This window comes from Stenotrophomonas sp. 1L-E-5-B-C3 (genome assembly GCF_057292075.1).
Map to the genome: position 1 here is coordinate 53,756 of NZ_JBXAWS010000013.1, position 95,177 is coordinate 148,932.

At 64.4% G+C, this 95,177-nt stretch carries 95 protein-coding genes and 3 pseudogenes (1 of these 98 cut by a window edge); 55 read left to right on the plus strand and 43 right to left on the minus strand.

The genetic code is table 11. The features are described from left to right. Positions 1-537, plus strand: the 3' portion of a protein-coding gene (bioD, locus tag AC0Z6F_RS15990; RefSeq protein ID WP_012509947.1) for a dethiobiotin synthase. It extends 156 nt beyond the left edge of the window; 537 of the gene's 693 nt are visible here — the last part of the coding sequence; the start codon falls outside the window, past its left edge; it ends in the stop codon at positions 535-537. A gap of 76 nt (positions 538-613) precedes the next feature. On the opposite strand, the gene AC0Z6F_RS15995 is transcribed toward bioD, so the two are convergent. From AC0Z6F_RS15995 to msrB, 4 genes and pseudogenes are all read right to left on the minus strand, one after another. Next, positions 614-2,056 carry an aminotransferase-like domain-containing protein gene (locus AC0Z6F_RS15995; protein WP_012509948.1) on the minus strand — a complete coding sequence of 481 codons (1,443 nt, stop codon included), beginning with the start codon at positions 2,054-2,056 and terminating at the stop codon, positions 614-616. Positions 2,057-2,194: 138 nt separating this feature from the next. After that, positions 2,195-2,896: pseudogene (gene msrA / locus AC0Z6F_RS16000) on the minus strand (peptide-methionine (S)-S-oxide reductase MsrA); the annotation flags it as partial. A 14-nt stretch (positions 2,897-2,910) separates the two neighbouring features. Continuing rightward, positions 2,911-4,680, minus strand: coding sequence for a cytochrome c biogenesis protein DipZ (locus AC0Z6F_RS16005; protein WP_448122524.1), 1,770 nt, complete (start codon positions 4,678-4,680; stop codon positions 2,911-2,913). 2 nt (positions 4,681-4,682) lie between these two features. After that, the gene (msrB, locus tag AC0Z6F_RS16010) at positions 4,683-5,255 is read right to left on the minus strand and encodes a peptide-methionine (R)-S-oxide reductase MsrB (protein WP_004140930.1); all 573 of its coding nucleotides are present in this window, start codon (positions 5,253-5,255) and stop codon (positions 4,683-4,685) included. A 144-nt stretch (positions 5,256-5,399) separates the two neighbouring features. Here msrB and AC0Z6F_RS16015 point away from each other — a divergent pair, with 144 nt between their 5' ends. Together AC0Z6F_RS16015 and AC0Z6F_RS16020 are read left to right on the plus strand one after the other, a co-directional pair. Further along, positions 5,400-6,119 (plus strand): response regulator transcription factor, encoded by a 720-nt coding sequence (locus AC0Z6F_RS16015; RefSeq protein ID WP_012509950.1) that lies wholly within the window; start codon positions 5,400-5,402, stop codon positions 6,117-6,119. Continuing rightward, a complete protein-coding gene (locus AC0Z6F_RS16020) occupies positions 6,116-7,585 on the plus strand; it encodes a sensor histidine kinase (protein ID WP_049461658.1) in 1,470 nt (489 codons plus the stop codon). Before AC0Z6F_RS16015 ends, AC0Z6F_RS16020 begins: the two co-directional genes overlap by 4 nt. Here AC0Z6F_RS16020 and AC0Z6F_RS16025 read toward each other — a convergent pair. Continuing rightward, positions 7,582-8,928, minus strand: coding sequence for an ATP-binding protein (locus AC0Z6F_RS16025; RefSeq protein ID WP_485617728.1), 1,347 nt, complete (start codon positions 8,926-8,928; stop codon positions 7,582-7,584). The two genes, AC0Z6F_RS16020 and AC0Z6F_RS16025, sit on opposite strands and share 4 nt — an antisense overlap. Beyond that, positions 8,925-9,614 carry a winged helix-turn-helix domain-containing protein gene (locus AC0Z6F_RS16030; protein ID WP_004141029.1) on the minus strand — a complete coding sequence of 230 codons (690 nt, stop codon included), beginning with the start codon at positions 9,612-9,614 and terminating at the stop codon, positions 8,925-8,927. Before AC0Z6F_RS16030 ends, AC0Z6F_RS16025 begins: the two co-directional genes overlap by 4 nt. A gap of 349 nt (positions 9,615-9,963) precedes the next feature. On the opposite strand from AC0Z6F_RS16030, the gene asnB reads away from it, so the two are divergent. Beyond that, a complete protein-coding gene (gene asnB / locus AC0Z6F_RS16035; RefSeq protein WP_065724751.1) occupies positions 9,964-11,865 on the plus strand; it encodes an asparagine synthase (glutamine-hydrolyzing) in 1,902 nt (633 codons plus the stop codon). Between the two features lie 447 nt (positions 11,866-12,312). Here asnB and AC0Z6F_RS16040 read toward each other — a convergent pair whose 3' ends face one another. Both AC0Z6F_RS16040 and queD read right to left on the minus strand, forming a co-directional pair. Beyond that, positions 12,313-12,660: a phasin family protein gene (locus AC0Z6F_RS16040; protein ID WP_100467765.1), complete on the minus strand. Its 348-nt coding sequence runs from the start codon at positions 12,658-12,660 to the stop codon at positions 12,313-12,315. 116 nt (positions 12,661-12,776) lie between these two features. Then, the gene (gene queD / locus AC0Z6F_RS16045) at positions 12,777-13,139 is read right to left on the minus strand and encodes a 6-carboxytetrahydropterin synthase QueD (protein WP_004141227.1); all 363 of its coding nucleotides are present in this window, start codon (positions 13,137-13,139) and stop codon (positions 12,777-12,779) included. Positions 13,140-13,330: 191 nt separating this feature from the next. On the opposite strand from queD, the gene AC0Z6F_RS16050 reads away from it, so the two are divergent. Together AC0Z6F_RS16050 and AC0Z6F_RS16055 are read left to right on the plus strand one after the other, a co-directional pair. Further along, positions 13,331-15,970 (plus strand): TonB-dependent receptor plug domain-containing protein, encoded by a 2,640-nt coding sequence (locus tag AC0Z6F_RS16050; RefSeq protein ID WP_448122525.1) that lies wholly within the window; start codon positions 13,331-13,333, stop codon positions 15,968-15,970. 74 nt (positions 15,971-16,044) lie between these two features. Beyond that, positions 16,045-18,636 (plus strand): M14 family zinc carboxypeptidase, encoded by a 2,592-nt coding sequence (locus tag AC0Z6F_RS16055; protein ID WP_448122526.1) that lies wholly within the window; start codon positions 16,045-16,047, stop codon positions 18,634-18,636. A gap of 175 nt (positions 18,637-18,811) precedes the next feature. On the opposite strand, the pseudogene AC0Z6F_RS16060 reads toward AC0Z6F_RS16055, so the two are convergent. Then, positions 18,812-19,725: pseudogene (locus AC0Z6F_RS16060) on the minus strand (IS110-like element ISStma8 family transposase). Positions 19,726-20,417: 692 nt separating this feature from the next. Continuing rightward, positions 20,418-21,833, minus strand: coding sequence for a DEAD/DEAH box helicase (locus AC0Z6F_RS16065; RefSeq protein ID WP_448122527.1), 1,416 nt, complete (start codon positions 21,831-21,833; stop codon positions 20,418-20,420). A 655-nt stretch (positions 21,834-22,488) separates the two neighbouring features. Between AC0Z6F_RS16065 and AC0Z6F_RS16070 the strand changes: the two genes are divergently transcribed. Then, the gene (locus AC0Z6F_RS16070; RefSeq protein ID WP_448122528.1) at positions 22,489-23,478 is read left to right on the plus strand and encodes a fumarylacetoacetate hydrolase family protein; all 990 of its coding nucleotides are present in this window, start codon (positions 22,489-22,491) and stop codon (positions 23,476-23,478) included. A gap of 14 nt (positions 23,479-23,492) precedes the next feature. Then, positions 23,493-24,161, plus strand: a complete 669-nt coding sequence (maiA, locus tag AC0Z6F_RS16075) for a maleylacetoacetate isomerase (RefSeq protein WP_100433992.1) — start codon at positions 23,493-23,495, stop codon at positions 24,159-24,161. A 77-nt stretch (positions 24,162-24,238) separates the two neighbouring features. On the opposite strand, the gene AC0Z6F_RS16080 is transcribed toward maiA, so the two are convergent. After that, a complete protein-coding gene (locus tag AC0Z6F_RS16080) occupies positions 24,239-25,366 on the minus strand; it encodes a PilT/PilU family type 4a pilus ATPase (RefSeq protein ID WP_012509960.1) in 1,128 nt (375 codons plus the stop codon). 121 nt (positions 25,367-25,487) lie between these two features. Between AC0Z6F_RS16080 and AC0Z6F_RS16085 the strand changes: the two genes are divergently transcribed. From AC0Z6F_RS16085 to AC0Z6F_RS16135, 11 genes are all read left to right on the plus strand, one after another. Continuing rightward, complete coding sequence (locus AC0Z6F_RS16085; RefSeq protein WP_136638631.1) at positions 25,488-25,853, plus strand: DUF4398 domain-containing protein; 366 nt, start codon at positions 25,488-25,490, stop codon at positions 25,851-25,853. Continuing rightward, positions 25,850-26,734: an OmpA family protein gene (locus AC0Z6F_RS16090; RefSeq protein WP_448122529.1), complete on the plus strand. Its 885-nt coding sequence runs from the start codon at positions 25,850-25,852 to the stop codon at positions 26,732-26,734. Before AC0Z6F_RS16085 ends, AC0Z6F_RS16090 begins: the two co-directional genes overlap by 4 nt. Positions 26,735-27,058: 324 nt before the next feature. Next, the gene (locus AC0Z6F_RS16095) at positions 27,059-27,295 is read left to right on the plus strand and encodes an HP1242/YdcH family protein (protein ID WP_012509964.1); all 237 of its coding nucleotides are present in this window, start codon (positions 27,059-27,061) and stop codon (positions 27,293-27,295) included. 366 nt (positions 27,296-27,661) lie between these two features. Then, complete coding sequence (locus AC0Z6F_RS16100) at positions 27,662-29,032, plus strand: pyridoxal-phosphate dependent enzyme (protein WP_485617722.1); 1,371 nt, start codon at positions 27,662-27,664, stop codon at positions 29,030-29,032. Positions 29,033-29,155: 123 nt separating this feature from the next. Beyond that, positions 29,156-30,328 carry a cystathionine gamma-synthase gene (locus tag AC0Z6F_RS16105; RefSeq protein WP_485617720.1) on the plus strand — a complete coding sequence of 391 codons (1,173 nt, stop codon included), beginning with the start codon at positions 29,156-29,158 and terminating at the stop codon, positions 30,326-30,328. Then, positions 30,325-31,185: an ABC transporter permease gene (locus tag AC0Z6F_RS16110; RefSeq protein ID WP_012509967.1), complete on the plus strand. Its 861-nt coding sequence runs from the start codon at positions 30,325-30,327 to the stop codon at positions 31,183-31,185. The genes AC0Z6F_RS16105 and AC0Z6F_RS16110 overlap by 4 nt, the downstream gene beginning before the upstream one ends. A 4-nt stretch (positions 31,186-31,189) precedes the next feature. Beyond that, a complete protein-coding gene (locus tag AC0Z6F_RS16115) occupies positions 31,190-31,915 on the plus strand; it encodes an ABC transporter ATP-binding protein (protein ID WP_012509968.1) in 726 nt (241 codons plus the stop codon). After that, positions 31,916-34,156, plus strand: coding sequence for a class I SAM-dependent methyltransferase (locus AC0Z6F_RS16120; RefSeq protein WP_448122531.1), 2,241 nt, complete (start codon positions 31,916-31,918; stop codon positions 34,154-34,156). A gap of 2 nt (positions 34,157-34,158) precedes the next feature. Then, positions 34,159-36,330: a glycosyltransferase gene (locus AC0Z6F_RS16125; RefSeq protein ID WP_448122532.1), complete on the plus strand. Its 2,172-nt coding sequence runs from the start codon at positions 34,159-34,161 to the stop codon at positions 36,328-36,330. Positions 36,331-36,349: 19 nt separating this feature from the next. Beyond that, positions 36,350-38,374 (plus strand): glycosyltransferase family 2 protein, encoded by a 2,025-nt coding sequence (locus AC0Z6F_RS16130; RefSeq protein ID WP_485619105.1) that lies wholly within the window; start codon positions 36,350-36,352, stop codon positions 38,372-38,374. A 104-nt stretch (positions 38,375-38,478) separates the two neighbouring features. After that, positions 38,479-39,432, plus strand: a complete 954-nt coding sequence (locus AC0Z6F_RS16135) for a glycosyltransferase (protein ID WP_448122534.1) — start codon at positions 38,479-38,481, stop codon at positions 39,430-39,432. Here the strand turns inward: AC0Z6F_RS16135 and AC0Z6F_RS16140 are convergent. Next, positions 39,396-41,570: a hypothetical protein gene (locus tag AC0Z6F_RS16140; protein WP_448122535.1), complete on the minus strand. Its 2,175-nt coding sequence runs from the start codon at positions 41,568-41,570 to the stop codon at positions 39,396-39,398. The genes AC0Z6F_RS16135 and AC0Z6F_RS16140 overlap by 37 nt on opposite strands. A 54-nt stretch (positions 41,571-41,624) precedes the next feature. Further along, entirely contained in the window at positions 41,625-42,644 is a 1,020-nt protein-coding gene (gene galE, locus AC0Z6F_RS16145; RefSeq protein WP_448122536.1) for a UDP-glucose 4-epimerase GalE, read from the minus strand. 291 nt (positions 42,645-42,935) lie between these two features. Between galE and AC0Z6F_RS16150 the strand changes: the two genes are divergently transcribed. Beyond that, positions 42,936-43,517, plus strand: a complete 582-nt coding sequence (locus tag AC0Z6F_RS16150) for a hypothetical protein (protein WP_448122537.1) — start codon at positions 42,936-42,938, stop codon at positions 43,515-43,517. Then, a complete protein-coding gene (locus tag AC0Z6F_RS16155; protein ID WP_448122538.1) occupies positions 43,504-44,772 on the plus strand; it encodes a hypothetical protein in 1,269 nt (422 codons plus the stop codon). Before AC0Z6F_RS16150 ends, AC0Z6F_RS16155 begins: the two co-directional genes overlap by 14 nt. A gap of 270 nt (positions 44,773-45,042) precedes the next feature. Here the strand turns inward: AC0Z6F_RS16155 and AC0Z6F_RS16160 are convergent. From AC0Z6F_RS16160 to AC0Z6F_RS16295, 28 genes and pseudogenes are all read right to left on the minus strand, one after another. Continuing rightward, a pseudogene (locus AC0Z6F_RS16160) lies at positions 45,043-46,456 on the minus strand (DDE-type integrase/transposase/recombinase). Between the two features lie 255 nt (positions 46,457-46,711). Further along, the gene (locus AC0Z6F_RS16165; RefSeq protein ID WP_448122539.1) at positions 46,712-47,122 is read right to left on the minus strand and encodes a GtrA family protein; all 411 of its coding nucleotides are present in this window, start codon (positions 47,120-47,122) and stop codon (positions 46,712-46,714) included. Beyond that, complete coding sequence (locus AC0Z6F_RS16170) at positions 47,119-47,850, minus strand: SDR family oxidoreductase (protein ID WP_448122540.1); 732 nt, start codon at positions 47,848-47,850, stop codon at positions 47,119-47,121. Before AC0Z6F_RS16170 ends, AC0Z6F_RS16165 begins: the two co-directional genes overlap by 4 nt. 2 nt (positions 47,851-47,852) lie before the next feature. Continuing rightward, a complete protein-coding gene (locus tag AC0Z6F_RS16175) occupies positions 47,853-49,166 on the minus strand; it encodes an FAD-binding oxidoreductase (protein WP_485617713.1) in 1,314 nt (437 codons plus the stop codon). After that, complete coding sequence (locus tag AC0Z6F_RS16180; protein ID WP_485617712.1) at positions 49,163-50,506, minus strand: UbiA family prenyltransferase; 1,344 nt, start codon at positions 50,504-50,506, stop codon at positions 49,163-49,165. Before AC0Z6F_RS16180 ends, AC0Z6F_RS16175 begins: the two co-directional genes overlap by 4 nt. Before the next feature lie 109 nt (positions 50,507-50,615). Beyond that, positions 50,616-50,939 carry a phage protein Gp27 family protein gene (locus tag AC0Z6F_RS16185; protein WP_485617711.1) on the minus strand — a complete coding sequence of 108 codons (324 nt, stop codon included), beginning with the start codon at positions 50,937-50,939 and terminating at the stop codon, positions 50,616-50,618. Between the two features lie 39 nt (positions 50,940-50,978). Continuing rightward, positions 50,979-51,329, minus strand: coding sequence for a Mor transcription activator family protein (locus AC0Z6F_RS16190; protein WP_049440566.1), 351 nt, complete (start codon positions 51,327-51,329; stop codon positions 50,979-50,981). A 5-nt stretch (positions 51,330-51,334) separates the two neighbouring features. After that, positions 51,335-51,799 carry a regulatory protein GemA gene (locus AC0Z6F_RS16195; RefSeq protein ID WP_049403076.1) on the minus strand — a complete coding sequence of 155 codons (465 nt, stop codon included), beginning with the start codon at positions 51,797-51,799 and terminating at the stop codon, positions 51,335-51,337. Further along, positions 51,796-52,272, minus strand: coding sequence for a hypothetical protein (locus AC0Z6F_RS16200; protein WP_485617708.1), 477 nt, complete (start codon positions 52,270-52,272; stop codon positions 51,796-51,798). The genes AC0Z6F_RS16195 and AC0Z6F_RS16200 overlap by 4 nt, the downstream gene beginning before the upstream one ends. Beyond that, the gene (locus tag AC0Z6F_RS16205; protein WP_049403075.1) at positions 52,265-52,633 is read right to left on the minus strand and encodes a DUF2528 family protein; all 369 of its coding nucleotides are present in this window, start codon (positions 52,631-52,633) and stop codon (positions 52,265-52,267) included. The genes AC0Z6F_RS16200 and AC0Z6F_RS16205 overlap by 8 nt, the downstream gene beginning before the upstream one ends. Positions 52,634-52,641: 8 nt before the next feature. After that, positions 52,642-53,547, minus strand: coding sequence for a recombination-associated protein RdgC (locus AC0Z6F_RS16210; protein ID WP_049440562.1), 906 nt, complete (start codon positions 53,545-53,547; stop codon positions 52,642-52,644). Next, positions 53,534-53,851: a hypothetical protein gene (locus AC0Z6F_RS16215; protein WP_065428103.1), complete on the minus strand. Its 318-nt coding sequence runs from the start codon at positions 53,849-53,851 to the stop codon at positions 53,534-53,536. The genes AC0Z6F_RS16210 and AC0Z6F_RS16215 overlap by 14 nt, the downstream gene beginning before the upstream one ends. Continuing rightward, a complete protein-coding gene (locus AC0Z6F_RS16220) occupies positions 53,848-54,366 on the minus strand; it encodes a hypothetical protein (RefSeq protein ID WP_049440560.1) in 519 nt (172 codons plus the stop codon). The genes AC0Z6F_RS16215 and AC0Z6F_RS16220 overlap by 4 nt, the downstream gene beginning before the upstream one ends. Before the next feature lies 1 nt (position 54,367). Then, positions 54,368-54,979: a DUF3164 family protein gene (locus tag AC0Z6F_RS16225; protein WP_049403072.1), complete on the minus strand. Its 612-nt coding sequence runs from the start codon at positions 54,977-54,979 to the stop codon at positions 54,368-54,370. Further along, positions 54,976-55,233, minus strand: a complete 258-nt coding sequence (locus AC0Z6F_RS16230) for a hypothetical protein (RefSeq protein WP_126929422.1) — start codon at positions 55,231-55,233, stop codon at positions 54,976-54,978. Before AC0Z6F_RS16230 ends, AC0Z6F_RS16225 begins: the two co-directional genes overlap by 4 nt. Next, positions 55,230-55,709 (minus strand): hypothetical protein, encoded by a 480-nt coding sequence (locus tag AC0Z6F_RS16235; protein ID WP_485617705.1) that lies wholly within the window; start codon positions 55,707-55,709, stop codon positions 55,230-55,232. Before AC0Z6F_RS16235 ends, AC0Z6F_RS16230 begins: the two co-directional genes overlap by 4 nt. Then, entirely contained in the window at positions 55,706-55,933 is a 228-nt protein-coding gene (locus AC0Z6F_RS16240; RefSeq protein WP_049397735.1) for a hypothetical protein, read from the minus strand. Before AC0Z6F_RS16240 ends, AC0Z6F_RS16235 begins: the two co-directional genes overlap by 4 nt. After that, positions 55,926-56,201 (minus strand): hypothetical protein, encoded by a 276-nt coding sequence (locus AC0Z6F_RS16245; RefSeq protein ID WP_164171611.1) that lies wholly within the window; start codon positions 56,199-56,201, stop codon positions 55,926-55,928. The genes AC0Z6F_RS16240 and AC0Z6F_RS16245 overlap by 8 nt, the downstream gene beginning before the upstream one ends. Beyond that, a complete protein-coding gene (locus tag AC0Z6F_RS16250) occupies positions 56,191-56,532 on the minus strand; it encodes a hypothetical protein (protein WP_485619583.1) in 342 nt (113 codons plus the stop codon). Before AC0Z6F_RS16250 ends, AC0Z6F_RS16245 begins: the two co-directional genes overlap by 11 nt. A gap of 49 nt (positions 56,533-56,581) precedes the next feature. Beyond that, positions 56,582-56,890, minus strand: a complete 309-nt coding sequence (locus AC0Z6F_RS16255) for a hypothetical protein (RefSeq protein ID WP_485617701.1) — start codon at positions 56,888-56,890, stop codon at positions 56,582-56,584. Then, entirely contained in the window at positions 56,890-57,129 is a 240-nt protein-coding gene (locus tag AC0Z6F_RS16260; RefSeq protein WP_100470009.1) for a hypothetical protein, read from the minus strand. The genes AC0Z6F_RS16255 and AC0Z6F_RS16260 overlap by 1 nt, the downstream gene beginning before the upstream one ends. After that, positions 57,122-57,319: a hypothetical protein gene (locus AC0Z6F_RS16265; protein ID WP_164171610.1), complete on the minus strand. Its 198-nt coding sequence runs from the start codon at positions 57,317-57,319 to the stop codon at positions 57,122-57,124. The genes AC0Z6F_RS16260 and AC0Z6F_RS16265 overlap by 8 nt, the downstream gene beginning before the upstream one ends. Before the next feature lie 40 nt (positions 57,320-57,359). Continuing rightward, entirely contained in the window at positions 57,360-58,535 is a 1,176-nt protein-coding gene (locus AC0Z6F_RS16270) for an ExeA family protein (protein ID WP_485617699.1), read from the minus strand. Then, the gene (locus AC0Z6F_RS16275) at positions 58,532-60,346 is read right to left on the minus strand and encodes a DDE-type integrase/transposase/recombinase (protein WP_049440548.1); all 1,815 of its coding nucleotides are present in this window, start codon (positions 60,344-60,346) and stop codon (positions 58,532-58,534) included. The genes AC0Z6F_RS16270 and AC0Z6F_RS16275 overlap by 4 nt, the downstream gene beginning before the upstream one ends. 1 nt (position 60,347) lies before the next feature. After that, positions 60,348-61,295: a hypothetical protein gene (locus AC0Z6F_RS16280; RefSeq protein ID WP_485617697.1), complete on the minus strand. Its 948-nt coding sequence runs from the start codon at positions 61,293-61,295 to the stop codon at positions 60,348-60,350. Continuing rightward, complete coding sequence (locus tag AC0Z6F_RS16285; protein ID WP_485617695.1) at positions 61,295-61,588, minus strand: helix-turn-helix domain-containing protein; 294 nt, start codon at positions 61,586-61,588, stop codon at positions 61,295-61,297. The genes AC0Z6F_RS16280 and AC0Z6F_RS16285 overlap by 1 nt, the downstream gene beginning before the upstream one ends. Further along, positions 61,585-61,818: a hypothetical protein gene (locus AC0Z6F_RS16290; RefSeq protein WP_485617693.1), complete on the minus strand. Its 234-nt coding sequence runs from the start codon at positions 61,816-61,818 to the stop codon at positions 61,585-61,587. Before AC0Z6F_RS16290 ends, AC0Z6F_RS16285 begins: the two co-directional genes overlap by 4 nt. Then, positions 61,815-61,994 (minus strand): hypothetical protein, encoded by a 180-nt coding sequence (locus tag AC0Z6F_RS16295; RefSeq protein WP_152906961.1) that lies wholly within the window; start codon positions 61,992-61,994, stop codon positions 61,815-61,817. Before AC0Z6F_RS16295 ends, AC0Z6F_RS16290 begins: the two co-directional genes overlap by 4 nt. 105 nt (positions 61,995-62,099) lie before the next feature. Here AC0Z6F_RS16295 and AC0Z6F_RS16300 point away from each other — a divergent pair, with 105 nt between their 5' ends. The 30 genes from AC0Z6F_RS16300 (at position 62,100) to AC0Z6F_RS16445 (ending at position 89,005) form a co-directional block, all read left to right on the plus strand. Further along, positions 62,100-62,489 (plus strand): helix-turn-helix domain-containing protein, encoded by a 390-nt coding sequence (locus tag AC0Z6F_RS16300; RefSeq protein ID WP_053092055.1) that lies wholly within the window; start codon positions 62,100-62,102, stop codon positions 62,487-62,489. A gap of 10 nt (positions 62,490-62,499) precedes the next feature. Further along, positions 62,500-62,871: a hypothetical protein gene (locus AC0Z6F_RS16305; protein WP_152906960.1), complete on the plus strand. Its 372-nt coding sequence runs from the start codon at positions 62,500-62,502 to the stop codon at positions 62,869-62,871. Positions 62,872-63,170: 299 nt separating this feature from the next. Beyond that, on the plus strand, positions 63,171-63,629 hold the full coding sequence (locus AC0Z6F_RS16310; RefSeq protein ID WP_414577585.1) for a lysozyme: 459 nt from the start codon (positions 63,171-63,173) through the stop codon (positions 63,627-63,629). Next, positions 63,629-64,135 carry a lysis system spanin subunit gene (locus tag AC0Z6F_RS16315; protein WP_049440600.1) on the plus strand — a complete coding sequence of 169 codons (507 nt, stop codon included), beginning with the start codon at positions 63,629-63,631 and terminating at the stop codon, positions 64,133-64,135. The genes AC0Z6F_RS16310 and AC0Z6F_RS16315 overlap by 1 nt, the downstream gene beginning before the upstream one ends. Beyond that, a complete protein-coding gene (locus AC0Z6F_RS16320; protein ID WP_049397725.1) occupies positions 64,132-64,449 on the plus strand; it encodes a hypothetical protein in 318 nt (105 codons plus the stop codon). Before AC0Z6F_RS16315 ends, AC0Z6F_RS16320 begins: the two co-directional genes overlap by 4 nt. Next, entirely contained in the window at positions 64,446-64,769 is a 324-nt protein-coding gene (locus AC0Z6F_RS16325; protein ID WP_024957611.1) for a hypothetical protein, read from the plus strand. The genes AC0Z6F_RS16320 and AC0Z6F_RS16325 overlap by 4 nt, the downstream gene beginning before the upstream one ends. Positions 64,770-64,773: 4 nt before the next feature. Next, complete coding sequence (locus AC0Z6F_RS16330; protein ID WP_065428102.1) at positions 64,774-65,331, plus strand: DUF3486 family protein; 558 nt, start codon at positions 64,774-64,776, stop codon at positions 65,329-65,331. Next, positions 65,332-67,068, plus strand: coding sequence for a phage protein (locus tag AC0Z6F_RS16335; protein ID WP_049440535.1), 1,737 nt, complete (start codon positions 65,332-65,334; stop codon positions 67,066-67,068). After that, on the plus strand, positions 67,065-68,591 hold the full coding sequence (locus AC0Z6F_RS16340; RefSeq protein WP_049440533.1) for a DUF935 domain-containing protein: 1,527 nt from the start codon (positions 67,065-67,067) through the stop codon (positions 68,589-68,591). The genes AC0Z6F_RS16335 and AC0Z6F_RS16340 overlap by 4 nt, the downstream gene beginning before the upstream one ends. Positions 68,592-68,594: 3 nt before the next feature. Then, complete coding sequence (locus AC0Z6F_RS16345; protein WP_049440531.1) at positions 68,595-69,872, plus strand: phage head morphogenesis protein; 1,278 nt, start codon at positions 68,595-68,597, stop codon at positions 69,870-69,872. Next, positions 69,872-70,441 (plus strand): phage virion morphogenesis protein, encoded by a 570-nt coding sequence (locus AC0Z6F_RS16350; protein ID WP_485617686.1) that lies wholly within the window; start codon positions 69,872-69,874, stop codon positions 70,439-70,441. The genes AC0Z6F_RS16345 and AC0Z6F_RS16350 overlap by 1 nt, the downstream gene beginning before the upstream one ends. A 216-nt stretch (positions 70,442-70,657) precedes the next feature. After that, entirely contained in the window at positions 70,658-71,863 is a 1,206-nt protein-coding gene (locus tag AC0Z6F_RS16355; RefSeq protein ID WP_485617684.1) for a hypothetical protein, read from the plus strand. 22 nt (positions 71,864-71,885) lie between these two features. Continuing rightward, the gene (locus AC0Z6F_RS16360) at positions 71,886-72,227 is read left to right on the plus strand and encodes a capsid cement protein (RefSeq protein WP_024957618.1); all 342 of its coding nucleotides are present in this window, start codon (positions 71,886-71,888) and stop codon (positions 72,225-72,227) included. A 25-nt stretch (positions 72,228-72,252) separates the two neighbouring features. Then, the gene (locus tag AC0Z6F_RS16365) at positions 72,253-73,197 is read left to right on the plus strand and encodes a major capsid protein (protein ID WP_485617681.1); all 945 of its coding nucleotides are present in this window, start codon (positions 72,253-72,255) and stop codon (positions 73,195-73,197) included. 161 nt (positions 73,198-73,358) lie between these two features. Further along, positions 73,359-73,850 (plus strand): hypothetical protein, encoded by a 492-nt coding sequence (locus tag AC0Z6F_RS16370; RefSeq protein WP_485617679.1) that lies wholly within the window; start codon positions 73,359-73,361, stop codon positions 73,848-73,850. 9 nt (positions 73,851-73,859) lie between these two features. Next, entirely contained in the window at positions 73,860-74,393 is a 534-nt protein-coding gene (locus AC0Z6F_RS16375; protein ID WP_485617677.1) for a gp436 family protein, read from the plus strand. After that, positions 74,390-74,866, plus strand: coding sequence for a phage tail terminator protein (locus tag AC0Z6F_RS16380; protein WP_485617676.1), 477 nt, complete (start codon positions 74,390-74,392; stop codon positions 74,864-74,866). The genes AC0Z6F_RS16375 and AC0Z6F_RS16380 overlap by 4 nt, the downstream gene beginning before the upstream one ends. After that, positions 74,863-75,084, plus strand: coding sequence for a hypothetical protein (locus AC0Z6F_RS16385; protein WP_485617674.1), 222 nt, complete (start codon positions 74,863-74,865; stop codon positions 75,082-75,084). The genes AC0Z6F_RS16380 and AC0Z6F_RS16385 overlap by 4 nt, the downstream gene beginning before the upstream one ends. Before the next feature lie 3 nt (positions 75,085-75,087). Then, on the plus strand, positions 75,088-75,843 hold the full coding sequence (locus tag AC0Z6F_RS16390; protein WP_485617672.1) for a phage tail tube protein: 756 nt from the start codon (positions 75,088-75,090) through the stop codon (positions 75,841-75,843). Next, on the plus strand, positions 75,843-76,352 hold the full coding sequence (locus AC0Z6F_RS16395) for a DUF6631 family protein (protein WP_485617670.1): 510 nt from the start codon (positions 75,843-75,845) through the stop codon (positions 76,350-76,352). Before AC0Z6F_RS16390 ends, AC0Z6F_RS16395 begins: the two co-directional genes overlap by 1 nt. A 184-nt stretch (positions 76,353-76,536) precedes the next feature. Then, positions 76,537-80,001: a phage tail length tape measure family protein gene (locus AC0Z6F_RS16400; RefSeq protein WP_485617668.1), complete on the plus strand. Its 3,465-nt coding sequence runs from the start codon at positions 76,537-76,539 to the stop codon at positions 79,999-80,001. A gap of 2 nt (positions 80,002-80,003) precedes the next feature. Beyond that, positions 80,004-80,978, plus strand: coding sequence for a hypothetical protein (locus AC0Z6F_RS16405; protein ID WP_485617666.1), 975 nt, complete (start codon positions 80,004-80,006; stop codon positions 80,976-80,978). Between the two features lie 3 nt (positions 80,979-80,981). Further along, a complete protein-coding gene (locus AC0Z6F_RS16410; protein ID WP_485617664.1) occupies positions 80,982-81,965 on the plus strand; it encodes a hypothetical protein in 984 nt (327 codons plus the stop codon). A 122-nt stretch (positions 81,966-82,087) separates the two neighbouring features. After that, positions 82,088-83,665 carry a hypothetical protein gene (locus AC0Z6F_RS16415; RefSeq protein ID WP_485617662.1) on the plus strand — a complete coding sequence of 526 codons (1,578 nt, stop codon included), beginning with the start codon at positions 82,088-82,090 and terminating at the stop codon, positions 83,663-83,665. After that, complete coding sequence (locus AC0Z6F_RS16420) at positions 83,662-84,444, plus strand: phage BR0599 family protein (RefSeq protein WP_485617660.1); 783 nt, start codon at positions 83,662-83,664, stop codon at positions 84,442-84,444. Before AC0Z6F_RS16415 ends, AC0Z6F_RS16420 begins: the two co-directional genes overlap by 4 nt. Positions 84,445-84,455: 11 nt before the next feature. Next, on the plus strand, positions 84,456-84,686 hold the full coding sequence (locus tag AC0Z6F_RS16425) for a hypothetical protein (RefSeq protein WP_040006695.1): 231 nt from the start codon (positions 84,456-84,458) through the stop codon (positions 84,684-84,686). Further along, complete coding sequence (locus tag AC0Z6F_RS16430; protein WP_485617658.1) at positions 84,686-84,913, plus strand: hypothetical protein; 228 nt, start codon at positions 84,686-84,688, stop codon at positions 84,911-84,913. The genes AC0Z6F_RS16425 and AC0Z6F_RS16430 overlap by 1 nt, the downstream gene beginning before the upstream one ends. Continuing rightward, positions 84,906-87,164, plus strand: coding sequence for a hypothetical protein (locus AC0Z6F_RS16435; protein WP_485617656.1), 2,259 nt, complete (start codon positions 84,906-84,908; stop codon positions 87,162-87,164). The genes AC0Z6F_RS16430 and AC0Z6F_RS16435 overlap by 8 nt, the downstream gene beginning before the upstream one ends. Before the next feature lie 5 nt (positions 87,165-87,169). Further along, positions 87,170-88,081, plus strand: a complete 912-nt coding sequence (locus AC0Z6F_RS16440) for a hypothetical protein (RefSeq protein WP_485617654.1) — start codon at positions 87,170-87,172, stop codon at positions 88,079-88,081. 162 nt (positions 88,082-88,243) lie between these two features. Further along, positions 88,244-89,005: a DNA adenine methylase gene (locus AC0Z6F_RS16445; RefSeq protein WP_485617652.1), complete on the plus strand. Its 762-nt coding sequence runs from the start codon at positions 88,244-88,246 to the stop codon at positions 89,003-89,005. Between the two features lie 590 nt (positions 89,006-89,595). On the opposite strand, the gene AC0Z6F_RS16450 is transcribed toward AC0Z6F_RS16445, so the two are convergent. Together AC0Z6F_RS16450 and AC0Z6F_RS16455 are read right to left on the minus strand one after the other, a co-directional pair. Then, on the minus strand, positions 89,596-90,534 hold the full coding sequence (locus AC0Z6F_RS16450) for an electron transfer flavoprotein subunit alpha/FixB family protein (RefSeq protein WP_448122542.1): 939 nt from the start codon (positions 90,532-90,534) through the stop codon (positions 89,596-89,598). Next, positions 90,534-91,280, minus strand: coding sequence for an electron transfer flavoprotein subunit beta/FixA family protein (locus AC0Z6F_RS16455; RefSeq protein ID WP_012509979.1), 747 nt, complete (start codon positions 91,278-91,280; stop codon positions 90,534-90,536). Before AC0Z6F_RS16455 ends, AC0Z6F_RS16450 begins: the two co-directional genes overlap by 1 nt. Before the next feature lie 285 nt (positions 91,281-91,565). On the opposite strand from AC0Z6F_RS16455, the gene rfbB reads away from it, so the two are divergent. The 4 genes from rfbB to rfbD are packed head-to-tail and all read left to right on the plus strand — an operon-like array spanning position 91,566 to position 95,012. Continuing rightward, on the plus strand, positions 91,566-92,621 hold the full coding sequence (gene rfbB / locus AC0Z6F_RS16460) for a dTDP-glucose 4,6-dehydratase (RefSeq protein ID WP_448122543.1): 1,056 nt from the start codon (positions 91,566-91,568) through the stop codon (positions 92,619-92,621). Positions 92,622-92,635: 14 nt separating this feature from the next. Beyond that, positions 92,636-93,523 carry a glucose-1-phosphate thymidylyltransferase RfbA gene (rfbA, locus tag AC0Z6F_RS16465; RefSeq protein WP_485617649.1) on the plus strand — a complete coding sequence of 296 codons (888 nt, stop codon included), beginning with the start codon at positions 92,636-92,638 and terminating at the stop codon, positions 93,521-93,523. Then, positions 93,520-94,077 (plus strand): dTDP-4-dehydrorhamnose 3,5-epimerase, encoded by a 558-nt coding sequence (gene rfbC / locus AC0Z6F_RS16470; RefSeq protein ID WP_012509982.1) that lies wholly within the window; start codon positions 93,520-93,522, stop codon positions 94,075-94,077. Before rfbA ends, rfbC begins: the two co-directional genes overlap by 4 nt. After that, positions 94,074-95,012, plus strand: coding sequence for a dTDP-4-dehydrorhamnose reductase (rfbD, locus tag AC0Z6F_RS16475; protein WP_012509983.1), 939 nt, complete (start codon positions 94,074-94,076; stop codon positions 95,010-95,012). The genes rfbC and rfbD overlap by 4 nt, the downstream gene beginning before the upstream one ends. Positions 95,013-95,177: the final 165 nt, after the last annotated feature.

Genomic DNA, 95,177 nt, shown 5'->3' on the forward strand with positions numbered 1-95,177 from the left:
CTGGGACAGGGCCTGCGCAACGAGGACGCGCTGGCGCTGCAGGCGGCCAGCTGGCCGGTGCCGGACTATGCCGACCTGAACCCGTATGCGCTGCGGCAGCCGCTGGCGCCGGAGCTGGCTGCTGCCGAGGACGGCGTGCAGGTGGAGCTGGCGCCGATCGTGGCTGCATTCGAGCGCCTGCGCGCGCAGGCAGACATCGTGGTGGTGGAGGGCGTTGGCGGTTGGCTGGCGCCGGTCTCGGCCACGCTGGACCAGCTCGATCTGGTGCGTGCGTTGCATCTACCGGTAGTGCTTGTGGTCGGCATGCGGCTGGGCTGCGTCAACCACGCACGGCTGACTGCGCAGTCGCTGCAGGCCAGCGGCGTGGAGTGCCTGGGCTGGATCGGCAATCACATCGACCCGGCGATGCAGCGCCAGGAAGAGAACATCGCGACGTTGCAGCAGCGGCTGTCGATGCCGTGCTGGGGGCGGTTGCCGCATCTGCCGGGTGCGAATGGTGAGGCGCTGAGTGCCAATCTGCACGCGGACCTGCGGTAGCGCCGGGCCATGCCCGGCGAGCGCGCAGCGCGGCGACCAGAAAGTCCACCGGGCATGGCCCGGCGCTACCGATCAATCAGCGCGATGCCAGCTCCTTCGCGATCGCACCGAGCCGCTCCACCGCGCCGATGAAGCGCGCATCCAGCGTCTGGCAGCACGACAGCCGCAGGCAGTGACGGTAGCGCGCGCCACGCGAATACACCTGGCCGGGCATGAACACGATGTCCTCTACCAGCGCACGTTCGAACAGTTCGCGGGTATCCACCCCCGGCAGTTCCAGCCACAGCAGGAAGCCACCCTGTGGCTCGGTGGCACGGGTGCCGGCCGGAAAGTGTTCGGCCACCAGCTGGCGCAGGCGACCGACCTGTTCGCGGTACAAGCGGCGCATGCGATGCAGATGATGCTCGTAGCTGCCTGCTTCCAGATAGGCCGCCACCGCATCGCCCAGCAGCTGCGGTTCGCCACCGGTGGACTGGAACTTGAGCAGCGCGATGCGCTCGGCGAAGCGCCCCCCGTCCAGCCAACCAATGCGATAGTCCGGCGCCAGCGTCTTGGAGAAACCACCGACCACCATCACCCAGCCATCGCGATCGAAGGCCTTCAGCAGTGGTGCCGGCGGCTCGCAGAACTGCAGTTCTGCGTACACCGCATCTTCGATCAGCGGCAGCTGGCGCGCGTTGACCAGTTCGGCCAGGCGTTGTTTGGCGGGTGTCGGCATGGTGCAGCCGAGCGGGTTGTGCACGGTCGGCATCACCACCAGCGCGGCCAGCGACGTGTGCTCCAGCATCGCTTCCAGTGCATCGACATCCAGGCCGTGCTGCGGGTGGGTGGGCAGCTCGATGGCCTGCAGGCCGAGGTTGGCCAGCAACGGGTACAGGTTGAAGTAGGACGGCGCCTCGATGCCTACCGCGTCGCCGGGCTGGGTTACTGCACGCAAGGCCAGCTGCAGGGCTTCCATCGCGCCGTGGGTCAGCAGCAGCCGCTCGCTGTGGGTGTGCAGGCCCATACGTGGACCGCGCCGCACGATCTGCGCCAGCAGTCGCGGCGAGCCGTTCGGGCGCGCGTAGGTTTCCACTGTCTGCTGGCCGTGGCGCAGTACCTGTGCGGTATGCCGGGCCAGCTGCGCACCGGGATAGAACTGGCGTCCGCGCGGTCCCGCGAAAGCCAGATCGATCACACCGGCGCGGCGTTGTGCCTCCAGCACGCGGGCCATCAGCACCTGCTGCAGCGGCGCGGTCGGCGCTGATGGGGTATCACGCAGCGAACGCTGCGGCACCGACAGTCGCGGCGCAACTTCGAAGCCGGCCTTCGGCCGCGGAATCACCAGGCCGGCATCTTCCAGCTGGCGATAGGCGGCGATCACCGTGTTCAGGCTGAGCCGGCGCTGCGACGCCATCTGCCGCAGCGAGGGCAGGCGGCTGCCGACCGGGAGACGTCCGCCGTGGATGGCTTCGGCCAGTTCATCGGACAGCCGTTGGTAGCGGGGTGGGATCATCGCGCTCTGGTCATCTGTATCCATCGAACTTCCCGCCATCTGGTTCTGTACCCATGATGATGGCGAGCCTAGCATGTCGTTGTCGGACGGGCCTGATCGGGGCGTGGCCGATACTTCCCAAGCGCACGGCTGGATGGCCGTGCGTCTTTTTTTGTGTGTAGGTAGCGCCGGGAACTGCTTGCCCAGCGCGGCCAGCTTCGGTGCGTCGTAGTAGCGGATGTAGGCCGCCTGCGGGTAGTTGGTCATGTAGTTCTGGTGGTAGCTCTCGGCCGGGTAGAAACGTTGGCCGCTGCCGAGCTGGGTGACGATCGGCGCGCGGTAGCTGCCGGCCTGGCCGAGCTGCGCGATGTAGGCGCGGCTGGCCGCCTGCTGGCGGGCGTCATCAGAGAAGATCGCCGATCGATACTGGCTGCCCTGGTCCGGTCCCTGCCGATTGAGTTGGGTCGGGTCGTGCACCACCGAGAAGAACACCTGCATCAGCTGCCCGTAGCTGACCTGGCGCGGGTCGTAGTCGATCTTCACCGCCTCGGCATGACCGGTCTGGCCGCTGCTGACCCGCTCATAGCGTGCATTGGCAGCGCTGCCGCCGATGTAGCCGGACACCGCATTGCTCACGCCTTTGACGTGCTGGAACACGCCCTGCACGCCCCAGAAGCAACCGCCGGCGAACACCACGCTGGCATGGGTGGCGTCATCGCGGAACGCGGCGTCGCCGCTGGGCGCCGGTAGTGCCTTGGCCTGCGCGCTGGCTTCCAGCGGTGCCGCGACTGCGCCGTGGTCGACCAGCAGCACGCCAGCGATCAATGCAGTAGCCACCAGGCCGGCGACACCGGCGGCGATACCTTGTTCAAAAGAGAGTTTCATCGTGTGCTCCCGTTTCAACCGAAGGTGAAGGCGTAGGCCTGCACGCCCGTGTCGAGGAATTCGATCTCGAAGCGATGCGGGCCGACCGTGCCACGCTGACGTACCAGCTGGTACAAGCGGTGTTCATTGACCACGCCGCTGCCATCGGCACCGACATCGCTGCCGGCATCGGCAGCGGTCAGCGGCTTGCCGTCCAGCCAGACGCGGAACCGTACCGGCGTGCCGTCCTGGCTCGGTGCCAGCACCAGGTGCAGGTCCCGCGCGTGGAACTGGAAGGCGATGCGGCCACCGGCCTGCTGCAGCTGTGCGGCTTCGTCGGTGACGGTCCAGCGTCCGGACAGGCCCCACTGGTTCAGTGCCAGGGTGGTTGGCAGCGTGTAGTCGAACGGGCTATCGCTGCGTTGGCCGCCGGGTGAGGCGAACTGCTCGGCACGCGCGTGGCCCAGATAGGTCTCCGGCGAGCGCAGGTTGCTCATGTCGGCCTGCACGGCCACACCCTTCAGGTCGGCGGCGGCGGGGTCGGCCGGTGGTGGCAGATTCGTCTGCCCGGCCTCGGCCAGCAGGCGACGGATCATCTGTTCCGAGCGCGCATAGTTGCCCTCGCCGAACTGGTGGCCGCGGATGTTGCCCTGTGCGTCGACGAAGTACTGCGCCGGCCAGTAGCGGTTGTTGAACGCGCGCCAGATCGTGTACTGGTTGTCGAGCGCCACCGGGTACTCGACCTTCAGCTGCTGCGCCGCCTTCATCACGTTGCTCGGGTTGCGTTCGAAGGCGAACTCCGGCGTGTGCACGCCGATCACCACCAGCCCATGGTCACGGTAGCGACGCTCCCATTCGTGCACGAACGGCATCGCGCGCAGGCAGTTGATGCAGGAATAGGTCCAGAAATCGACCAGCACCACCTTGCCGCGCAGCTGCTGTGCACTCAGCGGCGGGCTGTTGAGCCAGCCGGTGGCGCCATCCAGCGCGGGCAGGGTGCCTTCCACCGGCAGCGGAGCATCGGCACCTGCATTGGCGCCGGCCATCATCATCATCGGCGGTGCCGCCGGCTGCGCGCCGGGTACTGCGTCCAGCAGGCTTTGCTCGATACGCGCGGTGCTGACCGTTGAAAGACGGGTCAGCAGGCCAGTGTCCCAGCCCAGGCCGATCGCCCCCACGGCCAGCAGTGCGGCTACGCCCAGCACCTTGCGCAGTACGTCACCCAGGCCGAGCCGCGCCTGCAGCGCACGGAACACGCGGCCGCCGACCCACACCGCCAGCGCCAGCGCGGTGATCGCACCCATTGCATAGGCAAGCAGCAGGCCGCTGGTACCGACGCTGGCGCCATGCAGGGCAGCACCGGTCAGCACCAGGCCGAGGATTGGACCGGCGCACGGCGCCCACAGCAGGCCGGTGGCGACGCCGATCAGCAGCGAGGTCCACGCGCCGCCACGTCCTGCGGCGTCCGCGGCATCGGCGCGTGCGCTCAAGCGTGCACCCACACGCTGGAACGGCGCCAGCAGATGGTCGGCCAGCCGTGGCCACAACAGGGCGACCGCGAACAGCGCCATCAGCAGCAGGGCAATCCAGCGCCCGACCTGGTTGGCCTGCGCCACCCATTGGCTGCCTACGGCGGCCAGGCTGGCGACCACGGTGAAGGTGAGCGCCATGCCCAGCAGCAACGGCAGCGTGCTGCGCAGGAATGGACGGTCGGCACGCGCGAACACGAACGGCAGCACCGGCAGGATGCAGGGGCTGAGCAGGGTCAGCGCGCCCCCGAGGTAGGCAAGCAGCAACAGCAGCATCGTCAGGCTCCGGAAGCAGGGGAAGAACCGACCGGCACCCGCCAGCCGTCGGCAGTGCCAGCAGGGGCACCGGGAACGAACACCATCGCAGCACCGTTCATGCAGTAGCGCAGCCCGGTTGGACGCGGGCCGTCGTTGAACACATGGCCGAGATGGCCGCCGCAGCGGCGGCAGTGCACCTCCACCCGCAGCATCCCGAATGTGACGTCGCGGTCTTCGCCGATGGCGTTGTGCAGCGGTGCCCAGAAGCTGGGCCAGCCGGTACCGCTCTCGAACTTGGTGGAGGAGGAGAACAGCGGCAGCGCACAGCCGGCGCAGGCGAAAGTGCCCTGCCGATGTTCCTTGTTGAGCGGGCTGCTGTACGGGCGCTCGGTGGCCTGCTGGCGCAGCACCGCATACTGCGCCGGGGTCAGCTGCTGGCGCCACTGCGCATCGCTGCGCATGACCTCGAATTGTCGCGACGGACGCGCTTCGGCGGCGGCCGGGGCGGCGCGGCTGCAGGCCCCCAGGCCGAGCAGGCCGGCGGCGGTGGCAACACCGCCCAGGCCCAGCAGATGGCGGCGGGAGAGGGACATGGCGGACTCCGGGAAGGGGCGACGGGGCCATGCTGCGCCCGCCCGGGTCAACGAATCCTCACGCAGGATTCAATTTTTCGTGAGGTATCGGCGGCCGTCCCGCGTCACAATGCAGCCAGCCTCCCCACTGGCCCCGAGCTGCCGATGTCGACCAAACGCGTGCTGATCGTCGAAGACGATGCCCACATCGCTGACCTGCTGCGCATGCACCTGGGCGATGAAGGCTATGACGTGGCCCACGCCGCCAGCGGTGACGGTGGCCTGCGCCTGCTGGAACAGGACGGCCCATGGGATGCGCTGGTGCTGGACGTGATGCTGCCCGGTGTCGACGGCCTGCAGGTGTGCCAGCGCGCACGCGCGATGGCGCGCTACGTGCCGATCATCATCATCAGCGCGCGCGGCAGCGAAACGCAGCGCATTGTCGGCCTGGAGCTGGGCGCGGACGACTACCTGGCAAAACCCTTCTCGATGCCGGAACTGGTGGCACGGGTGCGCGCCCTGCTGCGCCGGGCCGAGGCGATGGCACAGAGCGCACGCATCGATGCCGGCGCGATCGAGCTGGGCGGGCTGCAGCTGGATCCGGTCGCGCGCACCGCTTCGGTGGATGGCAATGCGCTGGAACTGACCCCGCGCGAGTTCGACCTGCTGCTGTTCTTCGCCCGCCACCCGGACCAGGTGTTCGCACGCATGGAACTGCTCAACCAGGTCTGGGGTTACCAGCACGATGGTTACGAGCATACGGTCAATACCCACATCAACCGCCTGCGCAGCAAGATCGAGCCGGACCCGGCAAACCCGCGGCGGCTGCTGACGGTGTGGGGCCGCGGCTACAAGCTGGTCGACCCGGCCGGGGCGGCGGCATGATCAAGCCCAATCTGTGGCAGAAGCTGGCGGCGGTGATCGCCGCGCTGATGCTGATGTGCTGCATGGCGCTGCTGGCACTGCAGATGCGCGCCAACACCCGCCATGAGCAGGAAGTGGTGCAGCGGCTGTCGCTGGGCCTGGCCGAACACATCGCCCAACGCAGCGAACTGATGGACACCAGCGGCATGCGCGATGCTGCGGTGCGTGCGCTGTTCGGCCAGCTGATGGCGGTCAATCCCAGCGTCGAGGTCTACCTGCTGGACGACCAGGGCCGCATTCTCGGCCACGACGCGCCCAGCGGTCATCTGGTGCGCAACAAGGTGGACGTGGCACCGCTACGCCGCCTGCTGTCGGGTGCGCCACTGCCGATCCTCGGCGATGACCCGCGCAGCGCCGATGGCCGCAAGGTGTTCAGTGCCGCACCGTTGATCGTGCAGGGGCGCCAGGCCGGTTACGTGTACGTGGTGCTGGTCGGTGAACACCGGCAGATGCTGGCCGACGACCTGGCGGCGGGCAGCCAGTGGAACACCACATGGTGGTCGGTGATGCTGGTCGGAAGCCTCGGCCTGCTGGCCGGGCTGGTGGCGTTCTACTGGGTGACCCGTCCGCTGCGGCGGCTGACCCGGCGCATCCAGGCCTTCGATATCGATGCGCCGACACCGTTGCCGCCGCCCGAACCGCTGCGCCCGGGCGAGCGCGACGAGCTGGTGATCCTTGAACACGCGCACGCGCAGATGGCGCAGCGGCTGGGTGAGCAATGGCAGCAGCTGCGCCAGCAGGACCTGCAGCGGCGCGAACTGGTTGCCAACATTTCGCACGACCTGCGTACGCCGTTGTCGTCGCTGCATGGCTATCTGGAAACGCTGGCGCTGAAGGACGCCACCCTGTCACCGGACGAGCGCCGCCGCTACCTCGGTATCGCGCTGGCACAGAGCGCCAAGGTTGGCCGGCTGGCGCGCGCGCTGTTCGAGCTGGCGCGGCTGGAGCACGGCGAAGTGCGTCTGGAGTGGGAAGTGTTCGCGCTGCCGGAACTGCTGCAGGACGTACTGCAGAAGTTCGAGCTGGCCGCGCAGGCGCGCAACCAGCGCCTGCACGCCGAGTTCCCGCCGGGCCTGCCGCTGGTACGTGCCGACCTGGGCCTGGTCGAGCGGGTGCTGACCAACCTGCTCGACAATGCATTGCGGCACGCGCCGGAAGGTGGGCGGATCGAAGTGTGCCTGCGTGCGACCGCGGACAGCATCGAGGTGAGCGTGGCCGATGATGGTCCCGGCGTGGCAGCGGCGCTGCGCGCACAGTTGTTCCAGGCGCCGGCCGCACTGGGCGCACGGCGTGGCGAGAACGGTGGCCTCGGCCTGTTGATCGTGCAGCGTATCGTGCAGCTGCATGGCCGCCGCATCGAACTGCGCGACAGTGAGCGTGGCGCGCTGTTCGTGTTTGCCTTGCCGCGCGCGGAGCCGGCGGCCTAGCAGGCCGCCTCGCTCTCCACGGCACCGCCGCTTTCCAGCGGCAGGTGCAGGCGGATGCAGGCACCGCCCAGCTCTGAATCGGTTACCTCGACGTGGCCGCCATGCTTGTCGGCCACCACCTGCACCAGTGCCAGGCCGAGACCGAAACCGGGGCTGCCCGGGTCCAGCCGCACATAGGGTTGCAGCACCTGGCCGCGCAGTTCGGGCGCGATGCCGGGGCCGTCGTCCTCCACCTGCAGGCACAGCCAGCCATCGTTGACCGTGTTGGCGATGCGGATCTGCCGCCGCGCATAGCGCAAGGCATTGCCGAGCAGATTGCGCAGCGCCAGTTCCAGCATATGCCGGTTGACGTTGACCAGGCCGGTGGGCGACAGCACCTGCTGCACTGGCATCGGCAGCGGTGCGAACTGGGCCACAACGCCGCGCACCAGCGCGGCCAGCTGCAGGCGCTGGCGGGTCAGCTGATGGCAACGGCCCAGCGCGGCGTACTCGACGCCGGCATCGGTGAGGTGCTGCAGGCGATCGACGTCGGTACGCAGGCCACCCAGCGCATCGCGCTGGATCTCGTCGAGTGCGGTGTCCTCCAGGTCGGCCAGGCCGAAGCGCATCCGCGCCAACGGCGTGCGCACTTCATGCGCGACCGCCTGTGCCAGCACGCGCTGGCTCTCCAGCAGTTGCTGCAGCTGCTCTGCCATGTGGTTGAAGGCATTGGCCAACGGCCGCACCAGCGCGGTGCCGGCACGCGGCGCGCGCGTATCCAGCTGGCCGTCGCGCATCTGCCGCGCCGCCTGTGCCAGCTGCGACACATCGCGCCACAGGCGGTAGACCATTACATACATCGGCAGCGCCACGGCCACCATCAGGATCAGCAGCAGGATCGCCACGCCGGACACTTCGCTGTCCTGCCAGCCTTCCTCAGGCAACGCCTCATCCAGTGGCCCCAGCATCACGGCATAGCCGCTGTCGCCGATCCGCTGCAGGCTGCGCATGTGTTCCAGGTCGATCTGCACTCGGCCGTTGTTGAACGGCGGTCGCTGGCTGGCCGACAGCGCCTTCTCTGCCTCGGCCAGCGGCACCATCCGCAGGGCATAGGCGAAGTCGGCGTCGAGCCCTCGTGCCAGCGCCGGCCACTGGTCGCGTGGTGTTTCCGCGAAGCGTTGCTGCAGCAGCGCATGGGTGCCACGCATCTCGGCCAGCAGGCTGGCTTCGGTGCGGTCTTCCAGCAGCGCATCCCAGGCCCACAGGCCCAGCACGATCAGCAGCAGGTGGGCGACCAGGAAGCCGATGCCATAGCGCAGGAAGTGGAAGGCGTGGCCGCGCATCGCTGAGGGCGTACGCTTCATCCCCATGCCGAGCGGCTGAACAGGTAGCCGCGGCCGCGGACGGTCTTGATCCGTTCCGGCTGTTCCGGGTTGTCGCCCAGCTTGCGGCGCAGGCGCGAAATGCGTGCATCGATCGAGCGGTCGAGGCCATCAAACGCGATCCCGCGCAGGCCGCGCAGCAGCGCATCGCGGTCGAGGATCTGCCCGGCGTTGCTGGCCAGCAGGAACAGCAGGTCGAACTCGGCGGTGGTCAGCTCCAGCAGGCTGCCCTGCAGGTGCACGTTACGGGTGGACGGGTCGATGTTCAGCTCGCCGAAGCGCAGGCTGCCGTCACGCGGCTCGACCCGGCGGTGGCGGCGCAGATGGGCACGCAGGCGCGCCAGCAGCACCCGGGGCTCGATCGGTTTGCCGATGTAGTCGTCGGCGCCCAGTTCCAGTCCCAGCACCTGGTCGATGTTGTCGGTACGCGCGGTCAGCACGCAGATGATGCCGTCATAGTGGGGTCTGATCTGCCGACACACTTCGAAACCATCCTGGTCGGGCAGGCCGACATCCAGCAGGACCAGGGCGGGCTTTTCGGCCAGGATCCGGGCCACCGCGCGTTCGCCACTGCGCTCGTGGGCGACCTGGTAGCCATGCCGCTGCAGATAGTCGCTGACCATCGTACCGAGGCGGGCATCGTCTTCGACCAGTACGATATCCAGCATTTTCAAGGCCTCCGTGGGGCGTACGTACCGCCACGGCACGAGCGCGGCGATGCTATCCCAGCCATTGGGCCGCCCGGGTCCTGGGGGCGGGCGCCATTCAGCCGGGGTTGCTGGCGCGCGGGCCGGGTCTCAGTCCCGGCAACAACTTGGCGTCCAGCATAGCTTGTTGCCGTTACAAAACGTTACCTTCGTGATACGTCCGGTGACCATCGCTGACAGCAAAGCGACTGACGCGGGGCAGGGGGCGGGCCGAGCATGGAGTCTCCTCCGTTCCGCGTGCCGTCCTCATGTCGCCCGCTGCCTTCTCCCTGCCGAACCTGTCCCACCGCCGCCATTGCCGGGGTATCCGATGAGCGGCGTGGTTGGCGCCTGGCTGCCGCCGGCCGAGGACGAGCACCTGCTGCAGCAGCTGGCGCCGATGCTGCGCGCCCTGCAGCAACGTGGCCGTGGCCGCATCGGTTACTGGACCGACGCCGAGGCCGGCCTGGCGCTGGGTCACTGCCGGGCGCCGACCGACACTCCGCTGCAGCCACTGAGCTCGGACTGTGGCCGTTACGTGCTGTGCCTGGACGGTCGCCTGTACAACCGGGCTGACCTGCAGTCGCAGCTGCGCGATCTGCCGCGCAGCTGCAGCGATGCACGGCTGCTGCTGCAGGCGATTGTCGAGTGGGGCGTGGAGCGGACGCTGTCGCGTATCGAGGGCGCGTTCGGTTTCAGTGTCTGGGACCGGGAGTCGCGCGCGCTGTGGCTGGCACGTGACCCGGTAGGCGAGCGGCCGCTGTACTACGGTTGGTACCAGGGCCAGTTCCTGTTCGCCTCCGAACTGAAGGCGCTGCAGGCGTTCGCCGGCTTTGCGCCGAGCATCGACCAGGATGCGCTGAGCCTGCTGCTGCGCCACGACTATGTCCCGGCGCCGCACACCATCTACCGCGGCATCCACAAGCTGGTGGCCGGCGCGATGCTGCGCATCGACCTCAACGACCATGCCGCCGGGGGCTCGAGCCAGGCTGCGCAGGGCGGGTCGCGCTACTGGTGCGCGCGCGAGGCGATGCACAGCGCGCTGCAGGAACCGCTGCAGCCGGCGCCGAGCCTGGAACAGGCCACCGACCAGCTGGAAGCGGTGTTGCAGAAGGCCATCGCCGCTCGCATGCACTCGCCGCTGGCCTGCGGCGCGTTCCTGTCCGGCGGCACCGACTCGTCGCTGGTGACCGCGATGATGCAGGCCCAATCGACCCTGCCGATCGAGGCATGGACGGTGGGCTTCGACGATCCGGGCCACGATGAGAGCGACTGGGCCACGCAGGTCGCACGCCACCTGGGCGTGCAGCATCACCTGCACCGCATGGACGCGCGCCAGGGCCTGGACCTGCTGCAGCGCCTGCCGCAGGTCTGGTGCGAACCGTTCGCCGACGCCTCGCAGTTGCCGACCCTGTTGGCCAGCGAACTTCTGGGTGCACGCAAGCCGGTGGCGCTGACCGGTGATGGTGGCGATGAGCTGTTCTTCGGCCATCCCAGCTATGGCCGCGCACTGCGTAACGCACGCCTGTGTGGTGGCCTGCCGGACTGGGTACGCGACCTGGCACGGCGCAGCGGCAACCGCATGAACGTCGAACGTGGGCGCCTTGGTGGCTGGCGCGCGCTGGTAGCCGAGGTCGCCGCCAACGACGTGGAAGGCCATTACCTGCAGCGCGTGACCCGCTGGCGGCAGCCGGCACAGGTGGTGCTGGGCGCGCGCGAACCAATGACGATCTTCCAGCAGCAGGACACCGCGCTGCCGGCCGAAGCGCGCATCCAGCTGCTGGATTTCCGCATGGACTTGGCCGAGGGCATCCTCGCCAAGGTCGACCGTGCCGGCATGGCGGCCGGCGTGGAAACCCGCGCGCCGCTGCTGGACATGGAGGTGGTGCGCCTGGCCTGGCGCCTGCCGCAGCATTTGAAATACCACGACGGTGAGCACAAGCGGATCCTCAAGCACCTGCTGGCACGCTACCTGCCGGAACCGCTGGTGTACCGCCCCAAGCGCGGCTTCGGTCCGCCGATGGCGCGTTGGTTGGCGGGCCCGCTGCGCGACTGGGCCGAGGCACTGCTGGACCCGCAGCTGCTGCGCAACCAGGGATGCTTCGATGCAGTACGCGTGCGCGGCATCTGGGAGGCGTTCCTGCGCGGTGAGCGCAAGTGGCACACGCACCTGTGGAACGTGTTGATGTTCCAGGCGTGGCACCAGCACTGGCACGGTGGTCGAGGGCGCTGAGCCGTTTCTGCATTGCGTGCAGCGGATTGAATCAGCGTGGCGCGGGGCGGATGCCCTTGCGTACGAATGTCCTCCGGCGCCGGCCGTTGGCCGTCACCTCCCCCTTTACTTCGTACGCAAGGGCATCCGCCCCGCGTTCGGAGTTCGTCGGCACCTCGTTGAAAGGCACCACGAGCGCTGCGCTTTACCTGCCGTAAGCCGAGCCTCGTCGGGGTGGGCAGGGGTCTGGGCAAAGTAAAGGAGGAGGTGACGGCCAACGGCCGGCGCCGGGGGACATTTGCCCAGGCCCCTGCCCACCTCGGCGGGGCCCATCAGCTCGCAGGGAATCCAGACGAGGAAGCGCTCTTCAATCCAGACGCCAGGCAAAAAAAGACCCGGCAGAGGGAGGGATCTGCCGGGTCCGGATTGCGTGGGGGGAGGGACCCACGCAATGAGCGTTGCGTCGCGTCAGTGGTTGCTCGCGTCCGCCGTTGATTGGTTGTAGCCCTGCACCAGTTCGGACCAGGCCTTGCTGGCCTGCAGGCCGAGACCGACCACGTCCTGCTGGGCCTGGCCCAGCCGTTGCAGGTTGTCCTGCCACAGCTGTGCGCCCTTGTTGAGCGTCCCGGCCGCATCTTCGCCGCGGGCCAGTTCACCCAGCCAGCCGCCGGTCGCGGTCAGGTTGCGCTCCATCACCTTCAGTTGCACGCCGAACATGCTTTCCGCGTTCTCCAACGCCAACCGGTTCGCGCGCGTTGCCGCGGCGGCGAGCTGGCGGGTGGCATCACTGAAGCGATCGCTGAAGGCGGCGGCCATGGGGCATCAGGAAGTGACTTGATGCATTGCAGCATACGCTCTTGATGCGGCAATGCAACAAAAACAGCAAAGACGCCATGGGCGCCTTTGAAAAACCATTCAGATCAACGGGTTGATCAGATGGCCGGGCCGCGATAGCGACAGCCGGAGGTGCAGGTTTCGTGCACGGTGATCTCGCTCAATGCAGGCAGGCTGGGCTTGAGCTCGTTCCAGATCCACACCGCCAGGTTCTCGCTGGTCGGGTTCTCCAGGCCGGGGATGTCATTGAGGTAGTGATGGTCCAGGCGGTCGTAGATCGGCTGGAAGGCCGCCTTCACGTCGCCGAAATCCATGATCCAGCCGGTCTGCGCGCCGGGCTCGCCCTCGACCTTCAGTTCCACCCGGAAGGAGTGGCCGTGCAGGCGCGCGCACTTGTGCCCCGGCGGCACGTTGGGGAGGCGGTGCGCCGCCTCGAGCATGAAGACTTTGAAGATTTCCATGGCGCGATTGTACGCCGCCGGCGGGCAGCGATCCTGAGCGGATGTTGGGCTTTGGTGAAGAAATTCTTTCCATCCGGATGAAGAGATGATAATTTCTCTTATATCCGTATGAAGAGATGTTATTGGCCGGACCCCGGCCACGCATGGATTACTGCGGAACTTCGTCGCCCTTACACCTCCCCCACATCGTCATGCCCAAGCACACCCTGCTCGTGGCGGCCCTGGCCGTCGCTCTGGCCGCGCCTTTGTCCGCCGCCGCCGAAACCTCCGCCGACGCCAGTGGCGAAGCCAGCACCCTGGCTGCCGTCCGCGTTACCGGTTCCAACATCAAACGTGCCGATACCGAGGCCTCAAACCCGGTGCAGGTGATTGGTCGCCAACAGCTGGAACAGACCGGCAAGGCCACCGTGGCCGACGTGCTGCGTTCGATCTCGGCCAACACCGGCAACGCCAGCAACGAAACCACCAACAACGGCTGGGCCTCCGGCTCGGCCGGCATCGGCCTGCGCGGCCTGTCGCAGAAGAACACGCTGGTGCTGCTCAACGGCCGCCGCCTGGCCAACTATGGCTTCCCTGCCGGTGGCCTGTCCGACACCTTCGTCGATCTCAACGCATTGCCGCTGGTCGCGGTCGAGCGCATCGAAGTACTCAAGGACGGCGCCTCGGCCGTGTACGGCTCCGATGCGGTGGCCGGCGTGGTCAACATCATCACCCGGCAGAACTTCGAAGGCGCCGAGATCGGCGGCAGCTTCGGCGGCGCCGACCAGGGCGGCCTGCACGAGCAGAACCTGAAGTTCGTCGGCGGCCTCGGTGATCTCGACACCGATGGTTACAACATCCTCTTCAGCCTGCAGGGGTACAACCGCGAGCGCCTGGACCAGGACGAACGCAACCTGACCAAGAGCGGCATCTACACCGACAAGCCCGGTGGCCGCTGGAACGGCTGGTCGGCCAAGGGCGCGCGCTATCTGGTCAACGGTGTGTCGGTGCCGATGCTCGATGCCAGCGGCAACTGCCCGGCCGGTACTACCCGCGTCGCCAGCGCACCGATCGATGGCCTGGCCGGTGATACCTGCGGCTTCAACCAGGCGCCGTTCACCACGCTGATTCCCTCGACCAAGCGCTACCAGGCCTATGCCAACGGTACCTTCCGCCTGAACGACAACGTCGAAGCCTTCGGCGAAGTGCTGTACAGCCAGATCAAGAGCACCGCGTGGTTCGGCAGCAGCCCGTTCTTCACCCTGGAGAGCGGCCGCTTCGCACTGAACGCGGACAGTGGCCTGGCCGAACCGGTGTCGTCGCTGCTGCCGGCCAGCAACCCTTACAACCCGTACGGCCGTGCGATCCCGATCGAATACACCTTCTTCGACCTGGGCGGCACCCTCAAGACCAACCGCTCCACGGCCTACCGCGGCGTGTTCGGCCTGCGTGGCACCACCGCGAAGTGGGACTGGGAAGTCGCAGCGTTCGGCGCGCGCAGCAGCGAGCGCGAGAGCGTCTCCGGTGGCTTCGCCAACCGCTGGGCGCTGGCCGATGCGCTGGCCACCGGAAGTTACAATCTGCTGAACCCGGCCGCCACGCCGCAGTCGGTGCGTGACTCGATCAACATCGCCACGCTGCGCCCGGCCGAGTCCAAGCTGCAGGGCATCGACGCGAAGATCTCCGGCAGCCTGGGCCATACCTGGGCCGGTGAGATCGGCTTCGCGGCCGGTGCCGAGTGGCGCCGCGAGAAGCTCGATTCCAACAACCCGTGGCAGATCGATGCCGGCCTGCAGGTGCGCCCGGCCATTGCCGAAGTGCACGGCAAGCGCCAGGTCAGTGCGGCCTACGCCGAAGTGAACGTACCGCTGGCCTCGACATTGGAGCTGTCCGCCGCCGCGCGCGCCGATCACTACGATGATTTCGGCGACGCGTTCTCGCCGAAGATCGGCCTGCGTTGGCAGCCGCTCGACTTCCTGCTGGTGCGTGCCTCCGCCTCGAAGGGCTTCCGTGCACCGTCGCTGTCGGAAAACTCCAACAGCACCAGCATCGCCTACGGCAGCGTGGTCGATCCGCGTGATCCGGACGTGCCGGGCTCGCGGCAGAACCCGACCTTCTTCACCGTTGGCAACAACGAATTGAAGCCGGAGCGGACCAAGAGCCTGAACTTCGGCGTGGTGCTGTCGCCGTGGGCCAACACCAACCTGAGCGTGGACTACTACCGCATCCAGCTGGACAACCTGGTCGGTACCAACAACACCCAGACCCTGGTCAACGACAACGTGGCCGGTGCCGTGCAGCGCGATGAGCGTGGCAAGCTGCAGGCGGTCTACAACCGCTACCAGAACCTGAGCGAGTTGAAGACCTCGGGCATCGATGTCGAGCTGCGCCAGCGCATCCCGACCGCTGCGTTCGGTGACTTCACCGTGTCTTCGGCCTATACCCACGTGCGCGATTACCGTCGCCCGACCGTGGTCGGCGGGCCGCTGGTGGACTATGCCGGCAGCAACCTGGGCGCGACCCTGCCCAAGGACAAGGCGACCACCACGCTGGACTGGAAGTACGGTGATTTCAATGCAGCGGTGACCCGGTACTACACCAGCAGCTATCGCCAGGAAGCCAGCACCGCTGCCAAGGCCGTGCAGCAGCAGGTCGGCAGCTACAGCCAGTACGACCTGTACCTGGCCTACACCGGCATCGACAAGCTGACCGTGTACGCCAAGGTGCAGAACCTGGCCGACAAGACCCCACCGTACGACGCCTCGTTCCCGGGCATCCGCGCGCCGTACGACTTCAGCCAGTACGACCTGCGTGGCCGCTACTTCACGCTGGGCTTCGATTACCGCTTCTGATCCACCTGCCGCGGCCGGTCACCTGAGAGGACCGGCCGCGCGACCGTCTGCCGTTGTGTTCCAGGGGAGTCACCGTGTCCTTGCATCGCCGTGCCGTTCTTCCGTTGCTGATCGCCGCCGCCGCACTGTTCCTGCCGCATCCGGTGCAGGCGCAAAGCGCCTACTTCTTCCCGCAGGTCAGCGACGCAGCGGCGTTCGATGCCTCGGTGCCCACGCCCGAGAAGTTCCTCGGCTACCCGATCGGCAGCCGTTACACCCGGCACGACCAGCTGGTGGCGTACTTCCAGGAACTGGCGAAACGCTCGGACAGGATCAGCGTGCGCGAGATTGGCCGCAGCTATGAGGGCCGCCCGCTGCTGATCGCCACCGTCACCGCTGCAGGCAATCATGCGCGGCTGGAACAGATCCGCCAGCAGCACGCGACCCTGGCCGATCCGGCGCAGCCGCGCAGTGCGGCCGGTGACAGCCCGGTGGTGGTGTGGCTGGGCTACAGCGTGCATGGCAACGAGACCTCCAGTGCCGAGGCGGCGATGTTGACGGCGTACTACCTGGTGGCCAACCGCAGCGCCGAAACCCAGCAGTGGCTGCAGCAGGCGGTGGTGCTGTTCGACCCGGCGCAGAACCCGGATGGCCGTGATCGCGCCGCCAACTGGCACAACGCGTGGGCCTCAGATCCAGCCTCGGCCGACCCGGCCGACAAGGAGCACGTCGAGCCGTTCCCGCAGGGCCGCACCAACCACTACTTCACCGACCTCAACCGCGACTGGCTGGCCCTGACCCAGCAGGATTCGCGGCCGAAGGTGGAGGTGTTCCACCAGTGGTACCCGAACGTGCAGATCGACTTCCACGAGATGGGCAAGGACAGCACCTACTACTTCGAGCCCTCGCCGAAGAGCATGCACAGCCCGCTGATTCCGCCGGCGTCGTACGAGTTCAACAAGACCCTGGCCAAGTACCACGCGCAGGCATTGGATGCATTGGGTTCGCTGTACTACACCGGCGAGAATTTCGACAACTTCTCGCCGGTCTACGGCTCCACCTATCCGGACTTCCATGGTGCAGTGGGCGTCACCGTTGAACAGGCCAGCTCACGCGGCCGCGTGCAGGAATCAGTGAACGGCCTGTTGACCTTCCCGTTCACCATCCGCAATCAGGTCGCTACCGGCCTGGGTACCGTGCGCGGCGCAGTGAGCGAGCGCAGCGGGCTGTTCGACCTGCAGAAACAGTTCTTCCAGAGCGCGCTGAAGCAGGCCGCGCAGCAGCCAGTGAAGAGCTTCGTGTTCGGTGATGCGCATGACCCTGCATTGACCCGGCGCCTGCTGGAACTGTTGCTGCTGCATCGCATCGAGGTGCGCGCGCTGGATCGTGCCGTCAGTGTCGATGGGCAGCGCTTCGAAGCGGGCAGCGCCTACGTGGTGCCGGTACAGCAGGCGCAGTTCCGCCTGGTGCATTCGATTTTTGCCGAGACACCGCCGATCAAGGGCGATGTGTTCTACGGCAGCACCAGTTATGCGATCGCACCGGCGTATGGCGTGGCCTTCGCCGGCAGCCGCAGCCGTATCGAAGGCGGCGCACGCGTGACTGCGGTGCCGGCAGCGCAGGGCGCGGTGCTGGGTGGCCAGGCCGGGTTCGCCTATGCCATCGACTGGCGCGACTACAACGCCGGGCGCGCGTTGGCCGCGCTGCAGGACAAGGGATTGAGCGCGCGTGCGGCGTTCCAGTCGTTCACCACTGCGACCGCACAGGGCGAGGTCAACTTCGCTGCCGGCAGCCTGGTGATTCCGGTCGCCGGTCAACCGTTGCAGGGTGCGGCGTTGCTTGAGGCGGTGACCGCCGCAGCACACGACGCCGGTGTGCAGCTGCACTCGCTGGCGAGCGGCCGCAGTCGCGAGGGCATCGACCTCGGCAGTGACGGTGTCAAGGCGCTGCGCAAGCCCGCCGTCGCGCTGGTGATGGGCGAGGGTGTGGCCGCCACCGAAATCGGTTCGGCCTGGTTCCTGCTCGATCAGCAGCTGCACCTGCCGGCCAGCAAGCTGGATCCGCAGCAGCTGGGCAAAGTGCCGCTGGACCGTTACACCACCATCGTGTTGTCCGGCGGAACCTATACCGGCGTTGACGCAACGGCAATGGCCGCCCTGAAGCGCTGGGTGCAGGCCGGAGGTTCGCTGGTGACCTACGGCAGTGCCTCGAAGTGGGCAATCGAACAGAAGCTGGCCGACGGCGAGAAGCTTGGCAAGGACGAAGAGGGTGCTGACGAGAGCCGCCGCGCGTTTGGCGACCAGCGCGATATCGCTGCCATTGAACGGGTCAGCGGCAACATCCTCAGCGCTGATGTGGATACCAGCCATCCGCTGGCCTTCGGCGTGCCGCGCCGGCAGCTGGCGATCAACAAGGAAAACACGGTGACGCTGCAGCCGAGCGCGAACCCGTTCTCCACGGTGGTGCGCATCGATGCCACGCCGCGGGTGAACGGCTATCTGTCCGAGCGCAACCGCGCGCGGGTGGCCGGCAGTGCGTGGCTGCTGGTTTCGGCGCAGGGGCAGGGCAACGTGGTGTTGTTTGCGGATGATCCGGCGCACCGCAAGTACTGGCACGGGACGGACCGGCTGCTGATCAACGCGATCTTCTTCGGGAATCTGGTGAATCCGGATAAGGCGCGGGGTTGAGGCGTTTCGCGCCTTGTTGATGCTGGGGGTGGGAGGACGGATGGGCCGCGCAGGACACGCCGCAAGTACGTCCTTGTAGCAACTGTGTTGATGGGAGGCTCGTGCCCTTCAGGTAAACGGGCACGGTAGTGCCGGCCGCTGGCCGGCAGCCTTTGGTCTTTCGCCCTGGCTCGCCTCAGGCAGGGACTAGTCCGCTTTCAGCGTCGCGGACACGGGCGTTGAGGATGACCAGCATCTTCCGCATCACTGCCACGATGGCCACCTTGCCTTCCTTGCCGCGGGCTCGTAGCGACTGGTAAAAGTCGCGTAACCGAGGTTCATGCCGCATGGCCGACATTGCCGCCATGTAGAGCACTTGCCGGATTTCGGCTCTTCCACCGTGGATGCTTCGTTTTCCTCTCATCGTGCCGCTGTCGTGGGACATCGGAGCTACCCCGACCAGGCTGGCGATGCGCTTGCCAGTGATCCTGCCAAGCTCTGGCAGATAGCTGGCTAGAACTGCCTGCAGCGCAGGCCCTACGCCCTTCATTGACTTCAGCGTCTTCAGTTGAGGTTGCTGACCAACCTGCTCGGCGATCTGCTTGCCCAGACGCTCAACCATCGTTTGTAGGCGGGTGATGTTGCCCTGCAGTAGTCGGCGCAGTTCACGATCAAGCACCATTTCCTGCTGCTGCGCGCGATGGTCAAGGCGTCCATCGCCTGCCGACGTGCCCGAACGAACTCCCGCATCTTCTGCTGCCAAGGCTGCAGCGGCTGATAGGGAGGTAGCTTCACCAGGGCGGCCATCTGCGCCAACGCGTAGGCATCCAAACGGTCGGTTTTGGCAATCTGACCCAACCCCTGAGCCAGTTTCCGGGCGCGCAAGGCATTGGCACGGGCCACCGGATGACCGACCTTGTGCAGGAAATCCAGCACCGGCTGCTCATAGCCACCTGTGGCTTCAAGCACGATCTGGCTGGTCGGACGCTTCTTCAGCCAAACATCCAATTCAGAAAACCCGGAGCGGTTGTTGCTGACCTGCAGGGTTTCTCCGTCCGTCGTACCGATATCCAGCTGGCGCTTACTGACATCAATCCCGATCCCGTTCATCATCCGACTCCGTATAGTCTGGAAGGGTCGAGAGCTCCCCCCGCTTGCCCAGTCTTATCACTGCGAGTGTCAGCTCCAGCAACTGTTTGGGCGGATCAAGGGAGATTCCGGCGTGGGCGCCAAGCTACATGGCGATCGTCGAGATCCAGGCTTGTACGGCGGCCCACGCCGGCTCTCGGCACCTACGCTGCCAGATTCCGATCAGATAAGGCTCGTAGGCGCCATCCATGGCGCCTGCGGTCCTGCGCAACCCATCCGTCCTCCCCAGACAGTTTCCCGCGGGCGCGGACGCATCAAACCCAGGGCGGGGGCAAAAGCAAAAGCAAAAGCAAAAGCAAAAGCGGAAGCAGCGGCTTCGGCTTTTGCTCTTGAATTTGAATTTGAATTTGAATTTGAATTTGAATTTGATTCTTCTTCCTCCGGCTACCCCGCGGGAGAAGGAAGGCGCTGGAGATGTCTGAAGCGTTGGGGAGCGGGGGCGGCGCAAAACCGTGAGGCGCATGGATGCGCCGACCGAGCCCCCATGGATGGGTTTACGGCGTGTTTTGCGCCGCCCCCGCTCCCCAGCGCCCCCGTAAAACCAACCGCGAGCCTCTAAACACGGATAGCCAGCATAAAAAAAGGACGGCGCCTCAGCGCCGTCCCTCGATAGCCCCCCGCGCAGCGGGAAGCGCCATCCATGTCAGCTGGGATCAGCTGGCGCGACCGCCGCCACCCTGGCCGCGGCCACGGCCACCACCATTGCCAGCACCGCCACGACGCTGGCCCTGACCGGCGCCTGCACCGGCACGCTGCTGGCCATTGCCACCGCCCTCACGACGACCACCGCCAGCCTTCTTCGGGCCGGCATGCGCGTGACGCGGTGCATCGCCGTGCGGACGGCGCGCGTGGTTCTTGCGCGGTGCGCGCTCACCGGTTTCGTGCTCGGCCTTGCCCGGTGCACTGTTGCCCCAGCGGATCGGCACCTGCAGCTCGAAGCCCGGCACATCGCGGATGTCCATGTCGCGGCCGAGCAGGCGGGTGATCGCACGCAGCAGCTTCACTTCATCCTGCGCGACCAGCGAGATTGCCTGGCCGGTGGCGCCGTTGCGGCCGGTACGGCCGATGCGGTGCACGTAGTCTTCGGCCACCATCGGCAGGTCGAAGTTGATCACCTTCGGCAGCTCGTTGATGTCGATACCGCGCGCAGCGATATCGGTAGCCACCAGCACGGTCACCCGGCCGGCCTTGAAATCGCCCAGTGCACGCAGGCGCTGGCCCTGGCTCTTGTTGCCGTGGATCGCGGCGGTCTTGATGCCGGACTTTTCCAGGAACGCGGCCAGCTTGTCGCTGCCGTGCTTGGTGCGGGCAAACACCAGGGTCTGCTCGCGGCTGTCCTGCGCCAGCAGGTGCAGCAGCAGGTCGCGCTTGCGGCCGCCATCGACCGGGTGCACGCGATGGGTGATGGTTTCGGCGACGGTGTTCTTCGGCGTGACCTGGATCTGCTCCGGGTTGCGCATGAATTCCAGCGCCAGCTGGCGGATGTTGTCCTCGAAGGTGGCCGAGAACAGCAGAGTCTGGCGGTTCTGCTTGGGCAGCTTGGCCAGGATGCGCTTGATCGAGGGCAGGAAGCCCATGTCGAGCATGCGGTCGGCTTCGTCCAGCACCAGCAGTTCAATGCCGGACAGGTCGATGCTGCGACGCTCCAGGTGGTCGATCAGGCGGCCCGGGCAGGCCACCAGCAGGTCCACGCCACGGCGCAGGATGTCTAGCTGGTTGCCCATGCCGACGCCGCCGTAGATGCAGGCGCTGGGAATGCGCAGGTACTTGCTGTAACCGCGCAGGCTGTCATGCACCTGGGTGGCCAGCTCGCGGGTCGGGGCCAGGATCAGGGCACGCGGCTTGCGCGGGCCGGTACGCACTTCCTGCGAGGCGGTGCCCAGGTGCTGCAGCAGCGGCAGGCCAAAGGCGGCGGTCTTGCCGGTACCGGTCTGCGCGCCGGCCAGCAGGTCGCGGCCGGCCAGCACCAGCGGGATCGCCTGCCGCTGGATCGGGGTCGGGGTTTCATAGCCCTGCTCGGCAAGCGCACGCAGCAGGAAGGGCGCAAGGCCCAGGGATTCAAAAGACATTGAGATTGCTCCAAGTACAAGAAACGCCTGTCCGAACGGACAGACGGGGGCAGATCAAACTGATCGGCTGACTCGGAGCGTTCCCGTGAACCGCGCTGCGAGAATTGGGTGCAGCCGGCACGGAGCGCAGGCTGGAATGCGTGACGAACGGCGTCGGAGTGGGGGCGGGCAATCAGGGCGGACCCTGGTCGCCGGCGATCCCGGAGGGAAACGGACGGCCGCTGCAGACCCGCCTAGTCTAACCGATGGTTGAGACCCCGCGCAAAACGGCCTGTTCAGGTAGGGGGTTCTGTCTGCAGGGCTGCGCCCTGCACCCGCAGAGGCCGAAGCAACGTCAACGTCAACGTCAAAAGCCGGTTTCCTGAGGGATGGCGGGGTGGGTCCGGTTGCGGGGGGCGCTGCAAGTACGTCCATGTAAGCTCGGTCGCCGCATCCATGCGGCTCACGCCCCCGCAACCGGACCCGCCCAGCTCACAGACAACCCAGAGCCGGCTGTTGCTGTTGACGTTGCCCTGGCTTGAAGCAGGTGCAGGGCTGCAAGCCCTGCCGAACCCCCCACTAAGGTAGGGTGGGCCGATGCGGCGCTGCAGCTTGGCGCCGCCGCATATTTGATTACACTTGAAACTTGTTTGCCCATGACTCCGGACACCCACCCATGAAGCTTGGTTCTTTGAAGGAAGGCGGCCGCGACGGCACCCTGATCGTCGTCTCGCGTGACCTGCGCCACGGCGTGCGCGCCACCGGCATTGCCGCCACCCTGCAGCAGGCCCTGGAGGACTGGAGCCACATCGCGCAGCGCCTGAACGCCCTGTACGAATCGCTCAACGCCGGCGACGCCGATGGCGTGTTCGACCTCGATCCGCAGGCGCTGGCCGCACCGATGCCGCGTGCCTATGAGTTCGTCGATGGCAGCGCCTACCTGCCGCATGTCGAGCGCGTGCGCCGCGCCCGTGGCGCCGAGGTGCCGGAGAGCTTCTACACCGACCCACTGATGTACCAGGCCACCAGCGCCGGTTTCCATGGCCCGCGCGACGCGGTCAAGGTGGTCAGCGAGGACTACGGCATCGACCTGGAAGCCGAGATCGTGGTGATCACCGACGACGTGCCGATGGCGGCTACCCCGGAACAGGCTGCGGGCCATATCCAGCTGGTCGGCCTGGTCAACGATGTCTCGCTGCGTAACCTGATTCCGGGCGAGCTGGCCAAGGGCTTCGGCTTCCTGCAGTCCAAGCCGCGTTCGGCGCTGTCGCCGGTGTTCGTCACCCCCGATGAGCTGGGCGCCGCCTGGCAGGACAGCAAGGTGCACCTGCCGCTGCTGACCCACATCAACGGCCAGTGGTTCGGTGCGCCGGAAGCGGGCGTGGACATGCAGTTCAACTTCGCCCAGCTGGTCGCGCACGCGGCCAAGACCCGTCCGCTCAGCGCCGGCACCATCGTTGGCTCGGGCACCATCGCCAACGAAGACACCAGCAAGGGTGCCTCCTGTTTCGCCGAGCAGCGCGTGGTCGAAACCCTGCGCGACGGCAAGCCGAGTACGCCGTTCATGTCGTTCGGGGACGTGGTCCGCATCGAGATGCTCGATGCCGCCGGAAACAGCATCTTCGGTGCGATCGAGCAGCGCATCGAACAGGCGGCCAAGCCCTGAGCATGGAGGCGGCGATGGAGATCCCGGTCGACGACGGCATCGCGCTGTATACCTACTGGCGATCCAGCGCCGCCTACCGCGTGCGCATCGGCCTGGAGCTGAAGGGCCTGGCCTGGGAGGCCCGGCCGGTGCACCTGGTGCGCGAAGGCGGCGAGCAGCATCTCGACGCCTATCGCGCGCTCAATCCGCAGCAGCTGGTGCCGACCCTGCTGCATGAAGGGCATGCGCTGACCCAGTCGCTGGCGATCCTGGAGTACCTGGATGAGCGCTTCCCGCAGGTGCCGCTGCTGCCAGCCGATGCTGCCGGTCGTGCGCGGGTGCGAGCATTGGCCCAGCTGGTGGCCTGCGACATCCACCCGATCAACAACCTGCGGGTGATGCAGTACCTGGAGCGCAGCCTGCAGGTTCCGGCCGACGCCCGCATGCAATGGACCCTGCACTGGATCGCCGAAGGCTTTGCGGCGATGGAAGCAATGCTGGCCAACAGCCGGGATACCGGCACCTTCTGCCACGGTGACCGCCCGGGCCTGGCCGATATCTGTCTGCTGCCGCAGCTGTACAACGCGCACCGCTTCGGCCTGGACCTGACGCCGTACCCGACACTGCGCCGCCTCGAAGCGGCATGCCAGGCACTGGACGCCTTCGACCGCGCACGCCCGGAAAATCAGCTCGACGCCGCCTGAAAGAATAAGGGGACGGAGGGGATTAAGTCGCATGTGCACTTACGACTTAATCCCCTCCGTCCCCTTTTTTCGTGTGGTCAGAAGCCGTGGGTGATGCTGGGCGCACCGGCCGAGAAATCGGCGTACGGGTCGTGCTCGCCGCTGCTGCCTTCAGACAGGCGGAACTTCAGGGCCAGGCCATCGCGTGAGTCGGCCGCGCGCAACGCTTCCTCCTGCTCGATGGTGCCGGCCTTGGCCAGCCGGAACAGGCACTGGTCGAAGCTCTCCATGCCTTCTTCCAGCGAGCCTTCCATCGCGGCCTTGATCTCGTGCACCTGGCCGCGGCGCAGCAGGTCGCGGATCATCGGCGTATTGATCAGGACCTCGGTGGCTGGCAGCCGGCGGCCTTCCTTGTTCTTCACCAGGCGCTGGCTGACCACCGCACGCAGGTTCAGCGCGAGGTTCATCAGCACGTTCTTGTGCGCGCTTTCCGGGAAGAAGTTGAGGATGCGCTCGATGGTCTGGTCGGCATTGTTGGAGTGCAGGGTGGCCAGGCACAGGTGACCGGTCTCGGCGAAGGCGATCGCCGCCTCCATAGTTTCCGCGTCCAGGATCTCGCCGATCAGGATCACGTCCGGCGCCTCGCGCATCGCATTCTTCAGCGCGTTGTGGAAGGCATGGGTGTCCAGCCCGACCTCGCGCTGGTTGACGATCGACATCTTGTGCTTGTGCAGGTACTCGATCGGGTCCTCGATGGTGAGGATGTGGCCGGTGGTAGTGCTGTTGCGGTGGTCGATCATCGACGCCAGCGAGGTGGATTTGCCGGAACCGGTGGACCCCACCACCAGCACCAGCCCGCGCGGGGTCATGATGACGTCCTTCAGCACCTGCGGCAGGTTCAGCTCTTCAATGCTCGGGATGCGGCTGCGGATGGCGCGAATGACCATGCCGACTTCGCCGCGCTGCTTGAATACATTGACCCGGAAGCGCCCCGCATCAGGCAGGGCGATGGCCATGTTCAGCTCCAGCTCGCGCTCGAACTGCGGCACCTGGCCTTCGTCCATCAGCGAGTAGGCGATCTTCTTGACCATGCCCGGCGGCAGGCCAGTATTGCCCAGCGGATAGAGCTTCCCCTCGATCTTGATGTAGACCGGTGCCCCGGTGGTCAGAAACATGTCCGAAGCGTTCTTTTCGGTCATCAGCTTCAGGAAGTAGCCGATATCCATTGCGAATTTTCCCCAACGAAACGGTCGACGCCCGTTGCCAGCACGGTGTCGGCTTGACGACAATGGCCGTGAACCGACAACCGGTACGGCCTCCCCAATGAAACGACTTAGCTTCGCACGAATGCGCCATGGCCTGTATGTGATGGCGTTTGCATTCGCACTGTCTGCCCCCGCTTGGGCGCAGGACGCCGCACTGGAACTGGCGCAGGCCCGGCAGGCGGTCGACAAGGCCACCCAGGCCGATGCCGACCAGTACGCTCCGGATCTGATCGGGCTGGCCCGGCAGGGGCTGGAGCAGGCCCAGCGCGCCGCCGGCGACCGCCGCGAGCGCAAGAACGCCCCGGCGATGGCCCTGCGCGCCGCCGCCGATGCCGACCTGGCCCGCGTCCGCAGCGAGGAAGCCACCGCCACCGCGCAGCTGCAGCTGCGCCGCAACGAGGTCAACCAGCTGCAACGCCAGCTGTCGACCGGGGAGGACCGCCGGTGAAGCCGATGACCGCCGCAACCCTGGCCGCGCTGCTGGCGCTGCCGACCCTGGCCGTGGCCGCCGACAATCCGATGGTGGCGCAGCTGAGCCAGCGCCTGATGTCCATCCAGGCCAATCCCGACACGGCTGAGCTGGGCGCTTTCGAGCGCATGCAGGCGCAGCAGGCCATCGCCACCCTGGACAAGGCCAAGCGCCGCGACCAGGAACTGGCCACCTACCTGGCCGAGCGCCGCGTCGAGATCGCCGAGACCGCCGTGCGTACCGCACTGGCCGCGCGTGAGGTCGACCGTCTCGAGCGTACCCGCAGCGACCTGCTGATCGAGGCCAGCCGCCGCGATGCCGCCCGTGCCCGCCAGGAAGCCGAGCAGCTGCGCATGCAGGCGCAGATGCAGGCCGAGGAGGCAGAGCGCCTGCGTCAGGCCGCCGAGGCCGAGACGCTGGCCCGCCAGGATGCCGAGAATGCCCTGACCAGCGTGGCTGGCAAGCAGCAACAGCGCCTCAGCGCCGCGCAGCAGAACGCTGCCAAACTGGCCCGCGAGGAAGCCGAGCTGGTGTCCGGGCAGAAGCTGCCGGGCTCGAAGTTCGACGGCCGCGGTGAGGTGTTCACCTTCAATGGTGACGCCTTCGCCGCCGGTGCCTCCAGCCTGTCCAGTGGTGCCCGCAGCCAGGCCAAGGCACTGGCCGAGTACCTGAACATCGGCAAGAAGGGCCGCCTGCGCATCGAGGCCTATGACAGCGCCAACGGGGTCGGTCAGAAGCGTGCCGAGGCCCTGCGCGATGCCCTGGTCGCGGCGGGTGTCGCGAGCAACCGGATCCAGCTCAGCGGCAAGAAGGCGGCGTCCACCCGGGCACGCTCGGCCGAGGTCATCATCGCCCCGTAATTGCTTGATATTGTTTGTTTTTCGTTGCGATGAGCATTCAGCCTGAACCCCGCCCCGGCGGGGTTCGGTCTTTTTGCCGCAGGGGTCTTGTACCCCGCCTTGAGCAGGCGTAGGGTCAATCGTCCGGGACGCAATGCCGCGGACCGGACGATGGGAGGGCCGGGCCGATGCAAACAGGGCGCGAACCGCAGCAGATCGACGTGCGCAGGCCAGTGCCGCAGGTCGTTGCAGGCGTCCAGGTGGCCATCGACCGGCGCTCCTCCATGAACAACGCCCCGTGCCTTGCGGCCGGGGCGTTCGTGTATCTGTCGAAGGAGGTCCATCATGTTTGAAGATCAGCCCCAGAGCGAGATCGACGCCCGCCGCGCGCGCGATCCGGAGTTCCGGGCACTCCATGACCAGCACCGCAAGTTGAACAAGAAGTGCATGGACGCGGAGTTGGGTGTACTCCCGATCGATGATGTCACCCTGGGTCGCATGAAGCGTGAGAAGCTGCTGGCCAAGCAACGTCTTCTGCGAATGTACGAGACACCGCTTCCAACGACGTCCCCCGCGCATTGACGCACCCCGTCACGCCCGGAACGGCGTGACCCGGCCAGAGATGGCCCTGCCGGGCGCTCCTGCCCCGGCATCGCGGCACCGCCGATGAGGCGGCCGCGCCAAGGCACCACAGGCGGTGGTGCCTTGGCCTGCAGGCACAACTCACCGATGCGGGCGGTACCGGTCTCCTCGTCGATCCGGGGCCGCCCGCATCCCTTTTGGGTGTTCAGCCGAGCATGGCTCGGCTCTACAGCAGGCAGCCGAGCATGGTGGGGCAGCCGAGCGTGGGCTCGGCTCTACAGGGCATGCGGCAGCGCCTGACTTTCATCGCCATCCGTCGGATAATCATCGGTCCGGCCCTGCGTGGCGCGAACCGAAAGTCCCCGAATGCCCATCCACTCTTCCGTCCTCGAACTCATCGGCCAGACCCCGATCGTCAAGGCCCAGCGCCTGGACACCGGTGTCTGCGAGCTCTACCTGAAGCTGGAGAGCGCCAACCCGGGCGGGTCGATCAAGGATCGCATCGGCCTGTCGATGATCGAGGCAGCGGAAAAGCGCGGCGACCTGAAGCCAGGCGCGACCCTGGTCGAGGGCACCGCCGGCAACACCGGCCTGGGCCTGGCCCTGGTAGCGCAGCAGAAGGGCTACAAGCTGATCCTGGTCGTTCCCGACAAGATGAGCCGCGAAAAGATCTTCAATCTGAAGGCGATGGGTGCCGAAGTGCGCTTGACTCGCTCGGACGTGGCCAAGGGCCATCCCGAGTATTACCAGGACCTGGCCAAGACCATCGCCGAGCAGACCCCGGGCGCCTACTTCATCAACCAGTTCGGCAACCCGGACAACCCGGCCGCGCATGAATTCGGTACTGGCCCGGAAATCCTCGAGCAGATGGGCGGCGACCTCGATGCCATCGTGTTCGGCTGCGGCAGTTCCGGCACCATGACCGGCCTGTCGCGCGCCTTCGCCAAGCTGTCGCCGAAGACCGAGCTGGTGCTGGCCGATCCGGTTGGTTCGATCCTGGCCGAATACATCAACGACGGCAATCTGAACGACAAGTCGGGCAGCTGGCTGGTGGAAGGCATCGGCGAGGACTTCCTGCCGTCGATCTCCGATTTCAGTCGCGTCAAGAAGGCTTATGCCATCAGCGACGCCGAGAGCTTCCACACCGCACGCGAGCTGCTGGGCAAGGAAGGCATCCTCGGCGGTTCGTCGACCGGCACCCTGCTGGCGGCGGCGCTGAAGTACTGCAAGGAGCAGACCACGCCGAAGAAAGTGCTGGTGCTGGTGCCGGATACCGGCAACAAGTACCTGTCGAAGATGTACAACGACTACTGGATGCTGGACAACGGTTTCCTGCAGCGCCCGCAGCACGGCGACCTGCGCGACCTGATCCTGCGTCCGTACGGCCAGCGCGACACCGTGGTGATCGGCCCGAACGACCTGCTGACCACGGCCTACCAGCGCATGAAGCTGTATGACGTGTCGCAGCTGCCGGTGCTGGACGGCGATCAGCTGGTCGGTATCGTCGATGAAAGCGACGTGCTGCTGCATGTCTATGGCGATGAAGCCCGTTTCCGCGACCCGGTGGCGACCGCAATGGTCAGCAAGCTGGACCGGCTGGACGTGAAGTCGCCGATCGAAGCGCTGTTGCCGGTGTTCGACCGCGGCCAGGTGGCCATCGTGATGGACGGTGACACCTTCCTCGGCCTGATCACCCGCATCGACCTGCTGAATTACCTGCGTCGGCGCGTTCAGTAAGGCGTTTATCGCCGCAGATCGCTGCTGAATCCCGGTTTATCCGCGTCAAAGCTCGTTAAGGCCGCGCTGATAGACTCCCGCTCCTTCGACGGTGCCGGTCATCGGCGCCAATCAGGAAACGACATGTCCAACGCTTCTTCCCCGGACCGCGCGCTGGCGCTGGCCACCCTGGCCATCCATGGCGGCCAGTCGCCCGACCCGAGCACCGGCGCGGTGATGCCGCCGATCTACGCCACCTCGACCTATGCGCAGTCCAGCCCGGGCGAGCACCAGGGCTTCGAGTACTCGCGTACCCACAACCCGACCCGCTTCGCCTACGAGCGTTGCGTGGCCTCGCTGGAAGGTGGCACCCGTGGCTTCGCCTTCGCTTCGGGCATGGCTGCCAGCTCCACCGTGATCGAGCTGCTGGATGCCGGCAGCCACGTGGTGGCGATGGACGACATCTATGGCGGCAGCTTCCGCCTGTTCGAGCGCGTGCGTCGCCGCACCGCTGCGCTGGACTTCAGCTTCGTCGACCTGACCGATCTGGCGGCGTTTGAAGCCTCCATCACGCCGAAGACGAAGATGGTCTGGATCGAGACCCCGACCAATCCGATGCTGAAGATCGTCGACATCGCTGCGGTCGCCGCCATCGCCAAGCGCCATGGCCTGATCGTAGTGGTCGACAACACCTTCGCCTCGCCGATGCTGCAGCGTCCGCTGGAGCTGGGCGCGGACCTGGTCCTGCATTCGGCCACCAAGTACCTCAATGGCCACTCGGACATGGTCGGCGGCATGGTCGTGGTCGGTGACAACGCCGAACTGGCCGATCAGATGGCCTTCCTGCAGAACTCGGTGGGTGGCGTGCAGGGCCCGTTCGACAGCTTCCTGGCCCTGCGTGGCCTGAAGACCCTGCCGCTGCGCATGAAGGCGCACTGTGCCAATGCGCTGGCCCTGGCCCAGTGGCTGGAAAAGCACCCGGCGGTGGAGAAGGTGATCTACCCGGGCCTGGCCTCGCACCCGCAGCACGAACTGGCCGGCAAGCAGATGGCCGGGTACGGCGGCATCGTCTCGATCGTGCTCAAGGGCGGTTTCGACGCGGCCAAGCGCTTCTGCGAGAAGACCGAACTGTTCACTCTGGCCGAGTCGCTGGGCGGCGTGGAAAGCCTGGTCAACCACCCGGCGGTGATGACGCATGCGTCGATCCCGGTGGCGCGTCGTGAGCAGCTGGGGATCAGCGATGCGCTGGTACGGCTGAGCGTGGGTGTTGAGGATCTGGGGGATCTGCAGGTGGATCTGGGAGAGGCTTTGAAGTGAACAATGAAACGATTCTGAAGGCGGAAATTGCTCGCCGCCGAGCACGCATCAGCAGCCATGACACCCAGATGAAGGCGCTGCCTGCATTCATTCGCGACGTTTCCGAGGGCATGGCTGCCTGGCGCGCATGGACGTCACTGGCGCTGCTGGATATCAAGCACAAGTATCGCCGTTCGGTGCTCGGGCCATTCTGGATCACCATCAGCATGTTCGTGCTGATTCTGGGTATCGGCCTGCTCTACAGCCAGCTGTTCCGCATGAACCTGCGGGAGTACCTGCCCTATATCGCCCTGGGTGACATCGTCTGGATCTACATCTCGACGACCGTCCAGGAGGGCTGCACGACGTTCACTGCCTCCGAAAACCTGATCCGTTCGATGCGCCTGCCGATGACCTTGCATGTGATGCGGCTGGTGACACGCACGTTCATCGTGTTCCTGCACGGCGCGATCGCCTACCTGCCGTTCGTCATATTCCTCAAAATCGAACCTGAACTGGTCTGGCTGCTTGCTCTGCCGGGCGTTGCCCTAATCGTGCTTGCGACGATTCCGGTCACGGCTATCTTTGGCCTGCTCTCGGCCCGCTTCCGTGACCTCCATCCTGCGATCGCGAATTTCATGCAGCTTGGTTTCTTCATGACGCCGATTATCTGGAAGGCGGACATGCTGGGTCCGCATCGTTGGGTTGCCGATATCAATCCGATCTACCACTTCATCCAGATCGTGCGCATGCCACTGATGGGACAGGTTCCGGAAGCGCACTCGTACTACTTCGTACTCGCCTTCATCGCTGCGGCGTTTGTGATCGCGCTTCCCTTCCTGGCGGCAAATCGCCACAAGATCTCGCTGTGGGTGTAACACCATGACCTTCATTGAAGTGGTCGACTGCAGCGTGCAGCTGCCGATCTATGGCACCAACAATCGCTCCATGAAGGGAGCCATCATGTCCGCTGTTACCGGCGGGCGAGTGGCTCCCACCAGCCGCAACGTGACCGTGGTGGATTCTCTCCAGAACGTCACCTTCAACCTGCGTGAGGGTGACAAGCTAGGCCTCGTCGGCCATAACGGGGCAGGCAAGACAACGTTGCTGAAAACGCTTGCGGGTGTTTATGAGCCAACTTCTGGCTACATCCGCAGCCAGGGGCGCGTTGCCAATCTGTTGGACGTGACGATGGGCATGGATTTCGAAGCAACCGGCGTCGAGAACATCCGGTTGAAGGGTCTGCTGCATGGGCTTTCCCGCGCTGAGATCCAAAGCAAGATCCCGCAGATCTGCGAGTTCTCGGGCCTTGGTCCCTATGTGAACATGCCGGTGCGCGTGTACTCCAGTGGCATGATGGTGCGCTTGGCGTTCTCGATTGCCACCAGTTTCGATGCAGAGATTCTGTTGATGGACGAGTGGCTGGGTGTCGGCGATGCGGACTTCAACGCCCGTGCTCAGCAGCGCCTCGCCGAAATCGTACAGAAAGCCAGCATTCTGGTCCTGGCCAGCCACAATCAGGACATCATCGCCGCCAACTGCAATCGCATCATGCATCTTGAGCATGGGCGCATCACCAGCGATCAGCCGATAGAGGCCCGTGCCTGAATGAATACTCGTAACCGGGACTACTGGATCAACAGGAGCGGTGATCTCTATGCCGACCAGCAGAAGGTCCGGCGTGAGGCAGGCAACAGCAATTACGCCAGGCAGGAAGCGTGGCTGGTGGGATTCCTCGCGGAGCGTTCCGAACAACTGGGGCGGCCGGTCCGGGTACTGGATTTCGGGGTGGGCTTCGGACGCCTTGCGCGGTTGCTACCGCAGCATGCCTTCGTGGACTACTTCGGTTTCGATATCTCCCCCGCGATGGTGGAGCCGCTGCTACGTGAACCGCCTGCTGAACTGGCCGTAGACATCGGGCGCCGCATCCGCGTCGGATCTTCATTGACCGAGGCCATGCAGGGTGAGCAGTTTGATGTGATCTTCACCGTCTCGGTGTTGATCCACAACAACCGCGAACAGGCGGCAGACGCACTTGCACAGATGCGTGCGTTGCTGGCGCCCGAGGGGCGGCTGTGCTTCATCGAGAACCGACCGGTGTCGATCAGCCTGCTGGCCAACCTGTGGCATGCAGGTTGCTGGAGTCATGATTTTGCCGGCACGTTGGCGCCTGACATGAATGTGGACGTCGAAGACGGAATCCTTTCGGACCATGCCATCTACATTCTGCATGAACCTGCTGCGGGGATCCTTCGTCAGCTTCGTGTGCCGGGCGCCCACGGGTTTGAACCGATCACCGCCGGTGACTACCTGTTGCGGACGCTGGAGGCTACCACGGCTGTTGCGCGTGGCATGGAAGTGGAAAGTGCCGCGCTTGGCGACGGCATCGCGCAGATGCGCGATGCGGTGGAACTCTATCGTCAGGCCGAAGAGCACGCGCGAAGAAATCTGGACATCGCGCGACAGCATCTTGGCGATGACGTGGGCCTGTTGGATGGCGTCGCCCATCTTACCGCAGCCATCGATGCGCTCCCGGCATTGGCGGCGCGTATCGGCGTGCTGGGGGGCGAGACCTCTGCGCAGCACGCCCAGTCCTCGGAGCGGATCGAAGCGCTGCATGCGCGTGAAGCGGCCCTTGTCGAGTCGCTGACGCAGCAGGAGCGGGAGCTTGAGCAGGCGCAGGCCCGGTTGGAAGCTGCGCAAAGCGCCAACCAGCACCTGCAATGGCAGCAGGGCCTTCGTGAACAGGTCCGCCAAGTCCTGAGCAGCCGGACGGACGAGGGCGCCATGCCATACCTCGACGCGCCGGTCGGTGGCAGTGCCTCGGTCGGTCAGCCCGCACCCTCGGTCTACGAATTCAACGCCCGTCGCGACCTGCGTTTCGCACAGACTGTGGTCGGGCATGAGCGGGTATGCCACATCATGCATCAGGAGTGGTTCGGTATCCGCGCGGCCTGCGGCTCGCTGCCGGGGCACAAGCTTGCGGTGACCAGTACCTCAGCGCCCGGCGCCGGTGATGTTGAGGAGGTGGCCCGTCTGCTTGCCGCCAACAAGGTGAATCGGCTGGTTATCCATGGATTCTCCGACGGCATGTTGCAGTGGGTGAAAGGTCTCGCTGCGGCTGGATTCGACCGGATCTACATGGTCTGGCATGGTGCGCCTTCGATGTGGATCCATGCTGAAGAGCGGCGCCTGTTCGCCCTGGCCTACAAGGCGGTCCGCACCGGCCTGATCCGCAGGGTCAGTGTCATGCGCGCAGGTTCCCATGCGGCGCTTGCAGACGTAGCGGGCTGGCAGAGGCAGCTCTACAACATGCCGCCAGCCTATACCGGCAAGCGCATTCCGCGGCGGGCGACTGGTGCCACCGTATTCATTCCGTCCTGGAACCTGATCCACAAGAACATCTTCACGAATGCTGCGGCTGCGGCTGCGACCGGTGAAGTGGCAAACATCTGGCTGATGGCGGATGATTTCGCATTGCCGTACCGGGTTGACAAGAATGTCAAGCGTCTTCCAAAACTCAGCCAATTGCAGATGATGGAGGCGATGTCGCAAGCCGATGCAGTGATGAATGCCTCAATCGTCGATTGCCATCCGATGGTGGAGTTGGAGGCGCTTGCTGCAGGTACTCCCGCGCTGCGGGGACGTCTGGGGATGGATGCGCTGGAAGACCATCCCTATGTCGAGATTACCCAGGTGGCCGATCCTCTCAGTGTTGCCGATGTGCGCCAGACGTTGCGTCGGATGCTGGCGGCTCCCGTAGTAGAGATGGATGACATGATGTCGTCCTACTCGCGCCAGATGGTGGCGTTGTCCTTCGAGCGATACTCAGAATTTATGGAAATCTAAAAATGGGCTTGAGGGTTTTTGTTACCCGCGAACTTTTCCCCTTTACCGCCGGTGGCATTGGACGCGTGATCGCGAACATGCTGATGACCGCGCCGGAAGAAGAGCGCGCGGAGATGGCAGTACTTTACGTTGGCGACAACGTCGAAGCGGATGCGTTCGCGGTCGCCCACCCGGTCGTGACCTTCCTCGCGTGGCCGCATTCGCGCTTTCAACAAGTAGACGAGCGTGGGGAGATTTTCCCGCCAATGCCGGCGTTCACCCACAGCATACTGCACTGGGAATCGGTACATGTGCTGCAGGGGCTGCTCGAGCTGGAACGTCTGAAAGGCCCGCTTGAGTATGTCGAGTTCGTGGACTGGGGGGCACCTGCGTTCGCCGCAACCCAGGAAAAGCTGCTTGGCAGCGCATTGACGACGGCCACGCTGGCCGTGCGCCTGCACACCACAGACAGCATCCTGGCCGATTTTGAGCCGCGCGTGCAGAGTGTGCACGGGTTGAATCTCTTTGACCTGGAACGAAAGGCACTGGCCGATTGCGACCTTATCGTCGGTCAGATCGCGCCGGTTGCCGAGGCGTTCCGCGTGTTCTACGGTTTCAGCGAGGAGGAGTGGACTCCACGCCTGCGCCTGCATGCTCCGCCGGTGTTGCTGGATACGATGCAGCCGGTCACGAAGACCACCGTGATCGATGATACAACGCCGCTGTTGTTCACTTCGAAACTGCAGGACATCAAGCGCCCGGATACTTTCATCCGTGGCTGCATCCAGTTCCTGCGGGACAGGCCGCGTTATCAGGGCAACATTGTTTTCCTGGCGCATTCTTTTGATGTGAACTATCAGGAGTATGTCATCTCGCTGGTGCCGGAGGACCTGCGCAGCCGGGTGGTGTTTGCCCGTGGCGTAACCGGTGCGGCGCGCGAGAAGAACATTTCTGGCGCGGTATGCGTATTCCCGTCGCCATGGGAGTCTTTCTGCCTTGCTGCGTACGAGGCGTCGCTGTCAGGCGCAGCCTGCGTGCTCAATGCGCAGAATCCGGCTTTCGGGCCGGGCAGTCCGTGGCGGGATGGATATAACTGCAGCACGTTTGATGGCAGCGCCGAAGACCTGGCACGCGCGCTTTGCGGGCTTTTTGAAAGCACCGTCGGCCGACTGTCGCCGGTCGAGGTGCCGAAGGACCCGCTTCCCTGGAAGGGGCTTGATCCGGTGGCGGTGCCTGCTGCCGTTCCCCTGGACAGGCAATTGACCGTAGTCGTCGTCAATCGCGATAGCGCGGGCCGGGTGTTGAATTCGCTGGACAGCATCCTCGCGTCCAATCTGACGCTTGACAAGCTGATCGTGATTGACGATGCCTCGCGCGACCCGCGCGATATCGCTGCGCTGGACCAGCTGGGCAACAATGATCCACGTTTGTCCGTGCACCGGCTTGCGGTGCCCGTTGGTGACGCTGTAGCGCGCAACATGGGCCTTGCGTTGGTTGAGACGCCGTTTGCTGGATTCGTGCGTGGTGGTGACCAGTTGCTGCCGGGCTTCCTCAATGGCGCGGTGAGCGCATTGGCGTCGCAACCGGATTTTGATGTGGTCGTGGGGCAGGTGGGCGTGACCGTGGATCCCGATGATGTGATCGCCGGCAATGTCGCCCCGGATGGATTCCGCATTTTCTATGGTGAAGGACGCCTCGCAGGACTCTACGAGAACCGCCTGGCGCCGGAAAGCTACGTGATCCGGACCGAGGCCGCCAGGCGCTTTGCATTCGATCCCGTCATCCCTGCACTTGAAGTATGGGAAATGATGCTGCGCGCCTGCCAGTCGGGTGCACGCTTCATGGTGACTTCCGCCGTGAACGTGCTTGCACGGCATCAGGGGCAACCAGATGAACGGCACTTGGAGCAGATCCAGATCGCGATGCGCCGGCGCCTGCAGCGCAAGCGCGTGCGTGTCGGCTCACTGGAGGTACCTGCGTACTTCATCTTCGGTGCGCATGTATCGCCGAGCGGGTTCATGGGGGATGCCTCCAACGCGGAAATGGCCTATCGGCTGCAGGCACTGATGGAAAGCGAGTCCGTGCGTTACACCTTGGCACTTGCCAGGCTTCTGCAGAAGCGGGCGCCATGGGTACTGCGCTTGGGTAAATGGTCGGTGCAGCGACTGGCGCCGATCTATCGCCGATTGCGGTGAGCGTTCCGGGGCAGCATCGATGCATGTGATCGTCATCCAGCTGGCGTGTTGGCGTGTTGGCGGAGAGCGGGCTGCATTGGCGCGTGCTCGCCTGCGCGCGATACCCGCGGCTTCGGTGCTGATCGTTGGCGAAGGAGCGCCGCCCGCCGACCTGCTCGACGAGTGTGCAGAGAGACGCACGCTGTGCGTGGATTCGCCTTTGCATGCGATGCAGGGCCGACGGTTGCCTGATGTCCGCCGCAGTGGTGACGCGGAGCAGCTCGGTTGGTCATTGGCGGTGATGGCAGCGCTGCGGTCGCTGCAGCAGGATGTGCACCTGGACTGTGTGGAGATTCCATCGTGTGGTGCGCTGGCCTACGCACTTATCCAGGAGCGAGCTCTATCCGAGGTGTTTGACACTACGCGTGTGATGTTGCGGTTTGACGGCATCCAGGCCATCGAAGTCCTGAGGCAGGGACGCAATGTCGAGATGGCTGCGCTGATGTTGATGGACATGGAGCGGATGTGCCTGGAGCAATGCGACCAGGTTCTGGTCGATAGTCAGGCAATCGCAGAATCCTTGCAGCGCTTCCTTCCAGGCAGCCAGAGGCCGCTTCACCTGCGGGCGACGCTGCCGGAGCCGGCCGGGCTCATGTTGGAGTACCATGCAGTGGGTTCAGCACTGGCTTGCGTCGCAACCGAAGCGCCTGCTCTCAGGCAGTGCCTGCGGGCTATTTCCGGTTACCTGCAGCAGAGTAATGATGGTCTGCTGCAGGTCTCGGTCGTCTGCCAGCCTGTGCTTCTATCCGAAGTGCTGTATGTGGTGCCTGCTGCCCTGCGCCATCGTTTCCAGGAAGCGCCTGCAGATTGCCTGCGCGCTTCGCCCATGCGTGTGGTCATGCCTGATCGCTGGTCTGCAGGCTCGGCTCTGGCGCGGGAGCTGCTTGCTCATGGCCATAGCCTGATTGTGGATGTCGCCAACCCGGCGCTGGCTGCCGCACAGGGGTGGGAACAGGGGCGGACCCATCTAGGCTACACGGATGCCCGTGGGCTGTTCGAAGCACTGCGGGCTTCGCAGCAGTGGGTGCCCACGCGTCACCTGCGGATGGGGCCTTCCCCGCCGCTGCCCAAGCTTGACGTTGGTACGCCGGTCCCCGCCAAGGTCTCCGTGGTCGTGCCCTGCTACAACATGGGCCGTTGGCTGCCGCAGACCTTGCGCAACATACAGCAGTTTTCATGGAGCGATCTGGAGGTCATCGTTGTTGACGATGGATCGACGGATCCCGGCACGGTGCAGCTCATCGAAGAGCTGGAAGCAAGCCCCAACGCTGGCCTGCGCGTGGTCCGTCTTGAGTTCAACCAGGGATTGTCTGCTGCCAGAAATGCCGGCGTTGCCGCAGCGCAGGGTGAGTTCACCCTATGTCTGGACGCTGATGACCTGGTGTCACCAGAGTTTGTTTCGATTGCCGTACGAGCACTGCAGCGACACCCTGCGCACGACTTCGTTGTTCCCCGCTGCGCCTACTTCTTCGGTGACGAATCTGCGCTTGATGTGAACGAGTTGCGGCTCGGCCAGGGCTTGCCAATGGTTGGTGCGGCATTTGATTCCGGTACGCTGGGCAATCGTTTCTCAACGGCGACCAGCCTGGCGCGAACTTCGGTACTGCGTGCACTCGGCTATGACGAAAGCCTGCGTTCCTATGAAGACTGGCAGCTTTACCGGCGCGCGCTGCAGCAGGGCAGTCGTTTCATTGTCACCAACGACGTCCATTTTTTCTACCGACAGCGACCGGATTCAATGATCCACGATCCGGCCATGCGCGCTCGCCACAGCCTGCTTTATGCGGAGATGGTGGGTGGAGCGACGTTGATCGGGCAGGGGCCGGTGGTGTCGCCGAACCTGCTGGGGGCGCTGGCCGCTCCCCCGCGGATCGATGGGAGCTCATCCGGGCTGTTGCTGGGGGGCGTTGTCGAGGCGCTCGACGAGATGCAGGAATTGCGCCGTAGTCGCATCGTCGGGCTGGGATACAGATTGTCGGCCCTGTTGCGGCGGTTGCGCCACTGAGTTGTCTTTGAGATGCCCCGTTCGGGGCAGAAACACATGATTGTTGCTGGAGAAAGGCGATGGAGTGGGATAGAGGCATAGCAGTGGTGATCCCGTGCTACAAGGTGACCCGTCAGATCCTGGAGTTGCTGGCTGAAATCGGTCCCGAGGTCGATCGCATCTACTGTGTTGATGATGCCTGCCCTGATGGCAGTGGCAACCTGATCGAACGGAGCTGCAGCGATCCTCGTGTGGTTGTGCTGCGCAACCGCGTGAATACCGGCGTAGGCGGTGCCGTCATGCATGGCTACCGCTGCGCTGTGGCGGACGGCGCGACGGTCATCGTCAAGCTCGATGGCGATGGCCAGATGGACCCGGCATTGATCGAAGCATTTGTGTCGCCGATCCTCGGGGCTGATGCCGATTACACCAAGGGCAATCGGTTCTTCGATCTGCGCGAGATCAAGTCGATGCCCCTGCTGCGGCGGATTGGCAACCTGGGATTGTCGTTCATGGCAAAGGCATCGACCGGGTATTGGGACCTGTTTGATCCGACCAACGGCTATACCGCCATCCACGCTGAAGTTGCGCGTCGCTTGCCTTACGACTCGATCAGCTCGCGATACTTCTTCGAGAGCGACATGCTGTTCCGGCTCAATGTGATGAGGGCAAAGGTGCTCGACGTGCCGATGGACGCCCGCTACGGTGACGAAGTAAGCGGCTTGAAGGTATCGAAGATCGTTGGCGAGTTCCTCGCCAAGCACGTACGCAATACCAGCAAGCGCATCATCTATGGCTACTTTCTGCGAGACATGAACATTGCCTCGTTCGAGCTTCTGGTTGCCGTGCCGATGATCGTGTTCGGCATGGCGTTCGGCCTGTATCACTGGATCGGTTCAGTGGAAGGTGGCCTCATTACCCCGCTCGGCACCATCATGCTGGCAGCGTTGCCATTGGTTCTTGGGGTGCAGCTGCTGCTGGCCTTCCTTTCGCACGATACGGCGGCGATGCCACGGTATGCATTGCATCGCCTCCTGCTGCGTTATCCGGCGGCGCGCCCGGCTGCCAGCGGATTGTGATGCGGTCGCCGCCGTGCCAGCGCGAGCGCTGGCGCGACGATCAGGCACACCGTGTAGAGGGGAAGCTGATAGCGCGCGTCCTGGGCAATGATCGCCACCATCAGGATCGCGCTATGAACCAGCACCAGCATCGGCACAAGCAGTATGCGCCGATCACCGGTGCGCCTCCACGCAACTACGGTCAGCAGGCACAGCGCGATCAGGAAAGGAGCGGGGCGCCAAAGGCGTCCCAGCTGCGGCTTCAACAGGGTCTTGCCCATCCAGTTGGTTGCGTTCGGTAGCACAGATGCCTGTGGCGGACCGCTCAGTCCCGGCTGGACCCATTGCAGACTTTGCTCATCGCCGATCTCGAAGCCGAATACATAGAGATACAGGGGCCCCGAGGTCCGGTAGCGCCAGACCATTCCGCTGGCACAAAGCACGTGGTCGAGTTCGATATCCGGCCGTTTCAGGGCCATGCCGAGCCAGATCCGGAACAGGTCATCCTGATGCTTCACGGCCGTCGGAATATCATAATGATCATTGAAGATGGTCGTGTTCACCACCGAGCAGCGATATCGCCAGTCGCTGGCTCCGCTGTCGACGGCTTCAAGTATCGCGTTGTCCACGGCAGACTCCGGATTCTGGCCTGCTGCCAGATGCGCGGACAGGTGGTGGGTATAGGCCATGTAAGCCGCACTGCTGCGATGCGTGCCCACGCTGTCGGCCAACGGGCCCTTGATGCCCCACATGAGGCTGGCAGCCAGCAGCAGGCAGGCCAGCACCCGCATGCGGGTACCTGGCCGCAGCAGGAGGATCAAGAAGGCCGCGACCGCTACGGGAGGTCCGTTGTGCCGCAGCGCCATGCAGCAGGCAGCGAGCAGCACCAACGCCAGGCAGTTGTACCACTTGCGCAGGCTTGGTCGGTCGAGGAAGGTATTGCCAATGACAAAGGCGGTCAGCGCGACCACGCTGGTTGCATACGGGACGTCTTTCCACAGTGTTATGGATGACAACGCCGTCACTGGATACGCAGCCAGCAGCAGGCCGCCGGCCGTCGATGTCCAGCGCGGCGCGTTGCAGGCGCGGCGGACAACAGTCGCCAACCATCCGGATGCCAGTGCCAGAGCGGCCAGCTGCAGCCAGGCCGCAAGGGTGGGGCTGGGCAGGATCTGCTGGACGAACCATAGGTAGAACGCATACAGAACCGGATGGGCGTCATCGAACCTGCCGCTTGCCGCCTGCGCCCACTGGTTCAATGAGTCGGTGGTCAGGATGGCGGGCAGGAACAACACCAGCAAGATGCTGCCGGCAAGCAGCAGTGGCAGTGCTGCGATCGAGACTTCCCGGCCCAATGAGGGCTGCGCTTCATCGTTCCGTGCTGATTGCCAGGGCGATGGCCAACGCGATGCCAGCCCGAAGCCGGCCAACAGCAGCAGGCCAAGAGCCACGGACTGGCAAGCCTGCACCACGTACTGCAAGGGCGTCCGCGAGGGAAGCGTAAGGAAGTGTGGATTGGGGACAGCTCCGGCCAGGCGAACCCGGATCTCGCCACCGGTGGGGCTGTAGAGGTTGTAGTGCTGTTCTTTGCCGGCCGAGCGCAGGATTGCCTGCCCAGACCATGGGTGGGTGAAGAACTCCACGTAGACGTCGCTGGAATAATGGCCGTTCCAGTGGATCTTGTCCGGTGGGCTGTTGATCGGAGAAATAAGGTAGCCATTGGCCGCAGTCCAGCTTGGACCCGCCTCGACGTCGCGCAGCCCGGCATCACGGCCATCAGCTATGAGGCGGACCCAGACTTCTGAGCCCTTGGATTCGGGAGTGCCCTTACCGAGGGTCTCTATCTCCACCTGCAGCGTTGTTGCCGGTGCCGGGTCGAATGGAATCATCCAGGTCAGCAGCCAGCCGGTGAGGATGCAGCTGGTGATCCAGCCCAGGCGGACACGCAGCGCGAGGGGTTCCCATTGGTCGCGCGTTCGCATCAGGAGCAGCAGCACGCCTGCACTGGCCAAGGCCGCTGACATGATCAGTACGAGCGTCTTCCAGGCGATTGCGAGGTTGTCGAAACGGCTCGATGGAAACAGTACAGACACCGCCAACAGCAATCCACAGGCGGCAGCACATGATGCCAAGGCGAGCCTGGGCTTTCTGGTAATCATTCTCAGCCTGGCAGCAGGGCGGGAAAGAACGAGGGCAACGACTGGCGGTCGCGCTCAGGAGGTTGTGTCCAGTGACTGATCCAACACAAGCTGCCAGCGCCAAGCGTCTTCGCACATCTGCTGAAGACCGTGCTGCGCGATCCAGCCGAGCCGTTTGTGGGCCAATGATGTATCAGCCCAGCTTTGCGCTGCATCACCCTCGCGTCGCGCTACGATCTGGTAGGGGATCGTTCGCCCTGATGCCTCTGAGAACGCTTGGATGACCTCGAGGACGGAGTGCCCGCGCCCTGTGCCCAGGTTTAGTGCTTCCAGATCGCCAAGATCGGGCAGCATCTGCAATGCCCGAAGATGTGCGTCTGCCAGATCGCAGACATGAATGTAGTCTCGGACCCCCGTACCGTCCGGGGTGTCGTAGTCACCGCCGTACACGTACATCTGGGGCCGGATCCCCGAGGCTACCTGGGAGATGTACGGCATGAGGTTGTTCGGAATGCCGTGTGGAGCTTCACCAATCAACGCCGATTGATGAGCACCAACCGGATTGAAGTAGCGAAGATTGATTGCCTGCAGTTCCGGATCCGCCTTACGGCAATCGCTGATGATCTGTTCACAGAAGAGCTTGGTCCTGCCGTATGGATTTGCCGCCGAAACCGGGGCGGATTCATTCACCGGACATGTTCCTGTCTGACCGTAAACGGTAGCCGATGAGCTGAATACGAGCTTTCTGCAGCGATATGCGTGCATCGCTTTCAGGAGTCTTATGGTCCCACCGACGTTGACGTCATGGTATTCCAGAGGAATAACGGAGCTTTCCCCTACAGCCTTCATCGCAGCAAAATGCATCACTGCATGCGGCTCGAAGTCATGCATCACGCTTCTCAGAAGGTCTTCATCGCGTATGTCGCCCTCTACAATACTTGGCCGAACTCCCGCGATTTGTTGGATCCGTTCTCCGATATCCCTGCGGGCATTGCTGAAATTATCAAAGATCAGGATGTCGTGCCCGGCGGAATACAGACTCAGGCAGACATGGCTCCCGATGTACCCTGCACCGCCCGTTACCAGAACACGCATGCAATTGCTCCGTCTCTACTAGAGACATAATTGTGCCATCAAGTAGTCGGCAGTGTGGTGCTTTCGGCGCAGGTGTGGCCCGGCTCGCGCAGCGAGTATGGGAAGGAGTGATCGAGACTGCTACCATATCGCAGATATCGCAGATATCACTGAACGCAGGGGGCAAGGGTGAAGATTGGCCGTAGCGCGGACCAGGCTGGGCTACGCTGGTCTGTTGCATGTATCTCACTGGCTTCACTGCTCCTCCATGCAGCGGGGGGGGGGTGGGTGGCTGTAGGTTGGACGGGGGCCGTGCTGATCTGGTTGTGGCTGCGTGCTTCTCATCGCTCTTTAAGCCCGGCGCGAAATTTTTCCGTAGCGTCTCTACTGGTAGTGGCAATCCTCTCCGTATGCCTCTCTCTGCTGATCCCACTTCCTCGTAGTGGCGTGTTTGACCCAACCATCCAGACTCTGGTTTTGAGCGCTTCGGAAGACGGAAAGGAAGTCTGGGTCAGGATGACAGATGAAGGCGGGACCGAAATCAAGCCTTCACGAGCCTATGGGTCTTGGCTTTATAAGGACGGATGGCAAGTGAGCACTGGGCCGGGGGCGAGCTTGATGTTCGAATCTAAAATTAGCTCTTGGGCAACCATGGCATTCGTTGCGCATGAATGGTCAGGGGTAGTGCGGGTAAATGGTAGCGACATTGTGCTTGAGAGGCCGCAAGGTGCTTCCGAGACCATTGGGCTTCCGGTCGTCCAGATTGGGGCCGGCGCGAGCAGCTTGGTTCTATTGGTGGCCTTGATCAAATTGCTGGACGCCTTGCTGGTAGGTGCGCTTGTCATGCTTGCGATCAACGGCCGACAAGTAGAGGGAAATCATGCGGAAACTTGATCGATCTGATTGTTTTCTGCTGGCTGTACTTGCAGTAATGGTGTCTATTGTGAGTTTCCCGTGGACTGGTCGTCAGTATCCGGATACGGTGGATTATCTGGCTCAGGCGACGCGTTCTTGGGTTGATTTTGGACTTTATAGCGGTGTGCGCGCATCTGGATACGTGGTTTATCTCAAGCTATTTGGGGCGGAGTGTCAGGGGCTATATATTCAGTGGATTCTTTACCCCGTTGCCTGGGCTGCCTTGGCATGGGCGGGGATGGCCCTGATCTATGAGAAGAGAAGTCGGGTACTTCTTGTGGTCTTCTGCGTGGTCGCGGGAGTGAGTGCTCAGTATTCCCAGTGGGCTGCAAGCCTGTTGACGGAATCAATCGCGGGCTCTTTGTTTATTCTTCTATCGGCTTTGTGTCTGCGAATGCTGAAGGATGGCAGGACCCGCTACTGGATCGTATTTGTTGCCGTTTCGGTTGCGTATGTGTTGGTGAGGGATATCAATGCCTATCAGATAGCGTTCTTGGTTCCGGCGCTTCTGCTGCTGCGTGGCAAAGGTGTGGTTCGCTTCATTGCAGTCCTCGTCATCGCAGGCGCATGTCTATTCGTTGTGAATAGTGCAGAGCGAAACGAGCGTTGGCTCTTCCCGTACATGAATGTTCTTGGTCAGGATGTCCTGCCCAATTATGCTATGAGGGCGAAGCTAGAAGAGAAGGGGTTGCCGCACGAGCTTGCGCTGAGGCACTCCGGAAAGTGGGCTTCTTCTGATGATATGTGGGTCATGAGCGCAGACGAGTCCGAGCCACTGAGGGCGTGGGTGCGCTCGCATGGGAAGAAGGAGTACGCCGAGCTGGTCGTGGCAGATGCCCCGTATGCCGCTCTGAAATTTTTACGGCAGCTGCCAGCGCTTGTTAACTTCTCCGGCGATGAGCTGGCCTATTATGGAGGGGCAAGCTTGGCCGGAAGGCATCAAGGCCTGTTTGCATATTCGTTGTGGCCAGTTCTTGCGATAATCATGTTTGCGAGCGTGATGCTTTTGGTTGATGCTTCAGGGCTCTCCGATTCCAGTGGGGTTCGCGGATACCTGTTCAGTGTTTGGTTGGCGCTGTCGGGATTTCTGGTTATTGGAATCAGCTATTTCGCCGATGCAATGGAACGGCTGAGGCACGCGCTTCCCGGAGGCTTGGCGTGGACGGTAGCCGCGATCATGCTGTTTTGCTTGGTTGCTTCTGGGTGCAGGAAAGGTGAGGTTTCCGCGAATTGAGATGCAGTGATTGATGTCAAAGGATAGTCTTGAATCCTTTCCATCGCTAAGTTGCTCATCCGGTAGGGATTTTGCCGGTGAGGCTCTCTCCGGGAATTCCTCAGAGTAGACTGGCGACTTGCAGTCGATATGCAGAAGGAGGGCTACCAGTGCAGGTGGGGCTGTAGGAGTTGTCCCTTAGGAACGCTTCGAATAAATCTACAAAAAACGCTCTGGTACTGCCGGACGCTGGCCGGCACGCGGTGAATGCCAAAGTAGTTGTCGCCTCGGTCACCCGACTTCCGCTTCCATCGATGCCGCCTCTGTCGCCATTGCAATCGCAGGCTCTTTCTTTGGGTTGAGCGCCACCGCCGCCACCGTGCCCAGTTCCGCGTGGTCCTGCTCCAGCGCGCTGGGTGCCTGTCACGTGCTTGGTGTGCCTGGTGGCGAGCAGCTCCCTGTCTTGGCCATCCACGGGCTTGCTGAAGGTCTGGAAAGCCATTGGTCGGAATCTCCTCCGGGCGATGCTTTGCCGTGCGGAACACGGATTCGACAAAGGCGTTGTCATCACTCACACGTGGCCGCGGGTAGGACGGTTGATGCCCAGCCAATGCGGTATCGCCAGCACCGTGGTGGCCTTGAAAGGGGCACTATTGTCACCGTACAGCACCGGACGCTGGTTGCCCGGCTGGGCCGCCACGCCTTCGGTAAGCGCGGTGCGCTGTACCAAGCGCGCGTCGTGGTCGGCGCTGTCACCCATCAGGCACTTCCCGGCCGATTATCTTGCGACTGTACAGATCCATGATCAGGAACAGGTGCAATCATCGGCCGGCCCCATCGGTAGGCAGGTAAGACATGTCCCAGCGCCACACCTGGCCGGGTGCGGTGGCAACGCGGGTGGTTGGTGCGCGTGCGCGACTGCGGTGACAGCTCCGTCCATGCGCGCGCAACACCCGCTAGAAGCTGGATTCGCTGGCGATATAGCGCTCTTCGTCAGTCAGCATGGACGCGATGCGTGCTGGCGGCATGTCCGCGAATCGTGCCGAATTGACGACCTGCAGCGCCTCAAGATGCTCCGCGTCGATAAGCGCATGAGGCGGTGTTGGACGTGCCGCCATTGGGTGGCGATCGCCGCTGTCGTCGCTACACTTTCAGTGCTGCAGTGTGCGGAGGCTGACCCTGCTCAGGCGACAGGCTTCTGCGAGGTGGGCGCTTCAATGGCCTGCCTGGCCAACGGCGCTGATTAGGCTGTGACGATCTTCCGGGCCGGTCATTCGGCCTCATCTTGGTGGAAGATCGCCTGGAGCTTTTTTTGATAGCACCAGCAGTACGGCGGTCTCGGCTAGTGCCTTCTCCTTGCGTAGCAGTTCACGCTCCAGTTCCTGGATAAGACGGCGATCGGCCTTGCTCTGTCGAGCTGGACCGGCCGCCAGGCTCGGCCACTCCCTGTTGGGCCGCGTCCCGCCAGCGCGCAGATTCTGCGGATACACGCCATTGCTGCGGTGCCATGCACCCTTGGCTGCCTTCTCCATGCTGGCCGTGATCAACACCGCATCAAACCATGCAGTCGCCGTTCAGACTGCTCGCGAGATGGCTCGGTCACTGCGGCGCTCAGCCAACGCTCCAGCACGGCTTGCGAAACGCCCACCTCCAGTGACACGGCGCTCAGCTTGGCGCTCTCTGGTGGAAGCAATCGCGCCACCACCGTGTTCTTGAAATGCTGTCCTTATCGAGCCACTTCGTTCTCTCATTGCCGCTCTCGTTATGGATTCTATCGGGGCGACAACTAGTCTGACGTTGGAGGGGGGGGCATCCTGGGTGCTTGCTAGAACTTGGGTTTGGTCGAAGGCGCAGGGAGGGGCAAGCCTGCAGTTCGCGGAAGACCTGTCCCGCTACGCTTCGTAGTCGAACTCTTATAGGGGGAACAATTGAATAGAGGCGATTCCGCCCCTTTCTGGCATTACGCTGACTTCGTATTGAATACGAATTTTGAATCGAGCTTGTACTTGATGAAGTAACCGATGCTCAGGCCAATAATGCCACCTAGATATCTCATTGGGTTGCTTTGAAATACGAAGTGGAAGGCGGCTTCGGTTCCCCAGAATACGAGGGTGGTGGCAAGACCCATAGCTACATAGAGCGCAAACGTACGTGCTTCATACGCGATGTTCTTCGACTGATGATTGAAAATGAACTTCTTGTCGAGTACGTACTTGCAAAGCAGGCCGGTCGCAGTACCGATGACAACGGAGGCAACAACGGCATAAGGGCTTTTGTATAGAAGAATTACAAGAGCCTGGGCGCCGATGTTCACTCCGATGGAGACGGCGGCAAACACCGAGTAGGCAAAGATCAAACGTGATCTGCTCAAAGCTTGATCCTGCGGAAAATGAACTCTGGGATATTCTTGATGATCATCATTACCGCCCACCAGAAGCCAGGCAGGTAAGCCACGGATTTGCGCTTTCCAATTGCCTTGAGAATCCCGTTGGCCACCTGTTCCGGTGTCGCCCAGAGTGCTCCCTTCTTGAACGCCGCTGTCATTGGTGTATCGACGAATCCAGGCTTGATGGCCAATACATTGACGCCGCTCGCGTGCAGGCGCTGGCCAAGCCCGCTTAGATAGGTAGCAACGGCGGCTTTTGCACTGCCGTACAGGTAGTTGCTGGCGCGACCGCGATCGCCCGCCACCGAGGAGATCACGGCCAGAGTAGCGCCATGCTGTAGACGCTGTGCAAGTGCAGCGGCAAGAGCGATCGTCGCGGTGGCATTTGTGGCGAACTCGTGTAGTGACAGGTCCACAGAGGCATCGCAGGCGGCCTGGTCCGGCAGAGTGCCGTGGGCGATCAGAACGGTATCGATGCCTCCCAACGCTGCCCATGCGTTGTCCAGCAGTCCACCGTGTGCGGCCACATCGTTCACGTCCAGAAGCCCGGTCTCCACACGCTGGGCGCCGCGCACGCGCAAGTCGGCGGCAATGGCATCAAGCTTCTCGGCGCTACGGCCCACCAGATAGAGCGCCGCGGCACGTCCAGCGTATTGGCGTGCTACCGCCTCGGCGATGGCCGATGTCGCGCCGATGATCAGGATTTTCTGCATGGTTACTCCATCACCCGACGCCAGAAGCCGGATGAGAATCGAGGGTCGATGAAATGGGAGAATTGCTCCCAGGCCGGATAGGCTTGGCGGAACAGGGCCCCGGACATGCGTGCGTCCTTGGCCGGATACACCGCGCCACCGGCGTCGCTGACGATGCGATCGAGGCGCTCCAGCATCGTAAGCAGGCCCGGGCCGTCATTGGGGAAGTCGAGGGCCAGGGTTGTGCCTGGACGCGGGAAGGAAAGCATCCCCGGCGACGGGATGTCGCCAAACTCCTTGAGAACAGCCAAGAACGAGCCGCGACCGCTGCGGGCGATTTCAGCCAGCAAGGCTGCTGTCGCATCGCGAGCGTGCGCGGGCGGCAACACGCACTGGTGCTGCAGGAAGCCTCGCGGTCCGTACATGCGGTTCCAGTGGTTGATGCCGTCCAATGGATAGAAATAGCTCTGGTAATGCGATACATGGCGTGCCCGATGCGCGGGCTGACGCCAGTAGTACAGCGTGTTGAATGGACGCAGAGTAAGGCCGTTAACCAACGAGACCGGGAGGGCCAACGGCATGCTGCGTCGTGGGGCTGAACTGGGCGTGGCCGCTTGAGCGTTGCCGGGTGCGTGGTCGCCGCGAAGGAAATGGCCACGGCCGAGGTTGCGCCCTTTGGCAAGGCAGTCGATCCAGGCCACCGTGTACTCATAGCCTGCTGCAGAATCCCGGGAAAGCTCGAAGAATTCATCAAGATTGCCGAATCGGATCGACTCGGTTTCGATCCATGGGCCGGGTACCCGGCGAAGCTGCAGTTCGGCCCAGGTAATGAATCCGGTCAGACCTAATCCCCCTGCGGTGGCCGCGAATAGTCCACTACTGTCAGCTGCCGTGAGTTGCTGGCGCGAACCATCGCTGCGTAGCAGCTCCAAGCGCAACACATGATGGCAGAAGGTCCCGGCGCGATGGTGGTTCTTGCCGTGCACGTCATTGCCAATGGCGCCGCCAACGGTGGCGTAGCGTGTGCCCGGTGTCACGGGCAGGAACCAGCCACGTGGCAGTGCAATATCCAGTATGGAGGCCAAGGTTACGCCGGATTCGCAGCGCACGATGCCGGTAGCGGGATCAAAATCGATGAATCGGTCCAGTCCGTGGCTGGTGAGCAGCGTGGCATCCGGGTTCAGGCAACTGTCGCCATAACTGCGGCCATTGCCGTGAGGCAGCACCGAGCCCCCATCGGCAGGCAATGGCAACGGAACGTCGCGGTTGAAAACCGGCACTATCCGCTGATTGACTCGCGGATAGCGCCCCCAGGATTGGCCGGCCGGTGCACTCATATTGCGATCAGGACGATGAGCAGGCACAAGCCGATCACGATTTGACTACTACGGTCTGTCGCAGCGAATACGATGGGATCGTCATGCATGTCGCCACGGTGAGAGACGATCCACATGCGGCTGATCCAGTACAACAGGATCGGACAAAGGAGCCATAGCAGTTTCGGGCTGGTGTATAGCTCCAGGCTTTCGGGGCTGTTGATGTACAGCGCGAATACCAGCACGCCAATGTAACCTGCGGCGGCTCCCAATGATTGCACCAACGGCAGGTCGGCCACAGAGTAGCCACGGCCGATGGCCACTTCCTTGCCACTGGCCAGCGCCGAAGCCAGTTCCGTATAGCGCTTGAGCATGGCCAGGCTGAGGAACACGAACATCGAGAAAGCCAACAGCCAGAACGAGAGTTCAGAGCTGATTGCCACTGCGCCGCCAATGATACGCACGGTGTACAGCGCCGCCAGCATTACGACGTCAATCATCACAATGCGCTTGAGCTTGAGGGAGTAGCTCAATGTCATTACGTAATAGCACAGCAACACGCCGGCGAAGGCTGGGCTGCAGGCCAGGGCGAGTGCGAATCCGGCCAGCGTGATCAGCGGGGCTGCCAGCAGCCCGTGCAGCAATGGCAGCGTCCCGGCGGCAAATGGCCTCCGGCGCTTGCGCGGATGCATACGATCGGGAGTCAAGTCCAGCAGGTCGTTGAGCAGGTAGACGCCTGACGCGCACAGGCCGAATGCCAGGAAGGCCACCCCGGCATCGACGACCGAGCCGATGTCGAAGAAGCGGTGGGCAGTCAGCAAGGGCACCAGCACCAGCAGGTTCTTCAGCCACTGATAGACGCGAAGGGCCTTGATCCAGGTGAGCAGGCCTCCGCTCTGAGACGGCAGGTGGGCCAGGACTTCCGTCCGCGTGCTTGCCGCACGGACCAGCCCGTTGCCATTGTTGACAACAATGGCTCCTCCGGCGTGCGCCCAGACCTTCAGGTCGACCTGGCCGTTACCCATATAGTCGAAGCCGCGTTCACCGAAGCGCTCCGCCAATGCCTGCCCTTTGTTGGTGCCGGACAGGTTGGTGTACCCATCGCTGGCCATGACCTCTTCGAACAGGTCCAGATGGTCGGCAATGGGTTGGACCAACAGCCGGTCCGACGCCGTACACAGTACGCGCGGCCGTTGCGTGGTGGTGCGTAGAATTTCCAGGACCCGCTCGTCATAAGGCAAAATTGCTGCGGGCAATTGCACGCGCGAGGCCAGTTGGCGCTTCACATACGCCTTGCCTTTCAACAGCCAGAAGGGAACCAGGAAGACATACAGTGGATTGTGCGCCAACAGCGCCAACATGAACAGGGGTGAGATATATCAGGGGTGTTGGCGAGATATATGCCGGACAACCCCGGACAACGCGGGATTACCGCTCACCTTCATTCAACACTCATTGCGCGTGGCGCAATCACTCGCCGGCCTGTTCCAGGTTAGCGAGTTGCGTGAGGATCTGATGCTCTCGAACTCTAAGCTGCCCCAATTCGACCAGTAGCCCGATCTTGCTGCTGCTCAAGGCCCCAGACTTCCGACGACGCTGCATCATCGTGGCGATGATATCTCCATCTTCAGCGTCCAAAGTGCGGAGTTGCTGTGAGTAGTCGTTGACCGTCGTCTTGCTGATGGAAAAGCCGAGCTCAGCCAGCCATTGGGAGATTTCGACAGACTGCGAATACCCGTTGTTCCGCAGTCTCTCCTGTACCTCGGCCAGGACTGCAGGTGGCAGCGTGGTCATTTTGGGCGGTCTGGGCATGGCTTCTCTCGAAAGTTGCAGTCAGGGCGATGAGCGGAACAGATCCAGTTGATCAAGCCCGCCGGCACGATCCTGAGCCCGACGGATCAGCCGGCGAATGCTTCTTTCGTGCATCCCGGTCTCGTGGGCCAGTTTAGCGGTCGAAGCGCCGGCCAGGTAGGCGCGCAAGATCTCGATCTCCCGCTGCGTAGCTTTGAAGTGCGCATCCTTCGGGTACGTGATGGTCTGCCCGCCCCAGTGTTCAGCCAGGCTATCGGCCACCGCTGCTCCCACCAGGTCAGCAACCTCGGCTGGAAGCGCATGCTCACGACTCAGCAGACCTGCCACCACTTCGGCAATCTCGCTGAGAAGCTCATGACGGCGGGCCTCCATCGACCTCATGCCGAAGGGGCCTCCCGCCGGGCGCGGCGATTGGCATCGATCTGAAGAGCGGCAATCACTTTGGACAACTGATCCGGGTTGCACCATTCCAGGCGTCCTACCTTGAACATGTGGCGGGCCACCGAGTGGGCATATTCCCACTCACGCCCCGAATCAGCCAGCAGGGCTTCGATCTTGGACAGCTGAGGGGATAGGTCGCCCTTGGGGCGGCCTGCCCATCGTTTGGCTGCGTACGCCGCCTTGGCGGGAATTCCACCCAGGCGACGCAGCTCGTTGGCGATCGCATCGAGCTGCCGGCGATCGCACTTGCCGGCGCTTCGCTGGGCGGCCCCGTGCTCCTTGGAGACGCGCTCAACCAGGTCACGGTAGACGTCCTCGGAGAGGCCGAGCTTCTTGGCGCCGGCGTGGATCGCGGCCAGCACCCGGTTACGGCCGTCGCCGGCCTTGCGAACGCGCGTCATGCCTTGCTCCTTGCGCCCTGAGCGGCCCGGAGGGCGGTCTGCCATGCCGGCACTTCCTGACCGGCATGATCCAAGAGCCGCCGCAGTCCTTCGCGCGCACCAGGCACGATACGGCCGCCGTCCTTCAGGACGGCGGCCACCTGGGACTTCTTCGTCAGCGGATTGCGGCGGATCAGCGGCCCCTCGCTCGCGGCCAGCTCTGGCGGGAGCCGGAAAAGCGGGACGGTGTAGGTTGCCCGCATGGCCGGCCAGTGGCCGCGCTGGCTCTCACTGCCCATCTCCATGAGGTCCGCCGGCACTGCCCGCCGCAGTTTGCGGTCGGCGAAGAACGCTGGCGTCGAACCAGGCGGCATCAGGTAGCCAAGAACCGCATCCACCGCCGCTCGAACGGCTGAGCGTGACGGGCCGTTGGCCACGGCGCGAGGCGCGGACTTGTAGGCCCGCCATGCCGCGTCGTACACGGTCTCATCCATGAGACACCTCCACTTCCTCGACCTGCATGAGGCAGGAATCGAGATCGGGCCGGTCGTCCCAATCGACCAAGCGGATGCCGTGGGGCGACGGCCAGCCCTCCAGCTGATCGAACTCACGCTGCATACCCTCGGTCGAGTAGCTGGAGTTCACGTCCAGCACCCACCCCATGAACTCGGCACCCGCCATCTTGATGACGGCCAGTACCGCGTCGCCGTCGGCTTCTCCAAGGCGCTCATCGGCACCGGTCCAGAACTTGTTGATTTCCGTCGCCAGCTTCGGCGTCAAGATGCTGTGGTCGATCTCAAGCTGTACCTGGCCTTCGCCCCAGTCACGTTCAATCTTGTAGCGCTTGATGGTCATGCCGGGCCTCACGGGTTCGTTGAAAGGTGGAAGGCCTGTTCCAGCAGCACGAACAGGTAGCGAATCTCACCGCTCTGGAGGGCGAAGCGGGCATCGAACTCGGCGCGATGGCTATCGGCGTCGGCTTGCTCCAACTGCGAGAGCGCACCGTCCAGGAACTTCAGCTTTCGCACCACCAGGTCATCGCCCAGCTCGAAGGACAGCGCGTCCTCCAGCACCAGGGCCAACTTGGTGACCTGCTTGCCGGCATCCAGGTGCTTGTCGATCTCGTCGCTGCGCAGTTCCTGGTCGCTGCAGCGCACCTTGGCGCCACCCTCGACCGGATCGCGCAGCTCGGCGGACTCTCCAAGGGATAGCCCGTCCGGCAGCGGCTCGCCAGCGATCCAGCCGGTCAGGATCGAGCGCGGCGCGACCTGGGCATTCAGCGGGATTGCCGGGAAGCTGCCCAGCAGGCCACGGATATCGGACACGAAGGCCTCGCCCACCTTGCGGCTGGAGGTATCCACGGCCACATAGCCGTGGGTGAGGTCCAGGATCGCGTCGTGGCGAGTGTTCTTGACGAAGGCCTTGGGCAGCAGCTCGTGCAGGATGTCGTCCTTCATGCGCTTGCGCTCGCGGCCACCGGGTCGGCGCCCCTGTTCCTGCTCCATGACCTGAAGACGGCTCTCCAGCGCACGGTTGACCACCGCTCCGGGCAGAATCTTGTCCTCGCCACCCACCGTCAGCCAGAGGAAGTTGCCCTGCCGGCACGACAGGTGCTCCTGCTCCTCGCGACCGAAGGGGGAAATGAAGCCGCGCGAGTTCATTTCCAGCGGACCGACCGGCTTCAGAACGCCATACGGCAGCACGGATTCGACTTCGGAGAAGTCGGTGCTGGTCGGAAAGCGGAACAGCACCAGGTTACGCATGAACATGGCGGTTCTCCTTTGAGTCGGTGTTGCGGTTGCTGGCGCGCAGTGCGCCCCAGCGCAGCCGACGCGGATGCTGGGAACACCACGCAAGCCAAGCCCCAAGCGCGTCACCCTTTGCCCGCTGCGTCTGCGCCTCTGGCACACCCGGTACAAGCAGCATCCCCTGCATCATTCCCTTTCCGTGCCTGGCTGCGACGCTGATCACCTTGCGCAGCTGCGCGCTGCTCCCTTCGGCAATGAAGATTGCGCCGTCCGGCACGTTTGTTCCGAAGCCGATCTGGCCATTGGCCCAGCAGTACGCGATCACAATTGCACCTCGCAGATGGATTTCTGAACCTCGTGGATCAGATCCAAACGTTGGTTGGCGGCAGCCAGCGCGGCGGCCATCGCGCCCACCGCCTGCTGAGCGCAGGGGCCGCACATGGGCGACTCGGGCGCACCGGTGGGCATGTCGCAGTTGACGCAGGCATGACGCGGCCCGGTGGTGGCCACCTCGGGGTCGGTGCGATCTTCGAAGTGCAGCAGCGCCGGCTGGGAGATGTGGCGCTTCAGGCGCCAGGGCAACGCGTCTCCGCGCGCCTCGATGTACCGCACTGCCTGACGGACGGCATAGCGAGCAGCGGTCGCGTCTTCGCCTTGGACGTTGCCGCAGGTGGCGTCGAAAAAGCGCAACCCGTCCAGCTCGACGGCCAGAGCGTGGATCTCGACGTCGGCCCGCGCCGCTCGGTCGGCGATCTCCACCGCCAGGGCCAAGGTGCTGGCATTGAGTGCACCGCGAACACCGTCGAAGCGGAAGGTGCAGGTGTCTCGGATCTTCGGCATGTCAGACTCCGGCCACGTCGAGGGAAATCGGCTGGTACTGACCCCGTGCATCGCGCTCGTAGAAGCGCACGTAGGTCTTGCTGCCCACCACCGTCACCGCATCACTGATCGCGGTCATTGCCCGCTGCCAGCGGGCGTCATCGAACTGCAGCCGGCGCAGTGACAGCACCTCTGCCGTCTTGATGCTGCCGTCCTGGCCCACCTTGAAGGCGCTGTTGACCAGGGTGCGCAGCTCGGCGCGTGAGCCTTCGGTCCAGTCGTTCAGGCACTCATCGATGAGGGCCTTGGCGGCCTGCAGGCGCTCATCGAACTGGATGGTGTCCTGGCAGGCGCGCAGGATCTTGAAGCGGCCATCGTAGGAATACAGGCTGACGTTGCCCTTGTCGCCGCCGATCTTGGCGCCGTACTGCTCGCCGCTGAGCTGCACGAACGCGCCGATATCGGCGAACGTATCCGCCTTGAACGTGCGCAGTGCTTCGCGCAGTTCCAGGGCGCGCTGGATCTTCTCCTGCACCAGCTGGTCACGCGCCAGATCGATCGGCTTGATCTGTGCCTCGGGCACCAGCCGACCGTTACGGTCCTCGCGGTAGCCTTCGGGAATGGATGGGGTCATTGGGCGCCTCCTTGGGCGGCGGGGGTGACAAACGGTTGAGTGGGCCGAAGGACATCGGGGACTCCTTCGACATGGATAGGGCTGGTGGCGGTGAACCAGTCGGCGCGCCAGCGGCGGGCGGCATCCAGCGAGATGCCGAGCAGGCCGGAAATGCGCTGTGGTGTGAGCTGGCGCGGGTTCTGCGTACGCGCCCACAGCGCAAAGCGCATCGCGCGCAGGTGGTCGTAGCGCTGGCGGCCGGTGCGTGCCATCACTCCACCCCACCGAAGATGCGATCGAAGTGGCTATGCAGCGAATCGACCAAGCGACCACCGAGGTAAGGCGGCAGCTCGCCTTCCAGATCCTCCTGGGACTGGCACACGGTGCCGATGGAGGGCGTCAGCGGGCCTTTGTCGAAGGCGGGACCTTCGTAGCCCCCGGCAGCAGATCGGGCCTTCTGCGCCCCTGTCGTACCCGGGCGAATGCCGCGCACGCGCTGTGCCTGCGCGGCCGCCAGCGCCACCTGGTCGATCTTCCAGTCGGGGTTGAGGCGGTAGTTGCGGGCCAGCCCTTCGCCGACGCGCAGGATCATTCCGCACCGCACCGCCTTGGCGACCGCGTTGGACACATAGCCGCGGTAATGGAAGCCGTGCTCCATCACCCGATCGATCAGATCCGCAGAACGGACCACGCTGGCGCCCAGTGATAGGGCGATAGCGTGCTGCAGTGCGACGCTGGGGATGGCGCTCATGGCTGAACAACCTGCGGTTGGGTGATGCCGGCTTCCGTACGCGTCAGCACGATGACCGGTGCAGGGCTGGGCGTGGTGCGAGCGACTACGCAAACCACCGCGCGGTGCTTGCCGTCGACCTTGCTGCGGGCCTGGGCGTCTTCGATCGCCTTGGCCGAGTCGGTGAAGGTGTCGCCACCCACCCACTCAGCAGGGACCACCAGGAACTGGCCGCGCTCAGCCATGAGCCACCTCCCGCAGCATCGGAGAACGCTGGGTCCACTCCAGCTGAACGCCCTGGTACTCAGCGGCCATCACGCGGTCCTGCCCGCCGCTGCCGTTGGGCTGGCGGCGCTTGAGGTGGCCACCCACCATCGTGGGAGGGCGGTCCAGAATCAGCACCGCGCGACGGCCGTTGCTGTGCAGGCCCAGGATCTCGATGCCGCTGTTCTCCAGCTCGCGGGCAGTGTTCGCGGCGGCATACAGCACATCGGAGTTACGTTCATGGTTCATGGTTGGATTCCTCGTCGGTAGCGGGCTTGTCCAGCCCGAGTTGTCCGTACAGATCCGGGAGCGCAACGCGCTTCATCGCGCTGACCTGCTCCAGGGAGGTCATGGCGCGCCCGACCAGGAAGGTGCAGGCGCGGTCCAGTTCGGCCGCACTGGCGGCAAGGTGGTAACCGTGAGCCGGGTGGGCGCAGATCGGGTGCCCCTCGCGCCGCAGCTGCTCGATGATCTGGCGCAGGCGGCGCTCGTCGGCGGAGCTGGTACGTGAGGTGATCTGCTGCACCAGGTCGCGGGCGGTGATGCCGTTGACGGCGCCGCGACGGCCCTGCAGCTGCAAAAGCACCGTCCGTGGGGACAGCTCTTGCGGTAGCAGGGCCAGCTGCATGTCAGATGGCCCCCCGATCAATGCCGGCGGCGATCGCCAGGTCCAGGATCTCGTCCAGTTCCAGTAGCCAGCGCTTGTCGGTGCTCTTCGAGATCACCAGCACGCCGCTGTGGATCCATACCTCGACCAGGTACTCACGCCTGGAGTCAGGGTCCTGCACTTGGACGGTTCCCACTCGCGACGCTGTGGGGAACATGTGGCAGTCCTGCACCAGCACCCCGATGGACTTCTTTCGCTGGGGGTGCTGGGCGCTGTGGCGCTTGCGGTTGTGCACCTGGCCAAGGCAACGCTGGAGGGTCGGAACGGCCATCATTCCTCCTCGTCGTCGTCGCCGTCGCGCAGCTGGTCGACCAGCGCTCGCAGCTGCTGCAGGTTGAGGCTGTCCAGCAGCGAGGCCATGCTCTGGCCGTCGCGCCATTCGATGCCGGCACGGCGGAACAGGTCGCGGTGCATCACCGTTACCTGCCGGTCGGGCAGCTCGGCATCGCGCATCAAGTAGAAAGCGAAGCTGCGCAGGTACTGCGACCCAGAGCTGTTGAAATCAGCCATGAGCCACCCCTTCACGCCGCAGCACATCGGCCGGAACATGGGCAGTGATGCGCTCCCAGTTGGCGCGCGGCACGATCACTACCTGCAGGATGTCCACGTTTACCGGTGCAGGACGGTCTTGCATCTCGAAGGGAACCGCCACAACGCGCGTTGCAAGCGGCCACTGCGCCGTCATCGGCTCAACCACCATGCCTTCTACGGCCGGCCAGCCTTCAGTTCGAATGGCCATCTCACACCCCCCGCACGACGTCGGCGGTGACGGTCGGCACGCCCAGGTCAGCGGCGCGGTTCATCGCGGCGGTGAGCGCGTTCTGGACGGCCAGCGGGTAGAGCAGCGAGCCCGCACCGCGCGAGGGAACCAGCTTGGCGCGCAGCGCGTCGATGGCGCTCTGTTCCACCACCTTGTCCAGCGGCACCTGGGCGCGCTTGAAGCGGTGAGTCAGGTAGGCGCCCAGCTCATTGTCCAGCGGCGGCAGCGTGATGATTTCAATGCGCTGTACTACTTCGCGCACCTCCGGGTTGTGTTCGGAGAGCTTCACGCCCAGCTCGGGCTGGCCGATCAGGATCACCGACAGCAGTGGGCGCAGGCCGTCCTTCAGCTCGCGGAAGCGCTTGAGGTGCTTCAGGGTTGGCAGCGGCAGGCTGTGGGCCTCTTCAATCACCAGAACGTGGCTGTGACCGGCGCGGGCGCTGTCACGCAGCGATTCGTGCAGTTGGCGGAAGCGGGCTTCGGGGCTGCTCTTCGGCTTGGCCAGCGGCGCGACGGCGGCCATGATCGCCTCAGCGATGTGGTGGCTGCGCAGGGTCTTGCCCACCGCATCGCTGCCTTCGCTGGCCAGCACGTAGGGCTTGATCACAATGACGGCCTGTTCCTCGCGCTGGATGCGATCGACCAGGTCTTCGCACAGCGTGCTCTTGCCGGCACCGCTCTCGCCGATCACCGCAGCGAAGCCGCCGTGGCGGGCAACCTGGTACATGCTCTCGCGGACATAGCGGATATCCGGAGAGAGGAACACGTCTTCGGCGCTGGCTGGATCGGCGAAGGGATTGGTGGTCAGGCCGAAGTGGCGCTTGGCCTGTGGGGTCAATGCCTGAAAACGCAGTAGCATGGGATCTTCCTCGTCGTGAATGTCGTTGTCGCTATCGGTGTCTTGCGTTGGGGAAACCGGGGCCGGCGTGTTGGAGCACGTCGGCCCCTCCTTTTCATGCCAGTGGGCGTCGGTCACGCCGTGCTGGGTCAGGCAGGAACTGATGGCAGCGCGCACCGCTGCTGGATCGCAGCTGGTGGGCAGCTGGCCGTGATTGATCAGGGCATTGAGGGCCGGTCGGCTCAGGCCGGCGGCTGTGGCCAGCACGCCCTGCTTGATGCCGGCATCGGTGAGCAGGCGCTTCAGGCGCAGCGTCATGCCGCACCTCCTTCCACCAGGCGCAGGCCGCCGCGCTCCGGCGTCGCCAAGGTTTGTGCCCAGGACTCGACCTGATCCACCGGCAGGCCTTCAGGCCAGCGCTGGGCGGTGCGTGCGTAGTGGTCGGGCAACCAGGCCGAACCGGCTGCCTCCACCAGTGGCTTCAGGCGCATTGCCGCTTCCACGTGGTTCAGTGGCGGCAGTTCGGCGCGGATCGGCGTAATGGAATCGACGTTGAAGCGAGGCGCTTCCACCACATCGGGGACGGCAACATCGACTCGGTGTCCGCGGCGCGGCAGGTGCTGGATCTCCGGTGCCTGCTGCACCGATTTGTACGGATCGATCCGTCCCCCGAACGGCATTGCCTTGCCCTTACGCTGCGCCTTGGCCTGCTCGTCGGTCTGCGCATCCATCGCCAGACGTTCGACCCGCTTGCGGTTGGTATCGGCCGGCGTATCGGACTGCGCACGGTAGGTACCGACCGCCACTGCGCCGGTAAAGCCGTAGGCGTCGGCCTCCAGCGGCTCCATCGTGTACCAGGTATCGCGCCCAGCGTCGTCGGTGAACAGGGCCTGCGCTCCGAATTCGCTGCCGAAGGCATTGCGGGCCACAGTCAGCTTCTGGCCCACGATCACACCCGGGACGCCGGATACATCAAAGCTCTTGCCCAGGAAGCTGATCCGCAGCAGCGGGCTGACCTTGCGCAGTTCCGGTGCTCGGGTAGCAAGCTTCATGCAATCCTCGACAGCCGGTACCAACCGCAGCTGATCCGGTTTGATCGTCATCCACGCCTGATAGCGCGAGGATTTGTGCCGGGTGTGCTGAGCGGTGGCATTGAAGTTGCGCATCCAGCGCCATGCCGAGTCATTGAGCTGCTCCAGGCTCTGTACGTTGTCAAAGCGCAGGCGATGCTCGAACTTGCGCTCGATCAGGTCGTTGGTCTTCTCGACCTGGCCCTTGGCCCACGGCTGGCCGGGCTGGTTGATCCAGATACGGATGCCCAGCGCGGCACACAGGTTCTTGAACATCGCGCCGGTATTGGCGCTGCCCGGATCCACCATCACCATCATCGGCGCACCGCACAGCGGGTCAGCCGCGCCGCGATACTGCATGGCATTGATGAACGTACGGCACAGGTTCTCGCCGCTCTCCGCGCCCAGCACGTACTCCACGTAGAAGGCACCGCTGGTGTGGTCGGTGAACACGTAGCGCCAGACGCGCTCGTTCTCTACGCGCGCCAGGTTCTTCGGCTTGTTCTTGTAGAACTCGCTGGCAGGCATCGCGTGCAGGCCATCCTGCCGCTTGAGGTAATACAGCACGCACAGGCTGGGATCGGCCTGCCACACCTGGTTGGGGTGTTCGCTGGCCAGCTGCACCTTCGGGGCCGGCGCTGACAGCTGATCCGGGTGTAGGCGATTGACGCGCAGAGCCTTGGCCGCCGAGCTCTCGCTCAGCTGACGGATCTCACCCGTTTCACCATCGATCACCTCGCCGCGCACCATGTCGTTGGCGCGAAGCATGTCGATGGCCTCGCCGATGCTGGCCAGGCGCTTGCCGGTGCCGCGGCGTGATTCGAGCAGCACTGCCGAAATCAGCTCCAGTTCCTCAAGGGTCCATCCCGAATTGCCGCGATCGCTGCGGCGCTTGCGAGGCTTCAGCGAACAGGTCAGCTTCGAGACCTGTCGATACAGTGTCTGCACGCTGCAGCCCCATTCGGCGGCGTATCGCTCGGCAATGGCGCGCTTCTGGCCGTGGCCGGCGCAGAGCAGGTCAGCAGCGGCCTGCTCGATCAAGCTGGCGCTGAGGGCCATATCAGCCCTCCCGCTTCCAGTCGGCCAGGCGGCGGTCATGGATCACCGTCACGCCGACCTCCTGGTGGTCGCGGACAAGGCGCAGGTCGTTGATCAGGCTGGCGATCAGGCCGGCAACCTGCTCTTCGACATTGAGGTCGTGCTGTTCGGCGTGCCGCAGCAGCGCGATCACCGCGCCACTGAAGCCGGCTTCTTCACTGCCACTGGCAATGGCGATGCGCACTTGGGATGCGGCCTGCTCCAGTTGGGAAAGCAGCTCCTGAGACTGCTCGTCGGGAGTAGCCTTCTTCCACTTTCGCTGCGCTTTTGCCGTCTTCTCCTCCGCCTTGTTGAGATCGTCGCTCAACTTGGTGATGCGCTGGTCCTTGGCATCGGCATCGGCGCGCGTTTCACGGAGCGCTTGCCGAAGCTGACTGGCACTCATGCGCTCAACGTCGTCGAGGGTGATCCCGGCTACGGACTCGCCGGAATCCAAGGCCTCGAGCTCTTCATCGTCCAGTACCGCCAGCTCCAGCACCTTGGTCTGGGTGCCAGCTGCGGCCAAAAGCGACTTCGAGTCGCTTTTGGAGAACTTGAGGGCAACCGTCATGAACTTTTGAGCCATGCGCGGATGGATGCCTCGCGCCTGGGCCTGCTGCTGGAACTCACCATGCGCGGTTTGTTCTTTGATCAGCAGCAGACCTCGCCCCATCTCCAGAACGTCTTCTACCGAGCGACGCTGGCGGTACTCAACCATGCTCCACAACGAGTCGGTGTCCAGGGCGCCGACATAGCCGAGGGTGGTGGCCAGGGTCTTTACCTGTGCCTCGGCCTGCGCCAGAACCTGAAGCTCCTGATTGCGCTGGACCAGATTGCCTGCATCAAGATCCTGGCTTGCCGGCTCGGCCTGAGCGAGCGGCTTGGCGCCGCGCTTGTTGGGTTGCTTCTCTGCCATTTCGATCCTCGTCATCAGTTGGGGCTACGGCTGTAGCGGTTCTTGAAGTCGTTCAGCTGCTGCTCTTCGCGGAGCACCTCGGCTAGATGTGCCAAGGCGATCTGGACAATTCGGGGGGACAGGCGCCAGTTGTCCTGGTCGTAGGGGGAGCGCTCGACCAGGCCGTCTTCGGCCATGCGTTGCAGGTTGCGCAGCGTGGTGCTGGGGGATTCGCCGATACCGTCGGCAATGGGCTTCAGACGCAGGCCGTTGCGGCTATGCCCGGCCAGAGCGAACAGCAGGCGGGCGAAGATGCTCTGCTCGCTCATGCCGCAGCTCCCTGCTGGCGGCGGGCCAGCTCCTTCAGGATGCGAGCGGCGCGGCGATCGGCCGCGTCCACGGCACCCGCCAGCGGCAGGGTGTTGGCCAGCGGCTCGTCCGATTCGACGGCGCACTGCCAGTTGTTCACAGCGGTGGCGTACTGGTCACGGGCCGAGGCAAGCAACAGCTCCAGTTCGCGGGTGGGCACCTCATCCAGGGGGCGGCCGGAAGTGTTCATGCCACGTCCCTCACGCCGGCTGCCTTGAGCAGTTGGGCGCGCAGCGCCTGGCCCTTCGGGCCCGCCCAAGTGCCGTAGATAGCCTGACGGGCTGCGCTGGGGTTCACGCCGTGCTGGCGGCACCAGGCGCTGACGGTAGTGTTCTGGAGGGTCATGCCGGCGCGGACCTTGTTCATCAGATCGCGTCCGGGAGGTAGGTGCTGAACCATGTCGTATCCTTGCGGTGTTGTTTAAACCGGGCAGGACAAGAATGGTGCAGATATCTGCACCTGTCAACACTTATGAGTGAATTAATCTGCACCATCGGGTCGCGCCTTCGCGACGAGCGATCACGTCTTGGGCTAAGCCAGACCGCCCTTGGCGAAATCGTTGGCGCTTCGAAGCGGACCGTGATCGATTGGGAGAAGGGTGCTACGTCCCCCACTTCAGCCCAGCTCGCTGATTTGGCGGAGATCGGGCTGGACCCTCTCTACGTTCTAGTCGGCCAGCGCAGCGTAGCCAGGCCTGGTTTGGCCCAGGAACAGATCGCGATGTTCAACGAGGTCATTGACACGTTCTGGGCACTTTCCGACGACAGTCGCGCGATAGCTCTGACGATGCTCGGGGGCCTGTTGCGAAAAGACGTCCAAGCTGAAGCATCTCGAAGTGTCCGTAAGCGGACGCCTAACTAAGGAGAGTGGAATGATTCGATTGAAAAAGAAGGTGGTACTCGGTTTCTGTTTAGCGATCTCGGCGTATGCGTATGCGCATGCGAGTGGGGGCGTGCGAGAGGCTACTCCGAAGGAGCTTGCCGCTATTAAGGCGGGACTTGAAACTCAGCTTAAGGATGCCTCTAGTGCTCGGTTCAGTAATGTCCGGGTCAATGGAGAAGGCTCATTCTGTGGTCTGGTGAATTCCAAGAACGGCTTCGGCGCCTATGGCGGCTACACCCCAATGACTGGGTTGCTGTTCGATCTAAATGGAAAGTTGACTGCTCATGTAATGGGCCTCGACTCTCCGGAGGCAGTCCAAATGGTATGTGAGGACAAGGGGCTAAGCCTCCCGCCGGCTTGACTTCCATTGTGTCGAGCGTCGATGTCCCGAGCATTGATCTTTCAAAGCTCCCAATTACCTGTCGGCTGCCGCAAGCGCTCACTCTTCCACGCAGGCCGCAGTGGCTCATGCGGACCGCGGTCCCAAGACTACCTCCCAATAGAAATTGACACTCTGCCCATCGGTTTGGTGCGCACTGGCGCACCTGGCCGACGGGCATCCTCGTCTGCCCGTCGGCCATTTTTCCTTGGAGATGGCGCATGGCAGCAGAGCAACCCAGTAACAAGGCACTGCCCATCGCGGGCGGAATGCTGGCGAGCATGCTGGCGTTGCTGCTCGGGTTGGTACAGCCCTTTGAGGGCTACTCGGCCCAGCCCTACCGTGATGTAGTCGGCAAGCTGACGGTCTGCTACGGCCATACGGCAAAGGTCGAACAGCGCACCTACACCCGCGCAGAGTGCGAGCGCCTGCTCCAGTCGGACCTTGGTGTCGCCTGGAACACCGTTCAGAGCTGCATCAAGGTGCCGATGGCGGACTACCAGGCAGCCGCACTGACGTCGTTCGCGTTCAACGTTGGCCCTGGTGGTGCTGGCGTCAAGGACGGCCTGTGCACCCTGCGCAACGGCCAGCAGCCACGCATCCGCATCTACGCCAACCAAGGCCGATGGGATCTTGCATGCGCCCAGCTGAGCAACTGGGCCAACGCCGGTGGCCGGCCATACAAGGGGCTTGAACGCCGCCGCACGGCCGAGCGCGCGATGTGCGAGGGCCGGTACTGATGATTCGCGCCCTGATCGCAACGGTCGCCCTGCTGCTGGTGCTCCTGCTGGTGGCCATTGCCGCAGCACTTCTCTACCGCGGCAATGCCCTGGATGCGCAGGCTCGTGACGCCACGGCGCAGCAGCGTCTGACCACGCTTGAATCGCAGCTTGAAGACGAGCGCAGCGCTCGTGGCATCGAGCACACCCAGGCCAAGGCGATGGCCCAGATCGGAGACGAACATGAAAATGATCGGGAGGCGTCCGCGTCCGTCCCTGCTGCCGTTGTGGCTGACGTGCGTACTGGCGATCTCAGGCTGCGCAACGACCTCGCCACCTGCCACACCGCTCGCCTGTCCCAAGCCGTCTCTGGCGCCGTCGAACGTAATGCGAGCGCCCAACTACGAGCAGAGGTCGCGGGCGATCTTGTTCGAGTCGGACGCGACGCCGACAACCACGTCCGGGCCTGCCAGCGCGTCATCGGTGTCCTCACCGGACAGCACCCTTCCGTCGAGGCCAACCCATGATCGTTGAAGTGCAGCCGCTCTACCTGGTGTGGTTCGCCGGCATCGGCATCACCCTGCTCGGCGGCCTGATCGCCGGCGGTCGCTGGCTGGTCAACCAGCTGCAGCAACGCACTGATCAGCAGTTGGCCATCCTGATTAACGACAGCAAGCGTTGGCGCGAGGTTGAGAGCCACCTCACCGACTTCCGCCTGGAAGTTGCGAAGGAATACGTCCGCCGCGAGGACTATGCCCGCGGGCAGAGCGTCATCGAGGCAAAGCTCGATGCAGTGGCCTCGAAGATCACGAACATGCAAAGCAAGGGGAACACGCCGTGAGTCACGGAAATCAGGGCCCGGATCTGGGCAAGTTGCGCCGGGAGCAGCTGCGCTGGCTGATGCTGCTGGTGCTGGATCGCTCTCGCCCCTATCCGATCGGCGAAGCCGTCCTGGCCGGCGCCGCCCAGGACATGTATCCGGATGCCACCGCTTTGGAAGTGCGCAGGGAGCTGGATTACCTGGACACCCGCCGCCTGATCGACATCACCAAATCCCCTTCGGGGCCGTGGTCGGCTGAGCTGACGCGCCACGGTGTGGATATTGTCGAGTACAGCATCGACTGCGGGCCGGGCATCGCGCGCCCACCGAAGTACTGGTGATCCCATGCCTCCCGTGAGCAAGATCGACCTATTGCCGGCCGAGGTGCGCGACGAGCTGGATCGGCGCCTGGTCGCCAATGCCTTCGGCGGCAGCATCTCGCTGTCCGAATGGCTGGGCGAGCAGGGCTATGAGATCAGCAAGACCACCGTCAACGAGCGGGCCAAGCGGCTCAAGCGCCGCCTGGCCTCGATCAGTGCCAGCACCGAGGCCATGAAGCTGGTGGCCGAGCAGGCGCCGGATAATGCCGCCGAGCGCGGCAGTGCACTGCTGGGCCTGCTGCAGACCGACCTGTTCGAAGCGCTGCTGCAGTTCCAGGAAGCGGCCGACCAGGACGATGAGAGCATTTCCCCAGCCGATCGCATTGCGCTGTACAGCAAGGCGGCCAAGGCCATTGCTGAACTGACCCGCTCTTCCATCGTGCGCGAGAAATGGGCCGGCGAGATCCGCCAGAAGGCGCTGGTCGACGCGGCCAGCCGGGTCGAGGAGGCTGCACGGGCCAAGGGCCTGGACGCCGAGGGCGTGGAGTTCTGGCGCAACAAAGTGCTGCATGGAGTCGGCTAAGTGAGTGCACTGGGCCCCCTGCCGGATACCGAGCGCGTCCTGGACTGGGAGGAGTTGCCCGAGAGCGTGCGCTCGATCTCGGCCAACTTTGACCCGAGCAAGGCCGGTGTGCTGATGGCCCACCAGTCCGAATGGATCCGGATGCAGGAAGGGCTGGATATCGCGGTCTGCGAGAAGGGGCGTCGTACCGGCATCACCTTCGCCCAGGCGTTGAGCGACACCATCACCGCAGCCTCTGCCAAGGACGCCGGCGGCGACAACGTGTGGTACATGGCCGACACCAAGGAAAAGGGTCTGGAGTTCATCGGCTACGTGGCCAAGTTCGCGCCGATCATTGCCCAGGGCCAAGCGTCAAGGATTGAGCAGCACATCTTCCAGGACCAGCAGCCCGATGGCACCAGTCGGCAGATCCAGGCGTTCCGGGTTCGCTTCGCCAGTGGCTTCCGTATCACGGCACTGTCCTCGCGCCCGGAGAACATCCACGGCCTGCAGGGCGTGGTCGACCTGGACGAAGCGGCGCTGCACAAGGACGTGGCCAAGGTGCTCGAGTCGGCCACCGCGCTGCTGATCTGGGGTGGCCGCATCCGCGTGTGGTCCACCCACCGTGGCAAGAAGAACCCGTTCAATCAGCTGGTACAGGACGTCCAGGCAGGTCGCTACGGCAAGAAGGCCGGGGTCATCCGCATCAGCTTCGATGATGCGGTGTCCAATGGCCTGTACGAGCGGGTCTGCGCCATGCGTGGCAAGGCGGCCACCGCCGAGGGCAAGAAGGAGTGGTACACCGCCATCCGCTCGGCCTACGGCCCGCGCAAGGCCGCCATGCGCGAGGAGCTGGACGTCATCCCGCGCGATGGCGATGGCTCAGCCATCCCTTCGGTCTGGATCGATCGGGCCATGCCCGAGGTCCGGCCCGTGCTGCGCCTGGTCTTCGATGACGACTTCCCCAAGCGCTCTGAGAAGGAGCGCGAGATCTGGTGCTCGGTCTGGATTGCTACCACGTTGCTGCCGGTGCTCCGTGCTGCGGTGGCCGGGTTCACCGGGCGCTGGGCGATCGGCATGGACTTCGCGCGCCACCGTCACTTCTCGGTCATCAAGCCTGCCAAGGTCGGGCAGGATCTGCGCCGCGACGTGCCGTTCCTGATCGAGATGGCCAACGCGCCCACCCGCCAGCAGGAGCAGATCCTGTGGGCGCTGCTGGACGCGCTGAAGGAAGGATTCCCTGGTCGCTGGTCATTTGCCGGCGATGCCACTGGTCCCGGCCAGACCTTGATGGAGTACACCGGCGACCGCTACGGCCGGGCTGAGCTCGATACCGAGACGGGCCGCTACATCGGTGGCCCAATCCACGAGGTCACCCTGTCGCGCCCCTGGTACGGCGAATGGATGCCCAAGTACATCGCGCTGTTCGAAGACGGCTTCCTCAGCCTACCCAGGGACGCGTCCCTGGAAGACGACCACCGCGCAGTGGAGTACGTCGACGGCATCCCGATGGTGCCGCGTCTGGAGCGAAAGGACCTGCAGGATCCGGAGCTGGTGCGCCACGGCGACGGCGCGATCGCCGGCGTGCTGATGCAGTTTGCCGCACTCAACCACGTCACCTCGGTGCCCATCGAGTTCCAGGCGGCCGGCGCGCGCGCCTACATCGGCGACGGCCGAGCCGACGGCGTGGCCACCGTCGTGACCGATGATGCCTTCGGCACGGTCAGCGGCGGAAATGATTTTGGAGGATATGCATGACCACCGCCCGCCCAGAGATCGGCCGCGAGATTGCCACCACTGCCGATGGCATCGACATCACCCGTGGTTACACCGGGCCACTGCTGCTGCCCTTTGACAGTGTCCTGCGCAACCGCGGCGGCTACGACCTTCAGATCTACGAACAGGTGCTGTCCGACCCGGAGGTGAAGACCACCTTCGGCTCTCGCCAGGATTCGGTGGTGGCCTGCGAATGGCAGGTGGAGCCCGGCGGCGAGAAGCGCATCGACCGCCAGGCGGCAGAGTATCTGCAGGAGCAGCTGCATGGCATCGGCTGGGACAACGTCACCCGCAAGATGCTCTTCGGCGTGTTCTACGGCTATGGCGTGGCGGAGATCCTGTACAAGGTCGACGGTACTCGCATCGGCCTGAAGGACATCAAGGTCCGTAACCGTCGGCGCTTCCGTTACGGCAAGGAAGGTGATCTGCGCCTGCTCACCCAGACCCAGATGACCGAGGGCGTGCCGGCGCACGCGCCCTATTTCTGGAACTTCTGCTCCGGTGCCGACCACGACGATGAGCCGTACGGCCTCGGCTTGGCGCACTGGCTGTACTGGCCGGTGCTGTTCAAGCGCAACGGGCTCAAGTTCTGGCTGATCTTCCTTGAGAAGTTCGGCATGCCCACCGCGGTGGGCAAGTACGACACCAACGCAACCGATCCGGAGAAGGCCAAGCTGCTGCAGGCCACCCGCGCGATCCAGACCGACAGCGGCATCATCATGCCCAAGGGAATGGAGCTGGCGTTGCTGGAGGCCGGACGTAGTGGCACGGCCGACTACAAGGCCCTGCAGGACTACATGGATGCCACCATCCAGAAGGTGGTGCTGGGCCAGACCGCCAGTACCCAAGGCACGCCAGGCAAGTTGGGCAACGACCAGCTGCAGCGCGAGGTGCGCCGCGACATCATCACCTCCGATGCCGACCTGGTGTGCGAGTCCTTCAACAAGGGGCCAGCGCGCTGGCTCACCGAATGGAACTTCCCTGGCGCGGCCATTCCTCGGGTCTATCGCGTCACGGAAGAGCCGGAGGATCTGGACGCTACCGCCAGCCGTGACAAGAAGATCCTTGACCTGGGCTACAAGCCCAAGCAGGTCTACATGGATCAGACCTACGGCGACAACTACGAGCCTGTCCAGGCGCCGCAGGATCCGCCTGCGGTACCGACGGCGATCGATGGCGCCCAGTTCGCCGACGCCGGCGGTGCGGTGGTCAGCTTGCTGCGCAGGCACTATCCCGCCGCCTTTGCCGACGGCACCCCGAAGACGCCCGATCCCGCTGTCGAGCTGGGCCAGCAGCTCGATCGCCGGCTGTCGCCCATTGGTGCTGGATGGGTCGAGCAGATCCGCCAGCTGGTCGATGAGGTCGACTCGCTGGAGCAATTGCGCGACCGGCTGTTTGAGCTGCACCCGAACATGACCCTGGACGACTACGCCTCGGTGATGGCCGATGCGATGACGGCCGCGACGCTGGCTGGCCGTACCGACATCCAGGGCGCGGGAGACTGATCAATGGCCGGTGTTGCCTACGCTCAACTTCCGTTCCGGGAGCAGATCGAGTTCTTCCGTCGCAAGAAGAACGTGCTCACCGAGAGCTACCTGGACGTTTGGGAGTCGGAGCACGACTCCAGCTTCATGGTGGCCGGTGCCAACCGTGACGCTCTGCTGGCGGACTTCCGGCAATCCATTGATCGGGTCATTGCTGAGGGGCGGACTCTTCAGCAGTTCCGGGAGGACTTCGACCGGATCGTGGCCACGCATGGTTGGGACTACAACGGCGGTCGGAACTGGCGCTCGCGGGTGATCTACGAGACCAATCTGCGCCAGAGCTACAACGCAGGCCGCTGGGCCCAGCTGCAGCAGCTGATCAAGGTGCGGCCGTTCTGGCGCTATAACCACAACGATGCTGTCGAGCACCCTCGGCCGTTGCACGTGTCGTGGAATGGCCTGGTGCTGCGCCACGACGATCCGTGGTGGCGTTACCACTATCCAGCCAACGGCTGGGGCTGCCAGTGCTATGTCGATGCGCTCAACGAGCGCGACCTGCGCCGGTTGGGCAAGAATGGTCCGGACAAGGCTCCCGAGATCGTGATGCAGTCGGTGACCGTCGGGCAGCGCAGTCCTGGTGGGCCGCGCACCGTATTGACGCCGGCAGGCGTCGATCCTGGGTTCGGCTACGCACCCGGCGCAACGGCCGATCACTGGCCCGGCGGGCGTGGTGGTCCGGTCACCCCGCCATCGTTGACCGGGCAACTCACCTCCGCTCTGCAGAACGCACTGGAGACGGGAGCACGGTTGCCCGCGGCGCCAGCGGCTGCCAGCGCTGCTCAGGCCTTGGCGCGGCCGCGCGCCAGGGATGCACTGCAGGCCGGCTATGCCAGCTGGCTGACCAGCATTGATGCCGATGCTGCCCACGCTGCCCGCTACCTGGCCGGAGCACTGTCGCCCGGACTGGTTTCGCAGCTGCAGCGTGCCGCCGTTCGCCCAGCGACGGCGGCCTTTGCCGTGTTGGCCGAGCAGCTCCCCATCACTCGGCCTGGCGCGGTGGCCATCGCCGCAGCCGAGCTGCCGATCCGCCTTCTCGATGCGGTGGCCATCCTGCTGAACGCTGCCGCAGGCCGCTTGCGCTATGTGCTGGCGGTGGGGCGTCCTGCCTTTATGGTGGTCGATGTGGCCATCTCGGAAACGGGCGTCAGCACGGTGCAGTCCCAGCTGCAGATGCTGATGCCGGCCGAGCTCCAACGCGGCGTTGCCGATGGCACGCTGCAGCTGCTGCAGGGGACGCTCTGATGGCGCATCTTGAAGTCACCCTTGATTCGGCAACACCTGGTCTGGCCGATGCGCTGCGGCAGCTGGAGGGCGAGGCGCGCCAACTGATCTTGAAGGACTGGGGCGAGTACCTGCTGAGATCCACACGCGAGCGGGCCGCAAAGGAGCGGGACCCGACTGGACGTCGATGGCGCGCGCTTGAGCCCAGCTACAAACGCTGGAAACAGAAGAAGCGCCCCGGCGTGCCGATTCTGGAGTTCGATTTCCACATGCTCGGTGACATGGCTTCATGGCAAACGGACGGGAACGATGCCGTCCTGGTCGGTACCAATGCACCCTATGGCGCCATCCACCAATTCGGCGGCACCATTCAACGCGCCGCGCGTCCGGCCAACATCCACCTGAAGACGGGTAAGGGCGGCAGCCGGTTCGTCAAAGCCAGTCGTAGGAACGCGCGCTACAAGCGCTCGGTCACAATGCCTGCGTACACGAACACCATCGCCGCTCGCCCGTGGCTCGGTGTCAGTCGCGAGGATGAGAAGGAGCTGCTGGATATCGCGCAGGATCACGTGAGCGGCGCCTTCGAGTGATCATCGCGTAGGAGGCGCTGTGCGCGCCTCCATGCCGGGGCCGCCACACTCGGACGTCATCGGGGACTGCTTGGTGTCTGACACGCCTCTCTGGCGTGTTCGCGGCCAAGAGCGCGCGGGGTCTTAACTGCTGCTTCCTGCAATGTCGCAAGAGTGATCATTTCTTGCGGACCGCGGTCCCAATACATGAGACAGCGGTGCGGGAAAACTGGCGGCATGAACCAGCCCGCCGCCACCCTGCAGATCTTCAAAGCCGGCACGCACGTTGCCGAAGACGGCCGCACGCTGACCTTCAGCGAAGCGGATGTGCAGCAGATCGCCGATAGCTACGATCCGGCACTGCATGAAGCACCCATCGTGGTGGGCCATCCCAAGACCGACGATCCGGCCTATGGCTGGGGCAAAACCCTTCAGGCCAAGGACGGCCTCCTGATGGCCGAACCGCATCAGGTCGATCCTGCGTTCGCGGAGCTGGCCAACAACGGTCGCTTCAAGAAGATCAGCGCTTCGATCTTCATGCCCGATTCGCCGGGCAACCCGACGCCGGGCAAGTACTACCTGCGCCACATCGGCTTCCTGGGCGCGCAGCCGCCTGCAGTGAAGGGACTCAAGTCGGCCTCGTTCGCCGAGGGCGATGACGCCGCCTGCTTTGCCATGTCGCTGGCCCCGCTGGGCTGGACGCTGACGGATCTGTTCCGCCGCTTCCGCGACTGGCTGATCGACACCCAAGGCCTTGAGACGGCCGACCAGGTCATTCCCGACTGGCAGATCCGTGGGATCGAGAGCAGCACACGCGATGACGACGAAGCGCGCAACTCGGCCCTCTTTGCGTCGCCATTGCTCACCCAGTTCCCGCGCAGCGCCATCGGCGCGCCAGCGCCCATCCCGGCAACGCCTCCCACTCGTGAAAAGGTCAAATCGGAGATCGACCCCATGTCCCAGCAGAACACCCCGGAGCACGCCCAGCGTCAGCAGCAGCTCGACCAGCAGGCTTCCACCCTGGACGCTCGCGAGAAGGCCCTCGCCGCCCGTGAGCAGTCCGCCCGACGCGAAGATGCGGTGGCGTTCGCCGAAGGCCTGGTGAAGGAAGGCAAGTTGCTGCCCCGTCAGCAGCCGGCCGTGGTGGAGCTGCTGCTGGCCCAGCCGAATGGCAAGGAACCGCTGAACTTCGCTGAGGGCGAAACGACGGTGTCCAAGCCGGCTGAGTCGGTCCTGCGCGAGCTGCTGACCAGCCTGCCCAAGGCTGTGGACTTCGGCGAGAAGTCCGGTGGCGACGCACCCAACGCAGCGGCGAACTTCGCCGCGCCCCCGGGCACGCATGTCGATGCCGGCCGCGCGGATCTGTTCAACCAGGCCAAGGCCTACCAGCAGCAGCACCCCGGCACGTCCTGGGCGGCTGCAGTCGCCGCGGTCGGCGGCTGACCTTTCCATCCAGGAGCCCACCATGTCCCAGAACATCGCTCTGCTCACGCTGTCCGTGCTGGCCGCGGCAGCCCTCACCCACAACCGCTTCGTCTCGCCGACCGGTGAAGTCGCCGCTGCCGGCGGCAACGCCTGCGGGGTTGCGCGCTCGGATGCCGCCGTCGGGCAGTTGGCGCCGGTCGACGTCTTGGGCACCACGCAAGTGACCGCAGGTGGCGCAATCGCTGCCGGCGCTGCCCTCCAGGTGGGTGCCGATGGCAAGGCCATCACCGCCGACGCCGGCAAGGTCGTTGCCCGTGCGGCGCCTGGCGCCACGGCCACCGCCGATGGCGATGTCCTCGAAGTGATCCTCATCCCGAACTGACCGGCTAGTGCCGTAGGAGATTTACATGTCTGGACAAATGACCCCCGGCCAGGTTCGCGTCGTTGACCCGATCCTTTCCGAACACGCCCGTGGCTACCGCCAGGCGCAGCTCGTGGCCACCGCGCTGTTCCCCTTCGCCGACGTCGCCGCCTATGGTGGCCAGGTGATCGAGTTCGGCAAGGAATCCTTCAAGATCTACAACGCCAAGCGTGCCCCCGGTGCCAATACCAAGCGCATCCGCTTCGGCTATGAGGGCAAGCCGTACGCCATCGTCCCGAGCGCACTGGAAGCGCCGGTGCCGCGTGAACACATGCGAGATGCGAGCCAGGTGCCTGGGATCAACCTGAGCACCCGGGCCGTGAACACCGTGCTGCGCTCGCTGCTGCTGGAATACGAAGTGGACAGCGCCAAGATCGCCACCAACGCAGCCAACTACGACAACGACCACAAGGTCGCGCTGGCTGGCAACAACGTGTGGTCCAACGCCGCCTCCAATCCGGCGCAGGATGTGGAAACCGGCAAGGAAGCGGTGCGAGACAGTATTGGCCTGTACCCCAACACCATGCTGTTGTCTGCCAAGGCGTTCAAGCAGCTCAAGCAGCATCCGAAGCTGGTTGATCGCTCGGCCAACACCGGCATTCGCAAGGTCACCCTGGACCTGCTCAAGCAGGTGTTCGAGATCGACAACATTGTCGTCGGCGGCGGTGTGGTGGCCGATGACAGTGGCGCATTCGGCGATGTCTGGGGTACTTCGGCTGTTCTGGCCTACGTCAGCCCCGGCGCTGATGTGAACGCCAACGTCGAGGAGCCCAGCTACGGCTATGGCTATCGCATCGAAGGCATGCCCCTGGTCGAAGTTCCCTACTGGGACAACAGCGCCAAGAGCTGGATCTACGGGGTCAGCAACGATGCCACCCCGGTCCTGGCAGGCATGGCCGCCGGCTATCTGATCAGCGGCGCAGGCAACTGATGACCGGCGCCGGCGAAGGATAGTCGGCGCAGTTGCCACCTTACCCGTACAACCCAGCGAGCGGCAGCACCAGGCAAACGCGGGCCTGGCCGTGCGGAGCACAGCAGAACCATGCGTGACAGCCGGAGAGCACGGCACCACACCTATTCGGAGAACTCGTCGTGGCCAAGCCCCGCACTGCGCCGCCCAGCGCACCCAAGACCGTCCAGGACGACCAACCGGCCGACGTGCCAGTCGTCACGGAAGACAAGACTGCCGACGCACCGCCGGCGACGGCCGGCTTGGTGCCGGAGCAAGGCCAGAGCGAGCTGCAGTCCGCCGCGTCGATTGTCTCTGCAGCCGATGGTGCTGCCGTCGACCAATCGCAGGCCAACCATCCGGCAGCGCACCAGGACGCTATCGACGTGGGTGCTCCGTCGCCGGAAGCCGACACCTCCATTGGGGGTGCCGCCGGTGGGGGCGATTCGCCCAATGCACTGGTTTCTGATGGTCTCTGGCTGTCTATGTGCTTTGAAGTGCTCAGCCCGTTCAAGCACAACGACGTCGTCGTCAAGCCGCCGGCGTGGATCGAGATGACGTGGGAAGAGGCGCAGGCCTACCAGGATGCCGGTGTCCTCGGTGACGAACCGGCCGCCCCGGAAGAGCTGGAGTAACCGGCCGTCATGTCCTACTGCACGCTCGCACTGCTGTCGGCGGCCAAGCTCGCCCAGGAACTGGCGCAGGTGGCCACCCCGGAGCGCTATCCGGTTGTGGACGATGCGCTGATGGACGCCACGCTGCTCGGCAGCGATCGCAGCGCATTCGACCCGGCCGACGTGGCGATCGCCGATGAGGCGGCCGCGCACGTGCAGCGCGCCCTGGACGATGCCGATGGCGTGATCAACGGCTACCTGGTCATGCGCAAGCCCAAGCCCTATCCGGTGCCGCTGCCGGCGCCGGTACCGGGGAACGTGTCCACCTGGGCCCGATGGATTGCGCGCTACCTGCTGCACAAGGATCGGGTTAACACCGAGGAACGCACCGATCCGGTGGTACGCGATTACAAGGAAGCGCTGCGCTTTCTGGAGCTGGTGCGCGACGGCAAGTTCAGCCTCGGCGCCGACGACCCGCTGCCTGCGCCCAGCGGCGGTGCACCGGAGGTCTGTGCACCACCGCGAGAGTTCAGCCATCGAACCCTGCAGGACTACGGCCGGTGAGCACCCAGCCCTTCGACACTGGCCTGGTGCGCGATCGCATCCGACAGGGCGTCAGCGAGAAGGAGCTGCGCCAGGTGCAGGGCAGCGCCGACTACGCCGCCGTTACAGCGCTGCGCGACTTCCCCGCGCCGTGCTGCTACGTGCTGCTGGCCCGGGAGATGCCGCTGGAGACCAAAACCGGCGTTTCGATCCCCGGCCAGCAGTCGCGCCTGGCGCAGTTGGTCGAAGTGAACTTCGCGGTGGTGACCGTCTGCCGCAACTACCGCGAGCAGCGTGGGGCGCAGGTGATCGATGAGCTGCGCCTGCTGCTGGGCAAGGTTCGTCAGCCGCTGCTGGGCTGGACGCCGCCCATTCCTGGTGGCCGTGCCTGCCAGCTCATCGAGGGCAACCTCGTGGACTACGACGCTGCCACCGCCCTGTGGGTCGACGTATGGAAGACCCAAGCCGTTCTTCAACCCGAGATTCCGCGATGACAACCCAGACCACTCAGAAGCACACGATCAAGAAGGCGGGCCTGACGCTTGCGAGCAAGCCCATTGCGGAAGGCGAAACGGTGGAGCTTCCTGCCGACCTGGTGCCCTGGGCGGTGGAGCGCGGCTTCATCGACGTTCCCGACGCCGATTCTTCCCCCAATCCGTCGCGCAAGGCCAACGGCCAGGCGCCTACTGCCAGCGCCCAGGAGGCGAAGTAAGCCATGTCCAATACCGAATATTTCTCGTTCCAGGGCCGCGTCTATCTGGGTCTGCGCAATGCCGACGGCAGCCGCGCGCCGGCGCGCTGGGTGTATGACAGCAGCGTCCTGGAGCTGGCCATGTCCAGCACCCGTGAAACCAAGAAGGAGAGTTGGTCGGGTGTGCGCGGCGTCGCCGCTACCATGACCACCGAGCGCAACCTGGGTGTGAGGCTGACGCTGGGTCAGATCAACACCGACAATCTGGCCCTGGCCACCGATGGCACGCTTCTGGATTTGGCTTCGGGCTCGGTCGCCAACGAGGCCATCGGTGCCGTCAAGCCCGGCGACGTGGTCGCGTTGGAGTACGCTGCGATCAGCGCGCTGGTGCTGGAGGGTGGTACGCCGGCAGCACCGCTGGTGGCCGACACCGACTACACCTTCAACCGGGCCACCGGCATCATCACCTTCTTGACCGCCAAGGCCGCGGTGGTCGCTAAGACCTACGAGTACGCTGCCCACAGCGTGGTCAAGGTGTTCGAGAGCAGCAAGTCGGAGTACTACGCGCTGTTCGACGCGGTCAACAGTGTCGACGGTACCACTCAGCGCATCCGCGCCGACGTGAACCGCATTTCGTTCCCGGCGGCTGAATCCCTGGCGCTGATCAACGATACCTTCGGTGAGATCGTGCTCAATGGCGAAGCCAAGATCGATCCGGTCCGCCAGTCCGATCCGCGCTTCGGTCTGTACGCCCGCGTCCTGCTGGTGGATGCGGCCTGATGGCTACCCGCATCGGTAACCAGGCCGAGCTGCCCTCCGGATCCGGTGCGCCGGAACCGGAGGGCATTGCCGACGAACTGGACATTCTGGCCGGACAGCAGCAGGGCCAGGTCGACGGTAAGACCATCATCGTGCGCGAATACGGCTTCTTCGAAGGGGCCCGCATCCTGCCTGTGGCCGCCCCTCTGCTGGCCGACCTGCAGCCGCTGTTTGAAGGGCGCGAGCCGGCTTCGATGCTGCAGGTCACCGATGTCCTGCTCTCGCATCCGGATGTATTCCGCCACCTGTTGGCCTGCGCTATTGCCCCTCCGCCGGGCGAGGGCGCCGATACCGCGGCCGAGGTGCGGGCGCAGGAAGCCTGGCTGGAAACGCTAAATGAAACCGATGGCGAGCAGATGCTGCTGTTGTGGTGGCAGGCCAACGGAAATTTTTTGCTGCGCCGGCTGCTGCGCAACGCCGTCGGCAAAAGGGTGAGCCAGTCGGCTACGGACGCGTCTTCACCGACCTGATCTGTGCCGGCTACGGGCGCTGCTTTGCCGATATCGGTCGGATGACGCAGCGCCAGATCCTGCTCGCTTGGGAGCATGTCCAAGCCCAACAGCGGCGAGCACGGCGGGAGCGCATTACCGACACCAACGCTGCCTATGCCGGGGGTGATCCGGCGACCACCTTGCTGAAGGAACTGAAGTAACAATGGCCGCCACCCGCAACCTTGAACTGGCGATGCGCATCGCCCTGGATATCGAGCAGGCGCAGAAGAGCCTGCCGGTGCTGCAGCGGGGGCTGGCCTCGATCAAGGATGCTGGCACCGCCGCTGGCGCAGGTCTGGAGGGTGTCACCAAGGGTGCCGACAAGGTGGCCGGCGCGCTGGACCAGGCCAGCCGCAGTAGCGCTTCAGCCGCGGATCGGGTGCGCACGGCCGGCGCATCCATGCAGAAGACGGTGGCCGATGAGATCCGCTCGATCTCCGAGCTCGATGCTCGTCTGCAGCAGGGCGCGGCCAGCATGTCCGAGCTGGCTGACACCGAGGCTCTGCTCGATCGGGTCATGGCGCGCGGGCTGATCACCACCGAGGACTACAACAGCGCACTGAAGACGCTGGACAAGCAGGAAGCATCGCTGAGCCGCACTGAGCAGCAGCGTCAACGCTCCCTGGAAGGCGTCATGGGCCGGTACGACGGTGCGTCGGCCAAGCTGCAGAAACTCGAGCGCGACGAGCAGGAGCTCAAGGCAGCGGTGGATGCCGGTCGCATCAGCCGCGAGCAGTACAACCGCGCCCTTGCGGGCATCAACATCCAGCGTAACGCCGTCAACCTGGCCGAAATCAACAATCGCGGCCGCGGGCCGGGCGCTATCTCCGCCGGGCAGTACCAGATGGCCATGCGCCAGCTGCCGGCGCAGATCACCGATATCACCACCAGCATCGTCAGCGGCATGCCGATCTGGATGGTGGCCATCCAGCAGGGTGGCCAGCTGAAGGATTCCTTTGGCGGTGTGGTGCCGGCCGCGCGTGCGCTGGTTGGCGCTATTACCCCCACCATCGCCGTGGTCGGCGGACTGGCCGCGGCGGTGGGCGGCCTGGTGCTGGCCTGGAAACAGGCGGCCGACGAAGAGATGGCTTTCCAGCGGGCGTTGATCGTCACCAACAACTATGCAGCCACCAGCACTGCCAACCTGCAGGCCCGGCGCGATCAGCTCACCGGCCTTCAAGGCGTTTCCCGAGGCAATGCTGCTGAGGCGCTGACGAAGGTGGCGCAAACCGGTCGTTTCACCGGTGAGCAGTTCGAGCTCGTCGCCCGCAGCGCTGCGAAGATGCAGGCCTCCGCCGGCCAGGCCATCGATACCACCGTCGCCAAGTTCCTCTCTCTGAAGAAGGATCCGGTCGAGGGTCTACTTACGCTCACCGAGTCGGAGAACTTCCTGACAGAAGCCCAGCTCGCGCGCGTGCGCGCCCTGGTCAAAGAGGGCAACCAGCAGGAGGCAGTGGCGGAGGCGATCAAGATCTATTCCGATCGCCTCGATGAGGTCGCAGATCAGAGCGATGAGACGATGCCGGCGCTCGCCCGCGGTTGGCGGGATGTCAAGAAGGACGTCAGCGGCGCCTGGGGCGCGCTGGGCGACTTCACCAACGCGGTGGTCCAGCTGGCTGGCGAATGGGGTGTGCTGGCCAGGCTGCCGCGGCTGTCCGATCTGTTGGGGATGGGCGTGGTCGGCAGCACGCTGGCCAAGAACTTCGGGCTCCCTTCCTTTGCTGACCTGACCGGCAAGATGGCTGCGCGCATCCGGGCGGCCTCTGGAACCAACGCGCCTGTGAAGGTGCAGATGGCTGGCATCTATGCCCCCCTGACGCCGGAGGAAGAAAAGGCGAGGGAAGAGTTCGAGCGCCTTCGCATAAGCAATCTGAGCAAGGTGAAGAAGCTTGAAGAGGAGATCGCCAAGATCCGGGCACTGGGCAAGGCCGGCCGCATGGACGATAAGGCGATCAAGGCCTTGGAGGCGGAGGCCCGAGCACGTTATGCCGAAAGCCTGCCTAAGAAGCCAAAGGGCCCCAAGAACGAGGCCCAGAAGGATGAGGCAGCTGCGCTGCGCGAACTGGAGCGCCTGAAGCAACAGATCGAGCTGGTCGGCACGCTCGATGAGACACGCAAGAAGGCCACGGAGGTTTCCCGCGTCCAGGCTGCCATCGATGAGGGCAACTTCCAGAATGCGTCGTCGAAGACTAAGCAGGAGCTGCTGGATAGCGCGAAGAAGCTTGATGCTGCGAACGCTCTGGTTGAATCCAATCGGAAGCTGCTGGAGGTGCGGGATCAGATTGCCAACCTTGAAGGGCGCGGTCCCGATGCACAGCAGGCCAAGAGCTTGCGCGAGCTCGAGGTCACACGCCGGCAGATGGTCGAGGCTGGCAACCAGTCCGGTGTGGCCGAGGTCGACCGTGCCAAGGAGCTGGTCCGCCTCACGGCCGAACTGCAGAAGATGCAGGAGACCTACAACCGCGCAATGGGCGAAATGGGCTTGGCTCAGCAGCGCATCCAGGTTGAGCTGCAGGCTGGGCTGATCACCGAAGCGCAGGCGCGCCAGAAGCTGGTAGATCTGTCCCGGCAACAGCTGACCGCCCTGGTCGATCTTCCCGATCGCATGCGCGCCACCGCCGAGGCGCTGAACAATCCCGAAGCGCTGCAGGCTGCCGAGCAGATGGCCGTCAAGCTCAAGGAGATGGCCGCCACCACCAACCTGCTGCAGCAGAACGTGCGCACCACGTTCCAGAGCGCATTCCGTGATGCCCTCATGTCGCTGGCCAATGGCAATGCCACCCTGGGTGAGATCGTGCGCAGCTTCTTCCAGTCCATCGCCAGTGGCCTGGCTGGGTATGTGGCCGATGAGCTGTCCGCCAAGCTGGCGTCCACCCTGACTGGCAAGCTGTTCGATAAAGGCGCCGAAGTCGGCACGCAGGCCGCGGCGGCGACCGCGACGCAGGCGTCGGCGGCCGCATTGTCCTCTGCTGGCGGTGTTGTCACCGCCGGTGCAAGTGCCGTGACCAGTAGCGCCTCGGCCTTGGCGGGCGCCGGCGGCGGTCTGATCACCGGTGCAGGGGCTCTGTCTGCGGCCGCAGTCCAACTCAAGCAAGCCGCCATCGCACTGGCTGCGGCCAACAATGCCAAGGCCGTTGTCAGTATGGTCGGTAGTATTGCTGGTGCGGCCAGCAACACCGGCACGGTCAGTGTGGGTACGCCTACTCCCGTCAGTAGAGCGCAGGGTGGTCCCGTTTGGGGTGCAGGTACAGGTACCAGTGACAGCATTCCTGCCTGGCTCTCCAACGGTGAATTCGTAGCCCGGGCCAAGGTTGTTTCTCAGCCCGGTGCACTCGCATTCCTGCATGCCTTCAACGCCATCGGGATGGATGCCGTCCGGCGATGGGGTGCCTATGCCTTTGCCGACGGCGGCCTGGTCAGCCAGATGCCCTCGCTGCAGCGCTCGCCAGTGTTCAACACAGTGGCGGCGGCTCCGACCGGCTCGCCTACTCAGCTGGGTATACGCCTGATCAATCAGGTATCGCCGGGTCTGTTCGAGGACTACATCGACGATCCAGGCAGCGACAGAACCATCATCAACAAGATCAACCGCAACTCTGCGGCGATCCGCCAAGTATTGGGATTCTGAGCATGGTCTGGGTAACCGACACCGCATCCAACATCACCGACCTCATGACCCGGCTGCGGGACTTCCTGACCTCCAATGCCGCCTTGGTGGCTGCCAATCAGCACTGGCAGGTTGTGGGCGGCGTCGCCAGCGGCCCGATCGCGGCCAACGATTTTGTGTCACTGAAGGGGCGCGGGCTCGCCGGTGAAGATGAGATCTACCTGTCGCTGCAGGCGTGGGTAGTGCCGGCGAGCAACTACTACAACATGTGCATGCGCGGCCACACCGCATACAACCCCGCATTGCCGGGAATGACCCAGGCGGGGGCAAACTCCGAGTACGTATCTATCCTTGGCGTCAACTCGCCGATCAAATACTGGTTCATAGCCAACGGCCGTTGCTTCAAGGTCATCGCCCGCACCAACGGCCGCTACGATGCCCTGTATGGCGGCTTCATCCTGCCGGAGCACCTTCCGAGTGACTGGAGCTATCCGCTGTTCATCGGCGGGGCACACCTTGGCAGGGACGCGGTTGCGTCCTTGGATACCTACGAGCATTCCAACTTCTGGAACGCCCATGCCAGAGGCCGTGCCAACAATGCGTACAGCCAGGCCTACCTGTTCACGCCGATGCAAGCGTGGCTGCCCATTCGCAACAGCTACACCGGCTCCAAACTGGCCACTGGCCGGCTCATCGTGCCGTGGGCGTCGTACATCTCCAATACGAATGTTCGCAACTGCCTGGACGGCCAGCGCTGGCTGAAGCGTGGACAGCTGATGGGTATCGGCTGGAAGTCCGAGGGTAGTGAGCCCAGCTCGCGCGTGGACGAGATGCCGGAAGGCGGGCAGTTCTACGGCAGCTTCGACGGGGTGTTCTACACGCCATCCTTTGGCGCCACGGCCGAGCAGATCGTCACGTTGGGCGGCGTGGACCACCTGCTCATCCCCAATGTGTATCGAACTGGCGACGGCGAATACGCCGCATTTGCTCTGGAGTAAGAGATGGCCTACGCCGAGTTCACCAACGTTTCGAACGTCCAGACCCTGATCGACCTGGTCGTCCAGTTTGCACAGGCCAACGGCTGGACCGTCGAGCGCAACAGCCTCTCAGGCGCCAATCGCACCGCCACACTCCGCATTCCTGGTGTGTCCGACTACGTACATCTGTTCAACTACGATCAGCAAAGTCTGCTCTCGCGGATCTCAATTGGTTACGACGGCGGCCAGCCGCCGAGTACGCAGCCCTTGGTTTCGCCTCGCGATGTGAGCACCTACCAGCTTGTTGGGCCGTTTCCGCGCCTGAAGCTGTTTGCAAATGGCAACGCGATCCACGTTGCGATCGCTCAGGCGGTTGCCGGTGAGTACCGCCACCATGCGTTCGGTGTCCTGGATAAGGCCGGTGACTATGCCGGCGGCACCTACGTGGAGGGAACGTACTGGGCGCGGACAGGTTCCTGGAGCGGCATGATCACCTCCAGCGCGCCCAACGTGGTTCTGTTCGGACACACCACCCAGACAACCGGCGGCGGTCATGTTCGTGCGGATTCAATCGAGGAAGGTCGCGCCAACTGCTACCACCTGATTTGCGGCTACTACGGCTGGTCGCTGGGTGCCGAAGGCCAAGCGGGAAGTGGGGTCGGAACAATCGATCAGGCAAATGGGATTACCGGCAATTCGAGCTACGACAGCCTGTGGCTTGGATACGCGCTGCGTGGCACCGACGACAACACCTTCTCCGGTCGCAGTGTTCTCCACCCCATCCAGTTGACCGTGCGACGCGTTGGCTCAACCCCCTACCATTCCGCCATCGGCCAAGTCGTGGGCCTGCGCGCCTGTTACATGGAGAAGCTGGAGCCGGAGCAGGAGATCACTGTCGGCGATGAAACCTGGGTGGTGTTTCCGTGGCTACGCAAGCTGGCCATGAGCAATAACACCAACGCTCCGCCAGCAAGCGGCAACTATGGTTGGGCGGTGAAGAAGTCCTGATGACTATCCTCCTCGGAAGCCAAACGAGCACGGGGCCGAACTGGCGTAGCGCCAATCTGGCAACGCCGCGCACGCGCATTCCAGTTCAGTTTCGCGCAGCCGTTGCGAAGTCCGGCTTCGGCGTGGGTGTGCCCAGAGAGTCCACCATTGTCGAATCCGATCAGCGGTCGATCGGCCCGGCGCTGCGCACGTCGTTCGATGACTGGTACTACCGTATCCACGTTCTGCCGCTGCGCATCGACTTGGGCAACCTGGTCACCAATCAGGTGCGCTACGTGCAGGTCTGGAATGCGTACCTGCAGCCGCAGACGCTGAACTCGGTGGCGCTGGAGAACGGAGAGGGCGTCGAGCTGGTTGGGCCAGGCGCGCCGCCACTGCCCTTCGCGCCGCTGCAGCTGCGCCGCTGGCAGCTCTCCATCACCACCGATGGGCCGCCGGTCATTGCAGCCACGCTGTCCTACCAGTTCGTGGCGCTGGGCCGGCGTACCGTCACGATTACCGGCAATCGCATGTCGGCATGGATGCTGCCCCCGGACTGGGAGCGGCCGGTCACCGAAACGCTGGCCTGGGCAACGGACGTCCAGCAGTCTGTCGGTGGCAGCGAGGCGCGCTACCCGCTTCGGGGCTCGCCGAGGCGCTCTTGGGAATTCAGCGTGCTCGCCGATCGCCGTGAGCGCCAGGTGCTGGAGCACGCGCTGTTCGACTGGTCGGCTCGGACCTGGGCGCTGCCGATCTGGAATGACGTTTCGTGGCTGCGGGCGCGCCTGGTGTTGGGCGTGCAGTCGATTCCGGTACCGGCGGCCACCCAGCGCGACTACCGGATTGGCGGCTTGGCCATGCTCTGGAAGGACGTCACCACCTACGAGCTGGTGGAGGTGGCCAGCATTACCGCCGACGGCCTGCAGCTGGCCCGCCCCACGGCAAATGTCTGGGCGGCGGGTACCCGCGTGCTGCCCTGCAGGACCGCGCGCATCGCCGAAACCCCCAGCCTGGAACGGGTGACCGACCAGGTCATGCGGTCGACCGTGCGCCTGGCTGCGGTGGAGACCTGCGATTGGCCAGCGGTACCGCCGGCGGCGACCTATCGTGGTCGGCCGGTGCTGGAGCAGCGCCCTGACCTTGACCAGGCGCAGACGGCCGAGTTCGGCCGGCAGCTGGTAGTGATCGATGGCGACGTCGGGCCGGTGGCGGTCGATGACATCACCGGCAAGGCTTGGCCGCTGCAGTCGCATGCCTGGCAGACCTGGGGGCGCACGGAGCAGACCAACCTGCGCAGTCTGCTGTACTGGCTGCAGGGCCGCGTATCAGCGCTATGGGTGCCGTCCTGGGCTGATGACCTGGAGCTGGTTGAACCGGCGTTGTCGACCTCCGGTGGCATCGTGGTCGCCTGGGCAGGTGTGGCCCGCTTCGGGCGTGCCCAGGCCGGTCGCCGTTACCTGCGCATCGAACTGTTCAATGGCCAGATTCTCTACAGGCAGCTGGTCGAAGCCACCGAACTGGATCCACAGCGGGAATTCCTGCAGCTGGACGTGCCGCACGGGATCGCCCTGCAGCCGAGCGCCATTCGCTTGATCAGCTGGATGGTGCTGGCCCGTCTCAGCTCCGACACCGTAGAGCTGTCCCACGAAACCGATGGCGAGGGTGTGGCGCGCTGCCGGGTGTCCTTCGCCGGCATCGGCGCCGAGGAGAGTGAACCATGAGCCTGTTCTCCCACCACGTCGAGCTGTACGAGTTTGGGCGCGGTTCCCAGCGCTGGCGCTACACCTCCAGCGATCGGGCCGAAACCTACGATTCGCAGCAGTTCACCGCCGAGGCCATCAAGCGCGGCCGCCTTGGGCAATCGGCCCAAGAGGCCCGGTCAAATCTGGAGGTGACCGTGCCGCTGTCGCTCCCACTGGCATCGGTGCTTCGCCCCTATCCGCCGACCGAACGCATCATCGTCCGGTGGTGGCGGATCCGGAAGAGCGATGGCGCTATCCGGGGCACGTGGAATGGCGTACTGAGCGATTTCACCGAGCGGCAGAATGACCTGGTCTTGACCTGCCAGAGCAACATCGGCGCCGCCGCGACCAACGGCCTTCGCCGGTGCTGGCAGGGACAGTGCCCTTTCGCGCTGTTCGACGCCGACTGCGGGGTGAATCCGGAGCTATTCCGGGTCGACGGCATGTTGTCCGCCGCATCCACTCAGACGATCACGTCCACTGCCTTTGCAGCGAAGCCGGACGGCTGGTTCGTGGGCGGCTTCATCAAGTGGGTCCAGGGCACAGCCGTCGAGTACCGCTTCGTGGTTGGCCACGTCGGCCCGACCCTCACGCTGCTGACCGCAGCGCCGCTCGCTGCAGGCGCACTGGTGTCCGCCTACCCCGGCTGTGGCCATGCCCTGCAGATCTGCCACGAGAAGTTCAACAACGCGCTGAACTACGGCGGCCAGCACACCATCCCGCCGAAGAACCCCTTCGGACCTGATCCCATCTTCTAAAGGAGCCTCCCATGTGGGTTCAAATCGTCGTAATGATCGTAGCGCTGATCGTCAGTTACGTGATGCGCCCGAAGCCTACGGTTCCGAAGCCGGCCGCCCTGGAGGACTTCAATGTCCCCACCGCCGAGGACGGTCGCGAGTGCAGCATGGTCTTCGGTACGAACTGGATCGATGATCCCAACGTGCTGTTCTACGGCGATCTGCGCACCACACCGATCAAGGTCAAGGGTGGAAAGAAGTGATGGAGCGCCCTGTGCTGGTTACCGTCGAACACGCGCGCGCGGCCAAGCTGGGCGAGCAAAGCGGTGTACTGTGCGCCGCCGGCATCCGCACCTGGATGGCTCGTCACGGTCTGGATCTGCGTCGCTTCCTGGATGAAGGCCTGCCGGTAGAGCAGTTCGAAGCGCTGGACGACGCCTTCGCATTGCGCCTGGCGGCGATCGCACGCGAGGAGGCTGACCGTGGGTAGTGGCAAGAAACAGACCGTAGGCTATCGCTACTACATGGCTCTCTACATGGGCGAATGCCTTGGCCCGGTCGACGCGCTGCGGGAGATCCGCGTGGGCGATCGCAAGGTCTGGGACGGTAGCGCGCAAACGGCGTGGACCAAGGTTCTCGGGATGAACATCCCCAGGACGGTGCCTGCCACCGGGCCGATTACAGCATCTCGATCGATCACCATCCTGGCGCCGGAAATCTTCGGCGGCGACAAGGGCGAAGGCGGCATCGTCGGCACGCTGGAGGTGCGCATGGGCGAGCCCGCCCAGATGCCAAGCGCCTATCTGCAGTCGCTGGTGCCCGGCCCGTGGCCAGCTGCCCGTGGCCTGTTCACGACGGTTTTCAATGGCCAGGTGTCGGCCATGAACCCTTACATCAAGAATTGGACGAAGAAGGTCTCGCGCTGGCGCCAAGGCTGGAAAAAGGGGCTTTGGCAGGGCGACCTGGTGCAGATCGATGAAGGGATGAACCCGGCCCACATCATCTACCAGGTGCGCACTGAGGGCATGGGCCACCCGATCGACGTGATCAACGACGAGAGCTTCCGCAAGGCGGCACAGACGTTGAAGAACGAAGGGTTCGGCCTGTGCCTGAAGTGGTCCCGATCAGTTCCTGCAGGCGAGTTCATGGACATGGTGTGCGACCACATTGGTGGCATGCGCATCGAGGATCCGGTGACGGGGCTGACCGAGCTGGTGCTGGTGCGGCCGGACTATGACCCAGCCACCCTGGAAGAGATCGGCCCGGCGAACATCATCGAGCTGCTGGAGTGGCAGCAGCCGATGCTGGAAGGCAGCGTCAACGAGATCACGGTCGTCTACCGGGATATCGCCACCAACAAGGACGCAGCTGTCACCTACCAGAATCTGGCCAGCGTTCAGGCGCAGGGCCGTGTCGTCAGCAGTCGCAAGAACTATCCCGGCCTGTGGAACGCAGCACTCGCGGGGCGGGTTGCGGCGCGCGAAGTGGCTGCAGTGAGCAGCTTGCCCTGCAGGGTGAAGATCCGGGTGCGCCAGGATGCCGGCCCCTTCAAGCGCGGGCAGGTGCGCGCCCTGTCGTGGCCACGGCGCGGCGTGGCACGCATGCCGGTGCGCATCCTGGACGTCGACGGCGGCACACAGACCGAAACGTCCGTGGTGCTGACCGTCGCCCAGGACGTCGCCGGCATGGCTTCAGCCAGCTACATCCAGCCTTCGGACAGCGCCTGGGTGGAGCCTGATACCAAGCCCAAGCCGGTCACCGTGCAGCGCCTGCAGGAGGCCAGTTACCGCGACCTGGCCACGACTCTCGGGGCAACGGAGCTGGCTGCCGTCTCATCCGATGCTGGCTACCTCACTTCGATCGGCGTACGGCCGACCTCGGTGGCATTCGGCTACACGCTGCAGACCCGCCTGGGCAGTGCGGCGTTCGCCGAGGCGGGCGCGGCCGACTTCGCCCCCACTGGTCTGCTGATCACCGCAATGGCGGCCACCACAACGGCTATTGCGCTGTCCGCCGGCGTCAGCCTGGACATGATCGAGGTCGGCACCGAGGCACTGATTGATGACGAGCTTGTCCGGGTGGTCTCGATCGACCCAGTGGCGGCGACGCTGACCGTGGCCCGTGGCTGCGTAGATACCGTGCCGATGCCGCATGCCGTGGGTGCGCGGGTGTGGTTCACCGATGAGTACGTAGGTTTCGATGGCCGCGAGTACTTGGCCAACGAATCCCCTCAGGCCAAGCTGATCACCCGCACCAGCCAGGGCGAGCTGAACCCGGATCTGGCCACGGCGATCGCGCTGACGATGCGTCGGCGCCAGATCCGGCCCTACCCGCCGGCACGGCTGCGCATCAACGGCGATGCCTGCCCGGCCGAGGCCTGGGGCAATGGCGGCACAGTCGTGGCCACCTGGGCGCACCGCGACCGTCTCCTGCAGGCCGACCAGTTGGTGGACTCCGAGCAGGCGAGCATCGGCCCAGAGCCGGGCACGACGTACACCGCACGCTGGTACCTGCAGGACACCCTGGTGCGCACGCAGGCCGGCATCACGGCCGCGACCGACAGCTACCTGCCGCCAGTCGGCAGCGGTGGCAAGACCCTGCGGGTTGAGATCGAGGCCGTCCGCGACGGCTTCACCAGCTGGCAGCGCCTGCAGCACACCTTCCTCTACCGCGCCCAGCTGGTGACCGAAGCGGGCGACCGCATCGTCACGGAAACCGGCGACCCGATCATCTTGGAGTAACCCCAATGCCTGACGTCAAAATATCTGCCCTACCAGTAGCATCCGCCCTGTCAGAAGCCGACTACCTGGATGTGGTCCAGAATGGCGCTAATCGCAGGGCGACCGGCGGTCAGTTGGTCGAACTGGCTGGCTCCGGCCGCAACATGCTCATCAACTGTGGTGTACCCATCAATCAGGACGTGTTCGCCGGCGGTGCGCTCGCCGCTGGCGCGTACGGGTACGACATGTGGAGGGCTGGTTCGGGGGGATGCAACATTTCCATCGGTGCTGATGGCCTTTTCAGCCATGTGAGCGGGCCGCTCCAGCAAGTTGTGGAATCGCCGGAGACCGCTTGGGGGCGGCCACTGACGTTCAGCGTTGAAGACCCTAGCGGAGCCATATCGGTAAGCGTTGGCGGCGCCACTGGTTCGATCACTGCTGGCTCCGGTCGACGTGGGGTCACCCTTACTCCAGTAGGTAGCGGCGACATGATCGTGCAGTTGACCGCGACAAACGTCACCTATCGCCAGCCGAAGCTGGAGCGAGGCAAGGTGGCGACCAGTACTGAGTTCAGGCCAAAGGGGCTGGAGCTGCTCCTTTGCCAGCGCTACTACGAGAAGTCCTTCAACCAGGCGATCCGTCCGCAACCTAACGTCGCCGCCTCGTTTGCAAGCGGCATGGTGCTTGACTACGTCTTTGTCGGCACGACCTACCGTCGGTTTATCCAGTGCAAGGTTCCCAAGAGGAGTGGCGGCGGCGTTGTCGTGTTCAACCCACAGGCAGCCAACAATCAGGTGCGGGTGCGTGACCTTGGCGACTGCATCTCCACTGTCACCTACGCGAGCGAAGGCGGCTTCGTGATCGAGTGTGGACTGCCTCCTGGAGTGAATGCGCCCGCCGAGCTGTGGTTCCACTGGGTCTACAACGCCCGCATCTGACCCGGCCAATCCGACGGAAGCTAGAACAGGGCGCCAGGCGGGCAGCTCCAACTGCCTGCCTGGCGCCGCAACACACGCGTACAGCCCGCGTGCCATTGGCCGAGGCCCTGCTCCCCGCGCGGGGGAGACAAGCCTGGCCTAGAACCATCGCAGAGGCTGAGAATGAAGACGACCACGCTGTTCCCCTGGCCGGGCGGGAAGACCCGCCTGCTGCCCCACCTGCTGCCCCTGGTGGCCGATACCCCTCATCGCACCTACGTCGAGGCGTTCGCCGGCGGCGCTGCTCTTCTGTTCGCGAGAGAGCCAGCCAAGGCCGAGGTACTGAATGACTGCCACGGCGAGCTGGTGCGCCTCTACCGGGTGGTGGCCAACCACCTTGAGGAGTTCGTCCGACAGTTCAAGTGGGCCCTGACGAGCCGAGAAATGTTCCGCTGGTGCCAGCTTCAGCATCCGGACACCCTTACCGATATCCAGCGAGCTGCACGCTTCTACTACCTGCAGCGACTGGCTTGGGGCGGCAAGGCGACTGGCCAGACCCCAGGGTTCGGCCGGGGCGGCAAGGGCCTCAATCTGCTGCGCATCGAAGAGGATCTGAGCGTTGCGCACCTCCGGCTCCACAAGGTCACCGTCGAACACCTCGCCTGGCAGCAGTGCATGGCCAAGTACGATGCCGCCGATACCCTGTTCTTCTTGGATCCGCCGTACTGGGAGACCGAAGGGTATGGCGCTCCCTTTGGGATGGAGCAGTACCAGGAGCTGGCGCGTCAGATGGCTGGGCTGCGTGGCTCTGCCATCCTGACGATCAACGACCACCCGGCCATGCGGGAAGTGTTTGGCCAGTTCAGGGACCGGGTGGTGCCAATCCGGTACACGATCGGCCGGCAGGCGGTGCAGCGGCGCGAGCTGATCTACACGACCTGGTAGTCCCGCCGAGGCACGGGGCGGGTTCCGCCCCGTGCAATTTCATTTCGGTGGGCGCAACATGGGCGCCCCACCGTTTATCTCACGTCTGGCGGGCGATTTATCGCGCGCCGTTACACCAACAAGGACTCGTAGAGGATGTCAGAACGCAGTAGGGTTCCATCAAGATCCACGCAAAGCGGTCGATTGGAAGCCGTCACAGAGGAAAGCCCCGGTTCGTAGCCGCATTGTTTTGTCGCATTTTCATGCCTTTCATGGTTACCGGTGACGAGGCGAATGATAGATGATGGCAACCTCGGTAATCGCTATCGATATTCAGGCGCGAGGCTCGCGGTACGCCGGCTGCCGCTCATGTGCTTTATGGGGGGGCGTTCAGCCCAGTCGTCCAGCCCAGTCGTCGGGCTCATCCGTCCGAACGATAGGCAATTATCCGTGATCCTGCGCCAGGAGGAGCGGGAGGGGCCGCCGGTCGGCTGTGCAGGAACGGAGTATCTGATCCAGACAGGTGCCCCGGCAACCCGGTTACGCGCCGGGCTGCCATTGGGTGGGTCTGGTCCCCCGGTAGTTGATAGCGTACTTGCCGGGAGTGAGGTTTACAGCGCCTTTTCCAGCTCCGGCAGGATCGCAAACAGATCCCCCGCCAGGCCGATGTCGGCGATCTCGAAGATCGGCGCGTCGCCGTCCTTGTTGATCGCCACGATCGTGCCGGCATCCTTGATGCCGGTCAGGTGCTGGATCGCACCACTGATGCCGACCGCCACATACAGTTCCGGCGCGATGATCTTGCCGGTCTGGCCAACCTGCAGGTCGCTGGGCACATAGCCGGCATCAACTGCGGCACGCGAAGCACCGACGGCGGCACCGAGCTTGTCGGCCAGCTGGAAGATGACCTTGAAGTTCTCTTCCGAACCGACACCACGACCACCGGAGACCACACGCTTGGCGCTCTGCAGGTCCGGGCGGTCGCTGGCACCGGCGGCCAGGCCGACGAAGCGGGTGTGGCCCGGCAGCGCGGCATCGACATTGGCGGCTTCAATCGCGGCGCTGCCGCCTTGGGCGGCTTCCGGCCACGAGGCTGCACGCACGGTGGCGACCACGATCTGATCGGCCGGGGCTTCCACGGTGATGATCGCGTTGCCGGCGTAGATCGGACGCTTGAAGGTGTGGCTACCTTCAACGCTCATCAGGTCGGAGACCTGGTTGACGCCGAGCAAGGCGGCCACACACGGCATCAGGTCCTTGCCGAAGGTGGTCGACGGGCCGAACACGTGGGTGTAACCCTTGGCCAGCTGCGCGATCTGCGGCGCCAGCACCTGGGCGATGGCCTGCGCATTGGCAGCGTTGGCCACGGTCAGGACCTTGGCGACGCCAGCGATCTTCGCGGCCTCGGCGGCAACGGCGGCCGGGTCGGCGGCCAGCACCAGCACGTCGATGCTGGCACCGCTGATGGCGGCAGCAGCGCTGACGGTCTTGGCGGTAGCGGCGTTGAGCTTACCGTCGTGGTGCTCGGCGATGACGAGAATCCTGCTCATTACAGCAACCCCTTCTGCTTGAGTGCGGCAACCAGTTCGGCTGCGTCCTTGACCATCACACCCTTGCTGCGCTTGGACGGCGCTGCGTACTGGGTGGTCTTGAAGGTGTCGGCGGCTTCAACGCCGAGGTCGGCCAGCTGCAGGGTCTCCAGCGGCTTGGCCTTGGCCTTCATGATGTCCGGCAGCTTGATGAAGCGCGGCTCGTTCAGGCGCAGGTCGGTGGTGACCACGGCCGGCAGATCGACTTCCAGTGTTTCCAGGCCAGCATCGACTTCACGGGTGACCGTGGCCTTGCCGTCGGCGATCTCGAGCTTGCTGGCGAAGGTCGCCTGCGGGCGGCCCCACAGCGTGGCCAGCATCTGGCCGGTCTGGTTGGCGTCGTCGTCGATGGCCTGCTTGCCGAGGATCACCAGGTCCGGCTGTTCCTTCTCGATCAGCTTGAGCAGGGTGCGCGAGGCGGTCAGCGGCTGGATGGCCTGGTCGGTGACGACGTGGATGGCACGGTTGGCGCCCATGGCCAGGCCGTTGCGCAGGTGCGCCTGGGCGTCGGCCGGCGCGATGGTGGCAACCACGACTTCGCTGGCGATGCCCTTGTCGCGCAGGCGCAGGGCTTCTTCCAAGGCGATTTCATCGAAGGGGTTGGGGGACAGCTTGACGCCGTCGGTGACCACGCCGGAACCGTCCGGCTTGACCTGAATGCGGACGTTGTAGTCCACCACGCGCTTGTACGCGACGAGGATTTTCATCTGCTGCTCGATCCTTGTAGTGCCGGCCGCTGGCCGGCTCACAGTTGCGGAGAACGCCCGGTCCTGCAACAGCAACCGGTTCGGGGGTGGGACCCCGATTCTAGCTGGCTTGGGGTGACCATGCGAATGCGTATGGTTTTGCTGCAGCGCGGCAAAGCCCATCGCGCCGGGTCCCTTGTTCATGCTCGGCAGACAGTTGGCAGGGGCCCTCCATGTATTCTGTATGGCTGAATCGGACGGTTCTCATATCGCCGAACTTCGATAGATCGATCAGGAGAACAGGTAGTGCCCACATGGCTTGTCACCGGCGGCGCCGGATTCATTGGCGGTAACTTCGTTCTTGAAGCCGTCGCGCGCGGCGTCAAGGTCATCAACCTTGATGTGCTGACCTACGCCGGCAACCTGAAGACCCTGTCCAGCCTTGATGGCAACCCGAACCACGTATTCGTGCAGGGCGATATCGGCGACAGCGCCCTGGTCACGCGCCTGCTGGCCGAACACCAGCCCGACGCCGTGCTGAACTTTGCCGCCGAGAGCCACGTCGACCGCTCCATCGACGGTCCGGGCGCCTTCATCCAGACCAACGTGGTGGGCACCCTGGGCCTGCTGGAAGCCGTGCGTGACTACTGGAAGGCGCTGCCGGCCGAGCAGGGTGCGGACTTCCGCTTCCTGCACGTGTCCACCGACGAGGTGTACGGCACCTTGGGCGAGACCGGCAAGTTCAGCGAAACCACGCCGTATGCCCCGAATTCGCCGTACTCGGCGTCGAAGGCGGCTTCGGACCATTTGGTCCGCGCCTTCCACCATACGTACGGGCTGCCGGTGCTGACCACCAACTGCTCCAACAATTACGGCCCGTACCACTTCCCCGAGAAGCTGATTCCGCTGGTGATCGCCAAGGCGCTGGCTGGCGAGCCGCTGCCTGTTTACGGCGATGGCAAGCAGGTGCGCGACTGGCTGTTCGTGTCCGACCACTGCGAAGCGATCCGCACCGTGCTGGCCAAGGGCCAGGTCGGCGAGACCTACAACGTCGGCGGCAACTCGGAAAAGCAGAACATCGAAGTGGTGCAGGCGATCTGCGCGCTGCTCGATGCGCGCCGCCCGCGTGAGGATGGCCAGCCGCGCAGCAGCCAGATCACCTACGTGGCCGACCGCCCCGGCCACGACCGCCGCTACGCGATCGATGCGTCGAAGCTGAAGAACGACCTGGGCTGGGAACCGGCCTACACCTTCGGGCAGGGCATCACCTTCACCGTCGACTGGTACCTGGACAACCAGGAATGGGTCAACGGCGTGCTCGACGGCAGCTACCGTCTGCAGCGCATCGGCACCGCGGGCTGAACCCAGGAGGCCTCATGACCCAGCGCAAGGGCATCATTCTCGCCGGCGGCTCCGGCACCCGGCTGTATCCGATCACCAAGGGCGTCAGCAAGCAGCTGCTGCCGGTATACGACAAGCCGATGATCTACTACCCGCTCAGCGTCCTGATGCTGGCGGGCATCCGTGAAGTGCTGATCATCAACACCCCGCACGAGCAGGCCCTGTTCCAGCAGCTGCTGGGTGACGGTTCACAGTGGGGCATGGACATTCAGTACGCGGTGCAGCCAAGCCCCGATGGCCTGGCCCAGGCCTACCTGATCGGCCGTGATTTCGTGGCCGGCAAGCCGAGCTGCCTGGTGCTGGGTGACAACATCTTTCACGGCCATGGCCTGCGTGAAATGCTGAGGCGCGCGGACGCGCGCGATCAGGGCGCCACAGTGTTTGGCTACTGGGTCAACGATCCTGAGCGCTACGGCGTGGCCGAGTTCGACAAGAGCGGCAAGGTGATCGATCTGGTCGAAAAGCCGGAAAACCCGCGTTCGAACTACGCGGTCACTGGCCTGTACTTCTACGACGGCAACGCCAGCAATTACGCCGTCGACCTGAAGCCCTCGCCGCGTGGCGAATTGGAGATCACCGACCTCAACAAGCGCTATCTGCAGGAAGGCAATCTGCACCTGGAAGCGCTCGGTCGTGGCTATGCCTGGCTTGATACCGGCACCCATCAGTCGCTGTTGGAAGCCTCCAACTTCATCGAGACCATCCAGACCCGTCAGGGCCTGCAGGTCTGCTGTCCGGAAGAAATCGCGTTCGGCCAGGGCTGGATCACCGCCGAGCAGCTGGAAGCACTGGCTGCACCGCTGATCAAGAATGGCTACGGCCGGTACCTGCACAAGCTCGCGCTGCGTGGAGTCGTTCCGTGAAAGTGATTGAAACCAGGTTGCCCGGCTGCGTAGTGATCGAGCCGGCCGTGTTTGGTGATGCCCGTGGTTACTTCTTCGAAACCTGGAATGCCGAGCGCTTCGCCGCGCTGGGCCTCCCGCATCGCTTCGCACAGAGCAATGTTTCCACCTCGGCGCAGGGAGTGCTGCGCGGCCTGCATTATCAGTGGCCGCGCCCGCAGGGCAAGTTGGTGAGCGTGCTGGAAGGGGAGGTCTATGATGTCGCTGTAGATATCCGCCGTGGCTCGCCGACCTTCGGCCAGTGGGAAGCGGTAGTGCTGAGCGCCGAGAACAAGAAGCAGTTCTGGATTCCGGATGGCTTCGCGCACGGCTTTGCGGTGCTGTCCGAACGCGCGGTGTTCAGTTACCTGTGCACCGAGGTGTACCTCAAGGACTTCGATGCCGGCGTGCGCTGGAACGATGCGGACATCGCCGTGGACTGGCCGATCAGTGCACCGACGCTGTCGGCCAAGGATGAGAGTGCTCCCTTCCTGAAGGACATCGCTGAAGACCGCCTGCCGGTCTACGTGCCATGACCGTTCTGGTACTCGGCGGCAACGGCCAGGTCGGCCAGGAACTGCTGCGCGCGCTGGTGCCGCTGGGCAAGGTGGTCACGACCACCCGCAGCGGCATCCTGCCCGATGGCAGCGTCTGCGAAACCGCCGATTTCGACCAGCCGGACAGCCTGCCGGCCTTGCTCGACCGGCTTCAGCCATCGGTCGTAGTCAATGCGGCGGCTTACACCGCCGTCGACCGTGCCGAACGGGAAGTCGACGCGGCCTTTGCGGTCAACGCAGAGGCACCGGGCGTGATCGCGCGTTGGTGTGCGGCGCATGATGTGCCGTTCGTGCATTACTCCACCGACTATGTGTTCGATGGCCAGGGCACGGCACCGTACCGTGAGGACGAGCCGACCGCACCGCTGGGTGTCTATGGCATCAGCAAGCGTGATGGCGAGGACGCCGTACGGGCTGCGGGAGGACGCCATCTGATCTTCCGCACGGCATGGGTGTATGCCTCGCATGGCGCGAACTTCCTGCGCACCATGCTGCGTGTGGGCGCCGAGCGCGATGCGTTGCGGGTGGTGGCCGACCAGATCGGTACGCCCACTCCCGCCGCGCTGATCGCCGATGTCACCGCGCAGGCGCTGCAGCATCCGGGCCAGCTGTCTGGTACCTGGCACCTGACAGCCAGCGGCCAGACCAGTTGGTATGGGTTCGCCGAGGCGATCTTCGCCGAGGCGTTGGCCACCGGCGTGTTGGCCAAAGTGCCGGCGGTCGAGGCGATTCCCAGTTCCGAGTATCCGACCCCGGCCAAGCGTCCGGCCTGGTCGGTGTTGGACAACCGCAAGCTGCAGCAGGACTTGGGCACTGCTCTCCCGGATTGGCATGAGGGACTTGCCATTGTGATGAATGAAATCAAACGCTTGCGGGATGAGTCCGCTGGGGGCAGGGCCTCCTGGACGAACTAGACTGGTTTCCCCGCCGGCAGTGCAGACACCTTTCCGGACACTTTCATTAAGCGGACAGGAGGGCGACGCCGGACGCGCAGGCTAGAATGCGCCGATCGTCTTCAAGGAAACGCCTGACATGTGTGGAATCGTAGGTGCGATCGCTGATCGCGACGTAGTGCCGGT

Excerpts from the sequence above, each read along its gene's own strand:
- AC0Z6F_RS15995 (WP_012509948.1), bottom strand. The coding sequence starts at position 2,056 with ATGGATACAGATGACCAGAGCGCGATGATCCCACCCCGCTACCAACGG.
- AC0Z6F_RS16005 (WP_448122524.1), bottom strand. The coding sequence starts at position 4,680 with ATGCTGCTGTTGCTGCTTGCCTACCTCGGGGGCGCGCTGACCCTGCTC.
- msrB (WP_004140930.1), bottom strand. The coding sequence starts at position 5,255 with ATGTCCCTCTCCCGCCGCCATCTGCTGGGCCTGGGCGGTGTTGCCACC.
- AC0Z6F_RS16015 (WP_012509950.1), top strand. The coding sequence starts at position 5,400 with ATGTCGACCAAACGCGTGCTGATCGTCGAAGACGATGCCCACATCGCT.
- AC0Z6F_RS16020 (WP_049461658.1), top strand. The coding sequence starts at position 6,116 with ATGATCAAGCCCAATCTGTGGCAGAAGCTGGCGGCGGTGATCGCCGCG.
- AC0Z6F_RS16025 (WP_485617728.1), bottom strand. The coding sequence starts at position 8,928 with ATGAAGCGTACGCCCTCAGCGATGCGCGGCCACGCCTTCCACTTCCTG.
- AC0Z6F_RS16030 (WP_004141029.1), bottom strand. The coding sequence starts at position 9,614 with ATGCTGGATATCGTACTGGTCGAAGACGATGCCCGCCTCGGTACGATG.
- asnB (WP_065724751.1), top strand. The coding sequence starts at position 9,964 with ATGAGCGGCGTGGTTGGCGCCTGGCTGCCGCCGGCCGAGGACGAGCAC.
- AC0Z6F_RS16040 (WP_100467765.1), bottom strand. The coding sequence starts at position 12,660 with ATGGCCGCCGCCTTCAGCGATCGCTTCAGTGATGCCACCCGCCAGCTC.
- queD (WP_004141227.1), bottom strand. The coding sequence starts at position 13,139 with ATGGAAATCTTCAAAGTCTTCATGCTCGAGGCGGCGCACCGCCTCCCC.
- AC0Z6F_RS16050 (WP_448122525.1), top strand. The coding sequence starts at position 13,331 with ATGCCCAAGCACACCCTGCTCGTGGCGGCCCTGGCCGTCGCTCTGGCC.
- AC0Z6F_RS16065 (WP_448122527.1), bottom strand. The coding sequence starts at position 21,833 with ATGTCTTTTGAATCCCTGGGCCTTGCGCCCTTCCTGCTGCGTGCGCTT.
- AC0Z6F_RS16070 (WP_448122528.1), top strand. The coding sequence starts at position 22,489 with ATGAAGCTTGGTTCTTTGAAGGAAGGCGGCCGCGACGGCACCCTGATC.
- maiA (WP_100433992.1), top strand. The coding sequence starts at position 23,493 with ATGGAGATCCCGGTCGACGACGGCATCGCGCTGTATACCTACTGGCGA.
- AC0Z6F_RS16080 (WP_012509960.1), bottom strand. The coding sequence starts at position 25,366 with ATGGATATCGGCTACTTCCTGAAGCTGATGACCGAAAAGAACGCTTCG.
- AC0Z6F_RS16085 (WP_136638631.1), top strand. The coding sequence starts at position 25,488 with ATGCGCCATGGCCTGTATGTGATGGCGTTTGCATTCGCACTGTCTGCC.
- AC0Z6F_RS16095 (WP_012509964.1), top strand. The coding sequence starts at position 27,059 with ATGTTTGAAGATCAGCCCCAGAGCGAGATCGACGCCCGCCGCGCGCGC.
- AC0Z6F_RS16100 (WP_485617722.1), top strand. The coding sequence starts at position 27,662 with ATGCCCATCCACTCTTCCGTCCTCGAACTCATCGGCCAGACCCCGATC.
- AC0Z6F_RS16105 (WP_485617720.1), top strand. The coding sequence starts at position 29,156 with ATGTCCAACGCTTCTTCCCCGGACCGCGCGCTGGCGCTGGCCACCCTG.
- AC0Z6F_RS16115 (WP_012509968.1), top strand. The coding sequence starts at position 31,190 with ATGACCTTCATTGAAGTGGTCGACTGCAGCGTGCAGCTGCCGATCTAT.
- AC0Z6F_RS16120 (WP_448122531.1), top strand. The coding sequence starts at position 31,916 with ATGAATACTCGTAACCGGGACTACTGGATCAACAGGAGCGGTGATCTC.
- AC0Z6F_RS16125 (WP_448122532.1), top strand. The coding sequence starts at position 34,159 with ATGGGCTTGAGGGTTTTTGTTACCCGCGAACTTTTCCCCTTTACCGCC.
- AC0Z6F_RS16130 (WP_485619105.1), top strand. The coding sequence starts at position 36,350 with ATGCATGTGATCGTCATCCAGCTGGCGTGTTGGCGTGTTGGCGGAGAG.
- AC0Z6F_RS16140 (WP_448122535.1), bottom strand. The coding sequence starts at position 41,570 with ATGATTACCAGAAAGCCCAGGCTCGCCTTGGCATCATGTGCTGCCGCC.
- galE (WP_448122536.1), bottom strand. The coding sequence starts at position 42,644 with ATGCGTGTTCTGGTAACGGGCGGTGCAGGGTACATCGGGAGCCATGTC.
- AC0Z6F_RS16155 (WP_448122538.1), top strand. The coding sequence starts at position 43,504 with ATGCGGAAACTTGATCGATCTGATTGTTTTCTGCTGGCTGTACTTGCA.
- AC0Z6F_RS16170 (WP_448122540.1), bottom strand. The coding sequence starts at position 47,850 with ATGCAGAAAATCCTGATCATCGGCGCGACATCGGCCATCGCCGAGGCG.
- AC0Z6F_RS16175 (WP_485617713.1), bottom strand. The coding sequence starts at position 49,166 with ATGAGTGCACCGGCCGGCCAATCCTGGGGGCGCTATCCGCGAGTCAAT.
- AC0Z6F_RS16180 (WP_485617712.1), bottom strand. The coding sequence starts at position 50,506 with ATGTTGGCGCTGTTGGCGCACAATCCACTGTATGTCTTCCTGGTTCCC.
- AC0Z6F_RS16185 (WP_485617711.1), bottom strand. The coding sequence starts at position 50,939 with ATGACCACGCTGCCACCTGCAGTCCTGGCCGAGGTACAGGAGAGACTG.
- AC0Z6F_RS16190 (WP_049440566.1), bottom strand. The coding sequence starts at position 51,329 with ATGGAGGCCCGCCGTCATGAGCTTCTCAGCGAGATTGCCGAAGTGGTG.
- AC0Z6F_RS16195 (WP_049403076.1), bottom strand. The coding sequence starts at position 51,799 with ATGACGCGCGTTCGCAAGGCCGGCGACGGCCGTAACCGGGTGCTGGCC.
- AC0Z6F_RS16200 (WP_485617708.1), bottom strand. The coding sequence starts at position 52,272 with ATGGATGAGACCGTGTACGACGCGGCATGGCGGGCCTACAAGTCCGCG.
- AC0Z6F_RS16205 (WP_049403075.1), bottom strand. The coding sequence starts at position 52,633 with ATGACCATCAAGCGCTACAAGATTGAACGTGACTGGGGCGAAGGCCAG.
- AC0Z6F_RS16210 (WP_049440562.1), bottom strand. The coding sequence starts at position 53,547 with ATGTTCATGCGTAACCTGGTGCTGTTCCGCTTTCCGACCAGCACCGAC.
- AC0Z6F_RS16220 (WP_049440560.1), bottom strand. The coding sequence starts at position 54,366 with ATGCCGAAGATCCGAGACACCTGCACCTTCCGCTTCGACGGTGTTCGC.
- AC0Z6F_RS16225 (WP_049403072.1), bottom strand. The coding sequence starts at position 54,979 with ATGACCCCATCCATTCCCGAAGGCTACCGCGAGGACCGTAACGGTCGG.
- AC0Z6F_RS16235 (WP_485617705.1), bottom strand. The coding sequence starts at position 55,709 with ATGAGCGCCATCCCCAGCGTCGCACTGCAGCACGCTATCGCCCTATCA.
- AC0Z6F_RS16240 (WP_049397735.1), bottom strand. The coding sequence starts at position 55,933 with ATGGCTGAGCGCGGCCAGTTCCTGGTGGTCCCTGCTGAGTGGGTGGGT.
- AC0Z6F_RS16245 (WP_164171611.1), bottom strand. The coding sequence starts at position 56,201 with ATGAACCATGAACGTAACTCCGATGTGCTGTATGCCGCCGCGAACACT.
- AC0Z6F_RS16255 (WP_485617701.1), bottom strand. The coding sequence starts at position 56,890 with ATGGCCGTTCCGACCCTCCAGCGTTGCCTTGGCCAGGTGCACAACCGC.
- AC0Z6F_RS16260 (WP_100470009.1), bottom strand. The coding sequence starts at position 57,129 with ATGGCTGATTTCAACAGCTCTGGGTCGCAGTACCTGCGCAGCTTCGCT.
- AC0Z6F_RS16265 (WP_164171610.1), bottom strand. The coding sequence starts at position 57,319 with ATGGTGGTTGAGCCGATGACGGCGCAGTGGCCGCTTGCAACGCGCGTT.
- AC0Z6F_RS16270 (WP_485617699.1), bottom strand. The coding sequence starts at position 58,535 with ATGACGCTGCGCCTGAAGCGCCTGCTCACCGATGCCGGCATCAAGCAG.
- AC0Z6F_RS16275 (WP_049440548.1), bottom strand. The coding sequence starts at position 60,346 with ATGGCCCTCAGCGCCAGCTTGATCGAGCAGGCCGCTGCTGACCTGCTC.
- AC0Z6F_RS16280 (WP_485617697.1), bottom strand. The coding sequence starts at position 61,295 with ATGACGAGGATCGAAATGGCAGAGAAGCAACCCAACAAGCGCGGCGCC.
- AC0Z6F_RS16285 (WP_485617695.1), bottom strand. The coding sequence starts at position 61,588 with ATGAGCGAGCAGAGCATCTTCGCCCGCCTGCTGTTCGCTCTGGCCGGG.
- AC0Z6F_RS16290 (WP_485617693.1), bottom strand. The coding sequence starts at position 61,818 with ATGAACACTTCCGGCCGCCCCCTGGATGAGGTGCCCACCCGCGAACTG.
- AC0Z6F_RS16295 (WP_152906961.1), bottom strand. The coding sequence starts at position 61,994 with ATGAACAAGGTCCGCGCCGGCATGACCCTCCAGAACACTACCGTCAGC.
- AC0Z6F_RS16300 (WP_053092055.1), top strand. The coding sequence starts at position 62,100 with ATGAGTGAATTAATCTGCACCATCGGGTCGCGCCTTCGCGACGAGCGA.
- AC0Z6F_RS16305 (WP_152906960.1), top strand. The coding sequence starts at position 62,500 with ATGATTCGATTGAAAAAGAAGGTGGTACTCGGTTTCTGTTTAGCGATC.
- AC0Z6F_RS16310 (WP_414577585.1), top strand. The coding sequence starts at position 63,171 with ATGCTGGCGTTGCTGCTCGGGTTGGTACAGCCCTTTGAGGGCTACTCG.
- AC0Z6F_RS16315 (WP_049440600.1), top strand. The coding sequence starts at position 63,629 with ATGATTCGCGCCCTGATCGCAACGGTCGCCCTGCTGCTGGTGCTCCTG.
- AC0Z6F_RS16320 (WP_049397725.1), top strand. The coding sequence starts at position 64,132 with ATGATCGTTGAAGTGCAGCCGCTCTACCTGGTGTGGTTCGCCGGCATC.
- AC0Z6F_RS16330 (WP_065428102.1), top strand. The coding sequence starts at position 64,774 with ATGCCTCCCGTGAGCAAGATCGACCTATTGCCGGCCGAGGTGCGCGAC.
- AC0Z6F_RS16340 (WP_049440533.1), top strand. The coding sequence starts at position 67,065 with ATGACCACCGCCCGCCCAGAGATCGGCCGCGAGATTGCCACCACTGCC.
- AC0Z6F_RS16345 (WP_049440531.1), top strand. The coding sequence starts at position 68,595 with ATGGCCGGTGTTGCCTACGCTCAACTTCCGTTCCGGGAGCAGATCGAG.
- AC0Z6F_RS16350 (WP_485617686.1), top strand. The coding sequence starts at position 69,872 with ATGGCGCATCTTGAAGTCACCCTTGATTCGGCAACACCTGGTCTGGCC.
- AC0Z6F_RS16355 (WP_485617684.1), top strand. The coding sequence starts at position 70,658 with ATGAACCAGCCCGCCGCCACCCTGCAGATCTTCAAAGCCGGCACGCAC.
- AC0Z6F_RS16360 (WP_024957618.1), top strand. The coding sequence starts at position 71,886 with ATGTCCCAGAACATCGCTCTGCTCACGCTGTCCGTGCTGGCCGCGGCA.
- AC0Z6F_RS16365 (WP_485617681.1), top strand. The coding sequence starts at position 72,253 with ATGTCTGGACAAATGACCCCCGGCCAGGTTCGCGTCGTTGACCCGATC.
- AC0Z6F_RS16375 (WP_485617677.1), top strand. The coding sequence starts at position 73,860 with ATGTCCTACTGCACGCTCGCACTGCTGTCGGCGGCCAAGCTCGCCCAG.
- AC0Z6F_RS16385 (WP_485617674.1), top strand. The coding sequence starts at position 74,863 with ATGACAACCCAGACCACTCAGAAGCACACGATCAAGAAGGCGGGCCTG.
- AC0Z6F_RS16390 (WP_485617672.1), top strand. The coding sequence starts at position 75,088 with ATGTCCAATACCGAATATTTCTCGTTCCAGGGCCGCGTCTATCTGGGT.
- AC0Z6F_RS16395 (WP_485617670.1), top strand. The coding sequence starts at position 75,843 with ATGGCTACCCGCATCGGTAACCAGGCCGAGCTGCCCTCCGGATCCGGT.
- AC0Z6F_RS16400 (WP_485617668.1), top strand. The coding sequence starts at position 76,537 with ATGGCCGCCACCCGCAACCTTGAACTGGCGATGCGCATCGCCCTGGAT.
- AC0Z6F_RS16405 (WP_485617666.1), top strand. The coding sequence starts at position 80,004 with ATGGTCTGGGTAACCGACACCGCATCCAACATCACCGACCTCATGACC.
- AC0Z6F_RS16410 (WP_485617664.1), top strand. The coding sequence starts at position 80,982 with ATGGCCTACGCCGAGTTCACCAACGTTTCGAACGTCCAGACCCTGATC.
- AC0Z6F_RS16420 (WP_485617660.1), top strand. The coding sequence starts at position 83,662 with ATGAGCCTGTTCTCCCACCACGTCGAGCTGTACGAGTTTGGGCGCGGT.
- AC0Z6F_RS16425 (WP_040006695.1), top strand. The coding sequence starts at position 84,456 with ATGTGGGTTCAAATCGTCGTAATGATCGTAGCGCTGATCGTCAGTTAC.
- AC0Z6F_RS16430 (WP_485617658.1), top strand. The coding sequence starts at position 84,686 with ATGGAGCGCCCTGTGCTGGTTACCGTCGAACACGCGCGCGCGGCCAAG.
- AC0Z6F_RS16440 (WP_485617654.1), top strand. The coding sequence starts at position 87,170 with ATGCCTGACGTCAAAATATCTGCCCTACCAGTAGCATCCGCCCTGTCA.
- AC0Z6F_RS16445 (WP_485617652.1), top strand. The coding sequence starts at position 88,244 with ATGAAGACGACCACGCTGTTCCCCTGGCCGGGCGGGAAGACCCGCCTG.
- AC0Z6F_RS16450 (WP_448122542.1), bottom strand. The coding sequence starts at position 90,534 with ATGAGCAGGATTCTCGTCATCGCCGAGCACCACGACGGTAAGCTCAAC.
- AC0Z6F_RS16455 (WP_012509979.1), bottom strand. The coding sequence starts at position 91,280 with ATGAAAATCCTCGTCGCGTACAAGCGCGTGGTGGACTACAACGTCCGC.
- rfbA (WP_485617649.1), top strand. The coding sequence starts at position 92,636 with ATGACCCAGCGCAAGGGCATCATTCTCGCCGGCGGCTCCGGCACCCGG.
- rfbD (WP_012509983.1), top strand. The coding sequence starts at position 94,074 with ATGACCGTTCTGGTACTCGGCGGCAACGGCCAGGTCGGCCAGGAACTG.